Below are 115,343 nucleotides of genomic sequence, written 5' to 3'. Positions count from 1 at the left end.
TTCGTTTACGTTTGTCCCTTCAAACAAACACGTACTTGGGTATAAATTTATCGCATGTGCATTTGGTAAATTAGGCGATGGTTTTACTGGTAAATTGTACTTGGATTGATGCGTATAATTGATCAATGGAATAATTTCCAAATCTGCTTTTATACCATTTGCTAACCAACCTTCACCGTTGATCATTTGCGCATATTCACCAATCGTCATTCCATAAACAATCGGAACATTGTGCATTCCAACAAATGATTTGTACTCGTTTTTCATTACAGGTCCGTCCACATAATGTCCATTCGGATTTGGTCTATCCAACACAATTACTTTCTTGCCATTTTCGGCCGCAGCCTCCAAAACATAATGCAAAGTAGAAATGTATGTGTAAAAACGTGCGCCAACATCTTGCATATCAAAAACCAAAACATCTACATCAGCAATCTGATTTGCTTTCGGTTTTTTATTGTCACCATAAAGCGAAATAATTGGCAAGTTAGTTTTTGCATCAACACCAGATTTTACTTTTGCACCTGCATCAACATCTCCACGAAAACCATGTTCTGGCGAATAAAGTTTAACAACATTGATGTTATTTTTTAGTAACAAATCAACTGTATGCATCGTTGTTCCATTAATGGTTGCAATTCCTGTTTGATTAGAAATTAATCCAACTTTTTTACCTTTTAATTTCGAAAGATAGTTAGCTGTATTTTCTGCTCCAACAAGAATAGTTGAATGATTATCTATCGTTTTTGATGTATTATTTTGAGCTAAAATTGGAGTAGAAAAGCCGAAAAAAATAACTGAACTAAGTAAACCAATTGATGTATATTTGACAAAGTTTTTCATTTCGTTTTGAATCATTTGAATTTAGGCGAATTTAAAGCCTAAAGTTAGTTTTAATCTTATAAAAAAATATATAATTTGAGTTTTTCTTGGTGGTTTTCAAAAAAAATTGCGCTTGGTAAAAATACTAAAAATAACTTATCGAGTATTATTATTCGAGTAGGTCAAATTGCAGTAGCATTGGGGTTGATTGTTTCTTTGGTGACGATTTCAACTGGTGTTGGTGCAAGAAAGGCGATCAAAGAAAAGTTGGCCGATTTTAATGGTCATATTACAATTAGAAACTACAATAGTAATACGTCATTAAATTCTGATTCATTATCACTTCATCAAGCTTTTTATCCAAAGTTTAAATCGATTCCAGAAATAGAACATGTACAAGCAATTGCCAATAAAAGTGGTGTTATCCGAACGGATGAAAATTTTAGTGGGGTTGTGTTCAAAGGAGTTGGAACAGATTATGATTCGGTTCGTTTCGAGAAATTTATGGTAAAAGGACATTTTCCACGAATCAATAAAGATTCGATAATGGATGAGGTTTTATTATCGAAAAAGATTGCGGATGAAATGAAATTGGATGTTGATAGTTCGTTTGTGATGTATTTTATTCAAGAAGATACAAAGCCTATTTATCGTCGATTTACCATTTCTGGATTATTCAAAACAGATATCAAAAACTTTGACGATCAAATTATGTTTGGTGATATCAAGCATGTACAACGTCTTAATCGTTGGGATTCGACAACTGTTGGTGGATTTGAATTATTTGTAAATGATGTCGAAAATATTGACCCAATTGCAAAGCGTGTGCAAGAAAATATTCCATACAATTTGTATGCAGAATCGGCTACGGCTTCTTTTGCTCAGATTAATGATTGGATTTCAATTTTCGATAAAAATATTGTCATTATTCTTTTTATCATGCTTTTTGTTGTGGTGATTAATATGGTGATGGTTTTATTGATTTTAATTTTAGAACGAACACATTCAATCGGAATTTTAAAAGCATTTGGTGCAACAAATTGGCGAATCCGAAAATTATTCATCAATTACGCATTATTTATTATGTTGCCAGGATTAATTGCTGGAAATGCAATTGGACTTGGATTATTATTAATTCAGAAATATTTCGGAATTATCAAACTTCCGGCAGAAAATTATTATTTATCAACAGCTCCAGTCTATTTAGATTTTGGCACAATTGTTTTATTGAATGCAGGAGCGTTATTAGTTTGTGCAATTGTATTACTTTTGCCATCGTATATGATATCTAAAATTACACCTGCAAAAGCGATTAATTTTAGATAAAATTTAATGTTTTAATTTAAAAGTTAGAAAAAAATGAAATACGCAAACAATATATTAGAAACGATTGGGAATACACCTTTGGTTAAAATTAATAAGATTACAAAGGATTTACCATGTACAGTTTTAGCAAAAGTTGAATATTTTAACCCTGGTCATTCTTGTAAAGATCGTATGGCGTTGAAAATGGTTGAAGATGCCGAAAAAGATGGTCGTTTAGTTCCTGGAGGTACAATTATCGAAGGTACTTCTGGTAACACAGGAATGGGGTTAGCTTTGGCTGCTGTGATCAAAGGTTACAAATTAATTTGTGTGATTACAGACAAACAATCGAAAGAGAAAATGGATATCTTGCGCGCTGTTGGTGCAAAAGTTGTCGTTTGTCCTACAGATGTTGAGCCAGATGATCCACGTTCTTATTATTCAGTTTCGAAACGTTTGGCACAAGAAACGCCGAATGGCTGGTATGTAAATCAGTACGATAATCCATCAAATGCACAAGCGAATTATGAGCAAACTGGACCGGAAATTTGGGAACAAACAGAAGGAAAAGTAACGCATTTTATTGTTGGTGTTGGAACTGGAGGAACAATTTCAGGTGTTGGAAAATACTTGAAAGAAAAAAATCCTAATATTAAAATTTGGGGAGTTGATACGTATGGATCAGTTTTCAAAAAATATAAAGAAACCGGAATTTTCGACGAAAATGAAGTGTATTCTTATGTAACAGAAGGAATTGGTGAAGATATTTTACCTGAAAATGTAGATTTTGATATCATTGATGGATTTACAAAAGTGACTGATAAAGATGCAGCGGTTTATACGCGTCGTTTAGCTTTAGAAGAAGGTTTGTTTGTCGGAATGTCTTCGGGATCTGCGATCAAAGGGTTGTTGCAAATGAAAGACGAATTCGGACCAGATGATGTTGTAGTTGTTTTATTCCACGATTCAGGTTCTCGTTACGTAGGGAAAATCTTTAATGATGATTGGATGCGTGATAGAGGATATTTGGACGAAGAAATCAAAACAGCTGTAGATTTGATTAAAGAGCATGTCGATAAACCTTTGGTAACGGTTCGTACAGAGGAATTGGCTTCTCATGCGATTGATCGTATGCGTCGTTTCAAAATTTCTCAAATTCCAGTAATGGATGTAAATGGAATTGTTGGTTCTTTGGATGAATCAGATTTGTTTCAAGCATTTTTAGAAGATAGAAATGTTGCTGAAAAACCTGTTCACGAAATCATGGGAAAACCTTATCCAGTAGTAAAAGCAGGAACATCTATCGAAGAAGTTTCGAAGTTAATTACAAAGGATAATCAAGCTGTTTTAATAGAATTAGAAAACGGAAAATATCATATCATCACAAAATATGATATTATTAACTCGATTAAATAACAAAAATCCTATCTTTGAAGCGATATGGGAATTGTATTAAAAGGTCAGAATTTAGTAAAAGATTACGGTAAAAAACACGTCGTAAAAAATGTGTCTTTTCAAGTAGAGCAAGGAGAAATTATTGGATTATTAGGACCAAATGGTGCTGGTAAAACGACTTCTTTCTATATGATTGTTGGTTTGGTAAAAGCTACGCAAGGAAAAGTTTTTTTGGATAAACAAGATATCACAAGTGATGCGATGTACAAACGAGCGCAAAAAGGTATTGGATATTTGGCGCAAGAAGCTTCTGTTTTTCGTAAACTTTCTGTAGAAGATAATATCAAATCAGTTTTACAATTCACGAAACATTCCAAAAAAGAACAACAAATGCGTACAGATGCTTTGATTGAAGAGTTTTCGTTGGAGCATGTACGTAAAAACCGTGGAGATTTACTTTCTGGAGGTGAACGTCGTCGTTGCGAAATTGCGCGTTGTTTGGCAACAGAACCTAATTTTATCTTATTAGATGAGCCTTTTGCCGGAGTTGACCCAATTGCGGTTGAAGATATTCAGAAGATTGTACGTTCGTTAAAAGATAAAAACATCGGAATCTTAATTACCGATCACAATGTATCGCAAACACTTGCAATTACCGATAAAACATATATTATGTTCGAAGGTAAAATCTTGAAAGAAGGTTCGCCAGAAGAATTAGCAAATGATGAAGATGTTCGTCGCGTTTATTTAGGTGAAAACTTTATGTATCAGCAGATATAAATTACAATATAGTATTTTCTAAACCACTCAATTTTGAGTGGTTTTTTTGTTTATGTTTGTATCAAATTAAACACTATAATCACTTATGAAAGAATTAAAATTAATCTTAGTATTCTTATTGTCAATTACTATCCAAGCACAAATCAGATTTGAACAAGGTTATTTAATTGATAACAATAATCAAAAACAAGTTGTTTTAATCAAAAATGTAGACTGGCTAAATAATCCCAAATCAATAGAGTATAAAAATAATGAAACTTCTAAAGTTGAGATTGCAACGATAAATCAGATAAAAGAATTTGGAATTGATAATCAATCCAAATATGTTAGAGCGGATATTAAGATTGATAGATCTTCTGAAGATTTGGATAAAATAAGCTCAAATGAAGAACCAGACTTTAAAGAAGAAAAATTATTTTTGAAAGTATTGATAGAAGGTGATGCTTCATTATATGGTTACAATGATTATAATTTGAAGAGATTTTTTTACAAAACTAACACTGGAGATATAGAGCAATTAGTGTATAAAAAATATGAAGTTTCTACAAATCAGTTTGCTTATAACAGAACATTTAGAGGACAAATTGCTCAAAATTTCAAATGTGAATCGATTTCTAATGATAGAATTAAAAAAGTAAATTACAGAGAAAGTGAATTAATAAAACTTTTTACAGAAATTAATATCTGTAAAGGTTCTGACTTAACTTTTACGAAAGAATCTAAAAAAGTTGATTTTAATTTATGGGTAAGACCTCGTTTAAATAACTCCAAATTAAATATTTCAACAGATACTGAATCAGCTAAATTAGGCAATAAAACTGGTTTTGGTTTAGGAATTGAAGCTGAATTTATTTTACCATTTAATAAAAAGAAATGGAGTTTGATTGTAGAACCATCTTATCAAGGTTATAAAGTTAAAGGTACTAAATTGACAAGTGGTGATATTGTTGATGTAGATTATAAAAATATTGAAATTCCTTTTGGAGTAAGACACTACTTCTTTTTAAATCAAGATTCTAAATTGTTTATTAATCTACAGTATATGATAAACCTTAATCTAGATTCTAGTATCCAATTTAAAAGAGGTGAATATACTTATTGGGATTATAAAATTAATAGTAGAGGTAATGTTGCTACTGGTATTGGATATAATTTTAAAGACAAATTTAATGTTGAAGTACGTTATCTTACTGATAGAAAATTATTAGATGAATTAAATGTGAATACGAAATATTCTACTATTTCATTTGTTTTAGGATATAATATTTTTTAAAATAGACAAAAAATAAGTTTCTCTACCACTCAATTTTGAGTGGTTTTTTTGTTTAAAATAGATTCAAAATGATCTAAAATTAAGATTTGCTTAATTTTAAAAGTTTCTCATTTTAAGATTTACTTTTTCGGTATATTTAAGTACTAAAACTTACTGATAAAGAATGCTAAAACTTAACTATTATTTTATTTGCTTAATTTCAATTTTTGTGTTGAATAGCTGTACGCACGAAGAAGATGCGATAAAAGAACCAAAAAAATCTACAAATAGAGCAGGAGTGGTGCTTACATTTGATGACGATTATGTGGACGAATGGTTCAATGCTAATATAAAATTGAAACAATACAATTGGAAAGGAACGTTCTATGTAACGCATTTTGATAAGCTTTCGGAGAGTCAAATTCGTGAGTTAACTTATCTGCAACAAAACGGAAATGAGATTGCTGCGCATGGTTTAAATCATGTACACACAACAAAGTATATAAAAGAATTTGGAGGAAAAGAATTTATTGATAAAGAAATCGCTCCAATGCTAAGTTTGATGAAAAACAAAGGACTTGATGTAACCGATTTTTCCTATCCTTATGGTGATCGAAGTGTAGAATCGGATCAATTACTTTTCAATCATTTTAAAACATTAAGAGGAACAACTTATGGAAACGAAGCGCCTAATTTTCAGAACTGTTATTATCAAAATAAACCGTTATTTTTTGGTTTAGGAATCGATAATAGTTACGAGCATTTTAATGTGCCTTATTTTATTTCGTTGTTGCAATATGCAAAGGATAACAATAAGATAGTCGTTTTTTACGCGCATAAAACAGTTGCAAAAGCAACTAATAATTATGAAACTGAATTTAATACCTTAGAAGAAATTTGCAAGTTTGTAAAGAACAATGATATGAAGTTTTATACGGTTAATGACTTACAAAAATTGAAATAAAAAAATGCTCAAATTCTTGAGCATTTTTCGTTTATTCTATAAAAAGTAAATCTCCTTTTTGATTAACTGCTTCTTTGAAATAAAGATAAACATCTTGTATATCAAAACGTCTAAAATTGATAGCGTTAGAAATATTTTGTTCAGGAAGTTGATAAATCATTTCAAAATTTAACATACTACCAAAACCAGAACTCTCGATTTTTTCGACCAAAATTCCTAAAGATTCTAATCGTTCAATCAACCGATTAATTTCCAAATCATTATGTTTCATAATCTCTAAAACTTACTATTAAAGCGGTTTCAAAGCTAAAACATAAATTTTTAAAATAAGATTTTGAGAAATAAAATTATATGTTAAACCTTTCATGTTTCAACTTAAATCTCTCTTTTTTAATTATTTATTTTATAATATTTTTTAAATAATCTAACACATTTTCTATCGAATCAAATTGTTTTACACCATATTTTTCTGCTGTAATATCAACATTACCTTTTTGCCAAAAACCATCTGGACAAATCACCAAAAGTTTTCCACTTTTTGCATACAATCCCATTTCTAACAAACTAATCGGACTTTTAGAATCTTTTCCAAAAAACATAATAATATAGTCTGCTTTTTCCAATGCATTCAATTCCCATTCCACTTGTTTGCGAAATTCGGGCTCTTCTTTTATAGGCTTCCAAGCGCTATCCCAATCATTACGACGAGGATTTAGCAAGATGACTTTTTCATTTTTCAATTCTTTTGAAACTTTCGCTTGCCAATCTTCAGAATTTCCCATATCAATCGTTCCTCCCAAAAATATCTTTGTACGTTGATCATTTTTAGGAAGTTCATTCGGTGATTTTATTTCAAGAGATTGAGCAAAAATTGTAGTATTCAATAATAGAAATAAGGTAAATAAAATTGCTTTCATGTTATTTTTGTTTCGGCAAATATAATGAGGTTGTAGATTTTGTATTCAATGACTTTTGTTAGAATTGGCTCGAAATAAGGAATATTTAACACAAATTTTATACTTTTTGAATAGATTTGAGGTTATTTAGTATAAATAATAATCATCTATGAACAAGCTATTACCTATTTTTGCTGCTTTTGTAATCTTTTCTTGTCAAGAAGACGAAGCGACAACTCCAGTTAAAGAACAACCTACAAGTCCGCAACCTACCAATCCACAACCAACGGAAACTGAAATTTTCAAATTCGATAAAAAAGTTTCAATTTTAGATACACATTATTATAAAGGACCAGATGGAAAAGATTATCCAGCTGAAGCTGAAACTTTCTTTAAGAAAACGTGGACGCTTTACGAAGATCCTTCTGTCAAATTTATTGAATTGAAAAAAGATTCGATTATAATCAATGAAGAATTGAAAACGTCTAAATATAAATCAACTGTAGAGGAAAATAATCTGTATGTTGCAGATGGCTCAAGAAAAGTATTGTTAGGTCGAATTGATAAAACAACAAATTCATTTTATTTGTTCAAACATTTTGAGTCTTATGCTGTTGTAGATCCTGAAAATGGAGGTGCTGCTTCTGGTAAAAGTTCTTCTTTTGGAAAAATTACAAAAGACAATATTTTTCCAAGAATTATAGATAAGCCTGAAAGTTTAAAACAAGAAGGAGCTTATGTTTTTTGGAATAATGTTGAATATAAATTTGCGAAATAATAACAAAAAAAAGCTAAGAATCAAGTGATTATTAGCTTTTTTAATTAAAATATTTGAATAGTATCATCAACTATTTCGTTGGTTCTTTATGTGTTGTAGGCGTGTGCACGATATCAAAGTATACAGATTTATCGTCGTTAGAAGGATAAATTCTATAAGTAAACTCTTGTTTTGTTAAAACCGTAATGTCAACAACTCTTGTAAACAAAACCTCCCCTGCATCATTTTTAGCAACGATTGTTCTTGTTTTTCCATCTTCGGAAACGGACCAATCTCCTTTCATTTTTGGCGTATCATTTAAATTGTACATTGTAAATGTTCCATCTTTTTTGAAATAAGCAAAACCTACAAAATTAGAAACGTTAGGATCTGTTAAAGCTACATTTTGTCCTTTATTGTTCAACGCATTTGTCGTTTCCCAAGGAGTAAATGACAAAGTTTCGCTTGGAGTTAATTGTTTAGTAATTGTAGAATCGTCATCATTGTTACAACTAAAAAGTGTTAATCCAACCAATAATACAAAAATGCTTGTTGTAATTTTTTTTAAAATATTCATGTTTTGTTTTTTTGATACCACAAATAAAATCAATATTTTACGGCTTCAATTGTAGATTTTATTCCTATAATTGTATAAATTATTTTAGATTAAGGTGTATTAAAAAAGCTGAAAATCATTCTTGATTTTCAGCTTTTCAAAATTACTTTTTAGCTTTTTTGGTTGCTTTTTCATCAACCACATCTTCCTCATAATAATACTTATGTCTAGGACGTTTTACACCATAAGAGCCATTCACAATTTTTCCTCTTCTCGATTTTTTATCGCCTTTTCCCATTATAAATGTTTTAAAATTAATAAATTCGATTACTTTCTACCTAAGTTAATAATTTCAATTTAGTTAGACAAAAGTTTTACAATTCTTTATCATTTAATCTAACTTTGCGACATCGTTTGACGTAGTTCAAAATTAATTTTAAACAGGCAAAAATGAGTAGAAATACAGATGCTAATAAAAAAGCTGTAAAGGCGAAGAAAGCGCAAAAAAGAAAGAAAGCTAAAGACGAGGAAGCTGAACGTAAAGCACGTTTGAAAGAAATTAACCGAATTTTTAACGAAAAAAATAAACCAGAAACGGGAGAATAATGATAAAAATTCTACATACAGCCGATTGGCATTTGGGCAAAAAATTAGATAGTTTTTCTCGATTAGAAGAACAAGTTTTAGTCATGAATGAAATTGTCGAAATTGCAGATCAACAACAAGTTGATTTGGTACTTATTGCGGGCGATTTATTTGATAATTTTAATCCAAGTGTAGAAGCTGTAGAATTATTTTATAAAACATTAAAAAGACTTTCGAATAGTGGAAAACGTCCTGTTGTAGCGATTTCTGGTAATCACGATTCACCAAGTTTGATTGATGCGCCAGATCCTTTGGCGCGCGAATGTGGAATTATTTTGATTGGTTATCCAAATGCAAAAATTCAGGAATTTGAATTAAATGATTTCAAAATTTCGAAATCTGTAGAAGGAATGATTGAATTGAAATTAAATTCTTTCGATTTTCCGATTCGAATTATTCATACGCCTTATGCAAACGAAATCCGTTTGAAACAATATTTTGGAGAAAATAAAGAAGATGCATTGAATGAAGTTTTAGCGACAAATTGGAAAAATATTGCAGATGAATATTGCGACGAAAAAGGTGTTAATTTGTTGATGGCGCATTTGTATATGAATCAAAAAGGTGCTGAAATCTTAGAAGAACCAGAAGGCGAAAAACCGATTAAAATTGGAAATGCAGATATGATTTTTTCAGAAGCTATTCCGCCTCAAATTCAATATACAGCGCTTGGGCATTTGCATGGTTTTAAGAACATCGGAACGAAAGAAAAGCCTGTTGTGTACAGTTCTTCGCCTTTGTGTTATAGCTTTTCTGAAGCTGGTCAAACGAAATATGTTTCGATAATAGAAGCAGAACCAAATCAAGCTATTTCTTATCATAAAATAGAATTAAAGAACGGAAAACCACTTATTCGTAAAACTTTTGATGATATAAATGTAGCTGTAGAATGGTTGAATGAAAATCAAAATTCGTTGGTTGAATTGACTTTAGAAAGTGATTCTTTTTTGAAAGCTGATGAACGAAAATTGATTTATCAAGCACATGATGGAATTATTCATTTGATTCCGAAAGTTAAAAATCAAGAAATTGAAACGGTTGAATATAAGTTTGCAGATCAAACGAAAGATATGAAGGAATTGTTTACAGATTATTTCAAATCGAAGAATGGAAATCAAGAACCAAACGACGAAATAAAGGATTTGTTTAACGAAATTTTGAATTCATAATGATTCCAGTAAAATTAACCATAGAAGGACTTTATTCATACCAAGAGCGCCAAACAATTGACTTTTCTGAATTAACTGAAGCAGGATTATTTGGGATTTTTGGGAATGTAGGTTCCGGAAAATCATCTATTCTAGAAGCGATTATGTACGTTTTGTATGGAGAAACAGAGCGTTTAAATTCCAAAGATAAACGCGCCTATAATATGATGAATTTGAAATCGAATTTGTCATATATAGAGTTTGATTTTTATAATTTTGAACAAAAATTATTCAGAGCGACGCGCGAATTTAAAAGAAATTCGAAACGTTTTGAAGATGTAAAATCGCCGACAGTTGTTTTTTATGAGCAAAAAGACAATGAATGGATTCCGCTTAATCATTCGAAAGCAGAGGAAATAATTGGGTTGAGTTACGAAAATTTCAAGCGAACAATTATTATTCCTCAAGGACAATTCAAAGAATTTATTGAGTTGGGTGCAAAAGATCGAACACAAATGATGAAGGAGATTTTTGGACTTCATCGTTATGATTTACAAGATAAAGTTGCAGCTTTAAATTCTCAAAATTTAACGAATTTGAATCAGCTTGAAGGAAAATTATCTGGTTTTGAAGAAGTTTCGGAAGAAAGAATAAAAGAGCTTGAAGATAATTTGATTGAGCAAACAAAAGTTACCAATCAAGTTCAAGAAGAATATAATCAAATGAATGAATCATTTCAACGTTTAAAAGCGTTGAAATCAGATTTTGAGACGTTAAAACAAAAGAAAATTGAGTTTGAAAAAGTTTCAGTTCAGAAAGATCAAATGGATCAACGAAAACTTGAAATTGAGCGCTATGAATTGATTTTTAATGCGTTTTCTCAACTTTTAGAAAATCATAAAAAAGTTTCAAATCAGATTGAAGAAAAGTCAATTTCAGTTGAGAATCAACAAAAACAATTGACTTTAATAGAGAATCAAATCAAAGAAATTTCGAACCAAGTTGAAGCGATTAAAACTGATTATGAAACTTTACCAATAAAACGAAAAGAAGAAACAGATTTAGAATTAATAGTTCAAATTTTAACTTTTTCAGAGGAGATAGAAAAGTTAAAAGCAAGAACAGCAAAAGGTTTGAAAGAAGTTGAAGAGGTTCAGAAAAATGAACAAAAAATTGAAGCTACAATCAAATCATCTGAAAAAGAAGTCAAAACTTTAGCTGAGTCAAAAATAGATTCTCAGACTTTGATTGAAGTTGGAAATTGGTTTGTTCAGAATCAAAATTTACAACAATCTATTCAGAAACAACAATTTAAAATAGAAGAACAAAAGCAACAAATTAATTTTTTTGAAACTCAATTAAAAACTGAAAATATTGAGATTTCAAGTTTTGAAAATTGGTTTAATTCTGAATTTGAAAAACTTGAATCAATTAAAAAATCAATTGAAAAACAGAAAAATGAATTTGAAGTTCTGCAAAAGTTGGCTCATTTTGCACATAATTTACACGAAGGTGAATCTTGTCCGCTTTGTGGAGCTCTAGATCATCCAAATATTGTTGAGATTAATGATATTTCAACGAAATTTGAAGTTGTAAATAATGAATTAAATCAAATTGATGAAAAGCTAAAATCGCTTCAAAAAAAGCAAAATGAAATTCAGAAAATTATTGATCAAAAACAGTTTGTTGAAAAACAAATTGAACAAGAAAATCAAGTTTTGAATGAGTTGAAAATTGAACAAGAAAATCATTTGAATTTGTTTGTTTGGAAAGGTTTTGATTCTAAAAATATTGAGTTGTTTGAAGAAAAAAAGAAAGCAGCTATAGCTTTGGATAAAACAATTTCGGATAAAAATAAAGAAATTGAAATTTTTCGAGAAACTTTAGAAAAAGAACGCCAATCTGTTGAAAAATATAAAAATGCTTTAGAAAAATTTAGATTAGAAGAAACTGAAAAAGCTTCGAAAATCAATCAAAATCAAGCAAACTTGAAAGTATTGAAATTTGAAGATTTTCAAAATCAAACAACAGATAATGTGCTTATAAATTTGAATGATTTAAAGTTAAGTAATGCGAAAATTGAACAAAATTATATTCAATTTATAGAAAGTTTAAATCAATTAAATCCAAAATTAGCTTCTCAGAAAACTTCAATCGAATTAGTTGAAAAACAAATCATTGAGTTGAAAGAAGAATTAGCTATTAATCAAAATCAATTAGATAAAGCATTAGAAAAATATCAAATACAAAATATTGAAGAAGTTCAATTAGCTTTAAATCAACAATTTAATATTGCTCAAATCAGAAAAAAATTGGAAGATTTTAGAATTTTGTTCGAAACATTGAAAAGTTCAATTCAAGAATTAGAACAAAAATTAGCTGAAGTTTCTTTTGATGAAACGGTTTTTAAAACACAAGAAGAAAAATTAATTTTTGTTGCAAAACAGTTGAAAGAAGCGACCGAAATTGTAACTAAAACAAAAACTGAAATTGAACGATTGAATAAATCTTTTGCAGAAAAGAAAGATTTGTTAATTGAATTGGAAAAATTGCAAAAACGAGCGACGAATTTACAAACGATGCGAAATTTGTTTAATTCAGCAGGGTTTGTACAATACGTTTCGTCGATTTATTTGAAACAATTATGTGATAACGCAAATGTTAGATTTCATCGAATGACGAGAAATCAATTGAGTTTACAAATGAATGACAACAATGATTTTGAGATTATAGATTATTTGAATGAAGGGCGTTCACGTAGTGTGAAAACGCTTTCTGGAGGACAATCTTTTCAAGTTTCATTGAGCTTGGCTTTGGCTTTGGCAGAAAGTGTGCAAACGAATGCTAAGTCGGAAAAGAACTTCTTTTTTATTGATGAAGGTTTTGGAACGCAAGATGCAGATGCTGTAAATATCGTGTTTGAAACGTTGATGAGTTTACAAAAAGAGAATCGAATTGTCGGTATTATTTCTCACGTTGATGAATTAAAAGATAGAATTCGTGTTGCGCTTCAAATTACAAAAGACGAAGAAAAAGGTAGTTTGATAGAAGTTGTTTCGTAAGGAAAAACGATTATAAAATAAACCCCAAGATTGAATTAATCTTGGGGTTTATTTATTATATGATGAGAATAATCTACTCCTTAACTTCCGATTTATTCGAAATTAGCGACCAAATAATTGTTGTTAATAGAACTCCACCAATGATTGATAATGAAACTGTCGATTCGAAATGATAGAATGGCATAATAATCATTTTAATTCCGATAAAGCTCAAAATAATTGCTAAACCATAATGTAGTTTATTGAATTTATCCATTGAATTTGCCAACAAGAAATACAATGAACGTAGTCCTAAAATGGCAAAAATATTAGATGAATATAAAATAAATGGATCGTCTGGAGCAACAGCGAATATAGCAGGAATACTATCTACAGCGAAAACTAAATCAGTTACTTCAATTACCATTAAAGCGACGAAAAGTGGTGTTGCCATTTTAATTCCATTTTGTACAGAAAAGAATTTATCTCCATCAAAATTTGGTGTAACCTTAAAGAATTTGTGTACCAATTTAACACCAAAATTTTGCGATAAATCTTGGTTTTCATCATCATCACTTGATTTCCAAGATTTGATTCCTGCAACGATTAAGAAGAATCCGAACAGTGTTAAAATGACATTTGGACGGAAGAATTGTTTTGCTGCAAAATTTGCATGAGTCGCTTCATCACCAAGATTAAAGTGCCAATCTCCAATTGAAAAAGCTGGTAAATAAGTCATTTTAATTAATTCAACTCCTGCAAAAATAAAGATTGCTCTAAAAAGAAGAGCACCTAAAATTCCCCAAAAAAGGACTTTATGTTGATATTCTTTTGGAATTTTAAAGAATCCAAAAACGAGGATGAAGACGAATAAATTATCCACGGATAAGGCTTTTTCTATCCAATATGCTGCCTGAAATTGCGAAAATTTATTGATGGCAAATGCATGTCCATCTGCTTCTTTAAAAACGAAATAAATTACACCACTAAAAATCATCGCCAAGGAAATCCAAACGACAGTCCAAGTAAGCGCTTCTTTGTTCGAAACTGCGTGCGCATTTTTATTAAAAACACCCAAATCAAGCAGCAACATAATAATTACTGCAACCCCAAAAACAGTTATTAGTCCAGGATGATTCAACATGCTATCCTGTACAACACTGAAAATACTCATATAAATTTATTTAATTTGACAATTTACTATAAATTTACCAATCCTAACTCGATTGGCCTTTAAAAAATGTTTCTAAAAAAGAAAAAACAAGCAAAATTAATTTATTCCGGAATGAAAAGAGTAATCGCATACGTATTCTTAACAATTATTTTACCTATAGCTTCGAAAGCGCAACACGTTTCACCATTGTACAAAGATTCTATTCAGATGAAATGGGTGGATGAAAAGTATAATTCTATGTCGTTGGAAGAGAAAGTAGGTCAGTTATTTATCGTTGCAGCCTATACAAACAGAGATGCGGTGCATGAGAATGATATTCAAAAATTAATTGAAGAAGAACATATCGGAGGATTAATTTTTATGCAAGATCAAGCGGCTCATCAAATTGAGTTGACAAATAAATTTCAATCGATTTCTAAAATTCCATTATTGATTGGTATGGATGCAGAATGGGGATTGGCAATGAGATTGAAAGGAGTGGAGCGTTTTCCTTGGAATATGACGCTTGGCGCTTTACGCGATAATAAATTGGTTTATCAAGTTGGAAAACAAATTGGTATACAAGCGAACAGAATGGGTGTTCAGTTTAATTTTTCGCCTTCGGTTGATGTTAATGTTAATCCAAATAATCCAATTATTGGAAATCGTTCTTTTGGTTCAAATCCTGATCGCGTTGCAGAAAAAGGAATTGCTTATATGGATGGAATGCGAGCACAGAACGTGTTATCGTCTGCAAAACATTTTCCTGGACATGGAAATACAGACCAAGATTCGCACAAAGTTTTGCCTTTAATTCCAGATAATAAAGCAGATTTAGAGAAATATCACATTGCGCCTTTCAAAAAAATGATTGATGCAGGTGTACAATCTATTATGGTGGCACATCTAAATGTTCCAGCTTTAGAACCAGATCCAAAAATGCCTTCAACGTTGTCAAAAAATATCATTACAGATTATTTGAAAGGCGAGTTACAATTCAAAGGAATTGTGATTACAGATGCTTTGAATATGGATGGTGTGGCAAAAATGTTTCCTGCTGGTGATGTAGACTACAGAGCATTTGTGGCTGGAAATGATATTTTGTTGTTTTCTCAAAATGTACACGTTGGGAAACAAAAAATTATTGATGCAATTAATAAAGGTCAGATTTCTGAAGCGCGTTTAGAAGAAAGTGTGAAGAAAATTTTGATGGCGAAATATATTACAGGTTTAAATGAGGTTAGAACTTTAAATCCTACAAATGTGTTAGAAGATTTGAATTCTGCGGAAAATTTAGCATTAACAACTAAAATTTTTGAGAAAGCTTCGACAGTTGTAAAGAATGAACACAAACTTTTACCAATCAAAAAATTAAATCAAAAAATAGCTTTTGTTCCGCTTGAACAAACAGATTATGATCAATTTTTGACACATTTACAAAAATATACAAATGTTGAGTTAGTGAAGATTTCAAATCCAAATCAAATCAATTTATTGAATGATTATGATGTGATTATTTCTGGAGCATTTTTATCGAATGAAACGGTTTACAAACCTTATAAATTGTCCGATAATTCGAAAGCAATTTTGAAAGCGTTACCAAAAGACAAAAAGAAAATCTTTTCGTTATTCACAAGTCCTTACGGGTTGAAAGATTTAGATTTATCAAATTTAGACGCGGTTACAGTTCATTATCAAAATACAAAAGATGCGCAAGCAGCTGCTGCACAAGTTATTTTTGGAGCAATTGATGCAGATGGAACGTTTCCAGTAGATATCAATCAAAATTTGAAAGAAGGACAAGGAATTGTAACAAAACACATCAAACGTTTGGGATTTACTGCACCTGAAAATGTGAATTTAGGAAAAAAAAACTCTCAGAAATAGATAAACTTGCCGAAGAAGCAATTGCAAATCATTACACGCCTGGAATGCAAATTCTAGTCGCAAAAGATGGAAAAATCGTTTATGATAAAAGTTTCGGAACACAAGATAAAAATTCTTCAAAAAAAGTGAAGTGGACAGATTTATATGATGTCGCTTCGGTAACAAAGGTGACGGCGACGTTGCCTTTGTTGATGTTGGAGGTAAACGAAGGAAAATTAAACCTCGATCAAACAATTGGAGAAATTGATAATGATGCGAAGAATTCGAACAAATCTTCTTTAAAAATTCGTGAAGTATTAGCGCACCAGGCTGGTCTTAAACCTTGGATTGGTTTTTACAACGAAACTGTCAATGTAAAAAATGCACGATTATATTTAGATTTCTATTCGAGAAAGCAAGACGAAGAACATCAAATAAAAGTTACAGATAACATTTATATTATCAATTCTATAAAAGATACGATTTACGAAGATATTTATAAATCTTCTTTAGGTCGTAAATCATACGAATATTCAGATTTAGGTTATTATATTTTCAAGAAGAAATTAGAAAAGGATTTTGGGAAAGATCTGAATCAACTGACACAAGAGAAATTTTATCAATCATTGGGAATGTATCGCACAACATTCAATCCAAAGGAAACATTTAGTTTAGAAGATATTATTCCAACCGAATATGATAAAACCTACAGAAATCAACTCGTTCATGGTTTTGTACACGATCAAGGAGCTGCAATGATGGGCGGAATTGCTGGTCATGCTGGTTTATTTTCTAACTCGATTGATTTAGCAAAATTGATGCAAATGTATTTGAATGGAGGCGAATATGGTGATGAGGTTTATTTGAAGCCAGAAACGGTGGCGGAATTTACCAAACAACAATTCAAAGGCAATCATCGTGGAGCTGGATTTGATAAAATGCAAACAACGTCTAAAATAGGTCCATCATCCGAAAGTTTTGGTCATACAGGTTTTACAGGAACGATGGTTTGGGCTGATCCTCAGTATAAAATTGTATATATTTTTCTTTCGAATCGTGTTAATGAAACTGTCGAGCCAAATTATCTTTCCATTAAAAAAGTGCGAGAAAATATTCGACAAGTAATTTATGAAGCAATTTTACCTTAAATTTGTCTAAATAAAAATCGCGAATGAAAATAGGAATTGTATGCTATCCAACCTATGGAGGAAGTGGAATTGTGGCAACAGAACTGGGAATGGATTTAGCGGAAAAAGGTCATGAAGTACATTTTTTTAGCACAAATGTTCCTGCGAGATTAAACATCAAATTACCAAATATATACTTTCATCGAATTCATGTCGAAACGTATCCATTGTTTCAATATCAGCCATATGATTTGGCGTTGAGTACAATTTTGTATGATAAAGTTTTGCATTACGAATTAGATTTGGTTCATGTACATTATGCGATTCCGCATGCGTATGCAGCGTATTTTACGAAGCAAATGTTGGCGCGAAAAGGCTATAAATTACCAATTGTAACAACCTTGCATGGTACGGATATTACATTGGTTGGGAAACATCCTGTGTATAAAACGGCTGTTGAATTTTCGATCAATGAATCGGATGTAGTAACATCAGTTTCCGAAAGTTTGAAACAAGATACTTTATGTGCATTTGACATTACAAATGAGATAGAAGTTGTGCCAAACTTTATTGATAATGATCAATATTTGCCAGAGAAATGTGTGTGTTGTCGTGATAATTTTGCGCAACCAAAAGAGAAGGTGATTTTACATACTTCTAACTTGAGAAAAGTAAAACGCATTGAAGATGTAATTGGAACGTTTAATTTGATTCAGAAACAAATTCCATCAAAGTTGATTATTGCTGGAGAAGGACCTGAGTGGGATATGGCGGATCAAATGATTCAAGAATTTGGAATTCAAGATAAAGTGAAAAGTCTTGGAATGGTAAGTGATTTGAATGATGTCTTGAAAGCCGCAGATTTATTCCTTTTACCGTCCGAACAAGAAAGTTTTGGTTTAGCAGCGCTTGAAGCAATGGCGGCAAGTGTTCCGGTTATTTCGTCCAATGCAGGCGGAATTCCAGAAGTAAATATTGATGGACTTACTGGTTTTGTTTGTCCTGTAGGAGATATCGAAATGATGGCAGAAAAGGCAATCTATATCTTAGAAGACGATAAGCGTTTGGCAGAGTTTAGTCATCAAGCAAAAGAACAAGCGATACGATTTGATAAAACGAATATTCTTCCGCAATACGAAGAACTTTATCGCAAAGTCATCGCAAAATCTAAAATCGGGTAAATCCCGATTTTTTTTATATTTTTAAATTTCAAACCAACTCAACTTATGTTGCAAAAAGTCACTTTTCCTAATCCATTTGGATTTCCAAAACCTACAAAAGAAGAAATTCTATCATTACAAAAGAAGTATAATTTTTCTGATGAATATGCGACTTTTTTATTGGAACAAAATGGATTTAATGATTTACTCTTTTTTGATGCTGATTATAAAAGTTTTACCACTAATTATGCTGGTGAAAAACCTTGGCAAATGTTTGGAGGTTTATATGGCTTGAATTCTAATTCAGATTATTATGATTTGATAGAAGTGCAAGCCTATACTATTTTCGAATCTATATTTTTTAAAATTGGAACAGATCCTGGAGGAAATGAATTTGTTGAGGTTTTACAAGGCGATAAAAAAGGTTGGATTGGTTGCATCGATCACGATTTATATATCACGCATGAAACGTTAAACTCATTTCTCGAAGAAGTTGAAGAAGAAACAGATTATAAAGATTTGAATCAATTATCGCTCGAAGAATTGACCAAAATTTTAATTTCTGAAGATTTTGGAATGATGAATTTTCATGCAAAATCAATGAATCAATTCCTTGCAGATTGTTTTATAATTAAAGATCAAACCATTTTGATAAAAGATTTAGAAGCAGAATAATTATTTATCCTCATTATAAACCTTTATTGAAAAACTGACAATATATTTTATTGGCACAACGTTTGTCTTATTAATACTCGCTTTTCTAAACGCTTCAAACAAGAACTATATCGTAGTTTTTTTGAAATTATGAAAAGCTTTCGTCAGTTAAAAATAGTTTTACTGACACTTTGAACGTACAAAAAAATTATGAACATAGACAATTTGTCATTAGCACAAGTAATGGAAGAAGAAATCGAATTAATTCCTTTGATGAGTAAAGACGAAGAAAGTAAGCTAAATAAGCAAGATATTTCTTCGGTATTGCCTATTTTATCGTTAAGAAACACTGTCTTATTTCCGGGTGTGGTTGCGCCAATTACCGCGGGTAGAGATAAATCTATACAACTTTTAACACAAGCTTACAAAGAAGATCGCATTATTGGAGTGCTTTCGCAGAAAGAAATTGCTGTGGAAGATCCTACACAAGACGATTTGTATACAGTTGGTACAGTTGCGAAAATCATGCGAATGATAAAGTTGCCAGATGGAAACATTACGGTGATTTTACAAGGTATGAAACGCTTTAAAGTCAAAGAATTTGTTTCAAATGATCCTTATTTCAAGGCAGAAGTAGAAATTTTGACAGAAAAAGTTCCGACTTCACGCAACAAAGAATATCCAATTATTATTGAATCGATTCGTGATTTAGCTTTTCAGATTGTAGAAGAAAATCCAATGCTGCCTTCTGAAGCTGCAGGAGCTATAAAAAGCATCGAAAGTAATACGTTTTTAATCAACTTTGTCGCGTCTAATTTGACGTTGAGTTTAGATGAAAAACAGTTGTTGTTAGAGATTTCTGATATGAAACTTCGCGCAATGGAAGTGATGCGTTTTATGAATGTTGAGCTTCAGAAATTGGAGTTGAAAAATACAATTCAGAATAAAGTTCGTAAAGAATTAGATCAACAACAAAAAGAATATTTCTTAAATCAACAAATCAAATCGATTCAAGAGGAGTTAGGAGGAAATTCGACAGAAGAAGAAATCAATGAAATGCGCAAACGTGCTTTAACGAAAAGTTGGAGCGAAGATGTAGCGAATCATTTTGATAAAGAAATTAATCGTCTTTCTCGTCTAAATCCGCAAATGCCAGAACATAATATTCAGCGTAATTACCTTGAATTTATGTTGGATTTACCTTGGAATACCTTAACGAAAGATAATTTTGATATCAAGAATGCAAAGAAAATTTTAGATCATGATCATTATGGTTTAGAAGATGTGAAAGAACGTATTTTGGAGCATCTTGCAGTCTTGAAATTGAAAGGAGATATGCGTTCGCCAATTCTTTGTTTATATGGACCTCCGGGTGTTGGTAAAACATCGTTGGGGAAATCTATTTCAGAAGCGATTGGACGCAAATATGTGCGTATGTCATTGGGTGGTTTACATGATGAATCTGAGATTCGCGGTCACCGTAAAACCTATATAGGAGCGATGCCAGGACGTATTTTACAATCAATCAAAAAATCTGAATCGTCTAATCCAGTTTTTGTTTTAGATGAGATTGATAAAATGACAGCGAGTGCGCATGGAGATCCTTCATCAGCAATGTTAGAGGTTTTAGATCCTGAGCAAAACTCAACTTTTTATGACAATTTCTTAGAAATTGGCTACGATTTATCGAAAGTATTTTTCATTGCGACAGCCAATAATATTGGAGATATTCCAAGTCCGTTGCGCGATCGTATGGAGATGATTAATATTGCAGGTTATACAATCGAGGAAAAATCTGAAATCGTAAAACGTCACCTTTTACCAAAACAATTAACAGAACATGGCTTAAAAGAGAAAGATGTTGTGTTAGGTAAAAAAGAAATCGAATATTTGATTACGGGTTATACACGCGAATCTGGAGTTCGTAAATTGAATCAGAAAGTTGCGAAATTAGTTCGTTCGGCTGCAAAACATATTGCGTTGGAAGAAGAATTTAATGCTAAGTATTCAATCGAAGATATTTCGAAAATCTTAGGCCCTTCTATTACGCCAGACCAATACGAGAACAACGAAGTTCCGGGTGTTGTGGTTGGTTTAGCTTGGACAAGTGTTGGAGGAGATATTTTATTTATCGAATCTATTTTATCAAAAGCAAAAAATGGCGGACTTTCGATTACAGGAAATTTAGGAACTGTGATGAAAGAATCTGCGACAATTGCGTTAGAATATATCAAAGCGCATGCGGATGAATTAGGAATCAAACCAGAAGTTTTCGAGAATTATAAAGTCCATATTCACGTGCCAGAAGGAGCAACACCAAAAGATGGTCCATCTGCCGGAATTACAATGTTGACGTCTTTGGTTTCGTCTTTTACACAACGTAAAGTCAAAGCGAAATTGGCGATGACAGGAGAAATTACACTTCGTGGAAAAGTTTTACCAGTTGGTGGAATTAAAGAGAAAATTTTGGCGGCAAAACGTGCAAATATCAAAGAAATTATTTTGTGTGAAGACAACAGAAAAGATATTGAAGAAATTAAAGCAGAATATGTAAAAGGAATGACTTTCCATTTTGTAAAAGAAATGAAAGAAGTTTTGGAAATCGCTTTAACAAATCAAAAAGTAAAAGGAGCAAAGGTTTTGGATTAATCTGAAATCTTCTCAAAACAACAAAAAAAAGGAACTCAATTAGAGTTCCTTTTTTTGTTTGTATATGTAACCTTCGTTATTTTCAAAATTGAAAGAATGAGAAAATTGTAAACCAATTTTTTCTAAAACTTTTATTGATGCGAGATTTTCTTTCATCACTCGACCAATAATCTCAGTTAAATTAAGTTGAAGAAAACCGTATTCTAAACAAGCTTTAGCACTTTCTGTAGCGAAGCCTTTGTTCCAATATTCCTCAAAAAACCTGAAACCTATATCAATTTCGTTTGTGTCTTTATGAAATTTTAAGCCACACCAACCAATAAAATTATTTGATTGTTTTTCGATAACTGCCCATCTTCCAAATCCATTTTGAAAATAGTCAGAATAGTTTTCCAGAAAATCTTTCGCTTCTTTAATATTCGCAAAAGAATTATCTCCTGTATATTTTATTACGTTTGGATTTAAGTTTAAATAATAGAAACTTTCAGCATCATTAATAGTTAATTCTCTTAAAATTAATCGTTCAGTTTCTAAAATTACTTTCATAGGATTTTACTTTATCTTATAAGCAATCCCCCAAAAAACGGGCATATTAAATGGACCACTGTATTTTCCGTAACCAGGAATAACCAAAGGATCAATTCCTTGATCTTTTTTACCACCAATATAAGCTGCAGGATGCAAAGCTAATTCACCATAAAAATTCTTGAAAATCTCTACACGTCCACCAACAACAGCTTCTATCCAATAACTACTTACATTCGCTTTAGGTAAACTTCCTTTGTTGATGATTTCATTTGATTGTAAATCTCTAATCGGATAACTATTGATGGTTTGCGAATATTTAGAATACGCAATTCGTCCACCAATGTAAATTCCGTTCGATTGATTTTCTACATCTTGCGTTATAAACCAGTTTGCACCAAGTTTTGCAAAAACGCCATCAACATCAACATTCCAATTGATTTCATTGAACTTATTTTTCTCGAAACCAGCTTCTATAACAGCATGCCACTTATTATTGATTTGATAAGAAGCATAAGCGCTAACACCTTTTTTATCGTTGAAAGCAGAAACAATCGGATTGAAAACATCTACACCGATAAAAATATCATGGTGTTTTTTCTTTGGAATAGAATCTGTAACCGAAACTTTTGTCGAATCAGTTTTATTTTCTTGACCAAATGCAAAATTAATTGCGCTCGTCAGCAAAAAGCTTAATAACAGTTGTCGAACCATCTTTAATTTCAGTATTTACAGTTTCTATATTCTTTATCCAATTTCCAGCTCCATTTCCAGTTTTCGTCACCAATTTTACATCAACTCCTTTAAAAGTTAATCCAAAACCACAAGCTTTAGAAGTATAGCCATTTCCAAGTGTATCGTATTTTAAAATCAATCGATCACGTTTTGCAAGGATTGTTCTGATGACTTTACCCGTTATAGAATCTTTTACATCTATATCTGGACCTTGCGCTATAGTATAATAAATTTCTTTTTTTGAATTATTACGCAAAGTAATTCCGAAACTCGTTTTTCCTAAAGCAGAATTTTTTTCGATTAAGACAGTATCTTTACTCGTTCCTGTAGCTTCTCTAATTCCTTTCGTAATCGAATCATTATAAACATAAGCCCAGTAATAAATCGAATCTTCTAAAGGAACATTTGTTCCATCATAATACATATCAGCAACCATGCGAGGAACATCACCTTCGTCAGTACAAATATCATCGTCTTCGCAACTATAAAATGCTAAAGAAATTATAGAAACGAAAATTGAATAAGCTAGAAAACGTTGAATATTTTTCATTTTTTTTGATTGAATTTTAAATTCGCTCTAAAAGTACAATATTTTCTACATGATGTGTTTGCGGAAACATATCAACTGGCTGAACTTTAACAATTTTATATTGATCTTTCATCAATTCTAAATCGCGCGCTTGTGTAGCAGAGTTACACGAAACATAAACAACACGTTTTGGATTCATGAACAAAATATTTTCAACTACTTTTTTATGCATTCCATCACGTGGAGGATCAGTAATAATTACATCTGGAATTCCGTGTTCGTTGATAAAATCTTGATTCAATACATCTTTCATATCACCACAATAGAAATCACAATTATCAATTCCATTGAATTTTGCTGCCGCTTTTGCTGCATCAATCGCTTCTTGAACAGATTCTACACCAACTACTTTTTTTGCTTTTTTCGAAACGAATTGCGCAATTGTTCCAGTTCCTGTATATAAATCGTACACTAATTCATCTCCAGTTAAACTTGCAAAATCACGTGTTAATTTATATAATTCGTAGGCTTGTTCTGGATTTGTTTGATAGAAAGATTTTGGACCAATTTTAAAGTTCAAATCTTCCATCTTTTCCATAATATGATCATCTCCAGTAAAAACTTCGATATCTAAATCATAAACAGAATCGTTTTGTTTTGGATTGATTGCATACAATAAAGACGTGATTTCTGGGAATTTATCTTTCAAGTTTTGTAAGAAAGCTTCACGATTTTCTTTCTCTTCGCGGAAGAATTGAACTAAAACCATCACTTGTCCATTCTGAGAAGTACGAATCATTAATGTTCTTAATAAACCTTCTTGACTTTTTAAATCGAAGAAATCTAAGTTATGTTCTAATGCAAAACGTTTTGCTTCAACACGAATCGCATTCGAAGGATCACGTTGTAAGTGACATTTCGTTACGTCCAAAACTTTAGACCAAGCACCTGGAATATGGAATCCAACGACGTCGCGATCGTCAAACTCTTTCCCAGACTGAATTTCTTCTAATGTTAGCCAACGTGCATTAGAAAAAGTAAATTCTAATTTATTACGGTAAAAATATTGTTCTTTAGAACCTAAAATTGGAACAATTTCAGCATCTAAATCTTTGAAACCTCCGATGCGAACCAAATTGTTAACCACTTCGTCGTGTTTAAATTTAAGTTGCGCATCATAGCTCATATCTTGCCATTTACAACCACCGCAAACACCAAAATGCTCACATTCTGGCTGAACACGATAAGGAGATTTTGTGTGAATTTCGATTGCTTGTCCTTCTAAATAGCTGCTTTTCTTCTTCAAAACGTGTACATCTACAACGTCTCCTGGAATCGCACCTTTTATCAGAACCGTTTTTCCTTCCTCTGTTTTACCAACAGATACACCTTTTGCACCAGCACGTAAAACTTCTATATTATTTAATATGATTTTTTGTTTCGCTTTTCTTGACATTTTGCAAAGGTAAGGAAGTCCATGCAATTTTTATAAGTGTTTTTTTATTAAAAAAGTAGGTTTTATTTGTCAATATTTTAATTATATAAGACTTTGTTTTAGTTATATTGTATCTTTAAAATGTAATTGTTCTAGAATTGAATATTTAATTATCTTAGTCTTTTTAAAAATACTCACTATCTAATTTATAATAAAAAAATGGACTCAATACCTAAACCTATAATTAGACTTCTCTTTATATACTTTTTAACTTCTCTGACCTGTTTTTCTCAAATTAAAATAGATCCAATTAAAAAAGAGAAATTTGATTCTGCATTGAATGTCTATAAGATAGATATGAGTAATACGGATTTTCTGGGTAAGAAAATGATGGCTAACGCTCAAACAGATTATGAAAAATCAGTTGCATATAATGTTCTTGGAGAAAGTCAAATAGATGTTTCTAATTATGTGAAAAGTGTAGATTATCTAGAAAAATCGATTTATCATATTAAGAAAACAGATTCAATAGACTTGTATTTAAGGATTTTAGGTACTCTTATCGTTGCTTATCGTCAAGCTGGTTTGGTAAATGATTCTGATTCAAATTGGAAATTATTTCAAAAAGAGATTAAGAAGATTCCAGAGGAAGATCAAAATGTTAGTTTGCTATTTATCAGAGCGAGAATGTACGACATTGATAAGAATTATTGTAAATCGGCCGAAACGCGTGAAAAATTCAATAATTTATTTAAGCATAGAGCGGGTGATAATGAAATTGGTTATTCATTTAATTTTGCAATAGTTGTTCAGATTGTCTACGACCAATTCAAATGCGGAAATATAGAAGCTTCGCAAAAAACGATGATAGAAGCAGAGTCTATTTTAGCAAAAATGAACCAACGTGATAATATTTTTATGTATGAATTTTATTTGTTGGATAAAGCGTTGTTTTTTGTTCATAACAAGCAAAATAATTTAGCAAAAAAAACATTTGATCAAGCATATAATTTAAGTTTAAAAGTGAAATCTGGAAATATACAGAAAGTAATTTTAGAGGAACGATTGAATGCTAATATTGATTCGGCAGAAGAGAAACTAAAAATATATGAAGCGCTTGAAATTTTAACTAAAAAAGAAATAAAAGCGACAAAAAAGATTACTGAAATTGAGACTAAAAAGAACAAGGAAAAACTGAAAACAATTAGTGATAACAATCGCAATTATTTGATATTTTTTGGAATAATAAGTTTATTTCTCGTTTTATTTATGGTGTATTATTATCAAAGAAATAAAAAACAGAAAGCTCAATTCCTGAAAATTATTAAAGAATTGGAGCAATCTGTAGAAGATAAAACGTTAAAAGAAGATGTTTATTTGTCAGAAAAGCTAATCAAGAGTGATGAAACCGAAAAGAAACTTGTAGAAAAATTAAATTCTTTTGAGAAGAAACAATTATTTAACACAAAAGGAATTTCTGTAGCTCAAATGGCAGTTATGTTAAAAACAAATACAAAATATTTGAGTTATATATTAAAAGAGTATAGAAATGCAGATTTTTATACGTATATTAATAATTGTCGTATAAATTTCATTGTGAAAGAATTACATGATAATCCATCTTTACTAAATTATAAAATAGCTGTTTTATCAGATATGTGTGGTTATAATTCTCACAGCCAATTCGCGAGTATTTTTAAATCAATTAAAGAAATTTCTCCATCGCAATATATATCGTTTCTTAGACAAGAACGGAAAGGGAAATAATTAACGAATACCTTAATTGTTAAGGTATTCGTTGAATATTTATTTTAAAAAATGGTGCTTGAATGTTAGTTTGCTGGTACTGCATTCAAATAATTTTCATAATTACTAGGAGAAAATTTCCAATCAACAGCATTATTATTGCTATCAGTACTTAAGTTCTGTATCAAAAGATATATTGTTGTGTTGTTAGCTTGAACATCTATAATTGTTGAACCTGTAATAAAATTAGGATTGTTCGCAGTTTGATTTTTAATCATATTTCCTCCAAAATTTTTAGCAACATTACCAACATAAGTAAAGTTCGTATTGGACACTGTAGTAGGAGAAGATGATAGATATAATGATAACCAATATGGGTTTAAATTTGTTGTAGCATTGACAGTTCTTAACATAATTGTTAGACCTGTGTTTATCATCCATTTACCTTTGGATAATACGATAGAAGCTTGAGAGTATTTGACAGAAGTTGTAGAGGCGTCGGAATTAATATCACCAGAAGATATATTAAAATTACCACTTGTAACATATTTAAAAATAGGTAATTCTTGCCAAGTTCCGATGCCAGTAGCATCACTTACTAATACTTTTCCTTCTCCTTGAGTTCCATCTACAATTTTTATAGAACCAGCGGTAGAACTGTTAATTTCTAATTTTGTACTTGGAGCAAGTGTTCCAATTCCAACATTTCCTGTAGAAGTTATTATAAAATCATCAGTATGTGTAGATGTTGTACCTAATACTGTATTTGTTGCAGCATCTATATGCAAAATACCTTGCGGATTTGTTATGCCGATACCTACTTGACCAAAAGTATAAAAACTAAGAAGTAATGTTATTTGAGTTAAAATATTTTTTTTCATCATAAAAATGGTTGATTAATTACTATCTAATGGTACTGCGTAAAAATAGTTTTCCCAATTATTATTAGTTACGTTCCAATTTCTTTTTGGGGCGATATCCGATTGATTATTCTCAACTAATACCTTAATTGTTGTATTTTGTTTAACCTTAATAATAGAAGATCCACTGATAAGATTTGCATTACCTACACCACTTGTCTTGTTTGCTATCATCAATCCTGCATAGCCAGTATTATTACCACCGCTACCTAAAAAATCAAAAGTAGAATTTGTCCTGCCTGTCTCAGAATCAGATAAATAAATGTGTAGCCAATAAGGGGTTGTGACATCATTCATTTTAAAAGTTCCTCCAAAATTTACCATCCATACTCCTGGAGTAAGGTTTATTGAAACAAATATATATTTTGTTCCTCCAGAATTATCAGAAGTAATTGTTGGGATATTTTGCCAATTACCTAATACAATCTGCTTTATACTTCCTTGTATATACCAAGATCCTACGCCATTAGCATCACTTAATAAAAAAGCATTTTGTTGTTGTGTACCATCCACAATTTTTATAGCTCCGTTAGTAGTGCTGTTTATTTCTAATCTTTTACTTGGTGTTAGTGTTCCTATACCCATATATCCTTGTGGTGTTATAACAATATCATCACTAATATTAGTAGAAGGTGTACCTATAATTGTATTTTTAGATGCATCTACATGTAAAACTTGTTGCGGAGAATTAGTACCAATTCCTACTTTTCCATTTTGAGAAAAAACTAATGTAGATAGACATAGTGAGATCAAATAATATAAATTATTTTTCATTTTTTTAATTTTAATGGTTAGTTAATCGGAATTGCATAAAAATAATTCTCAGGGGAAGAAGTGTCAAACTGCCATGTTGCAAGATTTTCTAATAATAAGTACAAACTGATAGGAGATGTAGAGGTTACTTCTATAATTGTTGTTCCAGTAAAAAAACCTTTTCCATTCGCTGTTCCATCACCATAGATTACACTTGCATAACCAGTAGCATTTCCTGCAGGACCTAAATTTTTCCAACCTACATAACTTTGACTTGAATTAGAACTTGAGATTTTACCATGTAACCAAAATGCATTTGCAATAGTTTTAGATGTAGATAATCTTATACCCATATTTACAATCCATTTTCCTGTAGTTAAACCAGTAAGAGAAAGATTAGTATATAGGTTACTTCCATTTGATAAATATTCGCCATTTGAATTTACGTTTTCAGGTGAAGTGACTATCTGTTGAGGTGTTCCGTTATATGTCCAAATAATTGCAGATTTAAAAGAGTTTGGCTTTATCCATTTTGCTAAACCTGAATTATCACTCATTAGATATTTTCCAACTCCTTCCGTACCATCTGTAATTTTAATAGCTCCATTAGTAGTTCCATTATTAATTTCTAATTTGGTAGTTGGTGAAGTTGTTCCTATACCAACATTTCCATTGGTTTGAGAAATAATGAAATCATTGGATTGTTGCACATTAGAAATTGTCGAAGTAGCATCTTTGGGATTATCTTTATTTCCATCAATATGTAAAGCTCCTTTAGGAAAACTTGTTTCTATTCCTACTTGACTATACGAATAAGTAAATAAGAAAATACTTAATAAAAGTATAAGTTTTTTTATCATAATTAATTTAGGTTGGTTGTTTCGAAACACGAAATATTGATTAAAATTAAATATGATTTATATGTTCTAAAAGTAAAGTTCTGTAGAATAGTGAGAAAGGTGTTAAATAAATAAATTAAGGTAGTTTGTTGATTATTAATATTTTATTTTTTAAAAAATCGGAATTTTCATTTTTTCTCTAAAAAAGAAATGAAAATTGTGATTTTGTTATGAATGATGAGATAATGTTATTTTTTATATCATTTTGAAAAAGATAATCAGAAGAGATTGTAGGTTATTTTTTAAGATAAATTATATAAAATCTATCAAACAAATTTAATTGTAGAAATATTCATTTTTTTATCTTTTTTTTGGAATCAATCTTTGTATTTTAAATAATATTTTTACTTTTACAACATAAAATCTATCGATTTTATAGATTATTATTTTGTTTGATAAATATATTTAGAATAATTTTCTTAAAATAGTATAAAAAATAGGTTTGTTATTTAAATTATTCTATTAATTATATTTATTTAGAAAAATAATATAATTTTGAAATCAGAAATGAAACAAGAAAAAATGAAAAATTTAGTATTTAATATGTCAATGTATATGTGTCGCTCTTTACAAGAGGAGGAATATGTTGTGATGTATTAATTACGAAAATAATAATTCATGAACTCCTCCAAAATTTTGAGGAGTTTTTTATTGTCAAAAAATAAGTTAGAAAGTTAGAAAGAATGTCAAGTCAAGAAAAAAATTATTTAAATCAGCTAGAAGACGAAGCAATCTACATTTTGAGAGAAACAGCTGCTCAATTTGAGCGTCCAGCATTGTTATTTTCAGGAGGAAAAGATTCGATTGTTTTGATTCATTTAGCTTTAAAAGCCTTTCGTCCAGGGAAATTTCCTTTTCCTTTGGTACATGTAGATACAGGACACAATTTTCCTGAAGCGATAAAATTTAGAGATTATTTGGTCGATAAAATCGGCGAAAAGTTGATTGTTGCCTCTGTAGAAAATGCTATAAAAAAGTATAATCTGAAAGAAACTGCTGGTCGTTTTCCTTCTCGTAATGCCTTACAAACGTATGCGTTGTTAGATGTGATCGAAGAAAATGAATTTGATGCATGTATTGGAGGAGCGCGTCGTGATGAAGAAAAAGCACGTGCAAAAGAACGTATCTTCTCGGTTCGTGATGATTTTGGTCAATGGGATCCTAAACTTCAGCGTCCAGAATTGTGGAATATTTTGAATGGAAGAATTGAAAAAGGACATAATGTACGTGTTTTTCCGATTAGCAATTGGACAGAATTAGATGTTTGGAATTACATCAAACAAAATAACATCGAATTACCAAATTTATACTTTGCTCATGAGCGCGAATGTATTGTTTACAATGATAAATTAATTGCGACTTCAGATTTTATTCAGCCTAATGCAGACGATGAAGTTGTGATAGAAAAAGTACGTTACAGAACGGTTGGTGATATGACGTGTACAGCAGCTGTACCTTCGGATTCTTCTACGATTGATGATATCATTACTGATATTATTAATACAAGAATTAGCGAAAGAGGACAAACTCGTTTGGATGATCAATTGTCAGAATCAGCGATGGAAGACCGTAAAAAACAAGGTTATTTCTAAGTCAAAATTTTTTTAAACAAAACTCTATAAATTCTATAGAAATTAAGTAAAATGAATACATTAAAATTTATAACAGCAGGAAACGTAGACGATGGTAAAAGTACTTTAATAGGGCGTTTACTTTACGATTCAAATAGTATTCACACCGATCAATTGGGTGTTTTAGAAAAACGTAAATCAAATGAAGACGACGAAATTGATTTGTCTTTGATTACAGATGGTTTACGTGCCGAACGCGAACAAGGAATTACAATAGACGTAGCGTACAAATATTTTTCGACTGCAAAACGAAAATTTATTATTGCTGATGCGCCTGGACATGAGCAATATACACGAAATATGATTACAGGTGCTTCAAATTCAGAGTTGATTATTATTCTGGTTGATGCACGAAAAGGAATCACTTCTCAAACAAAACGTCATGCAAGTATTGGTTCGTTAATGGGAATTAAAAAAGCAATAATCGCTATTAATAAAATTGATTTGGTTGATTATTCACAAGATATTTTCGAAAAGATAAAAAATGATTTTCAACAAATTCAAGATCAATTGAATTATGATGAAGTAACTTTTATTCCAGTTTCTGCTTTGGTTGGCGATAATATTGTCGAAAAATCTGCGCAAACGCCTTGGTATAATGGTGAAACATTATTGCATCAGTTGGAAACAGTTTCGATTGAAACAGATAAAAGTTTAGCAGCTCGTTTTCAGGTTCAATGGGTAATTCGTCCAAAAGATGAAGAGCATCACGATTATAGAGGTTATGCGGGACAAATTTTGAGTGGAGTCTACAAAGTTGGGGATTCTATTAAAGTTTATCCATCAAGTATCGAATCAAAAATTGTTAAAATAGAGCGTCATTTAAAAGAAGTACAACAAGCTGAAGCAGGAGAAAATGTTGTGATTCATCTCGAAAATAATATAGATATCAGTAGAGGAGATACAATCGTAAAAACTTCTGAAGAACCGCAAACGACAAACGAACCAAAGGCTTGGATTTGTTGGTTAGACAATAATGCATTGCAACAAGGAAAAACGTATGTTTTGCAACATCGTTTTCATTCGGTTCGTGCAAAAATCAAAACAATCGATCAACAATGGGATATTAATAATTGGGAATTTATTCCATCTGAAGAAATCAAGTTAAATGATATTGGACAAGTGGTTTTGAAAACAAATCAACCTTTATTTTTCGATTCTTTTAAAGAAAATATTCATACAGGAAATGCCATTTTGATTGACGAAACAACGAAAAATACAGTCGCTGCTTTGATGTTTATTGATTAAAATTCGTCAGTTCGAGTGATTTTTAGAAATGAAATGTATAAAAATTGTATCGAGAACTAAGATGAATTTTATTTTCCATAATTTTTTATCGATACAAAATTCCACTCGAATTAATGGTTTCATTGATAAAATTATCTAAAAGCACAAAGGTTTAATATATCAACTCAATCTTATCAATCAACTAATTTATTACAAACATGCAAACAACAATAGGAAAAGTAATTTTGGCTGGCGCTGGTCCTGGAGATCCAGAATTGGTGACGCTCAAAACGTTAAATTATATCAAAAAAGCAGATGTTATTTTGACAGACCGCTTAGTTTCTCCAGTGTTAATAGACGAATATGCGTCGAAAGATGCGTTGGTTATTTATGTCGGAAAACAATGTTCGAAAGGCATTCATACGCCTCAAAAAGATATCAACGATTTGATGATTGAGTTTGTAATGCAAGGAAAATTAGTGGTTCGATTGAAAGGAGGTGACGCTTCACTTTTCTCTAATATTTTAGACGAATTAAAAACCTTGAAAAAAAATCATGTTCCGTACGAAATAATTCCAGGTATTTCGGCTGCTTTTGGTGCTGCAGCTTACACGGGAATTCCATTGACAGCGCGAAATCATTCGAAAGGAGTTCGCATGTTGACGTTGTGCGATTTGAAATCTATTGAAGATAAACAATGGAAAGATTGGGCGAAAACGTCTGATACATTGGTTTTTTATATGAGTGGACAACGTTTACAAACTTTGGCCGATCAGTTAATTTTGAATGGAATTGATACCGAAAAAGGTTTAGCAGTTATTCAACAAGCGACAACTCCAGATCAGAAAACACAAGTTTTTACTTTCGAAAATATTGTAGAAAATAATTTACCAACCTTCGATTTTGTACCAACTTTAATTATCGTTGGTCATGTTGTCAATTTGCATCAATCATTCGCTTGGTTCGACGAACAGCCAACTTCCAACTCATATTTTGATAACCATAAAACAACAATTTCTTATGCTAGCTAACGAAAAATTGAACTTAGTAAAAAGTTTAGTCAAAGAATTATCACGTGACGAAATTATTTGGACAAATGGTTATTTGGCTGGATTAGTTGCGAATAAGACACAAGATCAACCGAAAGAACAAAGGGTTTTAACCTCAATCAAGCCTACAATAATCTATGGAACTGAAACAGGAAATGCGAAGAAATTAGCCAATCAATTGCTTGGAATTTTTAAGAAGAATAAAATTCAAGCCAAAGCGATTGATGCGTTTCAATATCCACTCGAAAAAATTGAAAAAGAAGAATTTTTAATTCTAATTTTTAGTACGCAAGGAGATGGAGATTTGCCTCAAAATGCACAAAAATTCTATGATAATTTGAGCAATTCTGATTTAAAATTAAATCAAACAAAGTTTGCTGTTTTTGGTTTGGGCGATACGTCTTATCCGTTTTTCTGTAAATCAGGAGAAGAAATCGATGAATTATTTGGAAAACTAGGCGCACAACGCGTTTTCGATTTGGTAAAAGTAGATTTAGATTATCAAGAAATTGCCGAAAATTGGTTTGCGGATATTTTAAAAACTATTCAATCAGAAGGAAGTTCAATGGTTGTACAACCTCAAAAATTGCAAAGTTCTTCTACGCAAAAAAAATCGTATGGAGGAATTGTAAAGCATAAAGTTATTTTGAACGATAGAGGTTCGAATAAAGAAACCTATCATATCGAAATAGCAGTTGATGAGCAAGTCGATTACGAACCAGGTGATGCTTTGGGTGTTTATCCAAAAAATAATCAAACCGAAATTTTAGAGATTGCAAAGCTTCTCAATGAAGAAAATCGCGCTCAAGAACTTGAAGAAAAAAATATTAGAGCACTTTCTAAAAAATCAATCGATCAATTTGCAACAATTTTGAATGTAGAAATTCTCGAAACTAAAATTGATTTAATTGATTTGTTGATAAAATATTATTCGTCTGAATCTACAATAAAATTTGATGATATTTTAAATCTTTTGCATCCAATTGCACCACGTTTATATTCGATTTCATCATCGAATGAAGCACATGATAATGAAATTCATTTAACGGTTAGTCTGAATACTTTTTTAGTTTCAGATCTACAAAAAACTGGATTATGTTCTCAGTTTTTAGCAGATTTTGAGCAAGGTAAATCCATAGAATTTTACATTCATAAAAATAAAAACTTCAAACTTCCAGATGAAAATCAATCGGTAATTATGATTGGTCCGGGAACAGGAATTGCGCCTTTTCGTAGTTTTTTGACACATCGTGATGCAATTGGTGCAGAAGGTAAAAACTGGTTATTTTTTGGTGAACAACATTTTGTTTCGGATTTCTATTATCAAACTGAAATTCAGGAATGGCTTTCGACAGGAGTTTTGAGCAAATTAGATACAGCTTTTTCGAGAGATCAAAAACATAAAATTTATGTACAAGATCGAGTGAAAGAACAAGGAAAAGAGCTTTACAATTGGTTAAAGGATGGTGCTTATTTGTATGTCTGCGGTCAAAAAGACGGAATGAGTACAGATGTAGAAAGTGCTTTAATCGAATTAATTGCAAAAGAATCAAATCAAGATGAGGTTTCAGCGAAAAATTTTCTAGAACAATTAGAAGAAGAAGGTCGCTACCAAAAAGATGTTTACTAATCAACCAACAATTAACAAAATGAATACTGAAAAACAATCTCCTATAGAAGGAATTAAAATAAAAAGTGATGGACTTCGCGGTACGTTAAAAGAGAGTATAGAGCTAGATAATCACACCGGAAATGTGCGTGCAGATGACGAAGCTTTGGTGAAATTTCACGGAATGTATGTGCAAGATGATCGCGATAGACGAGAAGAACGCGCAGAAAAAAAGTTAGACAAATTGTATTCATTTATGATTCGTTTACGTATTCCGGGTGGAATTATTGACGCTGATAAATGGTTGGCAATTCACGAAACTTCTGAACAATATGGAACTGGCGTTTTGAAAATTACAACGCGTCAAACCATTCAATTGCACGGGATTTTGAAACATCAATTGCGTCCAACTTTACAATCGTTTGACCAAGCAAAGTTAGATTCTATCGCGGCTTGTGGCGATGTAAACCGAAATGTAATTGCGAGTTCTCATCCGTTGGTTTCGCCAATTCACGCTCAAATTCATACATATGCAGATAAATTATCAAAACATTTGTTGCCTAAAACACAAGCTTATTATGAGATTTTTGTGGATAATGAAAAGATTTACGAACGCGAAACAGAGAAAGATGATTTGTACGAAGATCGCTATTTACCTCGAAAATTTAAAATTGCAATTGCTATTCCGCCAACTAATGATGTAGATGTTTTTGCAAATGATTTGGGACTGATTGCGATTATCGAAAATAATGAATTGAAAGGTTTCAATATCGCTGTTGGTGGAGGTTTGTCTACAACTCACGGAAATCCAAACACATATTCGCGTTTAGCAACCGAAATTGGTTTTGTTGATTCTGAAGAAAAAGTGTTGAAAGTTGCTTATGAAGTGTTGACTATTCAGCGTGATTTTGGGAATCGTGGCGATCGAAAATTAGCGAGACTAAAGTATACAGTTGATAAATTAACGGTAGATGGTTTCAAGTCTGAATTAGAAAAACGTGTTGGTTTTAAATTAGAGCCTTCTCAGCCATATCAATTTACGGAGCGTTCTGATATTTATGATTGGCGACAAGTGAATAATGGAACGTGGTATTACACTTTATTTGTGGAGAATGGAGTTGTACAGCCTAATCAGAAAGCATTTTTACATGAATTGGCTTTATTAAATATCAATAATTTCATTTTTACAGCGAATCAAAATTTATTGTTAGGTGAAATTTCTACTGAAAATAAAGCTAAAGTTGAACAGCTTCTAGAAAAATATTCTATCCACAAAGATATTAGTGAGCTTCGAAAAAATTCGATGGCGTGCGTGGCTTTACCAACTTGTCCATTGGCTTTGGCGGAAGCACAGCGTTATTTACCAGAATTAGTGACTAAAATAGAGCCTTTGCTAGAAAAACATCAACTTCAAAATGATGATATTTCTATTCGTATGACGGGCTGTCCAAATGGTTGCGGTCGTTCGTATGTTTCGGAGATTGGTTTTGTAGGGACTTCTACTGGACATTATAATTTGATGTTGGGAGGCGATCGATATGGTGTTCGTTTGAACAAAATTTACAAAGAAAAAGTAAATGAAACTGAGATTTTGAATGAGCTAGACCAAGTTTTCGAAAGTTATACAAAAGAAAAAATAGACAATGAAACATTCGGAGATTTTACTTATCGAAAATATTTTTCGGTTAATTAAAAAACTGATGATTTTCGGATGTTTTTGTTTTGTATCGAAAAGTTTTGCTCAGAAAAATGTAACTCATCAAAATTTGTTGTGGTATGGTTACTATAATACGTTGGTGATAAACGAAAAATATTCGGTTTTGAGTGAAATTCAAGAACGTCATTTTATAGATCCAAGTGCTCAACATCAATTGATTTTTAGATCAAATTTGCAACGAAAACTTGATGAAAATTGGAATGTTTCTGGTGGATTAACTTATTTTTTACAAAGTCCAAATGATCCAAATTCCGAAAGTGATTTGGTTGTTCCAGAGATTAGACCTGATATTGGTTTTGGTTATCAACAAAAGTTAAAAAAAATTACAATTAATCATCGTTATAAGGCTGAAGCAAGATTTTTTCATGATACAGAAAATGACGAATTGACAGGTGGTTTTCGTTTTTCTAATCTTCGATTTCGTTATCAATTAGGCGTCGATATTCCTTTGGTTAAAGATCATAAAACCAATAAAAATAAATTGGTTGCGAAAATAAAAGATGAAATAATGGTTAATGTTGGACGAAAAATCGTGAAAAATACATTCGATCAAAATAGAATTTATGGTGCGTTGAATTATTCCTTTCATCCATCATTTTCCATAGAATTAGGATATATGAATTGGTATCAACAACGGAGTAGTGGGGTTGATTTTTATAACCGAAATATTTTCCGTTTATCGCTGTTTCATCAAATTTCGCTAAAACAAAATAAGAACAATGAAAAATAATTTATTCCCGATATTTTTAAAAACAGAACATTTGCGCTTCCTGATTGTTGGAGGAGGAAATGTAGGATTAGAAAAGGTTTCGACGCTAATCAAACAAAATCCTTCGATCAATTTGAAAGTTGTAGCAAAGGAATTTAAACAAGAATTGAAAGATGTTTTTTCGCAATATCCATCAATTAAATACGAAACTCATACGTTCGAATCGAGTGATTTGGAAGATATAGATTTAGTGATTGTCGCAACCGATAATAAAGAAACTTCGAGAGAAGTGAAGCAAAAAGCAAATGCAAAAGGAATTTTGGTTAATGCAGCTGATCAGCCAGATTTGTGCGATTTTTATTTAGGTTCGATTGTGAATAAAGGTCATCTTAAAATTGCGATTTCTACAAATGGACAATCTCCTGTTATAGCAAAACGTTTGAGAGAATATTTTTCTGATGTTATTCCAGATTCAATTGATGAAAACATTGAAAGTTTAAATAAAATTAGAAATAATCACAAAGGAGATTTTAATCAAAAATTAACAGATTTGAATCATTTAACTTCTTCATTTGAAGGGAAAAAATCGACAAAAAAATACAAACGTTTAGTGACCGAAATTACCTTAATTTTCTTTGCTTTATTCTTAGGATATGCTTTGTCATCAATCGTAAGTTTTTCGGAAGCGAAAGATTTTGTGATTCACATTCCGAATGTTTTTTACATTATGTTGGCGGTTGGTTTTTTCGCTCAAATGGTCGACGGAGCCGTTGGTTTAGGATATGGTGTAACGTGTTCCACAAGCATGATGTTGTTTGGTGTTAATCTGCCTTCAATAAGTGGTAGTATTCATACTGCCGAAATGTTTTCGAGCGGAATTAGTGGTTTTTCACATTATAGATTTGGAAATGTAAACAAAAAATTATTATTGGCATTGGCTATTCCAGGCGTTATTGGAGCAGTTTCGGGATCATTATTATTGGTTTATTTGGGAAACAAATACGAAACCATTACTTACGGAATTTTAGCTTCGTATACCTTAATCATCGGAATTCGATTAATTATTTTAGCATTCAGAAAAAAAATCGAACGAAAAAAAGTGAAACGAGTTGGATTTTTAGGATTTGCTGGAGGTTTTTTAGACGCCTTTGGTGGAGGTGGTTGGGGACCTGTCGTGACATCAACTTTATTAGCAAAAGGAAAAAAATCAAACTTAGTAGTAGGAACAGTTAGTTTAGCCGAGTTTTTTGTGACACTTTCTGCATCGTTGACTTTTTTTGCAGCTTTGGGCGTAAGTCATGGTTTTATCATTGCAGGTTTAATAATTGGAGGAGCTTTAGCAGCGCCAATTGCAGCGAAATTAGCAGGCAAAATACCTCAGAAAGTAGCTATTTTGGCTGTAGCTTTTTTAGTTATTACATTTAGTATTCGTATTCTATTTAAAATTTTCTAAATTTTATATATCATTTCTAACAATCAAAACACTCTTCATCTCGCATGTTGAGTGTTTTTTTATTGTTCATTTTTTAAGACATATTAGTTAAAATATATTTTGTGACAGGTTTCAATGTTTTGCCATTTTCGGGATGTAAACCGTAATTTGTATAAAATTCTACTTCACCATTTTTCTTTGTATACCAAACTTTATCAAGTGCATTTTCAAAATTTAAAGTATCAGGTTTTGTGATTTTCTTCAATTGAAAAATAGTTTCGTTATATGGAACAGCATTCATTTGTGGAGAAGTTTCTTCGCATTCGATTTCTTCATAATGATTTTCTTTCCAAATCATACAAGACGAATTTTGATTGATTGAATTAAGAAATAATCCTCCGCCAGCCAAAATAGTTGCAATGCCACTTCCAGCAATTATTTTATTTCGTTGAAGTTTTATTTTCTCAAAGAAACTATCCTTTTTTGATGGAAGATTAATTATTGATTCTTCTTCAGGAATATTATTATCTATTATTGGTTCTACGGATACGATTTCTTCTACATTAACTTCTTTTTCATCACTTTTTATCAGCTGATTTTTTTGATTAAAATCTCCAAAATTTTTATAACCGATATAATGAGCAAGAATGTTTAATATCTCAATAGAGATATTCTTATTATTAATTTCATTTTTCTCGAATGCTTCATAATATCTCGAAATCGTTTTTGTGCTAATCGGGAAATTATAATCATCAATAAAAATTGTATTTAGATAAGTTGATAAAGCATTTTTACTTGAACTCCCACATTCATTTTTTGCTTTCTCAAAAACTTTTTCGAATAGATCTTTTTTCGTAGACATTTCACTTTTAATTCTTTTACAAAGTAGACAAATTTTGGACAAAATAAATTACGGTTTCCCGTAAAACGGACTGTCCAATAATTGTCCAAAACTTGTCTATTGTTTGTCTAACAGCGACTTTGTGTTCTGTATTTACTTTGCAATAGAAATCAAAACAAAAACAAAAAACTTGATTTCTGAAAACGTAGTCTCGAAAATAGTTGAGGTGATTTGAAGGGAAGCATTTTTCCTGAATTGTTCTCAAGGCTACAAAAAACTTCCCACTAAAGAAGCGCTTCTTTTTTTCTCGTATACACTACTCGCAATCTGTTTTGTGAGGAAGAGCACCTATATCAAAAAATTAAAAATTTAAGCTATGTTACAATTATTATTCGCTTTATTGGGATTCTTTTTTCCAAATCAAAATGCAAACACAATTTCACAAGATCAACATCCAGTTGTACAAACTTCATCAGATAGTATAGATGGTGATACAAATGGTGAAACAGGAAGTACACCTCCAAAAAAATAAACTAAATGCGGATAGAGAAATCTATCCGTTTTTTATTTAGCTTTATTGAGTAAATACAATGATTTGAGAAAAATTTTATTTTTTGGTATTATACTTCTAATAACTTCATGTCAACAATCTAATAACAAAGAGATTGAACGTGATAATTTAGATAATAAAGCTTACGATACAGCTTGGGATTTTTATGAAAAAGAGGTGTATGATAGTGCTTATGTTTATTTTAATAAAGCATATTCAGAGTTTATTAAGAATATGAATAAGAATCAAGCAGCGAAATGTTTGATTAACATGGGATATATAAGTTATTATAAAGGAGATTGGTTTGGTAGTCAAGAATTGAATATAGAGGGAATAAAATTATTAAATCCTCAAATAAAAAGTGAAAAAGAAACGTTGTCAAGTGCATATAATAGTTTAGGACAGAGTACTCACGAATTAGGAATTTATAAAGAAGCTATAAATTATTATAAAAAAGCAATAGATTTTTCTACAGAAAAAGATGTTTATATTATCAATCAAAATAATATTGCAAATAGTTATCGTTATGATAAGCAGTATGATGAAGCGATAAAGATTTACCAGGAATTACTAAAAGATAAGAATACAATTGAAAATCCAAAAGAATATGCGCGAATTACTGATAATTTAGGATACACGAAATGGTTAAAAGACAATAAATCAAATGTTATAAATGAATTAAATAAAGCGTTAAATATTAGATTAAAGGAAAATGATTTGTGGGGACAAAATGCAAGTTATGCGCATTTAACAGATTATTTTTCAAATTTAGATCATAAAAAAGCATTAGACTACGCTTACAAAAGAAAAGAAATTGCTTTCGAAAATAAGAGTGTGGGCGATAAATTAGAAGTTTATCAGCAACTAATTTTATTAGAAAATCCTACAAATGCAAAACAATATTTTGAAGCTTATCAAAAGCTAAACGATAGTATTCAGTTAGAACGTAACAGAGCGAAAAATCAATTTGCGTTGGTGCGTTATGATTCGGAGAAAAATCGTGCAGATTTTTTGAAAGCCGAAGCAGAAAACGAAAAAAAGAAAAATGATATTTTAAAACTTTATATTCTAATCGGTTTATTGATCGTCCTGTTTGTTTTTGGATATTTTTTGTACAGAAAAAGAAAGCAAAAATTAGAGCAAGAGAAAGTTTTGTTGCAACAAGAAAAGGTTTTGGAAGTCAAGAAAACGGAACTGAAATATTCGAAGAAAGTACACGATAAAGTGGCGAACGGAATTTATCATGTGATGTCTGATATTGAGAATAAATCAGAATTTAATCGTGATGAAATCTTAGATAAATTGGAAGTTGTTTATGAAATTTCGCGCGATATTTCTTATGACAAAATCGATGAAAATCAACAAGAAAATTTTGCCGAAAAATTAGCACAATTGATAAGTTCTTATGATTCGGAACAAGTCAAAATATTTTTGATTGGAAATGAAAAAGAACTTTGGAAAAAAGTAAAAGATTATGCTAAAACAGAGGTTTTTTTGGTGATGCAAGAATTGTTGACGAATATGAAAAAACATAGCGAAGCTTCACGAGTTATATTAAATTTTAAAGAAGAAAATCAGCAAATTATCATCAATTATTCGGATGACGGAATTGGAATTTCGGATTTAAAACCTAAAAATGGTTTGCAAAATACGGTTTCACGTATTTCTAATCTAAACGGAGATGTTATTTTTGAAACTGAAAATGTGAATGGTCTAAAAATTAAGATCATATTTCCAATTCAATTAACCTAAATAAAAAGTATGTTTAAAAAAGTATTAATTGCAGAAGATTTTGAGAGTTTTAATATTTCGGTTCAGAAAGTTTTAAAAGATTTACAAGTTGAAAATCCTGATTATGCTTTTTATTGTGATGATGCATTTTTGAAAGTTAAAAAAGCATTACACGACGATCAACCTTATGATTTATTGATTTCTGATTTGTCTTTTGAAGAAGATCATCGCGAGCAAAACTTGAAAGGTGGACGAGATTTAATTGAAGCTGTAAAAGCAATTCAGCCAAATTTGAAAGTGATTGTCTTTTCGGTAGAAAAGAAAGCGGATATGGTAGATAATCTTTTCAAAGAATACCATATAGATGGGTTTGTGGCGAAAGGAAGAGAGGATTCGAAAGAGTTGAAAAAAGCGATACAAACTGTTTTTGCGGGCGGAATGCATTTGGAATTGGATATGAAACGTAGTATAAAACAAAAAAATACGTATGAAATTACTTCATATGATGTCACATTGGTTTCTTTGCTTTCGAATGGAATTTTGTTAAAAGATATTCCAAATCACTTAAAACAAAATAATATCAAGCCAGCTAGTCAAAGCAGTGTAGAAAAGAGATTGGGCTCATTAAAAGAATCACTACAAATTTCAAGTAATCATCAATTGGTTGCATTTTTTAAAGATTTGGGAAGTATTTAACCCAAATCTTTACACCATTTATCTACAAAAATCTGTTGCAATTGCTCAATTTCTTTTTCGTAAATCGTATTCTTTCGGGAACCAAAATAGAGTATATTTTCCAAGGATTTTTCACCTTGCCAAACCAATTTTATTTTACCAGAATTTAGTGCTTCTTGACATAAAAAGTCAGGAACAATAGAAAAGCCATTTCCATCACTCAAACAACGAATAATAGAACTGATATTTGGAACGATATAATTAGGTTTGAAATCTGGATGTTCTTTAAAATTTTCCATCCAAAAATGTTTCAAATGCTCCATATCGGCGGCTGTGCTGTACCAAAGATTATTTTTTAAGTTATTTTTTAAAGCTTCATAATCTTTATTGTTTAAACTTTCTTCAATTGAAGTTAAATCTGTATTGTTTCCTGCGATCAAAATTATTCTTTCTTTCGAAAAAGGATGATAACAAAGATTTTTGTGGGTACTTTTTTGAGGTGTGATAACCAAATCTAATAAACCATTATCCAAATCTTGATGCATCAATTTATAATCTCCAAATTTGATGATTAGGTTAAAATCTAAATCAGAAACATGCTCTTCTAATGTATATTGAAAAGTTTCAAAACACATTCCGATGCTGATTGTTGCACGATCTTTATCAGCTCGTTTATGAAAATGTTGCTCCGCAGCTTCTAATTTTTGAATCGGTTCTAAAATAAAATTATACAAAATTTTTCCTTTTTCAGTCGGTACCATTTTTCGCGCCGAACGATCAAATAATTTGTAACCCGTATAGGCTTCCAACGAATTGAGATGTAAGCTAACACCAGGTTGTGAAATAAATAATTGTTGCGCAGCAGCAGATAAAGTTCCCGTTTCGTAAATTGCTTTAAACGTTCTGAACCATTCAAAATTTGATTGCATAATTCTATATTTTAATTTTCATCATAAGGTAAATCCTCAGGATTTACATCAATATAATCGGGTTTTGGTAAGGTCGAAAGTCGATACGCTTTTATCGTTTTCAACTCCAATAAATTTGCTTTTACAACGCGATGCATTCCGTCCATCAATTTTCCATCAGGACAAATAATTATTGGATAATTTAAGTCTGAATCATTAACCAATTTTATATGTTGTGTGATAGAACGGCATGTCGGAGAATCTCCTTCTTCATTATACCAATAAATTTCTTCAAACTCATTTATTTTAGTCAAATCAATATTTTCGATTTCTAATTCTTTTGTTAGAGAAATTAGATTGTCTACATCCCACGCGTATAATTTGTTATCAATTGTTCTAAAATGATATTGTTTTCTCATTCTATAATAATTATGATACAAATATATAATTTAAGTTATTTTAATAATAGAAAAACTTGTCGGAATTTTGTCTTAATCAAAAAAGAAAATACAATGAAAAATGTTTTTATCATAAACGGCGGTCTTAAATATGCACATTCAGGCGGAAAGCTAAATCATTCTATTACAAATTGGTCAAAAGAAGTTTTAAAAGATTTAGGATTAAATATTCGAATAACAGATATTAATGATGAATTTGACCCAAAAGAAGAAGTTGAGAATTTTAAATGGGCAGATTTGATTATTTATCATGTGCCAATTTGGTGGTTTCAAGTTCCTTTTCGATTAAAGTTTTACATAGATGATGTTTTTACAGCAGGACACAATAATGGAATGTACGCAAGTGATGGACGTTCACGAAAAAATCCTGCAATTAATTACGGAAAAGGTGGATTGATGCACGGAAAAAAATATATGGTAACAAGTACTTGGAATGCGCCAGAAGAAGCTTTTACGTTAGAAGGTGAATTTTTTGAGCAAAAATCTGTTGATGAAGGTGTTTTATTTGGATTTCATAAAATGAATGAATTTACAGGAATGACAAGATTGAATAGTTTCCACTTTCATGATATCGAGAAAAATGCAACGCCAGAGCGGATTGATGCTTATCAAAATGAATACAAATCATTTTTGAAAACTGAAATAGAGCAAGAGTTTGATGTGATTTAGAAAATTATAACTAAAACAAAACCCTCCTAAAATGGAGGGTTTTAAATTTTATTCTGCAAGAAGTTTTTTAATATCTTCTTTTAAAAATTCTATTTCAGGATGGTATTTTCCAGCTAGAGAAGGTTCTTTTCCTTCAGGATCTTTATAATTCAGTCCCGAATAAAACAACATTGGAACACCCATTTTATCATATCGACTTCTGATATTCCCCTGTTTATCAACCAACGCAAGTTTTCCGCTATGATTTAGACCTTCGGCAGTTGTTTCATCTTTTCCAACATAAATATTGAATTTGTCCGAAAGTTGCTCAATATTTTCTCGATCCGAAGTCAAATAATACCAATTCGGCGATTTTACACCAATTTGTTTTGAATATTCTAACAATCGTGCAGGAGTATCTCGTTTTGGATCAATCGTAACCGAAATAAAACCAAGGTTTGCATCATTTATTTCATCTTCTATCGAACGTAAATTATGGCTCATCACAGGACAAATCGTTGGACAACTTGTAAAGAAAAATTCTACAACGTACACTTTTCCTAACATATCACGATTTGTAATCGTTTGATTATTTTGATTCGTCATCGAAAATTCTGGAACTTTCATTACGGTGTAAAGTTCGTCTTTTGGCTTATTTTTCAACCAAAAAACAGTTCCAATAACGCCTAAAATAATAACAATAACGGCTATTAATTGTTTATTCATGAATATGTTTTTCTGGATTTTTTAGAAATTCTTCTTTGCACATTGTCGAACAAAAACCATACGTTTTTCCTTGGTAATTAGCTGTATCACTCAAATGTTCCGCAGTTTTCATTCCGCAAATTGGATCAACTTCGTTCACAACCGCAACATCCAATTTAGTTGCTGCTTTCATTTCTTCGTGAGAAACATGTTTTACTTCAAAATTCTCTTGTTTTGGTTGCTCTTTGTTACAAGAAAATAATGCAAATCCTACTACTATTAAGGTGAATATATTTTTTAAGATATTCATTTTAAATTGTTTATTTATTTTTAATTAAATTAAAATTCGTCAATTCGAGTGATTTTTAGAAATATTACTTCGATAAACTAAGTACAAGTATTTCTAAAAATTGTATCGAGAATTAAGATGAATTTTATTCGAATTGACGGTTTTTTTCATCGAAATCTAGAAATAAAAACTAAACAATTGGCGGATGAAAAACTAAACAAATAATATAATCAGAATTAATATCTAGATAATAATCAGTTGATAATTTATTTTTTTGCGTAAAATATTTTTTTGGAGAAATAATTTGTTTTTTTGGAACGATTGCATCTAAAATTTTGACCGAATTTTTGACAAAATGATTTTCGGGTTGATTCTTTTCACTTTTCGAAATTTCCTCTTTCAAATAGCAAAAACCATTACAAAGTAATTCAGGTTTTTCTCGATTTTCACAAAGTTTATTTGCGATTTCTTCATAATTCAAAACATAGTCTATCATCGGCATTAAAGGACGAAATGCGATAGAAAATATGAGTGATATGAAAAATAGTATGCGCAAAAAACTAATTTATTGACAAATTTAACCAAATTGATTGAGGTTGAATATGATAAAATTTATGATTTTAAAAGAAAGATTTATCATAATCTTCACTTTTATGTTCTGTAAAATTTTTACCTTAAAAAAGATTTTACAATCTATAAATATTTATGAAAAAAAGTAAGATTTTAGATTTTACAACAACCGAAGAACTAATGCATTTTTTAGTTGAAAATCAAGAAGAAAATCCTCTCTATAAAAATGTGATAAAGAAGTTTGAATACGAAAATGAGTTACTAAAACTGCAATCAGAATTAGTAAATCTTCAAAATTGGATTTCGACAGAAAAGAAAAAAGTTGCAATTATTTTCGAAGGGCGAGATGCTTCAGGAAAAGGAGGAACAATTCGCCGTTTTCGCGAGCATCTTAATCCGCGTTCTATGCGTGTTGTTGCATTGAATAAACCTACAGAAGTCGAGCAAAATCAATGGTACTTCAATCGTTATATCAAAGAATTACCAAATGCTGGGGAAATTGTTTTTTTTGATAGAAGTTGGTACAACAGGGCGGTTGTAGAGCCAGTTATGGGGTTTTGTACAGAGCAACAATATGAGCAATTTATGGTGCAAGTTTCGGAATTTGAACATATGTTGTACGAATCAGGGACATATATTATCAAATTGTGGTTTTCTGTGACGAAAGAGGAGCAGCAAGCACGTTTTGATTCGAGGTTAAATAATCCGCTTAAAAAATGGAAATATAGTCCAGTTGATGCAAAAGGACAGGAACTTTGGGACGAATTTTCGCATTATATCAATCAAATGTTTACGCGGACACACAACTCTTTTTCGCCTTGGATTATTGTCAACGCAAATGATAAAAATGCGGCAAGATTAGAATCTATTCGTTATGTGCTTTCTTTGTTTAATTATAAAGGAAAAGAGGATGCTGAGGTAAATTTGATGGTGGATCCAAATGTGATTGAACGTTATTATCGAATGGTAAAAGAACTGAATCATTAATTTTAAATAGTAAGAAAATGGAGCTAAAACCGAAAGATTTAAAATTAATCGAAACAAAAAAAGGTCTTGTTGGACTTTTGCAATCTGATCATGGGAAATTGAATTTTGCGAAAGCCTTGCGTACTGTAAAATATGAAAATAGGATAGAGCAATTACAAGAAGAGTTGATAAAATTACAAACTTGGGTAGCCGAAAATAAACGGAAAGTAGTGATTGTTTTTGAAGGTCGAGATGCAGCTGGAAAAGGTGGTGCAATTCGTCGAATTGTAGAACATTTAAATCCTCGTGAGCATAGAATTATAGCACTTCCAAAACCTAACGAAGTAGAACGTGGACAATGGTATTTTCAACGTTATGTTCGTCAACTTCCTCGTGAAGGAGAAATAGTCTTTTTTGATCGTTCTTGGTATAATCGTGCTGTTGTAGAACCTGTTAATGGTTTTTGTTCTAATGAAGAATACGAAACGTTTATGAACGAAGTGAATGATGTCGAAAAAATGTGGATTAATTCAGGTATATATTTGATTAAAATTTATTTTTCGATTACAAAAGAACAACAAGCAAAACGTTTTGCAGATATTGTAAATTCACCAACCAAACGATGGAAGTATAGTTCTGTTGATCAAAAAGCGCAAGATTTATTTGATGTTTATTCCGCTTATAAAGATGTAATGTTTGAGAAAACAAATACAGATGTTGCTCCTTGGAAAATTATTGATGCCAACAAAAAGTACAAAGCTAGAGTAGAAGCGATGGAATATATTTTGTCTAAAATACCTTATGATGATAAAAATAAACGTATTTTGAAACATCAAAACTTAGAAGAAGAAAATTAATCATCAAATCTATAATTATGGCCGAATTTGATTTAAACGATTTAGAGAAAATAAATAATAAACAAGAAATCATTGATTTTTTGGTTAGACATGATATTATAAAAGAAAAGAAGTTCAAAGAACAACTTGCTTATGAGAAAGAACTGAAGGAACTTCAAGAAAAATTGTTAGAAATACAATCTAAAGTTATTCAGGAGAATAAACGTGTACTAATTATTTTCGAAGGTCGAGATGCGGCTGGAAAAGGAGGAACAATTTCTAGAATAACAGAATTTCTAAATCCCAAAAAATATCGTGTTGAAGCATTACCAAAGCCGACCGAAATAGAACAAGGACAATGGTATTTTCAACGATATTTTAAAGAATTACCAAATGCAGGCGAAATTGTATTCTTTGATCGTTCTTGGTATAATCGTGCTGTTGTAGAGCCAGTTTTTGGATTTTGTACGGAAGAGCAATATTCAAAATTTATGAAACAAGTTGTAGAAGTAGAACAGCTTTTGCAAGATGATGGAATTATTCTGATTAAAATTTTTCTTTCAATTTCGAAGGAAGAACAAGTAGAACGATTACAAGAGCGAAAAGATGACGAAATGAAACAGTGGAAATTAGGAGCATTGGATCAAAAGGCACAAGAGTTATGGGATATTTATACCAATTACATTGATAAAATGTTTCAACAAACAGGAACAGAAAGTTCGTCTTGGCTAGAAATTGTGACAGATGATAAAAAAGCTGCTCGACTTTTAGCGATGAAATCAATCATTGCTAAATTAGAAAATAAAACTTTTGAAAATGAATTAGTGAAAATTCATTCATAAAAGAAAGAGAATCATTTGTATAATCAAGATTTTTGATTAATTTTGCACCCACATTGTTCAACCTCTGACGAAAGACGTTTAAGTTGCTCAATTCAAATAAATTGAAATTATAATAATGGAAAATTTAGTAAAATACGTACAAGAGAAATACGTAGCTAAAAAAGAGTTCCCAGCTTTCGCAGCAGGTGATACTATTACAGTTTATCAAGAAATTACAGAGGGTGGAAAAACTCGTGTTCAGTTCTTTAAAGGGGTTGTTATCCAAAGAAGAGGACAAGGAACTACAGAAACTTTCACAATCCGTAAAATGTCTGGAGATGTTGGTGTAGAGCGTATCTTCCCAGTTAACATGCCAGCGTTACAAAAAATTGAAGTAAACAAAAAAGGTAAAGTTCGTAGAGCTCGTATCTTCTACTTCAGAGCATTACGTGGTAAAAAAGCTCGTATCAAAGACGCTGCTTACTAAAAACTGCTTTTTTAGGAAAAATATAAAATCCGTTCGACTATCGAACGGATTTTTTTTGGCTGATTTTGAAAGTTTAATACAAAATATTAAATTTTACTATTTCTTAACATTCTATTAAGAGTTGAAAAAATAGTTTAATATTTTATTGAAACAAGTAATCCCTAAAAATATTCTATATATTCTTTTATTACTTGGTTTATTTTTGTATTTGAATTATAAGGTAATTCTTAAGTGTTTTTTTTAATACTTTTATTGTTAACAATTTTAACACAAGAGATGAGAAAAAAACAATTTAGAATTTTTAGTCTTCTTTTTGTTCTTGGATCATTTGCTTATGCTCAAACTACAGGTCATGTAAAAGATTCTGACGGTTTTCCAGAAGCAGATGTAGAGGTAAAAATAAAAGGAACTGACAAAGCAGCTTTCACAGATGAAAATGGTGATTTCAATATTGATGCCAGAATTGGTGATATTTTAATTATCAAAGGCAAGGAAATTACAGTTACTTCTGAAAATTTAGGAGATTTATCCACTCAATTAAATCCTAAAAGTGAGAATATAGATTTAGGAACAGCTGTTGTAACAGGATATTCTACTCAACGTAAAGAAGAAGTAACCGCTGCAGTTTCTGTTGTAAATGCTAAAGACTTAATGGATGCTAAATCTCCGAACATTACCAATTTATTACAAGGTAAAGTTGCAGGTCTTAGAATTACAAGTAGCTCTGGTCAGCCAGGTTCAACAGCTTCTTTGAGATTAAGAGGAAAAACAAGTATTTCTTCTGGTACGGCTGCTTTATGGGTAGTTGACGGTGTAATTTATCATGATACACCAAATATTAATCCAAATGATGTTGAAACAATTTCTGTATTGAAAGATGCAGCAGCAACGGCACAATATGGTTCTCGTGGAGCAAATGGAGTAATTGTAGTTACTACTAAAAGAGCTAGAGGTAATGGATTAGTTATTAACGCAGATTATTCTACAAGTTATAATCGTTTCAATCCAGGGAAGTTCGAAGTAATGAATGGAAGTGAATTGTATAATTTATTTCAGAACATGAAAGGAGCTCCAAAATTACCTGATGCTTTGGCGACAACTAATTATGATTGGGTAAAAAATGGAACAAAAACAGGGATAGTACAAGATGCTAACTTAAGTATAAACTCAAATTCTGAATCTACTAAATTATTTTCTTCTATTGGTTATTATAATGAAGAAGGAACTGTAAAAGGTTATGAATATGAAAGATTATCTGCGAGAATTAATCTTGATCAAAAATTATCAGATCGTTTAACATTCAAGCCAAAATTAAACGCAACATACACAACAAGAGATAACAGACAGCATGATTTGTATAGTATGTATATGAATATGCCTTGGGATAATCCATTTTTGCCGAATGGGAAACCTGTAAATCCACGTGTTGATGAAGAAAACAAGGTAATTGATAAATGGTATGGAAGAGATTATTCGAACTATTATTATGATTTACAAACAAATTATAGTAAAAGTGAGAATTTTGATATTCAAGCTAATATGGATTTTTCTTGGAAAATATCTAATTCATTAACGTTTGAATCTACTAATAATGTACAATATTATACTACAACATCAGTAGGGTATACTGATCCAAATTCTATATCTGGAATGGCTTCAAATCCAAAAGGTTCTATTTACCAAAGTTCAGATAAACGTGTCATAAGATTATTTAATCAAATGTTACGTTACAATAGAAAGTTTGGTTTACATAGTTTAGCAGGATATGTTGCCTATGAATATAGTGATTATGAATATCAAAGTATTGATGGAACAAGAAGAGGTATTTTACCAGGATCTGAAATTTTGAATAATGGAGCGTTAACCATTTCTGCAAATGGAACAAAAAATGATTATGCATATCAAGCTGGTTTAACTCAATTTAACTATGGTTATGATAATCGTTATAATTTTCAAGCTTCTTACCGTTTAGATGGGTCATCTCGTTTTGGGAAAAATAACAAGTATGCTCATTTTTATGCATTTAGTGCAGGTTGGAATATTAACAATGAAGCTTTCTTAAAAGATTCTAAAGTTATTTCTAATTTAAAGTTAAGAGCATCTTATGGAGTTGTAGGTAATGCTGGTGGAAATGATGGAAATTACTACAGACAATATTCATTATATGGTTTATCTGGACAATATGATGGAAACCCAGCTGTTACACAAGGTCAATATAATAACCCTAATGTATCTTGGGAAGAAACAAAGGATTCAAATATTGGTTTAGAAGTAGGATTATTCAATCGTATTAACATGACTTTAGATGTATACGATAAGAATACAGATAAATTATTACATTTTGTAACATTTCCTAATACATCTGGTTGGTCAGGATATTGGGATAACGTAGGGAAAGTAAATAATAAAGGTATTGAGTTTTCTATTAGTGCTGATATCTTACCAAGATCAAGCGAAGTACAATGGAATGTATCTTTCAATATAGCTAAGAACAAAAATGTTGTTAAAGATTTATACAATGATACAACAATCAATGCTGATGGGATTGCAGAGGGTAGTTTAAAACGTGTTGCCGAAGGATATGATATTGATACATGGTATATGCGTAAGTGGGCTGGAGTTGATCCATCAAATGGTAAACCGTTGTGGGAAAAAGTAGACGCAACGACAGGTGAAATTACTAAAGTTTCAAATTACAATCAGGCAACTTTACAATTTATAGGAAATACAACGCCAGATTTTAATGGAGGTTTTGCGTCTTCTGTATCTTACAAAGGATTTACATTAAGTGCAGATTTTGTGTACTCTAAAGGGGGATTAGCATATAATATTGGACGTAGTTTATTTGATTCTGACGGAGCATATCCTTATTATAACCAAATGAGAATGCAAAGTGGATGGAAACGTTGGACAGCAGCAGATCCAGAAAATGCAACTCATCCAGAGTTAATCTTTAATAATACTTCGAATTCTAATAAAATTTCAAGCCGTTATTTAGAAGATGCATCATTCTTAAGAATGAGATCAGTTCGTTTAGGATATAACTTTGATCAAAAAGATATCGAAAGAATAGGGTTAAAAGGTTTAGGACTTTACATTTCTGGAGATAATTTATGGACAGCAACTAAATATACAGGAGCTGATATTGAGGCTGTTATTTCAGGTGATAGAACAAACAACTATCCGAATCCAAAACGTTTTACGTTTGGTGTTAACTTAACATTTTAATTAAAAAGACATGAAAAAATCAATATATCTAATAGCGTCTTTAATTGCATTAAGCTTTACGTCATGTGATTTAGATTATGAACCTTACTCAAGTTTGTCTGATTCTAAATTAGACCAAATCGAAGGTTCGTCAGAGAACATTACAGCTGGTAACTATTCTTTATTAAAACCATGGGTAGAAAACTGGCATCGTATAACAGAATATCCATCAGATAATGTAGCCTTAAGTGGATCGACTACTGATGCCTTTATGAACAATTATAATTATAATCGTTTAGTAAATAATGGTCGTGTAAATACTTATTATTCTTATTCTTTTAAAATTATTGCAGGAACGAATGTAATCTTGTCAAAAATAAAAGAAGGAGTGAACAAGACAGATGATCAGATGATTGCTGAAAACTTGTATTTGAGAAGTATGGTATACTTTTATCTAACAAATGTTTTTGGACGTCCATATAATCAGGGAGCTACAACAAATTTAGCAGTCCCTTTAAAATTATCATCAGATCCTTTAGAGAACTTGCCTCGTAATACAGTTAAAGAGGTTTACGATCAAATTGTAAATGATCTTTTAAAAGCTGAAACATTATTTAATAATGAAAGTCGTAATAAGATTTATGCATCTAAACAATCTACTTATGCATTATTATCACGTGTTTATCTGTATATGGGAGAAAATGCTAAAGCAAAAGAGTATGCAGATAAAGTAATAGAAGGAGGAGAATTTTCTTTGATTACGACAGCTAACTACAAGAACTTCACAGCAAGTAAGCCAGAAGATAATCCTGAAAATATTTTTTCGATTAAATTTTTGAAAGATACAGACTATCCAGATGGAGGTTGGTATACAATTGGATCAATGTATGCAGATATTAATGGTTCTGGATGGGGAGAAATGTATGCATCTCGTTCATACTTAGAATTAGTTCGTAAATACCCAGAAGACGTACGTTATTCATTGATTACACCAGTTGTGTCTAATGAAAACGAATTACATGCATATTATGTAAAAGACGATTACAAATATGGAAGTGTAGTTGTAACTAAATCTGGAACTGATTATAATTACACTGAATCAGGAGCAACAAAAACATTAATTAAAAAATCGAATGGAGCAGGTTCTTTCCAATATTCTATTAATATAGAAGGTAAAGAGAGAACTGTTTTAGTAGATAAAAAATTAGCTGATCGTAATGGGTATTTGAAATATTATATTCTTAAATGTTCTGGACAAGAAGGGCAAGCCCATTTATGGTCTCCAGTTATTTCTCGTTTAAGTGAAATATATTTAATCCGAGCTGAAGCAAATGCAAAATTAGGTAATACAACTGCTGCATTGGCAGATGTGAACATAATTAGATCAAGAGCTGGTATTCCTGCTGCTGGTTTATGGACAGCAAGTAACTTAGGTTCTTTGTCTGTTTTAGATGTTGTAATGCAAGAGCGTCAATTAGAATTAGCATGGGAAGGTCATCGTAAATTTGATGTATATAGAAATGGATTGACAATGGATAGACGTTACCCTGGTACACATTTATCAGGAAGTAATCCATTATATACTATTCCTGCTACAGCAAATGAAGTGATTGAATATATTCCTGAACAACAAATTATTGTTTCTAAAGGAGTTTTAGTTCAAAATCCTTAATAGGTAAAACATTTATAAAACAAAAAAATCCGTTCGATAATTCGAACGGATTTTTTTATATTTTGGTTACAGACTTTCTATTTTTATTGTTTTCAGCAATTCGGGTAAAGCGGTATTCGTAAATTCTTCTTGCGCTTCTATTAACAAAGGCTTATAATCGTGATAGCGATTAGAAAAATGACCTAAAATTAATTTCTTTACATTGGCTTGTTTCGCAATCATTCCAGCTTCTTTTGCAGTTGTATGTCCTGTATAAACGGCTAAATCTTTCAATTCATGCAAAAATGTTGATTCGTGATACAACAAATCGACATCTTTTATAATTGGAACAATATCTGGTTTATATTTTGTGTCCGAACAAAACGCGTAACTCAAGGACTTTTGAGCATCAAATGTTAAATAATCATTCGGAATTATTTTTCCAGATTCTAACGTAAAATCTTTTCCATTTTTCAAATTTTGATAATCGCAGATTTCAATTTCTGGAAATTCCTCGATCGTATCCATATTCAATTTTCGAGGTTTTGGCTTTTCTCGAAAAAGATAACCATTTGTATAAACTCGGTGATTTAATGGAATAGAATAAACTTCTACTTTATCATCTTCAAAAACTAGAACAGATTCTTTTGTATGCAATTCATTGAAAATAATCTCGAATGAATTATTAGATTCTGTTAAACGTAATTGTGTCGTAATAAATTCCTCAATTCCTTTTGGACCATGGATATGCAAAGGCATATCGCGACCAAGTAATTGAAGTGTGGAAATTAATCCAATCAATCCAAAAACATGATCACCGTGCAAATGTGATATAAAAATGTGATTTATTCGGTTGAATTTTGCCTTCGCTTTTCGCAATTGTACTTGTGTTCCTTCTCCACAATCAATCAAAAAGTATCGTTCTGCGATATTTAATAATTGAGCAGTTGGGTGCGTAAAAGCTGTTGGTAATGCCGAATTAAATCCTAATATTGTTAGTTGTAAACTCAATTTACGTTTAGATTAGTTAAAAAATCGTTTAATTTTTCGACAGCTTTTCCTCGGTGGCTAATTGCATTTTTTTCTTCAGGAGACATTTGTGCAAAAGATTTTGAAAAACCATCAGGAATAAAAATCGGATCGTAGCCAAAACCATTGTCACCCATAATTTCAGTTGCAATAGTTCCGTTTACTCGACCTTCGAAAAAATATTCCTTTCCATCCAAAATTAAACAGAAAATAGAAATAAAATACGCTTTTCGATTCGTTTTTCCTTCCAATTCTTTCAACGCTTTTGCAATATTATCTTCATCTTTTCCTGTACCAGCATATCGAGCAGAATATACACCAGGCGCGCCATCTAACGCTTCTATCACTAATCCAGAATCATCTGCAAAGATATTTTTTCCAGTTTTATCGAAAATAGTTTTCGCTTTCAGTTGTGCATTTTCTTCGAAAGTTGTTCCAGTTTCTTCAATCTCATCAAAGAAATTAATATCAGTCAACGATTTCATCGATAGGTAAGAAGGCAACATTTTTGTAACTTCTTTTACTTTATTGTTGTTATGTGTGGCAAAAATTAATTCCATTTATATTGTTTTTTGTTCTGTTTTTTTGATTAATAAATAGACAGATAAAATTCCGATAAGTGTCATTCCTCCAATTAATAAATAATCTCTTTGCGCAAAAACTTCGCCTTCCATATCGCCCTGCATCAGCATTAACGAGTATGATAGTGTATTGTTTAAGAAATGTAATAACATAGGCAAAAACAACGATTTAGTACGATAATAAACTATTCCAAAAATGATTCCTAAAAGTCCAGCGCCTATAAATTGCCAAGGATTCATGTGTGCACATCCAAAAATAAATCCATTGATTAAGATTGCAGTGGTTGGATTTATATTGAAATTTAGCATTCCTTTCAAGATTATTCCTCTAAAAATAATTTCTTCGAAAATTGGAGCCAAAATACAAATCATAACAAACCCTGCGATTTTGTAATCTAACATCATTTCAAAAGAAGCTTGAAAGATTTTATAGATTTCTTCTAAAGGTCCAGTTGTTGGAATTAAACTTGTTGCAACCTCGGCTAAAGGCAAAAGAAATAACCAACAAGCTATTGATAATATGAGCTGAATTGGAGTAAAAGAATGTTTGATATCTTTTAAAATTGATGCAAATTTAGTTTGTGTCAACATCAATAAAATAACAATTGCGCAAACCGTTCCTGTTAAAAATCCTAACGGTAAAAGTAAGTGATTAAGTGGTTTGTAAAAAAGTGCTGGAGCAGAAACAATTCCGCCAGCAAATTGCATCATAATCACTGCAATCGCGCTATACAAAAGTGCTTTTCCAATGCCAAAACTTAGTTTATTTTCTTGCTTTGGAACAAATTCTTGAAACGGAGAGGTGTTATTCATGATGATAAGGTTTACCCTGCAATATACTAAATCCTCGGTAAATTTGCTCTGTTAAAAATAAGCGAACCATTTGATGCGTAAATGTCATATTGGATAAAGACATTTTTTTATTTCCTCGATTATAAACAGATTCGTCAAAACCATAAGGGCCACCAATCACAAAGACAAGATTTTTGACAGATTGATTCATGTAATTCTGAATATCATCTGCAAATTGCTTCGAAGTAGGCTGTTTCCCTTTTTCATCCAAAATGATCACAAAATCTGTATTGACGATTTTACTCAAAATTTGCTCAGCTTCTTTTTGTTTTTGTTGAATTTCGGACAAATTTTTACGATTTTTGATGTCAGGAATTTCAATTCTTTGATAATTAATGTGCGAAGGCAATCGATTTTCATACTTTTGTAATAGCATTTCGATGGCTTTTTCGTCTGTTTTACCGATACAAATGGTCGTAATATTCATTCAAAATTATTTATTGAGACAAAAATATGCGCATTCTACAAGATTTTAAAACATATACAGGAATAAATTATTTTCGAGATTGGTCGAAAACAAAATTGATGAACAAAAATACGGGCATCACGGTATATGATTTCTTGAAAGTTTTTTGGATTCGCGTTATGAAAGGTAATTTTCCGTTGCGTTCGGCAGCAGTTTCATGGATTTTATTTTTTAGTATGTTTCCATTTTTGCTTTTTTTGTTTAGTATTTTGCCGCATTTGGTTTATTATCAGGAAATAAAAAATCTATTATTTACACAACTTCTTCCTCAACTTTTGCCTAAACATGTGAGCAACGAAGTGATTTCGTATATTGATAAAACGACGGCTGTGCAAGGAAAACGTAAAGTGAATTATTTCTTGATTTTGATTACAATTTTTATGTCATCCAACGGAATACAAGGAATTATAAATGGATTTAATGTCTCGTATCAAGATGTTTATGTGAAGCGAAAAAACTCTAAATCGAGAATGATTTCGATTATTTTAACCTTGTTTTTTACAGCTTTTATTGTGTTGCAAGTGTTTTTATCCTATTCTACATCAATTATTTGGAAATACTTAACCAACGTTTCATTCTTAAGTAAACTTGGACAGTTTTCGTATTTAATCAACTATTTTTCGGTATTTCTTTTCTACTTTGTTTCGATGTGTATGTTGTATTATTTCGGACCAAATCACAAAAAATCGCGTAGTACAGTTTTACCTGGTGCTATTTTGACTTCAGTTTTGTTCTTGTTAACTGTGATTGGTTTTAATTCGTATTTAAGTTATTTTACAAATATTGATTTGTTGTATGGATCGCTTGGATTAGTGATGATTATGATGATTTTTGTATACATCAATGTGATTTTGATGTTGGTTGGTTATGAATTGAATATGTCAATTAATTACACCAAAAATTACGAATACGTTAATCATATTGACAATAATCGATTTATTAATTTGGATAAATTTTAAGGCTCATTTAAAAGATGCCCGCAGGTTTTGCAATAAATAGCACCATCTAGGTGATAATCATCGCCACAATTGCGACATCTTTGTGTGTTTGTAGGAATGTCTTCTTTGTGTCTAGCCGCTTTATTCATTTCCATTGTTACAATACTTGTGGGAACAGCAATTACACCATAACCTATAATCATAACAACAGAAGCTAAAAATTGTCCCAAACCAGTGACAGGAGAAATATCGCCATAACCTACTGTTGTTAAAGTTACAATTGCCCAATAAATACTAATAGGTATACTTGTAAAACCAGATTCGGGATGATCATGCTCCACCATATACATGATCGAGCCAATTACAACAACAATTAATACTACAAATGATAAGAAAACGATGATTTTATCTTTACTTTCTTTCAGCCCTAAAACCAACACATTTTTCCCACGTGTAAATCGTGTAAGGTTAAAAATTCTGAAAATACGTAATAATCTTAAAATACGAATACTTGCTAGGTACTTACTTGTAGGTAAAACTAAACCAAGATAAAATGGTAAAATAGACAATAAATCAATAACTCCATAAAAACTAAAAATATATCGCCAACGATTTTTAACACAATAGATTCTTAATAAATATTCTATAGTAAACAAAAAGGTTAAAATCCATTCTAAAGATACTAAAACTGTATGGTGTCTCGCATTAATTGCTGGAATAGACTCCAACATAACCAAACCTACACTTAATAAAATTAAAAGTAATAACGAGATATCAAAAAGTTTTCCATAAGGTGTATCAGCTTCAAAAACTATATCGAATATTTTTTGTTTTAGCTTCTTTTCTTCATCAGCCCCCATTCTTTTTAGATAAGGAAATCTACCTTTAAACATTGGTTTATATTTTTGGAATGAGCTAAATTAGGAAAAAATTTTAGTATGAATATTCTATTGACTGGTGGAAGTGGATTAATTGGTTCAGAATTAACAAAGATTTTAATTGAAAATGGACATCAAGTTCGCATTTTGACAAGAGAAAAACAGATTGAACATCCTTTTTATCATTGGGATAAAGATACAATTGATGAAAAAGTTTTTGAAAATTTGGATGGAATTATTCATTTGGCTGGAAGCTTAATTGCGAAAAGATGGACAAATTCTTACAAAAAAGAAATTTTTTCGAGTAGAGTTGATACAGCGAATTTACTTTTTGAGTATGTCAAAAAATTGAATATTGATTTGAAATTTTTTATCTCCGCGTCTGGAACAGCTTATTATGGACAAATTACTTCGAACAAGATTTTCAAAGAGTCTGATGAACCGAATATTGATTTTTTAGGTAAAGTTTGTGTCGCATGGGAAAATGCTGCTTATCAGTTCGAAAAAATAGGTGCAAGAGTGGTTTGTCTTAGAACTTCTTTGGTTTTGTCAAAAAACGGCGAAGGTTTCAAATTATTAAAAAAACCTATTCAACTTGGTGTAGGAGCAAATCTAGGTAACGGAAAACAATGGATGCCTTGGATACATATTACAGATTTGATACAAATGTATGCGGAAGCTGTGGATAATGATAAAATAAAAGGAAGTTATAATGCATCTTCACCGCAATATATAAATCATTCGGAATTCAATCATACGCTAGCGAGAAAAATGAATAAACCTTTTTTTATTCCTAATATTCCTGCTTTTGTTATGAAATTAGCATTAGGTGAGATGAGTAGTTTAGTCCTAAATGGATCTAGAATTGACGCAACTAAAATTCAAGAAACAGGTTTCAAATTTCAATATCCTACTTTAGAAAAAGCGTTAGAAGAATTGATAGAAAAGTAACGAAAATTTTATTTAGATTATTCTTTATGTATTATTGTGTATTGTACTTTTGCAGGAATTACAAATTGAAATGAAATTAAAAATTACTTTACTCTTTTTATTTATTGCATTATATACAAATGCGCAATCGAAAGATTTAAAATTCGGAAAAATTTCGGAGCAAGAAATTAACTTAACTCAAGTTCCTTTCGAGAAAAATGCAGATGCTGTTATTCTTTCGGAAGAAGGAAAAATGGATTTAACTTCATCTAATTATTATTTGACTGTAAAACGAAGAATCAAAATTCTGACTGATAAAGGACTTGATGAAGCAAATATACAACTGAATTATTACAGCAAGAATAGAAATGAATCTATAAGCGGAATTAAGGGAGGTACAATTAATATTATAAATGGAGTAGAACAAATGACTCCGATTGATGAGAAAGAGATTTTTGATGTTTCTCTAAATGAATTGTATGCTGCAAAACGTTTCACTTTTCCAAATGTAAAAGTTGGTTCAATTATCGAGTATACTTATATCAAAAGTAGCGAACATAATTTTTCTATTGATGCGTGGAATTTTCAACATGATATACCAACGCTTTCGAGCAAGTTTCGATTAAATAATCAAGCTTATGGCACCTATTCGATTATTACAATTGGTGATGGTTTGAATACAAAGTATAAAGGTAAATCAAGTTCAACGGAGTGGTTATTACATAATATCCAAAGTTATAATCAATTAAAATACGTTTATAATCCTGAAGATCAAAGTGAACGTATCAAAATACAGGCTGCTACTTATCATACAGATGGTGCAAAGAAAACTACGATGAGCGCGTGGAGAGATTTGATTCAAGATATAAATGCACAATATGATTTGTATCGAAATCCTTCTGCAATCAGAGATTTAGCGCAAAATATTCCGAATGGAAAAGATGAGGTAGAAACTTTGAAAAATGTGATTGAATATATTGATTCAAATGTAAAATGGAACAGATTTTATGGAATTATTCCAACGCGTTCAAACAAAACTTTATTGAAAGAAAAGTCTGGTTCTACGGCAGATATGAATCTTTTATTGAATGAAATTTTAACAGCCAAAGGTTTCGAAACTTCGATGGTTATGTTTAGTAGTCGTCATCATGGACAAATTTTGTTTTCTTATCCAATTGTCAATCAATTCAATTCTGTTTTGACGGTTGTGAAATTGAATAATGGCGCTTCAAATATTATTTTAGATGCTTCGAAATTAAATAAAGAGCAAATCGAATTTGGACCTTTAGATGTGTTTAATTATCATGGAATTGTCATCAAAAAAGGTGAAGCTTCTTTTGTAAAGTTGAATCAAAAATTGTCTTATTATGAATCATCATTAAAGTATGATTTTATGAGTAATGGAAATTTAGTTCTCTATCGTAAAGACAAATTCAATGGTTATTTTTATGATGATGATATAGACGAAAAAAATGTTTTGAATAGATATTTGACTGAATCTTTAGATGTTCGTTTGGACGAAGAGATTAATGATAAAACGATTTTCGAAACCGATTCTTACGTTAAAAACTATAAAGCAAAAACTGTAATTCCGAATACTCCATTTTATACATTTATTAATCCTTTGCGCGAATTTCTAAAACAATATACTTTTGAAGATAAGAATCGTCAACGCAAAATAGAATTTAATTATCCTTATTTGTTTAATATTCAGGTGAAATCTAAAATTCCAGATGGTTACGAAATGATAATTGATGAAAAATACAAAGCGCATCACAAAACTGAGCTTGGTTTAGAATATTATCAAGAAGCTAAAGTAAAAGATGGACAATTCACGTTAGCGATTCAATTTTTATTACCAGAAGGTGTTTATGAAGCGGATAAATACAATGAATTGAAACAGTTTTTTGAGAAAATAAAAACAGAATCTCTGAAAGAAGTTTTAATGAAAAAGAAATAAAATAAAATCCCGCACTGAATTTCTCAGTACGGGATTTTTTATTATTCAATCACCATCAAATTACAACCTCGCACATCCGAATGATCGAAACGTCCTAAGATTTCAAATTGATTGCGAGTTATTTTTTTACCTAAATCATCAGTTGCAATAAAACTAATCGAATTGTAATTTGCCAAATCAATCACATTCACGCCACCTGTTTTTCCCTCTTCAACATATTGGAAAGGATCTTCGGTTTCTCTGATCAAAATTCGCATCCAATTTGGCGATTTAAACGTCAAATCTCCTCGAGAATAACCTTGCGAAAGCAATTCCGTCATTCCATATTCCGAATGAATTTCATTTGTTCCGAAACCATTTTTCAAAATTGAATGCAATTCTTCGCGCGTAATTTCTTTCTTGCGACCTTTCATTCCGCCAGTTTCCATCACAATTGTATGCTGCAAATTCATTTTATAATTTTCGACAAAATCTAATAAAGCAAACGAAACACCAATTAAGATAGCTTTTTTACCTGTTTTTTCATGTGCGATAAGATTTTCGTACAATTCATCGTGATTATACAAATAGAAACCACTTTTATCGCTGCCAGATTTCTCAATCCAATATTCCACCATATCAATCAGAGACGAACCTGTGCGCTCCAAATATGAAGGCAAAAGTGCGAAAATAGTGTAATCGGAAAGTGAACCATAAAATTGTTCGAAACATTTTTCTAAACTATAATGATACAATGCCAAATCCGTAACCAAATGCTTACTTGTCGACATTCCAGTTGTTCCAGAACTTGTAAAAACCTTTTCCACTTCACGATTTCCCGAAATCAATTCAAATTTCTTAAAAAACTGAATCGGTAAAAAGGGAATTTCGTTGGTGTGTTTTACAATAGAATAATCAACGTTCAAGAAATTTAAGAAGTTTTTGTAGACTTCATTTTCTTGCGCTTGATAACGGAAAACTTCCAATGCAACGTTTTGGAAATCTTCTTCGGATTGAATAGAAAAAATTTGCTTTGAATCAAACATTTTGCAAAATTACAAAATAGAGTAGAAGTGAGCGAATTTATTCTTTATCTAATTTTTTAATAAATCTAATAGCATAATCTTTCAAAAATTTTGAATTTAATTTATCTAAAATAGTATAGAAAGAATATTGAACTAGTAAGAAAAGAAAAGAGCAAACTATTAAAGATATCTTTAAATATTTGTACAAAAAAATAGAAATGATATTAAAAGCTAAGAGAAAAATGATTGCTAATAATGAATATTTACTTCTAATTTTTTTTAAGTTTTGATTTGATTCAATATTGATAGAAACTATTTCTGGATTTATGAAATTATATTTGATAATCCCAATTCCTGTTTTAAATAATAAAGGTGAAAAATCTCTATTGATGGTAATTTTATCATTTTCAATTTGTGAATTTTGAAAATCAAATTCTTCTATTGAACCAAATAAGTTTTCGTTTTGTAATTTTTTAAAGTGATTTAAACTTTCAATTATTTCATCGAATGTTTTTTTTGTTTGATACTCAAAAATCATTAATCTTTCTTTGAATCAAACTTATAAAAATCTACTGATTTTTAAGCTTAACAATTGTTGCATTAGCTTTGTAAAGATGATCGCCAAGAATTTCGTAATTCTGAATTAAATCTTTGTAGAAAAGCGCACTTGTCGTCAAAAGCTTCTCTTTTTCAATCGTTTTCATCAAATTGGCTTCGGCTTCTTTGTAAATTGTATTAATTGTTTTTTCGATAAACTCCGCTTGTTTGATAGAAACCTCTTCTTGTGTTTCGTTCAAATTTTGATTTAAAATGCGCGTTGTTTGATCTAAATTGTTTTGAAATTCGACCAAATACGTTCTCATTTTTGGTGTAAAATAACTATTTGTCATTCTACGACGACGATGAATAGACGAAATCTTAATCGCAATATCACCCACACTTTCCAAATGATGACAAAGCGTAATTAGTTGATGAATTGCAATTGTATTTTCGTTTGGTAAATCTAAATCAGCAATTTCATTCAAAAATTCATTGACTTCTCGCTCCAATTGATCGCCTTCTTTTTCCAGTTCCAAAATTCGTTCACGAAAAACCAAAATCTTCTCTTCATCACTTTCAGTAATCATTCGTCCAAGCGTATAAATCGTTTGTTTCGTTGTAGAAGCAAGTTTCAGAAGTTTTTTGTTGGCTTCATTTTTATATAGGTCAGAATTTGTTCCGAACGGAATCGCATAAAATTCTAATTTATTGTCAGTAGATTTTACAGAGAAATATTTTTTCTGACAATAGAAAGCTATTTTATTGATAAAAGGCGTAAATAAAATTACTCCAACCAAATTACTAATCGTATCAAAAGTAATCAGCTGAACAGCTATATTTGATGAAATTGTTGTTCCAATAAATTTTAAAACAAAATTTGCAATCAACATAAAAATCAACGCAATTACAACATTGAAAAATGTATGAAATGCTGCGACAACTTTCGTGTATTTATCTCCAATTGCTGCAACTAAATGCGCTGTAAAAGTAGTTCCGATATTTGCTCCCAAAACAATCATTGCAGCTAATTCGATTGGTAAACCTTTGCTCGCTAATAAAATTGCAATGGTAATTGATGCAGAAGAAAAGTGGACTAAAATCGTTAGTAATATTCCAAATAGAATAAATAACAAATTAGTCAAAAAGCCATAATGTGATAATTGCTGAAAGAATTCTTGTAACTTTTGATGACTTTCGATAGAAGGTAAAAAAGTTTTCAGGAAATAAAGCGAAAGAAAAAGTAACGAAAGTGAAAATAAAATTCCGCCTACTTTTCTTTGGTTACGTTTTTTCGATAAATAAAATGGAAAAGCCACTAATATAAGAGGCAATGCAATTTGTATCAAATCGAATTTCATTCCGAAATAGACCAACCATAATGTAAGCGTAGTTCCGATATTTGCACCTAATATCAAACCAAATGCTTTTCGCAAATTAATCAATCCAGCATTTACAAATCCTAATATAAATACACTTGCAGCCGAGGAAGATTGTATGGCTGTTGTAAAAAAAGTACCTGTAACAATTGTCGATAAATTGTTTTTGGTTAATTTGTTTAAAGTGCGTTTAAAATTCGATCCAGATAACGCTTGTAAATTTTCGCTTAATAGTTTTATCGCAAAAATGAACAGAGCAATTGCTCCGAAAAGTTGCAAAATTTGTATGATAAGATGCATTAATGATTAATTGACCACAAAAATAGGGACTCTAATGTAAATAGAATATTATCTTTTTTACTTTTATTGAAAAAAAGTTTGATTTTTTTTTGAATTCTAAAATTCTGATTTTCAAAATTGAAGTGGTTTTTTCGAAAAAACTTCTACTTTTTTTTGAAAAAACATTTGCGAGTTTCGAAAAACTGCCCTAATATTGCACCACGAAAAAGGAACAACACTTCTTTCGAGAAATGAATCTCCTGTTTTCAATTTGAAATATTCAAATAATAATATTTTTGCCGATGTAGCTCAGCTGGCTAGAGCAGCTGATTTGTAATCAGCAGGTCGTGGGTTCGAGTCCCTCTATCGGCTCAGCAAAAATATAGGTCGGGGAGATACTCAAGCGGCCAACGAGGACGGACTGTAAATCCGTTGGGTAACCTTCGCAGGTTCGAATCCTGCTCTCCCCACTAAAACGCCGATGTAGCTCAGCTGGCTAGAGCAGCTGATTTGTAATCAGCAGGTCGTGGGTTCGAGTCCCTCTATCGGCTCCAAAAAAGTTTATATTTTACTTTTAAAACAAAAATAAAAAAACGCCGATGTAGCTCAGCTGGCTAGAGCAGCTGATTTGTAATCAGCAGGTCGTGGGTTCGAGTCCCTCTATCGGCTCTTCTTTTTTGAAGAATACTTTATTATTAGGCGGGGAGATACTCAAGCGGCCAACGAGGACGGACTGTAAATCCGTTGGGTAACCTTCGCAGGTTCGAATCCTGCTCTCCCCACAATCCATTTTAAATATTTGGAAAGCAAATCATCAAATCTTTTGATGATTTTTTTTATTAATGTGTGCATCATAAAAAAAGCCCTTTTTAAAGGACTTTTTACTTGATGATATTCTTAATAATCTCTATTGAATATACATTCGAAATTTTTTCTATAAAACTATTAAAATCTAATGTAGAATGATCGTCAGCATCATCTGATATTGTTCTGATGATGATAAAAGGAATATCAAATTCGTAACAAACTTGTGCTACAGCAGCGCCTTCCATTTCGACACAAAGCATTTCGGGTAAGTTTTGTTGTAATTTTTCTTTCTGAGAATTTGTCGAGAAAAATAAATCTCCAGAACCTATTAAGCCAACATGTAGTTGAGGTTGATGAATATTAAATTTATCCAAATCTTTTTCAGAAATCACATTATGTAAATGTTGTTCTTCTAAAATTTCTAAAATAGCTGTTGTCGCAACTTCTAATTGAGAAGAATCAGCCTCAAAATAAGCTTTTCCTAACATTGGGATTTCATAAGCAGGAAAAAGAGGTTGTGCATTCATATCATGTTGAATCAAACTTTGTCCTAACACAATATCTCCAATTTTTACATCAGTATGAATTCCGCCTGCAACACCTGTAAAAATCAATTCAGAAACTTTAAATTCAAGGATTAAGGTTGTAACCGTAGCAGAAGCAGCAACTTTACCAACACGAGAAAAAACCACCACAACTTTTTGATTGTTTAATTCTCCAGTAAAATAACTTCTTCGACCAATTTTATGTTCTTGCTTGTTTGTTAATAAATTGACTACACCGTTTATTTCTTGCGGTATAGCGCCCATTATTCCTATTATTCTTTCGCTCATTTTTTCAATTTGAAAGCGAAGTTACCAATTTATTTTCTGTATTTGTAAACCGAACAATAAATCTCATAAATTAAGATAAATGGCAAACAAATGATAATCAAACACGTATTTAGAAGATTTTTTATCATGTTACAAAAGTAGACTTTTTTCAGAATATGTTAAAAATCAATTGTGAATTAGTCTTGGCTTGTTGTACTTTTGTAACATAAAAGTTTGAAATGAAAAAATTATCTATAGCGATTATATGCTGTGCATCAGTAATGCTGATGAATTGTACGAATAAAACAGAAGAAAAAACAGTAGAACAACCTGCTAAAACTGCTGTTACAGTGGAAGAGCCAACAGAAATTGTAGAAGGTGTGATTAGAAAATCTGGAGTTGAGTGGACGGCTTATAAAACGACAGAAAAAGTGGCTGTCTCAGGACGTTTTGATGTTGTTTTGGTGAAAGATGCAAAAGAAGATGGAAAAACGCCTCAAGAAGTTTTAGAAGGTGCAAATATTATTGCGACAGTTGCGACATTAAATTCTGATCAAATTGATCGTGATCAAAAATTGAAAGATATTTTGTTTGGAAATATGATTAATACAAGCGAAATCAAAGGTCAATTACATTTCAGAGATGGTAAAACTTTCTTGAATTTAACGTTGAATAATGCTTCTAAAGAATACGAAGTAAAATCGACATTTGAGAATAATGTTTTCACAATTGAAACAGATGTTGATTTGATGGATTTTAACACAGGAAAAGCGATGGAAGCTCTTAATCAGGCTTGTTTCGAATTACACAAAGGTGCAGATGGCGTTTCTAAAACATGGAGCGAAGTACACATCAAAGGTCAAGTAGAATTTAGCGATAGTTTCGGTAAATAATTCAAAAAATAAATAATTAATTTTAAGGCTACAATTTTTTGTAGTCTTAATTTTTATAAACAAATCAGTAAAAAATGAATTGGGTAATTTTACTAATCGCAGGATTGTGCGAAGTCGGTTTCGCATCATGTCTTGGAAAAGCAAAAGAAGCAACTGGAAATGACACCTATTTATGGTATGGCGGTTTTTTATTTTTCTTAACGGTGAGCATGGTTTTGTTGGTAAAAGCAACACAAACTTTACCAATAGGAACGGCTTATGCAGTTTGGACGGGAATTGGAGCAGTCGGAACAGTTTTGGTCGGAATTTTTATTTTTAAAGAACCAGCAAGTTTTTGGCGCGTTTTCTTCTTAACGACTTTAATCTGCTCTATTATTGGATTAAAATTTGTGTCAAATTAACTGAATATTGTGTTGATTTATGGAGAATTTTAATGTTTTTGATCAAGAGGAATTTATTCAACAAACTGTCGAGAATAAACGTTTGAAAAAAGATTTGATTCAAACGATTTTTATTCAGCATGGTTATTTAATTATTTCTCAAAATGATCAAGAAATTAAACTTAAACAACACGATGTTTTCTTCCCAGAACCTAATAAATCTTATAAAATAATTTCAAAATCATCTGATTTAGAATTATTGAGTTTAGTCTTAACCAAAAAGATTTTAGATACGTCGATTATCGATTTGAGTGGTTATGAATACAACCAATTTTTTGGCGAAAGAAGAGTCAATAATTATCATTTCAATGAAATAGAATTTTCTGCTTTAATCGAACTTTTATTGCAATTAAAGTTGCGTTTGCAAGAGAAATCGACCAAATTCGTACGTTATTTACAATTCAATTTATTTTATGCGATTGTTTACACAACGTTTAGCGAACTTTCAAAACAACAAACAATTATTGTAAGAAAAGGAACTCGAAAAGATGATATTGTAAAGCGTTTTTTGAATGACTTAAATAAAGGTTATGCAGAAAATAGAGATGCAAAATATTATGCAGATAAACTGAATATTACAGTTAGATATTTAACTGAATGTTGCAAATCAATAACGGGTAGAACGACAAAAGAATTGATTAGTTCTGTTGTGATTCGCGAATCGAAAGTATTGTTGAGTGAAACAACTAAAACAATCTCTGAAATTTCGAATGAGTTAAACTTTTCTGACCAATATTCATTCGGAAATTTTTTTAAAAAACATCTAAAAATTAGTCCAACTCAATTTAGAAAAAGTTTACAATAACTTCCGTTTTGGACATCTTTAGGCTACTTTTCAAACTTTTTTTAATCTCGATTTTTATCATCTTTGTTACTATCAAAAGGGTCACTATAATTTTATAGTAAAAACAGAGGTGTTTTTTGATGGCGAAAGCTAACAAAAGTGAGTAGAGTATTACTAAAAGTTTATATCACCTCTGTTTTTTTCTAAAATAATGTTTTTAAAATTAATAGTTCCGAAAAAGTTTAAAATAGTTCTAAGTTTACTGATATTTGAAAAGAAGTAATCCAAAAACCCAAAATGATTATTTTGACCATTTGAGAAAAAATAAAAAGAGAACCTAAAAAATTAAGTTCTCTTTTTCTATATTTTATAGATATTTAAGTGGAAATCACCTTTTTTTGAAAGGTGATTTTTTTTATGCTTTAAATAATTCATTCAAGTTTATTCCACCGAAGTTTCCTGAACTCATCATCAAAAATACTTTATCTTTTTTATCTAAACTTTCGATATAATCTTGCAATTGTTCACCATTCGTAAACACCAAAATAGAATCATCTCCAAACGCTTTTTTGATATCTTCTGGAGAAATCATTTCCATACGTTTTATTTCTAACGCTTCTGGGCTATACATTACAATTTTGATATCAGCTTTATCTAAAGCGCCTTTGTATTGAACCAAAAACTCAGGATTTAAAGACGAATAGGTATGAATTTCTAAACATCCCACAACTGTTTTATCTGTATATTGTTCTTTTACCGCATTGGTTACCGAAGTTACTTTACTTGGCGCATGAGCAAAATCTTTATACGCAACAAAATCAGAAGTACGATTAATTAATTCCAAACGTTTAGATGCTCCCTTAAATGATTGAATTGCTTCGTTGAAGTCATCATCCATTACGCCTAATTGTTTACAAATTGCACGAGCGCCTTCTAAATTCATCAAATTATGATTACCAAAGACTTCTAATGGAATTGGACCATCTTCTGTTTCGATAAAAGTGATTCCATTTTCGATAAAATGTTCTGGTAAATGATAAGGAAATTTCTTGATTGCTTTCTCCGTTTCTTCTACAACTTTTACAACTTCTTCGTCCGTTTCATTGTAAATTAAAGCACCTCCATTCACGATAGATTCTACGAATTTTGAGAATTGCGAAGTGTAATCTGCAAACGTTGGAAAAACATTGATATGATCCCAAGCAATACCAGAAATCAACGCAATATTTGGTTGATACAACAAGAATTTTGAACGACGATCTAAGGCAGAAGATAAATATTCATCTCCTTCCATAATCATAAATTCGTTGTCTTCTGTCAATTTTACCATCACATCAAAACCATCTAATTGCGCACCAACCATATAATCTACATCGATATTATGATAATGCAAAACGTGAAGAATCATTGATGTTATCGTCGTTTTTCCATGTGAACCACCAATCACAACACGCGTTTTATCTTTCGATTGTTCGTACAAATATTCTGGATATGAATAGATTTTTAAACCTAATTCTTGCGCGCGTAACATTTCAGGATTATCAGCGTGAGCGTGCATACCTAAAATCACAGCATCTAAATCTGTTGTAATTTTTTCTGGAAACCAACCCATTTCTTCTGGTAAAATACCACGTTGATCCAAACGTGTTTTCGAAGGTTCGAAAATTGCGTCATCAGACCCCGTTACTTGATAACCTTTTTCGTGCAAAGCAATCGCCAAATTGTGCATTGCACTTCCACCAATTGCAATAAAATGAACTTTTTTCATTTTGTATGTTGTATTCTTTTAGTCTTTTTTATTTTCTTCGTCGTAGCCCATTTCTTCGAAATCATCAAACTCTTCGTCATCTTCGTTCAAATAATCATCCAATGATTTTTCACTATTTTCAGCAAGAATTTCGTCCATTGGTCGAACCTTATTAAACTCTGGCGCTTGCTCAATTGCATTCATAATTTTTTTCATGATTGCATCGCTCGAATCATTTTCATAATCGATTTCCAAAGGCTCTTTGAATGTCATTGTCGCATTAATTCCACGTTTTTTGATGCGCAAACCTTTTTTATCAAAAGCTCTACGAAAACCATCAATCACAACTGGAATTACAATTGGTTTATTCTTCTTGATTAAATGCGCAGTTCCACGACGACCAGGCGCAAATGCAGTTGTAGTCCCTTGCGGAAACGTTACGACCCAACCACTTTGCAACGCAATATCGATATTGTTAATTTCGCTTAAATCTACTTTTCTATTTACATTTTCTCCTTTTGCACGCCACGTTCTTTTTACGGTTACCGCTCCTGTGTAGGCAAATAATTTCGTCAAAAGATTATCTTTCATCGTTTCCTCTGCGGCAACGTAATAAAAATCAATCTTAGGATTAAGTAAATAAATTGGATTTTTAATAGTATCAATAAAACCATTTTTTACACTACAAAATACATGATACATCGCAAAAACATCAGCAAAATAAGTTTGATGATTCGAAACGAATAATACATTTTGAGCTGGCAAATGAACCAAGTTTTTTGTACCACTAACTTTTAGTTTATTAAAACCATTATAACGGTTATAGGTAAATGATCCTAATAAGAAAATTAACGTCCTTTTTAGGAAATATAGATGTCCAAATGAATCGCGAAATGCGTTCTTTTTCTTTGCTTTTTGAGACACGAGTTCTTAATTGTTTAAGTTACAAATTTAATACGATTTTTAGATAATCTTTAAATTCTTCTAAAATCATTGCCGTTGCGCCCCAAAGAAATTCATCGTCACCAATGTTATAACCAGGAATTTCGACAACTTGACCAGAAAATTCTCTCTCAAAAACTTCGTAATCAGCATTCAAAAAAGCTTCCAAATTTAATGGAACAACATATTGTACTTCACGCTCATCTGGATTGAAATGTGGCTCTCCATGATAAATTCCGATATAAGGATAAACCAAGAAATTGCTTGGCGGAATATACATTTCGCTCAATTGTCTTACAATCTCAATGTTTTCGTAATCTACACCAAGTTCTTCCACTGTTTCACGAATAGCAGTTTCATCAAAACTAATATCTTGTTCTTCAAATTGTCCACCTGGTAAAGAAAACTGATGCGAATGCGCTCCTTCGTACGAAACACGCATGGTTACTGGAAATTCAATTTCGCCATCTTCGTTTTGATACAATAAAATCATGACAGACGCACTTCTTGGATTGGTACGTTTTACATATTCTAAATCAAATTTTTGACGATATGGAGGTGAAAGCTTTTGGTGTGATTCCCAACTCGGCAATTCTTCAACACTTTCGGCTAATAAATATTTTAATTCTTCTAAATCTAAATACAAAATGGATTGATTTTTAGGGTAATAAAAAAGAGTGAAATTTTTCCTCACTCTTTTTCAAAGATAATTATTTTCGTCGAAGAAAATTCAACCTTTTCGGTAAGGTTTATTAATTATTTAACTTTTAAGATTTAGCTTAAATATTTTCCATTGTTCGAATGAAAAACAGAATGTTTTTGAAATTTCACATTATAAGTTTAACTTCGTTAGGTCTAAAAATAATAAAAATGTTTAATAAAAAACTTTTTTACGGAATGATGGTAGGATCGTCAATCCTAGTCACTTCTTGTAGCGAAAAGTCAACAAATAGTATGTGGAACGATAAAAATCCTTTTTTTGAAGTGAGCACTTTGCCTTATCAAACTGCTGATTTTTCGAAAATTAAAAATGAAGATTTCAAACCTGCTTTGTTGCAAGGAATGGCTGAACAATTAGTCGAAATCAATAAAATTGCTAATAATTCTGAAGCACCAACTTTTGAAAATACATTAGTTGAGATGGAAAAATCTGGTCAATTATTAACACGAGTTAATCATGTTTTTGGATTATTGACTGGAGCAAATACAAACGAAACATTGCAAGCAGTAGAGGAGGAGATGTCGCCTAAATTTGCAGCTCATAGTGATGCAATTTACTTGAATGATAAATTATTTCAACGTGTAAAAACTTTACATGATAATAAAAAATCATTGAATTTAGATAAAGAATCATCTCGTTTGTTAGATGTTTATTATCAACGATTTGAATTGGCTGGAGCAAATTTATCTGCTGCACAAAAAGATGAATTGAAAAAATTGAATGGAGAAATAGCTTCATTAGAAACTAAATTCTCAAATCAATTATTAAAAGGAACAAAATCTGGTGGAGTAACTTTTACAAAAGAAGAATTAGCAGGTTTGAGTGATGCTGATTTAGAAGCTTTCAAACAAACTGATGGAACATATTTAATCAGTTTATTGAATACAACGCAACAACCTGAATTGCAAAATATGACTAATGCAGCTTCTCGTAAAAAATTATTTGATGCAGCTTGGATTAGAACAGAGAAAAAAGACGAAAACGATACGCGTGCTACAATTTTAACTTTGGTTAAAAAACGAGCAGAGAAAGCTAAACTATTAGGCTTTGCAAATTATGCAGAATGGAATTTGCAAGATCAAATGGCACAAAATCCAACAGCAGCAAAAGGAATTTTGAATCAAATGATTCCAGCGGCAACTGCAATGGCTCAAAAAGATGCAAAAGAATTTGAAGCGTTAGCGAAGAAAGAAAATCCGTCAAATACATTAACAGCTGCGGATTGGAACTATTATGCAGAGAAAGTTCGTAAAGAGAAATATGATATCGACGAAAATGAAATGAAACCTTATTTCGTTTTAGATTCAGTTGTAGAGAATGGAATTTTCTTTATGGCGAAAGAATTGTATGGAATTTCATTCAAAAAACGTACAGATATTCCAACTTGGCACGAAGATGTGAAAGTATACGAATTGTTTAACGAAGATGGTTCTCAATTGGGATTATTTTATACCGATTATTTCAAAAGAGATTCTAAACAAGGAGGTGCTTGGATGAGTAATCTTGTAGAGCAATCGCACTTATTTGGAACAAAACCTGTTATTTATAATGTCGGAAACTACACAAAACCTGCAAATGGTCAACCTGCATTGATTTCGTATGATGATGTAGTGACAACTTTTCACGAATTTGGACATGCGTTGCATGGTTTCTTTGCAAATCAAAAATATCCAACTTTATCTGGAACAAATGTTTCGAGAGATTTTGTTGAGTTTCCATCGCAATTTCATGAGCATTATGTAACGGAACCATCTATCCTAAAAAATTATGCGAAACATTACCAAACAGGAGCTGCGATTCCTGATGCGTTGGTAGAAAAAATGAAAAAAGCATCTAATTTCAATAAAGGTTATACATTAACAGAATTGCTTTCTGCTGCGGCTTTAGATTTGTCTTGGCACACTGTTTCTGTTGATAAAACAATCACAAGTGTAGATGATTTTGAGAAACAAGCCTTAATTGATAATAAAACAAATTTATCACAAGTTCCGCCTCGTTATCGCTCTTCTTACTTTAGTCATATTTTTGGAGGAGGATATGCAGCGGGATATTTTGCGTATATCTGGGCAGAAATGTTAGATCATGATGCATACGAATGGACAATAGAAAATGGAGGAATGTCACGTAAAAATGGTCAAATTTTGAGAGATAAAGTATTTTCTCAAGGAAATTCGGATGATTTGAATGTGATTTACAAAAATTTTAGAGGTAAAAACCCTTCAATTGAGCCAATGTTAAAATACCACGGATTGAAATAATCATTCTAAAATATTAACAACTTAAAAATCCAAGACATAGTTCTTGGATTTTTTTCGTTTTATGAATAAATTTGCAGCTATAAAAACAAGTATAAATGGGAAGAGCATTTGAATTTAGAAAAGGACGTAAATTAAAACGTTGGGCGGCAATGTCTAAAGCGTTTACTAAAATTGGGAAGGATATCGTAATGGCAGTAAAAGCAGGAGGACCTGATCCGCATTCAAATTCTCATCTTCGTGCGGTGATTCAGAATGCGAAGGCTGTTAACATGCCAAAAGATAACATCGAACGCGCAATCAAAAAAGCATCTGATAAAAATACAGAAAACTATAAGGAAGTTATTTTCGAAGGTTATGGACCTCACGGAATTGCTGTTTTAGTTGAAACTTCTACAAATAACAACAATCGTACAGTAGCTAACGTTCGTTCTTATTTCAGTAAATGTAATGGACAATTAGGAACGCAAGGTTCTGTTGAATTTATGTTTGATCATATCTGTAATTTCAAAATTCAAAAACCTGAAAATGTAGATTTAGAGGAATTAGAATTTGAAATGATTGACTTTGGAGTAGAGGAGATTTTTGAGGATGAAGATGGAATTGTATTAATTGCACCTTTCGAGAATTACGGAACAATCTTCAAATCTTTGGAAGAAGGTGGATATGAAATTATTTCATCAGAATTTGAAAGAATTCCACAAACAACAAAAGAATTAACAGAAGAACAAAAAGCTGACATCGAGAAATTGTTAGAGAAATTTGATGAAGATGAGGACGTCAATAACGTTTATCATACGATGAAAGAAGACGAAGAAGAGGAAGAATAATCTTTTTTGAAAAGAATAATATGAAAACCGTTTAATTTATTTTAAACGGTTTTTTTTATCTTTAACTATAATTGAATTTTTGAGAATGATAAAAATTTTTACTTTACTTGGTTTGATTTTACAATTTGTTGCATTTTGGATGGCTGCGCCAGAAATTCTTGGAGCTGATTGGTTAAGTAAAACCGAAGAAATGATTCGGAAAGCAATTAATCAATTACCACAATTAATATTAGCTGTATTAGGAATGGCTATGGGAGTGATGTTTTATCATTCGATGAGTTCTATTTTGATATTTACAGTTGTTATGGTGATTATAATTTTATTATTGATTTTCTATAAAAAAGTAGAAAAGCTTTTGGATGAAAAAATCTCGAAACCATTGGTTAATAAATTAATCATAAACGAAACATTTCGCTTTACTTTATTGAAGTTTGCAGCCTTGTTTTTCACGCTTGGCTTCCTTATTCAGATAGCTTTGGTAATAATTGTATAATTTTTTTTAAAAATATTTATTTGATACTGAATAAACTATGTTTTTGTATTAAAAAAACTTTAAATTAAGGTTTGCAAATTCGAAAAAGCGTTCTATATTTGCACTCGCAATACCGCAATAAACTGCGTTATTGGAGAGTTGGCAGAGTGGTCGAATGCGGCAGTCTTGAAAACTGTTGAGGGTCACACCTCCGGGGGTTCGAATCCCTCACTCTCCGCTAAGAGCTTGAACATTTGTTCAAGCTTTTTTTGTTTTATAAAATTTTAATCAAAATAAAAGGCCAGACTAATCTGACCTCATCATTTATTTTTCTAAATCTTTATATACTTTTCGAATAATTCCGTCCGAAAGTCCAATTTTCGGAACATGAATTTTCTTTGCATGTGACCATTTTAGTACATTATTATAAATTTCTAATGCATAAACCACTACATCAGCGCGGTCGGGCTTCATGTTGAAATTCTGCATACGTTCTTCCGTAGTCATTGTTTGTAGAATTTGATAATGTTTTTTTACATAAATGCTACTCAAAGGCATTCCTAGTTTTACGCCAGAATATTTGTACACATGGTTGATATTTCCTCCAGAACCAATTAATTCGACTTCATCATGACCAATGTTTTCATGAATCCATTCTTTCATTTCGTTAAAAGTATTTGGCGAAACTTTATTTTCTAACAAACGTACAGTTCCTACTTCAAAAGATTTTGAAGTAAAAACCTTATTATCTTTTAATAACGTTAATTCGGTACTACCACCACCAACATCTACATACAAATAGATTTTTTCGTCTTGTATAAAATCACCTAATTCAGTATTAAAAAGTAATTCAGCTTCGGTTTTTCCATCAATAATTTCGATGTTAATTCCAGATTTTTTAATCACCTTTTTTACAACTTCTTTTCCATTTTTGGCTTCGCGCATGGCAGAAGTTGCATAAGCTTTATAGATTTCAATATCATAAACCTTCATCATCAATGCATAAGACAACATAGCATCACAAATACGATTTATATTTGTTTCGGAAATTTGTCCATCAATAAAAACGTCGTGTCCCAAACGAATAGGCATTCTCACAATACTGGTTTTATTAAAAATTGGTGCACGACCTTCTTCTTCGTAAACATAATTAATCAACAATCTCATGGCGTTGGATCCAATATCTATTGCTCCTAATTTTCTAATCTTCATTTTCTTGTTCGTTTAATTTTTTAAAATATTCGTAGGTCGTAAACTGAGAGCGGTTTGGTTTTTTATTGTTTCGTTTGTATTCTAAAGAAGATTCAGCCGTTATTTGGCGACCTTTTACATTATCTTCAAAACTCAAATTAAACGTATCCATAACGATTTTTTTGAATTTATGATCGTAAATTGGACACGCAACTTCCACACGATTATCCAAATTACGTTCCATCATATCTGCCGATGAAATATAAACTTTGTCATCGCCCGCATTCTTAAACCAATACACACGTGGATGTTCCAAAAATTTATCAATAACGCTGACACATTCAATATTTTCGGAAAGATTTTTAACTCCAGGAATCAAACAATTAATTCCACGCACAACCAAACGAACTTTTACTCCTTTTTGAGAAGCTTTGTACAATAAATCAATGATTTGTTTATCGCTTAAACTGTTCAGTTTCATGTTAATTTCCGCAGGTAAACCAGCTTGATGATTTTTGATTTCTCGTTTAATCATCTTGACAATTTTTTTACGCGTTCCATAAGGTGAAACCAATAAATGATTGTACGTTAAGTTCAAATAATTAGCTCCGAAAAATTTAAAAATCTGTTCAACATCCTTTGTTATTCCAGGATTGGTTGTGAAATATGTATAATCTGTATAAATTTTTGCTGTTCCTGCATGAAAATTTCCTGTACTGATAAACACATATTTCTGTGCCAACATTCCTTCTGGTTTACGTTCGATATAACCAATTTTCGAATGTACTTTCAGTCCCGGAACCCCAAAAATAACATTCACACCAGCTTCTTGCAATTTTTTCGACCACATCGCATTATTGGATTCATCAAATCGCGCGCGAAGTTCCAAAACAGCTGTTACTTCTTTTCCGTTCATCGCTGCGTTTATCAACGAATGCATCACTTGCGAATCTTTTGCAACACGATAAATAGTAATTTTTATTTTGGTTACTTTCGGATCAATTGCGGCTTCACGAAGAAATTTTAACAACAAAGAATAATCATGATAAGGCGCCATCATCATTTCCTCATTTTCAGTAAAAGCCTGAAAATAACTGTTATATTCAAAAGGTTTTTTCTGAATAATTGGTTTTATTTTTTCGTATGTTAAATTTGGAATATCAAAACTTGGAAAGCTCATCAAATCTCGTTTGTTGTGATATTTTCCACCCGGATTGATACTATCATATTCGTCTAATCTTAATTTTTTCAAGAAAAATTTCAACGTATCTGGTGCAATTTCAGCATCATAAACTAATCGGACAGGAACACCTTTTTTACGATTTTCTAAACTATTAATGACTTTTTCTAATAAACTATGTTCCAAATCATTATCAAAATCAAGTTCGCTATCTCGTGTAATTTTTATGGAATGTGCTTCAATTGTTTCAAAATCAAACATCTTGAAAATATCTTTCAAATGAAAACGAATAATATCTTCCAAATACATGACATAGGTATTTTGATCATACTTTGGAAGCACAATAAAACGCGAAAATAAATGCGTTGGAACAATCAAAAGTGCATATTGAACTTTGTCTTTTAATTGCATTTTTACTGCTAAATAGAACGATCCATCGCGTAAAGGTGGCGCTTTTTTGATGTCATCTAAAATAAAAACTCCAACTGTATGGATAAATTCGTTGTAAAAATATTCGGAAATAAATTCTAAATAATTCTCAGGAATTGATTTATCATCAATCACAAAAATATTGTGATTCTCTAATTCCTTGAATAATTGATTATGCAAATCATCGTACTGAACGCGCTGTTGACGCACAATTTCATTGATTTCATCGATCAATTCTTCGTCCGTTTGATCTGGCACAATATTTTGATAAACGATTTCTACATCTTTGAACTGTATCGAGCGTAAAATTGTAGAATATCGAACCGAATAAAATTCATCTAAATTGTTCGAATAAATTCCTAAAAAACGAATTCGTTCTAACAACGGAACTGTTTCATCAGAAGCCTCTTGCAACACACGCGCATTGAAAGAAAGCCAACTGATTTCGCGGTTTATATATTTTTTCATTTAATTTCTTTAGGTAAAATTATTTTTATAGTTTTTCCTTTTTGTATTGATCTCCAATCATCAGAATCAAACTGTATCCAGACAAATCCAGAAGTCGAAAGATTGTAAATCATTTCATTTCCTAACTGATTGGTAATATCTGTAAACGCAGGATTATGTCCAAAAATAAGAACATTTTGCAATTCATTATCCAAATTTCTAATCCATTTGTCTAATAAATAATGCGAAAAAGTATACAAATCATCTTCGATATGAATGGTTTGATTAGGAAATAAAATAGGTTTGACAAGTAGAGAAGTTTCTTTTGCTCGAACTGCTTTGCTCGAAAATATTTTATCAAATTTCAATTCAAAATTTTGATGAATATAATTTGCTACTTTCTTCGTTTTGAATTCACCAATCTCTGTGATAGAACGAAATTGATCTGAAACATTTTCGTTCCATTTACTTTTTGCATGACGCATTAAAAACAAATTTTTCATAACGCAACGAGTTTAAAAAGAAAAAGTAGTTAAATCTAATCATTATCTAACGAAAAGACTTAACTACTGTTGTATTTTTTTAGGATTATTTTCTAAAGATTACCTTCGTAATTCTTAAAATCATTTTTTACCCAATCTGGCAATTCCATTGATTTTTTCTCTTCCATATCGTACATTACTTGTGTACTTTTTCCGATACAATGAATAACATCTTCGCCATTTTCGCTTTTACTTGTGACAATATATTCAAAATCGAAACTCTTATTTCCTAATTTTGTCACTCGTACACCAATACGAGGCTCTATCGCATTTGGACGTAATTCTTTTTGGTAACTTGCTTCCATATGCGCAATAACAAACATGTGGCGCGTCCATTGCCATTTTTTGCTCGAAGCCATCATATAATAGGCTCTACCGATCTGGAAATACTCGAAATAAAACACATTATTTACATGACCAATTGGATCAAAATCGCTCCAACGTGGTTCTAAAGGCTTAAAGAATTTAAAGTTTTCTATACTCATTTTTAATTGGTTTTTAATAATAATTAATCTTCTGGATTTGGATCAATAAATTCGTATTTGTACAATTTGACTAACCAAAAGAATACTGAAAATAAGATTGGTCCGAAAATAATTCCAATAAATCCGAATAAATTTATTCCAACGATTACTCCAAAAATAGTAATTAATGGATGAACATCCGCCATTTTTTTCTGTAAAACTAAACGAATCAAATTGTCTGATAATCCAACAATAACAAAACAATATATCAATAATCCGATCGCTTGTCCTGTATCACCGCTTGCTAATAGAAATAATGCTAAAGGAACGTAAATTAAGGCTGCTCCAACAACTGGTAACATCGCCGCAAAAATGGTTAAAATAAACCATGTAAAAGCATCATCAACTCCAAAAATAAGATATCCAATGTAGGCAATAATTGCTTGTAGAAAGGCTGTTAACGGCATACCTACTGCATTAGAAATGACCAAATCTTTCAAATCTTTGTTCATCTTCACTAAATTACTTGTTTTAAGCGGAATAGTTCTGTAAAACCAATTTTCAAGTTTTTGATGATTCATCAACATAAAATACAAAATAAGGAAAGCAACACCCAACTGAACTGTCATATCCATTGAAGCATTCAGTGTTTTTTCTAATAACTTCCCTCCAACTTGAGTTATTTTTTCAATGTTTGTCGCACTAAAAACATCAATATGAAATTTGGTTTGCAACATTTCAATAATTTTATTGACATCTTTTTTAATTTGAGCTGTGTCATTTAATAGCACCATTACCTTATTCGTTAACATTTGAATTAATAAATAAAGAGGTCCTATAATTAGAATTGCACTACTAATCATTAAGACAATTACACTTCCTAATTTGTTCCATTTTTTTACTTTAACTAGCCATTGCAAAGGATTTAGGAGCAAAACGTACAAACATAAAGCGCCAAGAAAACCAGGGAAAAATGCTAAAAGATTTTTGGTAATTAATCCAAAAACTAAAAGTATTATTGCAATAAATGCTAACTGTAACAAGATATTGTTAGAAAGATAGTGTTTATTAGAGTTCATAGGTATTTATTTGTTTAATAACAGTTGTTGATATTTCGTTATCAAATTCAATGCTAAAAATAGTTAATTTCTATAAACTTTTCTATTTTTATACGTTGAATAAAATTTTACACATGAAAAAAATAGTTGGTTTAATCTTATCCGTTTTGACGTTGACGACATATGCACAAACAAAACAAGACAAAGTTGTTTTGGTAATTCATGGTGGTGCTGGTACAATTCTCAAAAAAAATATGACACCCGAAAAGGAAAAAGCGTACCGAGATGCTTTAGCTGAATCTTTGACAAAAGGTTATGAAGTCATCAAACAAGGTGGCGAAAGTGAAAATGCGGTGATAGAGGCCATAAAAGTAATGGAAAATTCGCCTTTGTTTAATGCTGGAAAAGGCGCGGTTTTTACACATGAAGGTAAAAATGAATTAGACGCTTCGTTGATGATTGGAAATACAATGCAAGCTGGAGCTGTGGCTGGAGTTACAACGATTAAAAACCCTATTTTAGCAGCAAAAGCTGTTTTACAAAATTCTGTTCATGTTATGATGGTTGGAAAAGGAGCAGAAGAATTTGCTCAAATTCAAGGTTTAGAAATTGTTGATCCAAGTTATTTCAAAACGGAAGAACGCTGGAATTCTCTTCAAAAAGTTTTGGAAAAAGACAAAGAAAAAATGGAATTAGACCACGATGCTAAAACACAAGCGTATGTTCCTTTCAATTTTGTTGACGAAAAATTTGGTACAGTTGGCGCAGTTGCTTTGGATAACAAAGGTCATATCTCGGCAGGAACTTCGACGGGCGGAATGACAAACAAACGTTTTGGGCGTGTTGGTGATTCGCCAATTATCGGAGCTGGAACCTATGCAAATAGCGAAGTTGGTGTTTCGAGTACAGGTTGGGGTGAATATTTTATAAAAGCAGTTGCGGCATATGATGTTGCAGCTTTGATGAATTACAAAAAACTTTCTTCGAAAAAAGCTGGTGAAGAAGTTATCAAGAAAATTGGTGATTTAGGTGGCGATGGCGGAATGATTATTTTAGATAAAAATGGTCAAGCAAGTTTTCCTTTTAACACTGCCGGAATGTATCGCGGAAGTATTACGCAATCAGGTAAGATAACTATCGAAATTTATCAATAAATTTGGAACACATTTTAAAATAAAGATATACAATACATGATAAAACAAATTTTACTTACAGCCACTGTTGTTCTTGCAAATTTTGCAACAGCGCAAGTAACCTCTATGATTAATGATAAAAATGTAGATGCTTCGACAAAAGTATATGGAATGGCTCCTTTAAGCGATGAAACAAAGGCTTATGAGAAGTTTAATTTTATGTTAGAAAATACTGCGGCTATACAATTAGGAAAACCAATTTTGGAGTATGGATATCAATCGTCTACTTTCCAAGCGCAAGAAAATGGAGTGATGATTTATATGGTAAAAGATAAAAAAATTGTCGATCAATGGTTGGTGAATCCTGCATTTTACAATGTTTTTCATGACGGAATTCCTTATTCTTATGATGCCGATAAATTAGCTGTTCTTGCTGATAAATATCCGTTGATTTATAAAGAAGAAAAACGTCAATATAAAACCGAAAAAGAATATCAAAAACAGCGTCCAGCCTTGTTTGCGGATCCTTATAATTTGATTATTACAGAACCAGATTTTACATACGAAGGATATTTTGATGTGCAATTTCCACAAAACGAACAATTCAAAAATTCTGAAGCTGCGATTGCTTATTTAAAACCAATTGTAGAGAAATTGACAAAAAAGAAATTTGATATAAATTATACAATTACTGAAAAAAATATTTTAGATCGTACACAATTTACAATAACAGTTGCAGGAGAAGAAAATATCTACAAAAAAATAAAATTAGATAATCTGCAAAAAGGAGATTGGCAATCATTAAGTTATGAAGCTTCGATTTTCCGAAAAGCAAATTAATAGAAAGAAAAGGTTTTTGAAATAATCAAGAACCTTTTTTTTATCCATAAAGATTCGTAATTTGACTTTTTAACTCAAAGAAATATGAATTCTAACTTCTATAAAATATTACAACACTCAAAAGAAAATCAATCAATTATTGCCGTTTACAATGATCCCGAAGGAGACAATTTTTGGGCTGGATATATTTTAGATTTTAATGACGAATTTTTTACAATGCAACACATTTCGAAATATGGTAAAAAAGATGGAATTTTAATCGAACCTTATTTCAAAATTAGTCGAATAGATGTTGATGATTACTGCAAATGTCTCAATTATTTGAAAGAACATCACACCGATTTGGATCAAGAAAATCCAATTACATTTAATGCAACAGCAGAAGAAAATTGGGTTCGTCAAATTTTAGACGAAATAAATGATAAAACCGAATATGTCACACGTATTCAATTAAATAACAATAGTCGTTTTGCAGGTTTTATCAGAAATTTAACTGAAGATGATTTTGAGTTGAAATGTATTGGTTCGGAAGGAACAGACGAAGGTTCTTTGTATTTTCAGGTTGATGATGTTTCGTCGATTCGTGTCAATGATTTAGAAGCTCGTCGAAGATTATTTTTTTATAATTATCGCCGTTCTATCGACTTTTTTGATGAATAATTTTTATCAAGAAAAACGCAAACTACAATTCCAATTATTAGGAATAAAATTTGATTAGATTTTGATGAAAAATATCGTTTTTTATAAAGCATCAAAGCCTTTATTTTGCACGATTATTAAAATCTACTTATGAAATATACTTCTGTAACAGAAGCTGTAAAAGAAATCAAATCTGGCGATCGTGTTTACGTTCATGCAGCTGCGGCTACGCCTACATTTTTGGTATCAGAATTATCGAAGAGAGCGCATGAATTGAGAGATGTAGAATTTTGTCATATTCATACAAGTGGAAATGCAGAATATGCAAATCCTGCTTATAAAGACTCATTTTTTGTCAATTCTTTTTTTTTAGGCGCTAATGTGCGTCACACGATAAAAGAAGGAAATGGTTCGTATTTACCGATTTTCTTTAGCGAAATGGGAAAAGTGATTCGAACTGAATTGAATGTTGATGTTGTTTTAATTCAGATTTCTGAGCCTGATTCGCATGGTTATTGTTCTTTAGGGACTTCTGTGGAGAATATTAGAGCGGCAATTGAGACTTCTCGTGTGGTTATTGCGCAAGTGAACAAATATATGCCACGCACATTTGGTGACGGAATTTTACATATTTCGACTATCACGCATTTAGTAGAACATCATCAACCGTTAGATATCTTGGATAATGGAAATATTACGGAGGAAGAAGCTAAAATTGGGAATTATATTGCTGAATTAATTGAAGATAAAAGTTGTTTACAATTAGGGATTGGTTCTATTCCAAATGCAGTTTTGAATAATTTGAAGAATCATAAAGGCTTAGGAATTCATACCGAATTATTTTCAGATGGAATTGTTCCATTGGTTAAATCTGGCGTGATTACAGGCGAACACAAAAAATTATTGAAAGGTAAAATTGTTTCGACTTTAGCGCATGGTTCACAATTGTTATATGATTTTATTGATGATAATCCTGGCGTAGAAATGCGCGACGCTTCTTTTACAAATGATCCTGCTAAGATTAGTCAGAACAATAGAATGGTTTCGATTAATTCGGCTATTGAGGTAGATGTTACGGGACAAGTAAGTGCAGATTCAATTGGTTCGCGAATATTTTCTGGTGTTGGAGGACAAGTTGATTTTATATACGGATCATCTTTAAGTAAAGGTGGAAAATCGATCATTGCATTAACGTCAACAACAGCAAAAGGTGCAAATAAAATAGTACCATTCCTAAAACAAGGTGCGGGAATTGTGACGACAAGAGCACATGTAAATTATATTGTAACGGAATATGGTGTTGCAAATTTATTTGGAAAAAATATTCGACAACGTGTAAAAGCAATGGCTGAAATTGCGCATCCAGATTTTAGAGAACAAATCGAAAAAGAATATTTTGAAGCGATTTCTTCTTAAAAATATGATATTGATAATTTAATGAAAATACAAAAGCCTTCTAAATCAGAAGGCTTTCTTTATTTTTAGATAAAAATATTTTTAATCTTATCCATTAACAGCTTCAACGTTGTCTACAACATCAGGCATCATTTGTTTTAAAATTCCTTCGATACCATTTTTAAGCGTTGCTGTAGAAGACGGACAACCAGAACAAGCACCTTGTAATAACATTTTAGCTGTACGTGTTTCTTCATCAAATTCAATTAATTCGATGTTTCCACCATCATTTGCAACTGCTGGCTGAACATATTCATCTAAAATAGCTTTGATTTGCTGCTCAACAGAAGAAAATTCTTCGGCAGATTTTACCACAACATGTTCAGGAGCTTCTGTTGTGAATTCATAAAATTCATCAAAAACAGGACCTCCAGCTTGTAAATAATTGGTAATAAAAGAACGAACATCCATCGCCCAAAGTGACCAATCTTCTGTTTCGTTTTTTGTTAAAGAAACATAATTATCAACAATAAAAACTTCCTCTACAAAAGGATATTCTTTGTAAATCGCAACTGCTAATGGAACTCCAGCAGCTTTTTCTCTCGATTTTATTTCGATGATTTCTGGCGCTAACATAGAATTTGAAACGAATTTCATCGCAGCAGGATTAGGCGTCATTTCTGCATAAATAGAAATAGGAGCTTTTTTCATTGGTGCTAAAATTGCGTTTTCTTCTAAATGTTCATTGATAATTTCTTTCAAATCTTCTGTCACATCAGCCCAATCAACAGCATCTATTTTTTCTATCGCAACAAAATTCGCTGTGATAAATATTTTTTGAATAAATGGTATAGTCAATAAAACTTGCGCTAAAGGAGATTCGGTAGCTGTAGATTCTTTATCGAATTCCACGCCACCTTGTGTTAAAGTCTCGTCACAAACGAACTTCATCACGTTATTATTTGGTGTAATTTCTTCGTATACTCTCATAGTTGTACAAAAATACGCTATAAAAATGTATCTTTATCATTAGAATTATAGATTTTGTTATGGCAATAATTAAAGAATTAAATGGGCACACACCAAAGTTCGGTGAAAACTGCTTTTTAGCGGATAATGCGGTAGTTGTAGGAGAGGTAGAAATGGGAAACGATTGCTCAATTTGGTTTTCTGCAGTTGTGCGTGGAGATGTACATTATATCAAAATGGGAAATAAAGTAAATATTCAGGATAATGCAACAATACATGCAACGTATCAAAAATCGCCAACAACAATTGGAAATAATGTTTCGATAGGGCATAATGCGATTGTACATGGTTGTACAATACACGATAATGTTTTGGTTGGAATGGGCGCAATTGTGATGGATGATTGTGTAATAGAATCTAATTCTTTGATTGCTGCTGGTGCGATTTTAACCAAAGGAACGCATGTAAAAGAAGGAGAATTATGGGCTGGAATTCCTGCGAAAAAAATTAAAGATGTTCCAAAAGAATTGAAAGAAGGCGAAATAGAAAGAATCGCCAATAATTATTTGATGTATAGTAGTTGGTATAAATAAAATAAAGCTCAGTATAACTGAGCTTTTATTTTCTACTTCCAAAAATTCCAAACTTTACCATCAAAAAAGGCAATTGTTTTGGATGTGATATCGTAACACATTAGTCCTGGATAAGGAGAAATAATATCATTTACAACATCGTTTACACGAGGTAAAACCATTGCTTTATCAGTAGATTCTAAAACTAAAATCCCTTTTGCATCAGTTTTTTCTGAACCAACTATTACACCCTCGCCATTATCTGTTGAAGAATTAGTAATGATTGAAGATTTATCTCCAGTATCTGATAAATCAATCCAACTATTGTTTTCGTACATTTTTACTTTAGCATCTGTTTGATCAAACATAAAAGTACCATTAGTAACTTCTGTAGGTATTGTTGTGTTTGCAGGTAAAATTATTCCTTTAGAATTATTGTCTTCGAATTGTAAAAGTGTTGATTCTGTAATATTTACACTTTTTTCATCCGTTGCTATAATTAACTGAGCTTTTGCTTCATTCATTACAAGTGCAACAAATAAAGATAGATATATTAAAAATTTCATGTTTATTGTTTAATTATTACAAGATTTTTTGATGCAGCTCCAAGTAGAGCCATTATAAAGTTTGACACATTTATCCGTAGTATCGTAAATAATCATTCCTTCAAGAGGTTTTAAAATCTGAGAAGAAGTAGTACGATTTATCACCAATCCTTTGTTACTAGATTGTAAAGCAATAAATCCGTTCGGAATATTAGTCGGAAAGTTTTCATTTTGACTATAAGAAGAAATTCCAACATTTGTATATCCTTTTGGAGTTCCAATTATAGGATTTTGAGTACAAGTTGTAGTATCAAAAGAGAATTTCAACGTTATAAGTGCCGTCGAACAAACTCCAAGTGTATTACATACTTGATAACGCAAAGGTTCTGTCGGAATAGTTGCACCTTCTGCTACTGTAATTTCTCCAGTTTCTGGATTTAACGTAATTCCATCAGGCCAACTATCAATTGTGGCAATTGTTGTGTTTTTATCAGTTCCAGATAATATTATTTTACCTAATTCTTCATCATATGTGTCATTTTCAATAATGCTAAATGTACGATCTGTAGAAGTTACAATAAAAGAATCGTTATTCGCTTTTATGACAGCATCAATTTCTGGGCTATCTGAACAATCAATTACACTTGCTTCTTCGGTAGTTTCTTCAAGCATAATGTCGTCTACATAAAAATCGTTTCCTCCATCTGCTATTACATTATTACGCAACGCAATTGCAATCGTAGAACAGGTTTTACTATCAGGTACTTTGAAACTCCAAGATTTTTGTTCCCATTTATTTGCGTTTGTTAATCTCATTACATTATTTGACCAATTTTCGAAATTTGTAATGCCTAAATCTTTGTTCGATGATCCTAAAATTTCTTCTGTAGTAATATTCTGCGCTTCGAAATTAACTCCAACATTATTATTTCCAGAACCATAAAACCAAGCTGAAATTTTATATGTTTTACCAGGTTCTAATACCACAACACGTCTATAATATTGATTCAAAACTTTACCTCCGTTTACAACCATTACAGCGCCATCATCAGAAGTGTCGGTATGGTTTTGAATTTTCTGCCACCAACTACCTTTCCAGAAATTATTTCCATCAGGAGCGTCAGTTGTAAAATCGTAAATATTTTTTGGTGCAATTACCGCATAATATCCGTTATCAATATTCCAAACATCTTGGTTTGATGTAGCTCGACTTGTTTTACTTGGATTTGGTGCTTCTTGGAAGTATTGATCTGCTAAATGATAAAAACTTGATCCGTGACTATCAAATTTCTCTAAATTGCTATCATTTCCAGATTGTGGCACATATTGTGAACCAATTCTTGTTGTAGATTTTCCAAAATCTTCATTAAATATTACCTTTGTTGTTTGAGATTTAACAAAACTTATACTAAGGAAAATAAAGACATTGAAAAAAAGTATATTTTTAATCATAATTTGTGTAGATTAATTACTTTCTAATAATTTCAATTTAGACAATAAATCTATATGGCTATTTTGAAATAATTTTATTAATTTTATTATTTTGAGACAACAAATTTAGAATGTACTTTTGTAACAAATCTTTATAAGAAACGTTAAAATATTTCTAATAATCAAATAGTTATGTTTTTAATTGCTTATTAAGTATTTATTAAGTAGATAAAATGTTATTAAACAGTATGATATGGTAAGGCAGTTAACTTATGATGATTTTGGACATACGCTTCATCATAATCAAATTCAATCGGTTGATGGCAATTATCTTGTTTTTGATACACGTAATGATGATACAAAAATTGGAGAAACTTCTTCCATCTGTTTGCTTCACACGAAAACCTACGAATCCGAAATTATTTATAGAACAAATAATCAAACAGAATTTGGTCCTGGTGTAGGCGCAGCCTCGTTTTCGCAAATTGAGAATAAAGTTATTTTTATTCACGGTATTCGAAATTCAAATCAAGCAAATCCATATTCGCCAACAAGAAGAACAGGTGTCGCAATTGATTTAGAATTTTCAAATCAGCCTATTTTTATGGATGCCCGAAATATAAATTTTCCCTTTACAAATGGTGCTTTGCGTGGAGGAACGCATTCACATTCGTGGCAAAAAGAGAAGAATTGGATTAGTTTTACTTATAACGATTATGTCTTAGAACAGGAATCCAAACACAATTCTACTATAAAAGATCAGCGAGTAGTTGGAATGATGTTTCCCAAAAAAGTTGAGGTTGAGTTGGATGAAACATTAGAAAATAATTCTGGTGAAATGTTCTCGATTATCGTTTCGAAAGTAGTAGTAAATCCTATAAATGGAAGTGATGAAATCGAAAAAGCTTTTGATGAATGTTGGATTAACTCAACAAACAATATTGCATTTCAGGGGCATGTGCGCAATGAAAAAGGGAATTTGAAAACAGAAATTTTTGTTGCTGAAATTCCAGATGAAATAAGTTTTGATGAAAATGATGATTTAAAAGGTAGTTTTAAAGCTTTGCCAGATGTGCCAAGTTGTATTTCGCAGAAACGAATCACTTTTACTCAAAATGGAATTAGTAATTTTAGACATTGGTTACGTTCTTCACCAGACGGAAAAATCATCTATTTTTTGATGGAAGATGAATTTGATAAAAGGCAATTATTTGGTGTAAATTTAGTTTCGAATGAAATTATTCAATATTCTTTTTTAGAGAATTCGATTACATCTCCATTCAATCTTTCACCAAATGGAAAATGCGCTATTTACTTTGTTGATGATAAAATATATCTAAATGATTTAACCGAAAAAAAATCTAAACAACTATATCAAGTTCAAAAAATCAATAATGAATTAACAGGAATACCACATTTTTCTAATGATGGAAAAAAAATCTATTTTAATCAATTTGTTTCAAATAATTTCAATAAAAAGTTTATTCAAATCTTCGAATTAGAGTTATAAAACAAAACTGAAATATGTTAAAATTATAAGTTTTCTAAAAAAATATTTGTCCCTCATAAAAAATATTTCTAAATTTAGTACAGATACTTAACCGAACCTAAGGTCTATGCTTTTAAAAAAAGTTAGATTGCATGCTCTTATTCGAGTCTAACCAACTAGAATAAGACCTAAAACAAAACCTCCAATTTGGAGGTTTTTTTTATGATTTTATTAGTTTTACTTCATACAAATCCTTGCGTCTATCTTTCATCGTTTTTACAGTTCCATACTCATGCAATTCTTTTAGAAGATAAAGATCAACGTCTGAAATCAGTACCATTTCAGTATTCGGAGTTGCTTCTGCTTTGACTCCATTGTTTGGAAAAGAAAAGTCTGAAGGAGTGAAAACTGCCGATTGCGAATATTGAATATCCATATTATTTACGCGTGGTAAATTCCCTACAGAGCCCGCAATGGCCACATAACACTCATTTTCTATTGCTCGCGCTTGCGCGCAACTACGTACTCGCGTATAACCATTTTGCGTATCAGTCATAAACGGAACAAATAAAATTTCCATTCCTTGATCAGCTAAAATACGGCTCAATTCAGGGAATTCGACATCATAACAAATCAGCAAACCTACTTTTCCGCAGTCAGTATCAAAAACTTTTATTTCGTCGCCACCATTCAATGCGTAATATTTGAACTCGTTTGGCGTAATGTGTATTTTACTATACGAATCTAATTTCCCCGAACGATGACATAAAAATGAAGTATTATACAGTTTTCCTTCCTTTAGATGCGGCATAGAACCTGATATAATATTGACATTATAGGTAATTGCAAATTCTTGAATTTTCTTCACAATATCGTCCGTCATCGTCGCTAATTGATGCATCGCTTCAATCTCTTTCAAGTGATTATACGGACTCATCAATGGCGAATTGAAAAACTCTGGAAACATGATAAAGTCAGAACCATAGTCGCTCACCGCACTTACGAAAAACTCAATTTGATCATAAAAATCTTGCAAACCATTAAACAAACGCATTTGCCATTGTACCAAACCAAGACGAATAGTACGTTTTGTTGGTGAATTAGATTTCAATTCAGGTTCGTAATAAATATTATTCCATTCTAATAAAGTGGCATATTCTAAGGATTCTTTATCATCTTTCAGATAATTTTTCAAGATTTTTTTGACATTGAAATCATTCGAAATCTGAAAAGCTAAAGTTGAATCATAAATTTCTTTACTTTTTACTTTTTCTATATATTGTCTAGGAGATAATTCTTGCGAATATTTATGATAATTTGGAATACGACCTCCTGCAACAATTGATTTTAGATTCATTTCTTCACAAAGCGCTTTACGTTCGTCATATAAACGTCTTCCTAAGCGCAATTGTCTATAATTTGGATGAACAAAAACTTCAATTCCATACATTACATCACCTTCTGGATCATGTTTTAAAAATTTACCATTAGATGTTATCGTATCATAATTGGATTCGATATTCGTTTTTTTCGAATTAACCACAATACTCAATGCCGAAGCAACAACTTTTCCATCCACTTCAACACAAAGTTGACCTTGCGGAAAAATAGCTAATAATTCTTTAATTTCGTCGACAGTCCAAGTTCCAAGCTGATTGTGATAGGCTTCTTTTGTAGATTCAGTCAAATCACTATAATCTTCAAGAGTCAAATTTCTGACCTGAATATTCATTTTATTTAGATTTAGATTATGCTTGAATTTAGCAAATATTAATCCAATAAACAATTTTAAAAAATAAATTTAGACCTATCTTCGTATAGACTAATAAGCATGAAATGAAAGATGTAAAAATAGAGTTTAGAAAGCCTATTTATCCTGTGAGTGACGAATTGAATCATTATTTAGAAAAATATCATCGCAAAACAAAAGCGAGTATAGAATATGATGATTTGATGCGTTTTTCGGGTTGTGTAGCGTTGGAAGATAAAGAAGGGAATGACACACATTGGTTGGGTGTTTATTATACTGACTCGGAACATCAGGAAATACAAGATAGTCTAAACAGAATTTATACTTACTTACATTCAGATGGAGATGAGGAGTCTTTGCCTTATCTTGTTGTTGATTCTATTGATTATTGTACGTTTGGAAATTCGAAACCTTTTCGTATTCGGGTTCGTAATATTTTGAATGATAATTATACTAATTTTTACATTAAAAAAGCAGATGCTTCGCGTATTTATGGTTTAGAATTAGAAGATATTTTATCGCCTCATCGAATCAATTTTTTGGTCTACAAAAATACATTGATTGAAGAGCATATTTTGGGAATTCCAGGAGATGTTTTTATCAAAAATTATTTGGATAAATGTAATGATTTAGAGAAAAATCAGATTGCAAAAGAATTTGTAAAGTTCAATGAACGATGTTTTATAGGTCTTTTGGGCGATATGCGTTCGTATAATTATGTGGTGATTCCAATTCACGATTTTGATCAAGTTATTTATAGAATTCGACCAATTGATTTCGATCAACAATGCTATGAAGGAAATTTAAAAATTTATCGACCACAGTATTTTAAAGAAAATAAAATTATGGTTGATTTGGTGAATAATCGTTTGAAACCAAATTCTGTCGATCAATATAGAAAAGAAGTAAAATCCTTGATTTCGAAAAGAATTTCGAATAGTTCGAAACGTTTTCGTGATTTAATGAAAATCATGAAAAATGATCATATTTCTAAACCAGAAAATATTGCACAATTACGAACTGGTTTTGCAAAGTTTTATAAAGATCAATCTTACGAAAATTGTGAAAGAATGGGGGAAGTCTTGTATAAAGCAATTGCGAATAGTTTGGAACAAATAAAATAAAAAAATCCACTAACTAAAAAGCTAGTGGATTAATTTTAAATAAAGGGAAAAAATACTATTAATAGTATGTATATCTTCTAACACCCGCAATATGTTTCGCTAAACGCATTACTTGGTGGCTATAACCATATTCGTTATCGTACCAAACGTACATCACAACATTTTTACCATCCGCAGAAACAATTGTTGCATTACTATCAAAGATAGATGGAGCAGTAGTTCCAACGATATCCGAAGAAACTAATTCGTTGTTCAACGAATATTTAATTTGCTCTACTAATTCTCCGTTCAATGCAGCATCTTTCATGATGTTGTTTACATTTTCAACAGATGTATCTTTACCAACTTCTAAATTTAATACAACCAAAGATCCATTTGGAACTGGAACACGAATTGCATTCGAAGTTAATTTACCTGCTAAACTTGGTAAAGCTTTTGCAACTGCGCTACCAGCACCAGTTTCAGTAATTACCATATTCAAAGCAGCAGCACGTCCACGACGGTATTTTTTGTGCATATTATCAACCAAATTTTGATCGTTTGTATACGCATGTATTGTTTCTAAATGTCCTTTTACAACACCTAAATTATCTTCAACAACTTTCAAAATAGGTGTAATTGCATTTGTTGTACAAGAAGCAGCTGAGAAAATATTTACATTTTCTGGGCTATATTCCTCGTGGTTAACACCATAAACAATATTCGGAACACCTTTTCCTGGCGCTGTTAATAAAACTTTATCAGCACCAACAGATTTTAAATGACGAGATAACGCTTCTTCATCTTTAAAAACACCTGTGTTATCAATAATTAAAGCATTATTAATTCCATAAGCAGTGTAATCAATATCTTCTGGCTGAGCTGCAGAAATCATGTAAACAGAAACTCCGTTGATGATTAAAGCATTATTTTCGTGATCAGCTACAACGTTTCCGTCAAAATCACCATGAACAGAATCATGACGTAACAAAGAAGCTCTTTTTTCTAATAAAACAGGATCGTTTTTATCACGTGTTACAACAGCGCGTAATCTTAATTGTTGACCTTTTCCCATTTGAGAAGCCAACTCACGAGCTAATAAACGTCCGATACGACCAAAACCGTATAAAACAACATCTTTTGGCTCAACACTTTTTACATTTTTGCTTGCACCTAATTTCTCTTCAACAAAAGCTTCTGCCGAAGCGTAATCTCCAGAAATATATTCTTTAGCTAATTTTCCAACATCAAGTCTAGAAGCTGGTAATTTAGCTTTAGAAATAGCTTTAGCAATCGCTAACGTATCGTCGATAGCAATCTTTTTTTCTACAAATTCCTCAGCATACTGATGTAGATTTACGATGTCACTAACGTTTTTATCAACTAATTGATTACGGAAAATTACCAATTCAACAGATTGATCATACCATAAATCTGAAACAATTTTAATGAATTCTACAACCTTTTTGCTCATTTCATTGAAAGATGCAAGTTGTTGATCATAAGAAGAGTGGTTCATTTAATAAATGTTTATTTGTGTTTATTTACTTAATTCTTGGCAAAAGTAATCAATTATAACGATTTCGTACATTTTTTTTACAAAAACTAATTATTGTCATAAAAAAGCAACTATTCCTACGAAAATACTAAAATATAGAAAAAAAAATAAATTTTTAATGAGAAATTTTAAATTTTAAGAATACTAATAAATAGCTATTAACCATGATTTTATTGTTTCATTTGAATTTAATTTTATTTTACGAAAACGTTTTCGTAAAATAATTGTTAAAAAGTTTTATTTGCAAATTCGAAAAAGCGTTCTATATTTGCACTCGCAATACCGCAATAAACTGCGTTATTGGAGAGTTGGCAGAGTGGTCGAATGCGGCAGTCTTGAAAACTGTTGAGGGTCACACCTCCGGGGGTTCGAATCCCTCACTCTCCGCTGAAAGGGATTCTATTGTTTAGAATCTCTTTTTTTGTATAAATAAGTAAGTTTTCTTCCTTCATTTTCAAATGGTTACTCGAAAATAAATCCATCATTGTAGGTGTTCGATAAATTCCATTTTCATAGTATAAATTGCTGTCGAACACTATGTTTACAAATTCTCTTTTCTGTAAAGTATTAGCTTTAGAATAAACAAACTTCATATCCGTTAATTGATTCAGATTCTTTTCTAAGATTTTAAAAGCAACTTGTTGATCAGTACTATATCGCTCTATTGCCCCTTTTAATGTTATAATTTCATCATTGTAACTAGAAAACCAACGTTGATACGTATCCTTGCTTACTTCGTTTTTAATCCATTTTTCTTCTACCGAAAATAACTTTTCTTGAACTGCTAATAATTGATTTTGTTTTTCAACAATCTTTTTTCTATTGTTTGATAGCTCAATTTCAAGTGATTTATTCGTTTCAGATTTAATTTTATTGAGTTGAACAGATGATAAGCTCATTAATTCACAAATTTGAAGAAGTTGATGATGAGCTTTTATAGCACTAATGTTGTTGTGTCGTGAATGTCGGCATTTATAATAGTAAAAATATTTTCCTGATTTCCCTCTCGATGGTGCTCCTGATAATGGTGTTCCACAATGGCATTTTAATATCCCTCGTAGAGGAAGTTCATCATCTATAACTACACGCTGTTTAATTGGGTTTTTAAATTTTTCTTGAACCATCATCCATGAAGTTTTATCGATGATTGGTTCATGTATCGCATCAAATAATCCCCCAGGATAATTTTTATACGCTTCTACTTTTAATAATCCTGCATAGACAGGATTTTTTAGAACACGTTCAATCGCCATATTTCCTTTGGTGGTGAAACCAAGATTTCTAGCTTCTTCTTTTATCAAATAAAGTGGTGTGTTTTTAAGAAAAGCGTCATAAATATGGCGGACAATTTTAGCTTCTCTTTCTTCTACAATTAGTTTTCGTTCTTTTCGTTCTCCAATTTTCCTGTATCCAAATGGAGCATTTTTAAAAACAAATCGTCCTTCTTTTGCTTTAGCAGTATAAATACCGCCTTTCACCTTTATACTTCGATTAATGTTGTCTTCTTCGGCTAGAAGTAATTGTAAACCTGCTCTGAAAAAACTACCAGGCGTGTCGTAATCGAAGATTATTCCCTCTGTAACGCTTACAACTTGAATGTTGTATTTTTTCTGAAGTAATTTTACCATACTCATCGCTTCACCTGCATCGCGACTAAAACGATCCAATTGGTCGACAAGAAGATAATCAACAACTTTGTAATGTTTCTTAATAAAATCTTTGAGTTTAATAAAATCTGGACGATCAAATGTGCGAGCACTTTTACCACGATCAATAAAAGTGTCGATTAATTTAACTTCATTAAATTCTAACCATTGATCAGTATAAAGTTCTTGTCGTTCTATTGAACCATTACTCTGTCCGAGCTGACTAAACCTAAGGTATCTTATTGCTCTTTTCATAGTATTCCTTTAAAGTGGTAGATAAAATGATCTCTATAATCAAATTTACAATTTTTTCTTCCTTCTTAGCTAGTCTTTTTTGATTTATATCGATATTATATTTTTGATTATCAGATATTTTTAAATATTCATCACCTTTCTTCATCATCTTACTCTTTAATATTCATAAAGTTTTTAAACATTTGAATCGTTAAATAAAAAGTAGTTTTAAATGATGAAGTAGCTATAAATAGGCATTTGTTGGAGCTATATGTCAGGTATTGGTTTTGATTAATTAAGGAATTAATCAAGAGGTTAGTTTTGTGATTTGTAGAGATCAAACGTTAAAAAAAAATACACCTGCAAAAACGTTCTTTTTACTTACTTTCTTCGACAATCCTTCGATTGTTGTTCGACAAAACAACCTTTTTCTCGAACCATTGTTGAAGAACACTCGAAAAAACTCAGAGGAAATGGACTATTTTATTACTAAAATAAATGACGACAAAATAAGAGGTATACCTTATTGCGTAAAACAAAAAACCTCCCTAAAATCGATTTTAAAGAGGTTGTTATTTATACTACTTTGTGTTTTGTCTCTAAAATTAGAGTTGTTAAACAATTATCTATATTAGTGGAAATATCAATTTGGAATAAATCCATCTCCAAAACCTTTAAATTTAATATGGTGAATTTTATCTAGAATATCAATTGGAGGCTCTTCGTTCTCAATAATAATAGTTTGTTTAATATTAGTTTTAGTCAAATATCTATAAAAGTTTAAAGCAAGATTAACTTCAATTCCTTCACCATCTGCTTTTGGACTTTTGTATGTAACTAAAGGAGAGTCTAGAACAGGAACACCAATTTTATAAGATTTATCCTCCATAATTTCGTGTAAAGCTATAATGTAAACGGCGTAATAAATCGCTCTATATCCTTTACCGTAACTACCTCTAAAAGAATCTCCTATTTCAAAATCAAATATCTCCTTGTTATATTTAACATCCTTATTTTCATTAATATCTTTTAAAATTTTAGACATTTTACTGCAAAGCTTTGTTAAATTGTTCGTTGTAAGAGATGGATAATTTGTTTTTCCGTTTGGTATTGATGATTTTAATTCTTTTATACTTTGTGAGAAGGACTCTTTCTTTTTAAGTATATCACGAATCCCAATTAATTGACTCTTTTTATTATTTAAAACTGATAAAGTTTCTAAAGTTTTATCAAGTTCACTACCTATCCCTTGTTCTAGTTTAATTCTTACATCTTCTATTTCTAACTTGATTTTAGAGATATTAATTTCCACTTCTTTATGTTCGGAAATAATTAATTCTTGCGATACTTTTAGTTCCTTTAATAGGGAATTAATTTTTTGAATTTCAGATTCACAAGAAGTAATAATTTGATTTACATCTAATTGTTTTACTTCAACTTCTTGCTTACACGTAGGACAAGAAGAAATATTTGTTTCAGACATAAAAAGTCCAGATTCGATAGTAGATTTTAATCGTGAAATATCACTTAAATACTGTCGTTCTAAAATGTAAGACCTTTTTTGCAATTCACTAAGTTCATCATATTTTTTTTGAAAGTCAAGAAAAGCTATATTTTTGACTTTGTATTCTTCTTCAAGTGATAAATACTCTTTTTTTATTCGATTAAAATTTTGAGTAAAATTATTCAAAGAATTTTCAACTTTCTTTAATTGTTCATCGACTTCTACAATATTTATATTAGAATCAAGTTGGGAATTATTAATAAAATCATTAAGTAAATCGATTTTCCCTTTTCTTTTTTGAATTTCCTGCGTAGAAATCTTCTTTTGAATATTACTATCATCAATACCAGTGAGGAAAAATCTTAATATGTTCGACTCTTCTGTACTTTTAGTATAGTGAGAAGTGATCGGAGATTCTTTTGTTATAATACGTTCTTCATTAATTAAAGCCAGTTTAACAACGTTTCTATATGATAGATTAACTAAATCTCCTTTTTCATTCTTTCGAATTTTCTTGTTACCAATATTATTTAGATTTAGGAGAAAACTACTTATATTATCATTAGAGTTAGCATCAGATTTTCGTTTTAAAATTTCAGGTTCAGTATTTAAATTACTAATTTTTGATCGATATAATTTATAAATATTATTATTGGCAATTTCACTTTCTAATGTATATGTTTGATTGTTAGATTCGATTTCTAAGAAAATATTTGTATATCCCTTTAATTGAGGGATGTTTCTTAATTTCACCGATGAACCTGACATATAGTCAATGCAATCAAATATAAAAGTCTTTCCTGTATTCGAAGGTCCAGATATAACATTCAAGCCAGAGTTAAACAAAATGACTGCATCTTTTTTATTAATTCCTGTTAAACGTAATTCTTTGTAAATATATCCCGTCATTATTTTAAGATTGCAAGGTTAAACTCTGAGTGTGTAAGATTTTTTTTATTGTCAAAAATAATTTTTAATATGGATTCATTTATAGATTCATATTTATGGAAAAACCAACTGACACGTTTAATTAATTCTAACGTGTAATTTTCAGATAAGTTCTCCAAAAAAGGTGTGGAATTTTCTGACGCTAAATACATTATGCCATTTGCATCATAGCTGATATCAATTAAACTTTTGTTTAATAAGAAATCTAAGCTACTTTTTATTAAATTTCTTCTGATATAAATTTCACTTTCTCTATATGGAACAGGTGCGTGAATACTTTCAATTTCACTATCGAAATCTCCAGAATGAATGATTATATAATCAACGTAAATTAAACTTTGTAAACTAATTTTCTTAGGATATGCTTCATTTAGAATACAAAGTAACCTTAATCCAACTTCTAATGGATTATTAAATGGGCTATTCTGACTCATTTTTCCAAACTATTTTTTTATCATTAACTAACTGATGGCATATTCCTTTTCTATCACTTACTATACTTACAGTAGTTAAAGGATTTGAAGATAATTGAAGGGTTGAAGCAAGTTTTTCAGCCTCTTTTACTTTTTTAAAAGCATTATCATGATAGTCCTCTACCGTATCAACAATACCATTATAAATTTCATCTTGAAAATCTTGAAAAGTATTGATGGGTAAACTATCTCTATAAAAATTTCTTAACTGTTCGGCGTAATGAAAATTTATTCTTGCTCTATTGAAATGATTTTGATAATTTATATGTGTAATCAAATCTTGTTTCTTTAGAAATTTATTTTTTGACTCGTCTTCGTATGAAAGAAATAGTTGCTTAACATATACTAATTCATTAGATTTCACTTCGTCTATTTCTTTTTCGTTTAGTTTTGGTCTAGCTGGAAGCCCTCCTCCAAATCTAGTAATATGATTGGGATGATTTTTGTGTTTTTCTAAAACAGTTTTAATATTAGTTTTCTTGAATATATTAAAATCAAATTCTTCTACATATTTTAAAAATTCTCCTTCTAATTTTATAGTTTCAATTTTTGTAATTTTATTTTCACAATTATTTTTCCATTTTCCCTTGATTTCTTTTTTTAATAATTCAGACTTTTGGAGCAATTTTGACAGTGAAGTACCACAGCCTTTAGGCGCAATTATAAAATAGTTTTGAGGAATTGGGTATTCTTTTTTGAATGTATAGTATAAAATTTTACCAATTTCGACATAAATGTCAGATGGATATAATGAATGGTCATAATGTTTGCATTGAAAACAATCCCATTTGTAATTTTCTTTATAAGGAGTTTCTATATAAGCAATAACATCTCGTCCATTGTCATTTGCGCCGCCAATTCTTTCGATTTCTATATAGTCATTTCGAAGTAATTCTAAATATTCTTCCGTAAATAGTTCCCATTCTTCAGGAGAAAATATTTCTATCCTTTTTATGGGAACTATATTAGCTCCATTTGTAACTTCAAAGCTTGACGTAAACTTTTCTACTGACATTTTTTTATAAGATTTTTTAAAATTCGTTATTAGATTTATAATTTAATGAATCTAATTAACAAATATTCTCAAATATCTAAAAAACTATCATAAATAAATTACGGTTTTACGTAAATACAAAAACCTCGCTTAAAAACAATTAGCGAGGTTAAATAATTTATTTTTATCAGAAATATTAAGTTGTGTAACACATAGCCATGTTAGCTGAGGTTTTTAACCAATCGTTTTCATTGATTTAATTAGAAATTGTATTTGAGCTTCGTGATTCAAAATGATATTTTTAATTAATTGTTGGTCTATTGGTTGTGGTTTTATTTGTTCGAATACAATTATTCCTAATGGCGGTCTAGAATCTTCATTATTAATTCTGTATATGAAAAACGATCTACTTTTCATTCTAATTTTTCTTAAAGCAGTATCTGAAATATTACAAACACTTTTCATAAAATCCTTGTATTCTTTACCTTTTCCTGTCCATTTCGGACAGGAATCAATTTTAAATGTTTCATTTTGCCAACCTTTAGCTATAAATCCCTCATTAGATGAGTAATTTCCCCTTCCAATTTTATTAAATTCAGGATTGTTAGAATATCTTCCTAAAAGTTTAAATTGATTATCATCAAATTTATAAATACTTACTCGGCCTTGGCCATCTGTTAATGAAAAGAAATTTTCAAAAATTACTCTTATATTATCAGAACATAATTTAAAGTATTCCTTCTCGATATTTTTAAACTTTTGTTGTGTGGTTTGCAATTCAGTTTGCATTTGTGTGTAAGATAAATTCTTATTCTTTTGAGAGAAATTTACAATAACTCCAATGATTATTAATAAAATTCCAATAAATACAAGAGAAGTATTTAATTCTGCCCATGATAAATCAAAAATAATTTTATTCTTTGATTCATTTTTAATGTCTGCTAATAGGAATAGATACCCTGATGAAATAGTAAAAAGTTCTGCAATATTTTTTTCAAAAATTCTTTTTGTGAAAGGAATTAAGAATAAAATTAATATAATGAAAATATAACCTATAAAAAAAAATATATCTGCTGTCATTTAGTTTTTTGTGAATGTGTGCAAATATAGTAAATCTTAAAGTTTATTTGAGAATATCAGCTAGCATCGTAATTTACTAAGTAAATGATAGAAAAGTTTCGTAAAAAACAGCTTTATCTGCATTTCGTTTTAAATAACAAATATATAAAATAACCTAATTTATAACCATTGTTGTTTATATAAATAGTTGAATAAAAAAAACTCCTTATTGGAGCCTTTATTCATTATTATATTTATTGACATCAAAATCGAAATCTAACAGAATTTTTGGATGAACATTTAAAGCTTTAGCTATTCGAATTAAATTACGTATAGTTAAGTTCGTTTTTCCTTTTTCATACTTATTAATATCGCTTGAATCAATTCCACTTAAGAATTCTAAATCATCTAAAGTTTGATTGTTTTTTTCTCTTAGATATGAAATTTGCTTTCCTATTTCAATTAAAAATTCATCTATTATATCCATTTCTAAAGTATTTCAAAGCAAATTGAGATTATTATTAAAAATTTCTTTAGGGATATATCCCTATAATTCAAAAATATTGTTATATTTGTATAAGCGAATTGATAATTAGACTTTTAATCGTCATAATTAAAACGATGTAATCTCGAACCGAAACGACCAATTTTCTATCGAGAGTATCGTGAAATCGCTCCATGTCTCAAAAGTTTTGTACTTTCGCATACGGCATGGGCGGTTTTCACATATGCTTTAGGTAGAAGCTTAAATTTATTTAAGTAGGGTTTGGTCGCCCTCGGTACTAAAGTGTGAAGCCGCCTTGCTTTTTTTGCAAGAATTTCTTCATACACGATAACCATCGTTCCATAAAACCCAACAAAAAATGAGAACGAAACAATTTCCATTCATCCGTAAAAAACCACCAGACAAAGTCTGTTTGTTTTATACATTCTTTTAAAGAACAATACTCCGTATTTATAACATTTTTAAAACACGGAAGGTAAAGCAAAGAGGTATCCTTTCTTTACATGCTCTCTATCGGAGCCTCAGTATTGAGACTTTGACAGCATTTGTTTTATCTTTTTTATTCGCACATTAAAAGTAAAACCTTTATTGACATTTTTCCAAATTTATTGGGGCTACTACCTACTTTAAGTTGTAAGCAATAAGTATAGTTGAAATGACTAAGATTCATTTTAAGTTGTGAAAACCTATAAACTTACAATAAATCAAAACTATTATAGTAAAACCCATTATTATGCTAGAAAAAGAATTTGAATTATTAAAAAAAGGTAATTCTACTGCTTTGGAACGTATTTATATTAGATATAATAAACGAATATTTTGGTTTGGTAAACAATTAATTAAGGATGAATTTGTAGTGGAGTGTTTGTTACAAGATGTGTTTCTGAAACTTTGGGAATATCGAGAAAAGATAGAGTCCCCTGATCATATCTTTTTCTTTTTGAGATTTGTAATGAAATACAGTTGCTATTCTCATTATGCTAAACCGAAGAATAAGTTTTTTAGAAATGTGAATTCATTAGAGAACTATGAGAATTATCAAAGTTATTTAGCTGGATATGATCCCGCTGATGTAATAGAAAACCTGAACGAACAAGAAACGCAACAGCACTATTTTGATCAAATTATAAAAGTATTACCCTTACTAAGTACTGAAAGAAAACATTTGATAGAACTCTGTTTAAAACATGGATTTCAGTATAAAGCCATTGCTCATGCAATGGGAAGAGGAATCACCGAAACAAGTAATGAAATTAAAAGTGCTATAACAGACCTAAAGAAGATTTTAAATCAACAAGATAAGTTATTTATTAAAACCAAAACAGTCTCTACAGAAGAGAAGCTAGAAAAGATGACCAAAACACAATCATTGATTTTACAACTTCGATGCGAGCATAAACAATCTTTTGCAAACATCGCAGAAGAATTACAATTGTCACAGAAAGAAGTACACAATGAGTTTATAGTCGCCTATAAATTTACCCAACAAAATAAAGTTCAATCCCTAAACTATTGATGATGGAGAAATCTACTTTAATACTCACTCGAAAAATACAGTTAATTGTTGATTTACCTACTCAAGAAGAACGTCAAGAGGTTTTGGAAATACTTTATAAATGGAGAAACAGATGTTATAGAGCCGCTAATTTGATCGTTTCACATTTGTATATACAAGCGATGGTGAAAGAGTTCTTGTATCTTTCAGAAGGGGTTATACACAAGTTGGTTGATGAAAAGAAAGATGAAGCAGGAATCTTACAACGTTCGCGAATAAATACCACTTATCGTGTGATATCAGATCGTTTTAAGGGTGAAATTCCGATGAATATCTTATCGTGTTTAAATAGTAGACTACAGAGTACTTTTAACAAAGATTACCAAGAATATTGGAGAGGAGAAGCTTCTTTAAAAAACTTCAAACGGGATATGGCATTTCCTTTTGGATTGGAAGGTATTAGCAAATTATCTTATCATCCAGAGAAAAAAAGTTTTTGTTTTCGATTGTTTCAACTTCCATTCAAAACCTATTTAGGAAGAGATTTTACAGGTAACAAAAAACTATTGGAACAAGTAGTAAATGGTGAAGTTAAACTTTGTACGTCGCAAATAAAAATAGAAAAAGGTAAAATATTTTGGTTAGCTGTTGTAGAAATTGAAAAAGAAAACCATCAATTACAACCCGAAAGGATAGCAGAAGCTTCCTTATCATTAGAATATCCATTGGTTGTTAAAGTAGGTAAATCTAGACTTTCCATCGGAACCAAAGAAGAGTTTTTGTATAGAAGATTAGCGATACAAGCGTCCCGTAAACGAATGCAAGCAGGAGTAAGCTATGCTAAATCGGGCAAAGGAAGAACGAGAAAACTAAAAGCGCTAGAAAAAATGAGTGAATTAGAACGTAATTACGTACATAATCGATTACATGTTTACAGTAGAAGGTTAATTGATTTTTGTATCAATAATAAAGCAGGAACACTTATTTTATTGGATCAAGAAGAAAAGATGGAGCTAGCCAAAGAAGAAGAATTTGTACTGAGGAATTGGAGTTATTATGAACTGATGACTAAAATAAAATATAAAGCTGACAAAGCAGGAATTGAGCTTATTATAGCATAAATTATAATTTTTGAGGGCGATTGTACACCCGTAAGGTGAGGTTGATTACGAACACTCACTAAATGTAAACAACATATACAACGGCTTACTTATCGTTCTTTCACCAATAGATAATAGCAGGATACTCCCAACATGAAGGCAGGATGAAGGCAGGATAAAGGCAGGATAAAGGCAACATAGTGATAGTAGAATGTATGTTAAATATTTTGTAGTCGTGTGATCTAGAATTTTTTTATTTAAAAAGACAATTCGAAGATTTTTAAAAAAAACTCGAATACAACTCTTAAGTCAGTTTTGAAAATTTATTTAAGTAAATGAATTTGAAGATTATAAAAATTTTGTTTGTCTATGTTTAACCTTGATTGGGTAAATAATAGAAATTCAAATCTTAAAACACTATAATTTTGAGGGTGATTGTACACCCATAAGGTGAGGTTGATCACGAACACTCACTAAATGTAAATTACATATACAACGCGTGGGTTCACTTACTTTCATCAATAATTAATAGCAGATACTCTTTGATGTTAAAAGCAAGATAATGAGAACGTATATTTGTCTGAAATTCGTATTTCGGAATTGGAGTTCGTTTACAACAAAGTGAATTTATGGGAAAACATTTTTCATCTATCTATATTCAACTTAAAATAAAAAAATTAATAGAGATTCAATCCTCAAAACACTTTAATTTTCATCCGCTATTTTCTCAGCTTATTAAAGAGTTTTTATCGGATAGGTAAAAAGCATAACATTTGTTATCCTTTCAATGGCTGTGACAGCCAACTTTACTAAATATTATTGATTATTCACTTTCATAAGTGATTTGATTAAAAAGGATAGATTTTCAATCAAAAGAAATAAAAAGGCAGCTAAGTTTGAAAGGACTCCCACGCTATAGCCAGCCAAAAGCTTACGGCATAATGAAACAGAAAAACAAAAATAAAGTTATTTTTTCTGTTTCACCCTTTGGGACTTAATCCGTTTCCTTTTGTCTCTGCACTGTCCTTTCCGATTTACTGCTTTCTTTTTCTCCTTTTTCTTTTGAAAACTAAATCTAAATAAAGATTTAGTTATTTTCAATTTCTTGTATATACATATAGTAAAATGCTTTTACATAAAAGCGTACAATTGTAATTACGTATTGATGTAAATATGTACATATTTAAGTAAATATATATCCACTTGCTACTTTAAAAGCGTATTTAACTATCTATAAACATAATTCAATAGTGTTGTATTTCTTTTATACTATATATTCTGATTTTCTAACAGATTTGCAATCTTCATTTCTAAATGGTAGCATTTGGAATTTAGTGACATAATTTGTCTTATAATCAATTCCTCATAGATACCTTACTTTGTAAATAATCATATAAAGCTTAATGCAGTATCCAAAAACTTATTTTTTTTACAAAGTATTTTTTTTTAGAACGATTATTTTGGAGCGAATGGTCAAAGTAAAATGTATTCATTTATACAATTATTTGGAAACATATAAATGTTTTGGAAAAAGCAAGCGGGAGTTGGGCAGAGCCCTACTCGCTTGCCTCTTTACTGCGTTACAGAGGATTTTCGTATACCAGAGGTATACTTTTGACCATATAAGCTTTATATAATCACAAAAATAGTATACTACGAGGTATACATAAAGAAAAGATGTAGTTGATTTAGAAAATTAAGTAGATGAAGCAGAATAATACCAATAGTATTCGTTATCCAAAAGAAACAGATGAAAAATTAGAGAAGCTGTCTGAAAATTTAAGACGAAGTAAAAAAGAATTGTTTTGTCAGATGGTTGATTATTTTTATAGATGTAAAAAAGATCCTTCAGATGCAGGAGATGAAATCTTGAAGAAAGAACTTTCTTCAGGAATCAGTCGTATTATAGCTTTTATTAGACAACAAGAAAAAGATTTCTTATTGCCTTTGTTTTCTGATACTGCTATTCTAAAAAATGCTTCAAATAGTCAAAAAGAGTTGTTAGAAAAAATAGAACAATATTTAATAGAAGAAAATAAACAAACTTCAATACTTACGAAACAAAATCTACAGATCACAAATGCATTAAAATATTTATTATCCAAACAGAAAGAAAAAGAAGCTCTCAAAGAACAATTTATTAAATTATTAGATGATTATATCTACAAGCGTGAAGAAATGGGTTGGACAACTTCAGGATTAAAAAAAGAAGAGCTTGTCAATCGTATAAAACAATCACTTAAAAATCTATAAAGATGTTTATCCATATTACAGATTCTGAAACAGGTAATAACAAAGGGAGTTGTGGACAATTGGTTAAGTATTTAGAAAAAGAAAATCAACGACCAGAACAAAAGAAAGAATTTGAATATTGGTTTAATTATCAAAATAAAACAATTTCACCTCAAGAAGTTCGTGTAAATATAGACTATAATATTTCTAAATTAAGTCGAAATGATGCCAAGTTTTTTCTCATTAATATTTGCCCAAGCGAACAAGAAATTATGCATTTAAAGGAGTGTTTTGGAAATAAAGGTGCAGAAGAAAAGTTAAAAGAATATGCCAGTCATATAATGGAGGCTTACGCTCAAAACTTCAAACGCAATGGAATTGAAAATGCGAAAGATTTACTGTGGTATGGAAAATTAGAACATCATCGCTATTACCACCATACGGATGAAGAAGTAAAACAAGGACTTGCAAAAATAGGAGAAACTAAAACTGGAGAACAAATGCATATTCAGATTATTGTCAGTCGAAAGGATCGTACAAATAAAATCAAACTTAGTCCAATGAATACCTCACGAGGTAAAAATCAGAGTCATTCTGCTAAATTAGGACAGTTTGATCGAGTAGCTTTTAAAGAATCAGGCGAACTAATTTTTGATAAAATGTTTGAATTTAATCGCTCATTAGAAGACTCACTGCACTACAGACTCATTATGAAAAATGGTAATGCAGAAAAAAAAAACAATTCATTTACTCAATCAACTTGAAAACAACTTAAATGATTCAGATAGACAAACTATTTTCGATATCACAAAAGATATCTACAGAAATAAGTCGATTGATTTTGAGAAAGTAATAAATACTCTAGAAATTTCAACAGGATTTATTACCCCACTATTTACCAATAATCTTCAAGAAAATGAGGATATAGAAGAGCGATCAATTCAAAAGAAAAAGAAAAAGATAAGTTTTCCTCCATAGAATAATTTATTTTGTGTACATGCTAAAAGTAAACATATAAAAATTAGAAATATAAGAATTGATTGTTTTTAAGAAAAATAAAATTTATATGTTTTTGATTAATGTCTTACTTACATTTATTAATTATAAATTTCTCATCCATTTATTAATATCAATATTAGAATCAATATTATATTTTTTTCTTAATCTATTTTTCCTTATTTGTACAGCTCTTACTGTAACATATGTAATTTCTGCAATATCTTTTGTTGAATAATTTAGATAAAGCATTGCACAAAAAGATAATTCAGAACTTTTAATACTGGGATTCAAAGTTTTTATTTTTGTTACGAAATCTGGATATAATTCTTTAAATAGTATAAGAAATTCAGGGTTGTTACCTTTTAATAAATCTATTAATTTTTGAAATTTATCTTCGTTAATAGATGAATTATAATCATTTTCAATTTTAGAAATTCTATTTCTAATATCTGATCTTCTTAAAGTAGTGTTTTTTAAATATAAGTAAAATATAAAAACTAATGAAATGATTACAATAAGTATAATGATAAAAGTATGTCTCAATTTCTTAACTGAATCATTCTTTTCATTTTCAACAATATGATTAAAAACTTTATTAGTTAATAATTTATTTTGATTCTTTAATGAATCGTTTAATTTATTGTATTCATAGTAATATTCACTAGCATCAATTTTTAAATTTCTTTTGTTCACTAAATAATCCGCCAAATTTTTGTAACTCTCTTTTAAAGCATTCGGACTATTCAAAAATTTAGCATTAGAGATAGATTTTTTATAAAATTCAATTGCTTTAACAGAGTCACCTTTTAAATTGTATAAACGAGCTAAACTTGTGTAAGTATTATAAAGATAAGGAGAGTTATACTTTTGTAAAATATCTAATGACTTATAAAGATATAGTTCTCCTTCATCGTATTGATTGATACTAATTAAATAATCTGCAACCTGAGTATAAGCAGTAGAAAAGTTAATAAAGTCTTGTTTTTCATTAAATCCATTTAACATTTTTTTTTGTAAACTAATGTATTTATAGACAGAATCTTTTTCTCCGACTATATCGAATAAATGAACCATATTTTGATAAGCCCAAAATGTACCTAATTGTCTTTTTTTACTGTCTTTTAGTTTTTGTGAAAGTTTTAATTGATTTCTAAACTCATTAATAGCAATACCTTGATCCAGGTTTGTATAAATTATACCTCTAAGTCTATGTGATTCAACTTTCATTAAATCATCTAATTCTATATTAATTTCATCTGCCTTACTTAGATAATCTATAGCTTTTTCATAAGCTCCCAATTCCGTAAGTACTTTTGCCATATAAATATAACTTTTAATTTCTCCTATTTCATACTTTCTTTTTTGAGAGAGTTCTAAAGCTTTATTAGCTAATTTAAAGGATTGATAAGTATTTAACTCACTAAATTTTATAATTGACTCAGTTAGTATTTTATCAATATCCTTATTCGATGTTGTATTAAAGTTTGTATTAGAAAGTAATATTATCTGTATAATTAATAAAAATTTACTCATATTATAGTTTGAAATAGTTTTAACTTCAAAGCCAATCTTTATGCCATTTATATTAAAAAAATTACATGTTTTAAAGTGTGTTAGTTATGTGATATAACTAATAATTGGCAAATTTATATAAATAATTAAATATTAGCCTAATAACGAAATGTATTTATAATGAGTCCTAATAGAATACTAACAATAAAAATACTTTATAGCACTTTATATATTCTAATAATCAAAATGTGATATTTATGTAGTATTGATTTATTACAATTGAAGTAATTAAAAGATTTAATTTTACATCACTATTTTATTAATTAAACCTATGAAAGAGTATTAGTATTTAATAAATAGAAAATTCAGCAGAGTAAATTTATTTGCTCTGCTTTTTTTTTAATCAATTAATTCACTTAAATCTCTTTTAAAAAAAATACTATTTCGTGATCTTCATAATAACAATATAAGTTTTCGGATTTTTTCAAAAAAATCAATTACAATAATTTATTATTAAATAGTTTTAAAGAAAAATAACATTAATATAATATGCTATTAATTGAACTTTATATATGATTATCATTATTTTGAAACAAATACAAGATTTATACTTTATCTAAACTACATATAAAAATTTCTAATTCAAATATCTTGTAATTTATATAATACTTCTATTGAATTGAATAATTATTAGGATAATTCTATAAATGATATATAATAATTATAATCCTATCTAAAAGTGAGATAATTATAAAAATATGTATAAAATCATATGTGTTACTTATGTGATAGCTTATAATTCAATCAAACAATAATTTCTAATTTAATTTTGTTGCAACAAATTAATAAACTTAATGAAAACCTTAGAAAAATCATTAGCTTCTATTTTTTCTATAGAGCTAAAAAAATTATTCTTTTTATTTAGTCCTTTAACCATTTTTGGACAACTTGGTATAGGTACTGAAAATCCAAATGCATTATTAGATATTATTTCAGATGTATCTAAATCTAACAAGGCTATTAAAATTACAAACAATGAAAATAATAATATTTTCAATTTGTATAGTAATGGAAATTTTGAATTTTTTGGTGCTTTAATGACTAACAACAATGCAGGAAATAACGAAGAGTACTTTGTATCTAATGGAAATGATACACCTGTATGGAAATCAATTGTACCAAAAGACACAAAGCAACTTTTTGAAGTTTTTAATGCTAATTCAATTAAGAATTCTACTTTTCAACCTATAAACTATTGGAATAGGTATGTGTTTGAAAATACGAACTTAGTAGCAGATCCTGCAATAGGCATATGGAATTCGTCAACAAATGAATTTACTGTTTTAAAAAAAGGGATTTATTATGTGTATGCAGGAGTGCAAATTGAAATGGAACCTGGAATTGATCCTGATTCAACAAGTAAAATGAATTTATATCTTGGCTCTAAAACTTATCAAATTAATGCAGGAACCACATGGAATTCTAATGTATCAAATCCTATATATTATGATAATATGAATGCTGAAATTGTACAACTTTTAGATGTAAACGAAAAGATAAAAATTAACGTGGTAAATCAATACTATAAATGGAAAAGAACAGCAGGATCTATTCATATAAAATATGCCTCATTATGATAAAAAAAATATTATTTATTTTATATTGTTTGTTGCTATCAAATGCAGCTATTTCTCAGGTCGGAATTAATACTAATAATCCTTCAGCAACATTAGATATTGTAACAAAAGATCAGTTACAAAATGAAGCTTTAAAAATTATAAATTCAACCAATAATTTTTTTAAGATCTATAACAATGGCAATGTAAATTTCAATAATTTACTTTATTTAAATTCTGATAAAGGAAACATAGATTATGTACTAACTTCTCAAGGAGCTAATACTCCACCAATTTGGACAGATATTTTAAAAACTACTTTAGGAAGTTACGTTGTTATAGGTTATAATGGTAGTAAGGAATCTCAAACTACCAATGAAAACTTTAATGGACTACAAAGTAGTACTATTTCTTTTAAAGGTATAACAAATATAAATAGTTCAGAAGTTGGTGAATGGAATGCTAATTTTGATACTTATAAAGTAAATAAATCAGGTGTTTATGAAGTCATTGTACATCTTAAGTCACATACAACTGCTAGTCAACCAAATAGAAATGGAGTTTTAGGTATACATATGGGAGTCTATAATCAATATTTTAAAGGTTCAAATATTCTAGGAGATGGTTTTACTACAAATTTTACAGGAAAAGTTAGTCGGTATTTGGAAAAAGATACAGTGATTAAAATATCTTCATATTTATCTTATCAATGGAGATATGATTATGCATCAATAAATATTAATTATTCACCAAAAAGCAACAACTAATATGAAGTTTTTATTAAACGTCTTAATAATATTAATTCCTAACTTACTTATTTGTCAAGTTGGTATAAATGTAGAAAATCCTATAGCAACATTAGATATTCTTAACAAAGATTCAAATGTTATTTCCATAAATATAAATAATGTTTTATCAAAAAATTTATTTAAAGTAGATGATGCTTCTAACACTTATATTAATGGAGCATTAATGCCAGGTGGAGATTCAGGAGTTAAGGGTTTATTTTTAACATCAAAAGGAAAAAATACATCTCCTATTTGGACTGAAAAATTAAAATCATCTACTATTCAGATTTTTAGTGCTCAGCGAAATGATATTTCATCATTTAATGTAGATAATGGTGATTCAAGAATATTGAGCTTTCCTATCATAAACTCAAATATTTTGCCAGAATTTGGAGTATGGGATCAAAATTTAAATAGATTAACCATCAATAAAAAAGGAATATATCATATTACAATTGGAATGGACTTGGATAATTATCGTAGAAGCACAAATAATGTTCCTATATCTAATGGGCAAGTTGGTTTATTCATTGACACATCTAATGATTCTTATACTGGTGATTACACAGTATATAATGTTAGTGGGACTAGTAAATATAATATTTCTTGTATAACAACAACATCAATAATTTTATATCCTGGTAATATCATATATAGTTCAGCTAATACAGGAAACCCTATTAGTAGATGGAATCAAGGTCCCTCATTTATTAGTATATTGTATAGTGAATTGAATTAGAGATTGTTTTTAAAAATTATTATTATATAATATTTCAAATGTATACATTACTATTTAATTATTGTACATTTAATAACTTTACTCTATAATAAGATTTATTGTAAAATTTTCAGAAGCTTAAAATTAATTATTATAACAAATGAGTCCCAAATTTTATGGAACTCATTTGTTTAGTTTTAACTTTATTTTTTTGCTATTATAATAGTATAATATATACTATTTGATCTTCTTTTTGTGTCTTTGATTTATTTAAAATTATGTAAATAAAATATTTTTAAAAAAAACAAGAATAATTAAACAAAAATTTACACTGATAAACTCAATTCATATCGATTGATTATTCATTCTAAACTTCAGTCAACAAAGTTTCGTTTTACGAATCATTTAGATGAAATAACTTAATTTAAGAATTGACTTTTAACGTTAAGATTTCAATAAAATCAAATATATAATTATAAAGACTAGCCATTGAAATAAAAAGTGTCAGTTTCTGAATTTTTAAAATTACAACTTATCCAAAAATGTCAAAAAAGATATCAAACTTTCAACTGGACTCCCTTTCAGCCCGCAAAGACAAATGGTACCTTTGGAAGACAAAGAGTACCATTTTTTATTTATTCTTAAATCATATCATTTTCTTCATTATGTTTTTATAGAATTATTTTTTGAAAATCTGAAAATCAAAGTTTATTTAAAAATGTCAAAAATAAAATCAAAGGTTCGACTGAAGTACCTGTCAGCCCGCTAAGAAAACCCAATAGAGTAATCTGTTGGGTTTTTTGTTTTTCTGAAGTTGTTGAAAATTTCATTTTCATAAAACAGAAAGGAAAAACAAAAAATAATAGATACGAAGTATCTAGAGTTTTCTTAGAATTACTTTCTTTTCTAGGGAATATGAAATAATCCCTCACTCTCCGCTGAAAGGGATTCTATCATTTATAATCTCTTTTTTTGTATAAATAAGTAAGTAAGTTTTCTTCCTTTATTTTCAAATGATTAATTGAAAATAAATCCATCATTGTAGGTGATCGAGAAATCTCTTTCTTTTATTTTAAATACGTATCAAACCAATTTTTTATTTTATTGGATAAAAATTGTTGATTGGTTTTATTTTTTAAGGCATGCCCTTCATGATCAAATAAAAGTAATTCGGCTTTTTTTCCTAATCGTTTTATTCCCATAAAAAAATACACACTTTGGTACCAATTTACATTATAGTCTTCTTTGCCTGTCCATATTAAAACTGGTATTTGTAACTCTTCGACATGAAATAAAGGCGAGTTTTTGTAATATTTATCTTTTAAATTATATAAACTATCACCCATTCTTAATTGGTAATTTTCTAATCGCCATAATTGATTAGTGGAAAATGAAACACTAATATCATGGTAAAAACTAACTAAATCAGTCACAGCAGCCCCAGCAACGGCAGTTCTAAACAATTTTGACTGTGTAGCAATAAAGGCTGTTTCATATCCACCAAATGAATGTCCAATTAAACCAATTCTTTTATAATCAATTGTCGACAGTTCTATTGCTTTTTTAACCGCATTTTCTACACTTACCAAAGCAGAAATACCTGGGTTACCAATTTCATATTCTATATCAGGTAATAAAACAAAGTACCCTTTTGTAATGTAATTAAGAATATTAAATCCATCTTTGGAGTATAATGTAGGAATAACAAAATCATTTACTTTTTTCGATATATTTTCGTAGATGTACACAACCATAGGGTATGTTTTCGTAGAATCATACTGAGAAGGATATAAAAGAGCGCCATTCATCACGTTTCCATTTATAGATGTATAGTTTATATTTTTAGAAAAACCTAAGTCGTATTCACTTAGCTTAGAGTTGCTTTGGTAAATAAGACGCGTTGTATGATTAGTGGAAAGTTCATGAATAGAGGGTGATTCATTGTACTTTGCTTTTCTATAATACAATTTATTTTTGTTGCTATTGCTGTAGATTTGATTGATTTCGGCATTCGTACTAAATGAGTGTATGACCTTTCCCTTTTTTAAGAACGCTATTCCATGTGACTGATCATCTTTAAGGAGTTTAATAATCAGTGGTTTATTCATGTCAATACTACGATTTGATGAGTTCGTTAAATTGATAGATGCCAAACGATTGTGCTCTTCTTTTTGTTCTCCAAAGGTGATTTGCTTTACTTCATTTTTATCTATACTAAACTGCCACAAATCATAGGTTGACGTTAGTAGAATAGATTTTCCATCCTCTGACCAATAGGGCTGATCAAAAGGCGGTTTGTCAGTATCTGCTTTAGTTCTATCATAAAAAAATTGAGAAAGGCTTGTTGTTAGTTTCTTATGCGTTTGCTTTTTTACATCATACAAATTCCAATGGTTCGTTTTAAAATAAGCAATGTACTCTCCATTTGGTGAAACAGAAATAAAATTAGGATTGGTATACAAACTATCGATTATTTTATATGATTTTTTTGATTGATAATCATTTAAATAAACATCTGCAATCTCAAAATATCTATATTGTGGTTCATACTGTTTTCTATCAAATGTCAAAGCAAAAGGGACATGATTATCAAGAGAAAATTGTTTTCCTTTTATTTCCATAACAGTATTGTACTCACCTACAGACCAAATTAATCGTTTATACGCATCCTGTATTTTTATTCTTTTATCTTTGAGGTAATCCCACGTATCGTTGGTAGACCATTTTTCAATTCCTTTTAAAGAATCTTCGGTACTTTTTTCATTTAGTTGAAATTCAATATACTTTCCATCCGCTAATACACGAACAGATTCATCCATA

At 30.5% G+C, this 115,343-nt stretch carries 106 protein-coding genes and 7 tRNA genes (1 of these 113 running past the window's edge); 63 read left to right on the top strand and 50 right to left on the bottom strand.

Features of this window, described 5'->3' with window-relative positions; translation table 11 throughout:
* Positions 1-843: the 5' portion of an exo-beta-N-acetylmuramidase NamZ family protein gene (locus tag B4A23_RS07550; RefSeq protein WP_291118609.1), read on the bottom strand. Its footprint begins 381 nt before the window's first position; the window shows 843 of its 1,224 coding nt (coding positions 1-843); it begins with the start codon at positions 841-843; the stop codon falls past the left edge of the window.
* A 75-nt stretch (positions 844-918) separates the two neighbouring features.
* Here B4A23_RS07550 and B4A23_RS07545 point away from each other — a divergent pair, with 75 nt between their 5' ends.
* The 5 genes from B4A23_RS07545 to B4A23_RS07525 all read left to right on the top strand — a co-directional run bounded on the left by B4A23_RS07545 (position 919) and on the right by B4A23_RS07525 (position 6,518).
* Positions 919-2,148 carry an ABC transporter permease gene (locus B4A23_RS07545; RefSeq protein WP_291118606.1) on the top strand — a complete coding sequence of 410 codons (1,230 nt, stop codon included), beginning with the start codon at positions 919-921 and terminating at the stop codon, positions 2,146-2,148.
* Positions 2,149-2,181: 33 nt separating this feature from the next.
* The gene (locus tag B4A23_RS07540; protein ID WP_280035549.1) at positions 2,182-3,543 is read left to right on the top strand and encodes a pyridoxal-phosphate dependent enzyme; all 1,362 of its coding nucleotides are present in this window, start codon (positions 2,182-2,184) and stop codon (positions 3,541-3,543) included.
* Positions 3,544-3,573: 30 nt separating this feature from the next.
* Positions 3,574-4,302 (top strand): LPS export ABC transporter ATP-binding protein, encoded by a 729-nt coding sequence (lptB, locus tag B4A23_RS07535; protein ID WP_038334673.1) that lies wholly within the window; start codon positions 3,574-3,576, stop codon positions 4,300-4,302.
* Between the two features lie 85 nt (positions 4,303-4,387).
* The gene (locus tag B4A23_RS07530; protein ID WP_291118603.1) at positions 4,388-5,575 is read left to right on the top strand and encodes an outer membrane beta-barrel protein; all 1,188 of its coding nucleotides are present in this window, start codon (positions 4,388-4,390) and stop codon (positions 5,573-5,575) included.
* Between the two features lie 163 nt (positions 5,576-5,738).
* Positions 5,739-6,518 carry a polysaccharide deacetylase family protein gene (locus B4A23_RS07525; RefSeq protein ID WP_291118600.1) on the top strand — a complete coding sequence of 260 codons (780 nt, stop codon included), beginning with the start codon at positions 5,739-5,741 and terminating at the stop codon, positions 6,516-6,518.
* Between the two features lie 31 nt (positions 6,519-6,549).
* Here B4A23_RS07525 and B4A23_RS07520 read toward each other — a convergent pair whose 3' ends face one another.
* A complete protein-coding gene (locus tag B4A23_RS07520; RefSeq protein ID WP_038334521.1) occupies positions 6,550-6,789 on the bottom strand; it encodes a hypothetical protein in 240 nt (79 codons plus the stop codon).
* Between the two features lie 127 nt (positions 6,790-6,916).
* Complete coding sequence (locus B4A23_RS07515; protein ID WP_291118597.1) at positions 6,917-7,435, bottom strand: nucleoside 2-deoxyribosyltransferase domain-containing protein; 519 nt, start codon at positions 7,433-7,435, stop codon at positions 6,917-6,919.
* Positions 7,436-7,583: 148 nt separating this feature from the next.
* On the opposite strand from B4A23_RS07515, the gene B4A23_RS07510 reads away from it, so the two are divergent.
* Entirely contained in the window at positions 7,584-8,192 is a 609-nt protein-coding gene (locus tag B4A23_RS07510) for a hypothetical protein (protein WP_291118594.1), read from the top strand.
* 70 nt (positions 8,193-8,262) lie between these two features.
* On the opposite strand, the gene B4A23_RS07505 is transcribed toward B4A23_RS07510, so the two are convergent.
* Entirely contained in the window at positions 8,263-8,748 is a 486-nt protein-coding gene (locus B4A23_RS07505) for a DUF4822 domain-containing protein (RefSeq protein ID WP_286500336.1), read from the bottom strand.
* 142 nt (positions 8,749-8,890) lie between these two features.
* Positions 8,891-9,025 (bottom strand): 30S ribosomal protein THX, encoded by a 135-nt coding sequence (locus B4A23_RS07500; RefSeq protein ID WP_291118590.1) that lies wholly within the window; start codon positions 9,023-9,025, stop codon positions 8,891-8,893.
* 152 nt (positions 9,026-9,177) lie between these two features.
* On the opposite strand from B4A23_RS07500, the gene B4A23_RS07495 reads away from it, so the two are divergent.
* The 3 genes from B4A23_RS07495 to B4A23_RS07485 are packed head-to-tail and all read left to right on the top strand — an operon-like array spanning position 9,178 to position 13,582.
* Positions 9,178-9,333, top strand: coding sequence for a hypothetical protein (locus B4A23_RS07495; RefSeq protein ID WP_286478692.1), 156 nt, complete (start codon positions 9,178-9,180; stop codon positions 9,331-9,333).
* A gap of 2 nt (positions 9,334-9,335) precedes the next feature.
* Positions 9,336-10,541, top strand: a complete 1,206-nt coding sequence (locus tag B4A23_RS07490; protein ID WP_291119481.1) for a metallophosphoesterase family protein — start codon at positions 9,336-9,338, stop codon at positions 10,539-10,541.
* Positions 10,541-13,582, top strand: a complete 3,042-nt coding sequence (locus tag B4A23_RS07485; protein WP_291118585.1) for an SMC family ATPase — start codon at positions 10,541-10,543, stop codon at positions 13,580-13,582. The genes B4A23_RS07490 and B4A23_RS07485 overlap by 1 nt, the downstream gene beginning before the upstream one ends.
* Before the next feature lie 73 nt (positions 13,583-13,655).
* Here B4A23_RS07485 and B4A23_RS07480 read toward each other — a convergent pair whose 3' ends face one another.
* A complete protein-coding gene (locus B4A23_RS07480) occupies positions 13,656-14,735 on the bottom strand; it encodes a TerC family protein (RefSeq protein WP_291118582.1) in 1,080 nt (359 codons plus the stop codon).
* A 111-nt stretch (positions 14,736-14,846) separates the two neighbouring features.
* Here B4A23_RS07480 and B4A23_RS07475 point away from each other — a divergent pair, with 111 nt between their 5' ends.
* The 5 genes from B4A23_RS07475 (at position 14,847) to lon (ending at position 22,170) form a co-directional block, all read left to right on the top strand.
* The gene (locus tag B4A23_RS07475; RefSeq protein WP_291118579.1) at positions 14,847-16,601 is read left to right on the top strand and encodes a glycoside hydrolase family 3 protein; all 1,755 of its coding nucleotides are present in this window, start codon (positions 14,847-14,849) and stop codon (positions 16,599-16,601) included.
* 44 nt (positions 16,602-16,645) lie between these two features.
* Positions 16,646-17,728 carry a serine hydrolase domain-containing protein gene (locus tag B4A23_RS07470; RefSeq protein ID WP_291118575.1) on the top strand — a complete coding sequence of 361 codons (1,083 nt, stop codon included), beginning with the start codon at positions 16,646-16,648 and terminating at the stop codon, positions 17,726-17,728.
* Between the two features lie 23 nt (positions 17,729-17,751).
* On the top strand, positions 17,752-18,888 hold the full coding sequence (gene bshA, locus B4A23_RS07465; protein WP_291118572.1) for an N-acetyl-alpha-D-glucosaminyl L-malate synthase BshA: 1,137 nt from the start codon (positions 17,752-17,754) through the stop codon (positions 18,886-18,888).
* 45 nt (positions 18,889-18,933) lie between these two features.
* Positions 18,934-19,542, top strand: coding sequence for a hypothetical protein (locus B4A23_RS07460; protein WP_291118569.1), 609 nt, complete (start codon positions 18,934-18,936; stop codon positions 19,540-19,542).
* A 189-nt stretch (positions 19,543-19,731) separates the two neighbouring features.
* Positions 19,732-22,170 carry an endopeptidase La gene (lon, locus tag B4A23_RS07455; protein ID WP_286500343.1) on the top strand — a complete coding sequence of 813 codons (2,439 nt, stop codon included), beginning with the start codon at positions 19,732-19,734 and terminating at the stop codon, positions 22,168-22,170.
* Positions 22,171-22,209: 39 nt separating this feature from the next.
* Here the strand turns inward: lon and B4A23_RS07450 are convergent, their stop codons facing one another.
* Genes B4A23_RS07450 through rlmD form a run of 4 tightly spaced genes read right to left on the bottom strand, consistent with a single transcriptional unit; the run spans position 22,210 to position 25,415 of the window.
* Positions 22,210-22,716: a GNAT family N-acetyltransferase gene (locus B4A23_RS07450; RefSeq protein ID WP_291118565.1), complete on the bottom strand. Its 507-nt coding sequence runs from the start codon at positions 22,714-22,716 to the stop codon at positions 22,210-22,212.
* A 6-nt stretch (positions 22,717-22,722) separates the two neighbouring features.
* Positions 22,723-23,409, bottom strand: a complete 687-nt coding sequence (locus B4A23_RS07445; protein ID WP_291118562.1) for a DUF6048 family protein — start codon at positions 23,407-23,409, stop codon at positions 22,723-22,725.
* A complete protein-coding gene (locus B4A23_RS07440; protein ID WP_291118559.1) occupies positions 23,363-23,980 on the bottom strand; it encodes a DUF6452 family protein in 618 nt (205 codons plus the stop codon). The genes B4A23_RS07445 and B4A23_RS07440 overlap by 47 nt, the downstream gene beginning before the upstream one ends.
* Before the next feature lie 16 nt (positions 23,981-23,996).
* Positions 23,997-25,415 (bottom strand): 23S rRNA (uracil(1939)-C(5))-methyltransferase RlmD, encoded by a 1,419-nt coding sequence (gene rlmD, locus B4A23_RS07435; protein WP_291118556.1) that lies wholly within the window; start codon positions 25,413-25,415, stop codon positions 23,997-23,999.
* Between the two features lie 366 nt (positions 25,416-25,781).
* Between rlmD and B4A23_RS07430 the strand changes: the two genes are divergently transcribed.
* The gene (locus B4A23_RS07430) at positions 25,782-27,161 is read left to right on the top strand and encodes a helix-turn-helix domain-containing protein (RefSeq protein ID WP_291118554.1); all 1,380 of its coding nucleotides are present in this window, start codon (positions 25,782-25,784) and stop codon (positions 27,159-27,161) included.
* A 65-nt stretch (positions 27,162-27,226) separates the two neighbouring features.
* On the opposite strand, the gene B4A23_RS07425 is transcribed toward B4A23_RS07430, so the two are convergent.
* The 3 genes from B4A23_RS07425 to B4A23_RS07415 are packed head-to-tail and all read right to left on the bottom strand — an operon-like array spanning position 27,227 to position 29,673.
* Positions 27,227-28,024 (bottom strand): hypothetical protein, encoded by a 798-nt coding sequence (locus B4A23_RS07425; RefSeq protein WP_291118551.1) that lies wholly within the window; start codon positions 28,022-28,024, stop codon positions 27,227-27,229.
* Positions 28,025-28,036: 12 nt separating this feature from the next.
* The gene (locus tag B4A23_RS07420) at positions 28,037-28,834 is read right to left on the bottom strand and encodes a hypothetical protein (RefSeq protein WP_291118548.1); all 798 of its coding nucleotides are present in this window, start codon (positions 28,832-28,834) and stop codon (positions 28,037-28,039) included.
* 17 nt (positions 28,835-28,851) lie between these two features.
* Positions 28,852-29,673 carry a hypothetical protein gene (locus tag B4A23_RS07415; RefSeq protein ID WP_291118545.1) on the bottom strand — a complete coding sequence of 274 codons (822 nt, stop codon included), beginning with the start codon at positions 29,671-29,673 and terminating at the stop codon, positions 28,852-28,854.
* A gap of 722 nt (positions 29,674-30,395) precedes the next feature.
* Between B4A23_RS07415 and cysD the strand changes: the two genes are divergently transcribed.
* The 7 genes from cysD (at position 30,396) to B4A23_RS07380 (ending at position 39,107) form a co-directional block, all read left to right on the top strand.
* Positions 30,396-31,304: a sulfate adenylyltransferase subunit CysD gene (gene cysD / locus B4A23_RS07410; RefSeq protein ID WP_291118542.1), complete on the top strand. Its 909-nt coding sequence runs from the start codon at positions 30,396-30,398 to the stop codon at positions 31,302-31,304.
* A 51-nt stretch (positions 31,305-31,355) separates the two neighbouring features.
* On the top strand, positions 31,356-32,591 hold the full coding sequence (locus tag B4A23_RS07405; protein ID WP_291118540.1) for a sulfate adenylyltransferase subunit 1: 1,236 nt from the start codon (positions 31,356-31,358) through the stop codon (positions 32,589-32,591).
* A 197-nt stretch (positions 32,592-32,788) separates the two neighbouring features.
* A complete protein-coding gene (cobA, locus tag B4A23_RS07400) occupies positions 32,789-33,601 on the top strand; it encodes a uroporphyrinogen-III C-methyltransferase (RefSeq protein WP_291118537.1) in 813 nt (270 codons plus the stop codon).
* On the top strand, positions 33,591-35,249 hold the full coding sequence (locus B4A23_RS07395; RefSeq protein WP_291118534.1) for a diflavin oxidoreductase: 1,659 nt from the start codon (positions 33,591-33,593) through the stop codon (positions 35,247-35,249). Before cobA ends, B4A23_RS07395 begins: the two co-directional genes overlap by 11 nt.
* Positions 35,250-35,268: 19 nt before the next feature.
* Complete coding sequence (locus tag B4A23_RS07390; protein ID WP_291119478.1) at positions 35,269-36,921, top strand: NADPH-dependent assimilatory sulfite reductase hemoprotein subunit; 1,653 nt, start codon at positions 35,269-35,271, stop codon at positions 36,919-36,921.
* 7 nt (positions 36,922-36,928) lie between these two features.
* Positions 36,929-37,675 (top strand): DUF2490 domain-containing protein, encoded by a 747-nt coding sequence (locus tag B4A23_RS07385; protein ID WP_291118532.1) that lies wholly within the window; start codon positions 36,929-36,931, stop codon positions 37,673-37,675.
* The gene (locus B4A23_RS07380) at positions 37,665-39,107 is read left to right on the top strand and encodes a TSUP family transporter (protein WP_291118531.1); all 1,443 of its coding nucleotides are present in this window, start codon (positions 37,665-37,667) and stop codon (positions 39,105-39,107) included. Before B4A23_RS07385 ends, B4A23_RS07380 begins: the two co-directional genes overlap by 11 nt.
* 73 nt (positions 39,108-39,180) lie before the next feature.
* On the opposite strand, the gene B4A23_RS07375 is transcribed toward B4A23_RS07380, so the two are convergent.
* Complete coding sequence (locus tag B4A23_RS07375) at positions 39,181-39,948, bottom strand: hypothetical protein (protein ID WP_291118529.1); 768 nt, start codon at positions 39,946-39,948, stop codon at positions 39,181-39,183.
* Positions 39,949-40,303: 355 nt separating this feature from the next.
* On the opposite strand from B4A23_RS07375, the gene B4A23_RS07370 reads away from it, so the two are divergent.
* From B4A23_RS07370 to B4A23_RS07360, 3 genes are all read left to right on the top strand, one after another.
* On the top strand, positions 40,304-40,459 hold the full coding sequence (locus B4A23_RS07370; RefSeq protein ID WP_180904844.1) for a hypothetical protein: 156 nt from the start codon (positions 40,304-40,306) through the stop codon (positions 40,457-40,459).
* A 63-nt stretch (positions 40,460-40,522) separates the two neighbouring features.
* Positions 40,523-42,229: a tetratricopeptide repeat-containing sensor histidine kinase gene (locus B4A23_RS07365; protein ID WP_291118526.1), complete on the top strand. Its 1,707-nt coding sequence runs from the start codon at positions 40,523-40,525 to the stop codon at positions 42,227-42,229.
* A 9-nt stretch (positions 42,230-42,238) separates the two neighbouring features.
* A complete protein-coding gene (locus B4A23_RS07360; RefSeq protein WP_291118523.1) occupies positions 42,239-42,904 on the top strand; it encodes a response regulator in 666 nt (221 codons plus the stop codon).
* On the opposite strand, the gene B4A23_RS07355 is transcribed toward B4A23_RS07360, so the two are convergent.
* Together B4A23_RS07355 and B4A23_RS07350 are read right to left on the bottom strand one after the other, a co-directional pair.
* Positions 42,901-43,812, bottom strand: coding sequence for a LysR family transcriptional regulator (locus B4A23_RS07355; protein ID WP_291118521.1), 912 nt, complete (start codon positions 43,810-43,812; stop codon positions 42,901-42,903). The two genes, B4A23_RS07360 and B4A23_RS07355, sit on opposite strands and share 4 nt — an antisense overlap.
* An 11-nt stretch (positions 43,813-43,823) precedes the next feature.
* Complete coding sequence (locus B4A23_RS07350; protein WP_291118518.1) at positions 43,824-44,210, bottom strand: hypothetical protein; 387 nt, start codon at positions 44,208-44,210, stop codon at positions 43,824-43,826.
* A 93-nt stretch (positions 44,211-44,303) separates the two neighbouring features.
* Between B4A23_RS07350 and B4A23_RS07345 the strand changes: the two genes are divergently transcribed.
* Positions 44,304-44,918 carry an NAD(P)H-dependent oxidoreductase gene (locus B4A23_RS07345; protein WP_291118515.1) on the top strand — a complete coding sequence of 205 codons (615 nt, stop codon included), beginning with the start codon at positions 44,304-44,306 and terminating at the stop codon, positions 44,916-44,918.
* A 48-nt stretch (positions 44,919-44,966) separates the two neighbouring features.
* On the opposite strand, the gene B4A23_RS07340 is transcribed toward B4A23_RS07345, so the two are convergent.
* From B4A23_RS07340 to B4A23_RS07330, 3 genes are all read right to left on the bottom strand, one after another.
* Positions 44,967-45,623 carry an SCO family protein gene (locus B4A23_RS07340; RefSeq protein WP_291118512.1) on the bottom strand — a complete coding sequence of 219 codons (657 nt, stop codon included), beginning with the start codon at positions 45,621-45,623 and terminating at the stop codon, positions 44,967-44,969.
* Positions 45,616-45,912, bottom strand: coding sequence for a YHS domain-containing protein (locus B4A23_RS07335; RefSeq protein WP_291118509.1), 297 nt, complete (start codon positions 45,910-45,912; stop codon positions 45,616-45,618). Before B4A23_RS07335 ends, B4A23_RS07340 begins: the two co-directional genes overlap by 8 nt.
* Positions 45,913-46,081: 169 nt before the next feature.
* A complete protein-coding gene (locus tag B4A23_RS07330; protein ID WP_291118506.1) occupies positions 46,082-46,387 on the bottom strand; it encodes a hypothetical protein in 306 nt (101 codons plus the stop codon).
* A gap of 254 nt (positions 46,388-46,641) precedes the next feature.
* Here B4A23_RS07330 and ppk2 (B4A23_RS07325) point away from each other — a divergent pair, with 254 nt between their 5' ends.
* The 6 genes from ppk2 (B4A23_RS07325) to B4A23_RS07300 all read left to right on the top strand — a co-directional run bounded on the left by ppk2 (B4A23_RS07325) (position 46,642) and on the right by B4A23_RS07300 (position 54,450).
* Positions 46,642-47,448 carry a polyphosphate kinase 2 gene (ppk2, locus tag B4A23_RS07325; protein ID WP_414647075.1) on the top strand — a complete coding sequence of 269 codons (807 nt, stop codon included), beginning with the start codon at positions 46,642-46,644 and terminating at the stop codon, positions 47,446-47,448.
* Between the two features lie 17 nt (positions 47,449-47,465).
* Entirely contained in the window at positions 47,466-48,284 is an 819-nt protein-coding gene (gene ppk2 / locus B4A23_RS07320) for a polyphosphate kinase 2 (protein ID WP_291118503.1), read from the top strand.
* A gap of 17 nt (positions 48,285-48,301) precedes the next feature.
* Positions 48,302-49,105, top strand: coding sequence for a polyphosphate kinase 2 (gene ppk2 / locus B4A23_RS07315; RefSeq protein WP_291118500.1), 804 nt, complete (start codon positions 48,302-48,304; stop codon positions 49,103-49,105).
* A gap of 115 nt (positions 49,106-49,220) precedes the next feature.
* Positions 49,221-49,571 carry a 50S ribosomal protein L19 gene (gene rplS / locus B4A23_RS07310; protein ID WP_019975296.1) on the top strand — a complete coding sequence of 117 codons (351 nt, stop codon included), beginning with the start codon at positions 49,221-49,223 and terminating at the stop codon, positions 49,569-49,571.
* Positions 49,572-49,847: 276 nt separating this feature from the next.
* Entirely contained in the window at positions 49,848-52,799 is a 2,952-nt protein-coding gene (locus tag B4A23_RS07305) for a SusC/RagA family TonB-linked outer membrane protein (protein ID WP_291118497.1), read from the top strand.
* 10 nt (positions 52,800-52,809) lie between these two features.
* On the top strand, positions 52,810-54,450 hold the full coding sequence (locus B4A23_RS07300) for a RagB/SusD family nutrient uptake outer membrane protein (protein WP_286484693.1): 1,641 nt from the start codon (positions 52,810-52,812) through the stop codon (positions 54,448-54,450).
* A gap of 66 nt (positions 54,451-54,516) precedes the next feature.
* Here the strand turns inward: B4A23_RS07300 and B4A23_RS07295 are convergent, their stop codons facing one another.
* The 4 genes from B4A23_RS07295 to rlmH are packed head-to-tail and all read right to left on the bottom strand — an operon-like array spanning position 54,517 to position 57,318.
* On the bottom strand, positions 54,517-55,440 hold the full coding sequence (locus B4A23_RS07295; RefSeq protein WP_286484692.1) for a ribonuclease Z: 924 nt from the start codon (positions 55,438-55,440) through the stop codon (positions 54,517-54,519).
* Positions 55,437-56,018: an RdgB/HAM1 family non-canonical purine NTP pyrophosphatase gene (gene rdgB, locus B4A23_RS07290; RefSeq protein WP_125348823.1), complete on the bottom strand. Its 582-nt coding sequence runs from the start codon at positions 56,016-56,018 to the stop codon at positions 55,437-55,439. Before rdgB ends, B4A23_RS07295 begins: the two co-directional genes overlap by 4 nt.
* Entirely contained in the window at positions 56,019-56,852 is an 834-nt protein-coding gene (locus tag B4A23_RS07285; RefSeq protein ID WP_291118492.1) for a CPBP family intramembrane glutamic endopeptidase, read from the bottom strand. It lies immediately after the preceding gene.
* Positions 56,845-57,318: a 23S rRNA (pseudouridine(1915)-N(3))-methyltransferase RlmH gene (rlmH, locus tag B4A23_RS07280; RefSeq protein ID WP_038334530.1), complete on the bottom strand. Its 474-nt coding sequence runs from the start codon at positions 57,316-57,318 to the stop codon at positions 56,845-56,847. The genes B4A23_RS07285 and rlmH overlap by 8 nt, the downstream gene beginning before the upstream one ends.
* A gap of 26 nt (positions 57,319-57,344) precedes the next feature.
* Between rlmH and B4A23_RS07275 the strand changes: the two genes are divergently transcribed.
* The gene (locus tag B4A23_RS07275) at positions 57,345-58,316 is read left to right on the top strand and encodes a YihY/virulence factor BrkB family protein (protein ID WP_180904934.1); all 972 of its coding nucleotides are present in this window, start codon (positions 57,345-57,347) and stop codon (positions 58,314-58,316) included.
* On the opposite strand, the gene B4A23_RS07270 is transcribed toward B4A23_RS07275, so the two are convergent.
* The gene (locus B4A23_RS07270; RefSeq protein ID WP_180904933.1) at positions 58,313-59,188 is read right to left on the bottom strand and encodes an ion transporter; all 876 of its coding nucleotides are present in this window, start codon (positions 59,186-59,188) and stop codon (positions 58,313-58,315) included. The genes B4A23_RS07275 and B4A23_RS07270 overlap by 4 nt on opposite strands.
* Before the next feature lie 45 nt (positions 59,189-59,233).
* Between B4A23_RS07270 and B4A23_RS07265 the strand changes: the two genes are divergently transcribed.
* Both B4A23_RS07265 and B4A23_RS07260 read left to right on the top strand, forming a co-directional pair.
* Positions 59,234-60,124, top strand: coding sequence for a TIGR01777 family oxidoreductase (locus B4A23_RS07265; RefSeq protein WP_291118488.1), 891 nt, complete (start codon positions 59,234-59,236; stop codon positions 60,122-60,124).
* Positions 60,125-60,194: 70 nt separating this feature from the next.
* Positions 60,195-62,063, top strand: a complete 1,869-nt coding sequence (locus tag B4A23_RS07260) for a DUF3857 domain-containing protein (RefSeq protein WP_291118485.1) — start codon at positions 60,195-60,197, stop codon at positions 62,061-62,063.
* Between the two features lie 41 nt (positions 62,064-62,104).
* Here B4A23_RS07260 and B4A23_RS07255 read toward each other — a convergent pair whose 3' ends face one another.
* From B4A23_RS07255 to B4A23_RS07245, 3 genes are read right to left on the bottom strand one after another with little or no spacing between them, the layout of a single operon-like run.
* On the bottom strand, positions 62,105-63,088 hold the full coding sequence (locus B4A23_RS07255) for an acyl transferase (protein ID WP_291118482.1): 984 nt from the start codon (positions 63,086-63,088) through the stop codon (positions 62,105-62,107).
* A gap of 37 nt (positions 63,089-63,125) precedes the next feature.
* Complete coding sequence (locus B4A23_RS07250) at positions 63,126-63,605, bottom strand: hypothetical protein (RefSeq protein WP_291118479.1); 480 nt, start codon at positions 63,603-63,605, stop codon at positions 63,126-63,128.
* 31 nt (positions 63,606-63,636) lie between these two features.
* Entirely contained in the window at positions 63,637-65,283 is a 1,647-nt protein-coding gene (locus B4A23_RS07245) for a Na/Pi cotransporter family protein (RefSeq protein ID WP_291118477.1), read from the bottom strand.
* Positions 65,284-65,560: 277 nt separating this feature from the next.
* Here B4A23_RS07245 and B4A23_RS07240 point away from each other — a divergent pair.
* From B4A23_RS07240 to B4A23_RS07220, 5 genes are all read left to right on the top strand, one after another.
* Positions 65,561-65,634 (top strand) — tRNA-Thr (locus B4A23_RS07240).
* A 17-nt stretch (positions 65,635-65,651) separates the two neighbouring features.
* Positions 65,652-65,732 (top strand) — tRNA-Tyr (locus B4A23_RS07235).
* A gap of 7 nt (positions 65,733-65,739) precedes the next feature.
* Positions 65,740-65,816: transfer RNA gene (locus tag B4A23_RS07230), tRNA-Thr, on the top strand.
* 41 nt (positions 65,817-65,857) lie between these two features.
* Positions 65,858-65,931: transfer RNA gene (locus B4A23_RS07225), tRNA-Thr, on the top strand.
* A 32-nt stretch (positions 65,932-65,963) separates the two neighbouring features.
* A tRNA-Tyr gene (locus B4A23_RS07220) sits at positions 65,964-66,044 on the top strand.
* Between the two features lie 99 nt (positions 66,045-66,143).
* Here B4A23_RS07220 and B4A23_RS07215 read toward each other — a convergent pair.
* The gene (locus B4A23_RS07215) at positions 66,144-66,902 is read right to left on the bottom strand and encodes a 5'-methylthioadenosine/adenosylhomocysteine nucleosidase (RefSeq protein WP_291118474.1); all 759 of its coding nucleotides are present in this window, start codon (positions 66,900-66,902) and stop codon (positions 66,144-66,146) included.
* 218 nt (positions 66,903-67,120) lie between these two features.
* On the opposite strand from B4A23_RS07215, the gene B4A23_RS07210 reads away from it, so the two are divergent.
* The 3 genes from B4A23_RS07210 to B4A23_RS07200 all read left to right on the top strand — a co-directional run bounded on the left by B4A23_RS07210 (position 67,121) and on the right by B4A23_RS07200 (position 69,019).
* Positions 67,121-67,774, top strand: a complete 654-nt coding sequence (locus B4A23_RS07210) for a hypothetical protein (RefSeq protein WP_291118471.1) — start codon at positions 67,121-67,123, stop codon at positions 67,772-67,774.
* Between the two features lie 74 nt (positions 67,775-67,848).
* The gene (locus B4A23_RS07205; RefSeq protein WP_038334569.1) at positions 67,849-68,175 is read left to right on the top strand and encodes a DMT family transporter; all 327 of its coding nucleotides are present in this window, start codon (positions 67,849-67,851) and stop codon (positions 68,173-68,175) included.
* 19 nt (positions 68,176-68,194) lie between these two features.
* Positions 68,195-69,019, top strand: coding sequence for a helix-turn-helix domain-containing protein (locus B4A23_RS07200; RefSeq protein ID WP_291118468.1), 825 nt, complete (start codon positions 68,195-68,197; stop codon positions 69,017-69,019).
* Positions 69,020-69,413: 394 nt separating this feature from the next.
* On the opposite strand, the gene B4A23_RS07195 is transcribed toward B4A23_RS07200, so the two are convergent.
* Genes B4A23_RS07195 through B4A23_RS07185 form a run of 3 tightly spaced genes read right to left on the bottom strand, consistent with a single transcriptional unit; the run spans position 69,414 to position 72,381 of the window.
* Entirely contained in the window at positions 69,414-70,766 is a 1,353-nt protein-coding gene (locus B4A23_RS07195; protein ID WP_291118465.1) for a UDP-N-acetylmuramate--L-alanine ligase, read from the bottom strand.
* Between the two features lie 18 nt (positions 70,767-70,784).
* Positions 70,785-71,669 carry a lysophospholipid acyltransferase family protein gene (locus B4A23_RS07190; RefSeq protein ID WP_038334575.1) on the bottom strand — a complete coding sequence of 295 codons (885 nt, stop codon included), beginning with the start codon at positions 71,667-71,669 and terminating at the stop codon, positions 70,785-70,787.
* A 19-nt stretch (positions 71,670-71,688) separates the two neighbouring features.
* Positions 71,689-72,381, bottom strand: coding sequence for an NUDIX hydrolase (locus tag B4A23_RS07185; RefSeq protein WP_291118463.1), 693 nt, complete (start codon positions 72,379-72,381; stop codon positions 71,689-71,691).
* A 176-nt stretch (positions 72,382-72,557) separates the two neighbouring features.
* Here B4A23_RS07185 and B4A23_RS07180 point away from each other — a divergent pair, with 176 nt between their 5' ends.
* From B4A23_RS07180 to B4A23_RS07165, 4 genes are all read left to right on the top strand, one after another.
* Positions 72,558-74,666, top strand: coding sequence for a M3 family metallopeptidase (locus tag B4A23_RS07180; protein WP_291118459.1), 2,109 nt, complete (start codon positions 72,558-72,560; stop codon positions 74,664-74,666).
* Positions 74,667-74,761: 95 nt separating this feature from the next.
* Positions 74,762-75,493 (top strand): YebC/PmpR family DNA-binding transcriptional regulator, encoded by a 732-nt coding sequence (locus tag B4A23_RS07175; RefSeq protein ID WP_038334591.1) that lies wholly within the window; start codon positions 74,762-74,764, stop codon positions 75,491-75,493.
* Between the two features lie 85 nt (positions 75,494-75,578).
* The gene (locus B4A23_RS07170) at positions 75,579-75,986 is read left to right on the top strand and encodes a hypothetical protein (RefSeq protein WP_291118457.1); all 408 of its coding nucleotides are present in this window, start codon (positions 75,579-75,581) and stop codon (positions 75,984-75,986) included.
* 132 nt (positions 75,987-76,118) lie between these two features.
* Positions 76,119-76,203: transfer RNA gene (locus B4A23_RS07165), tRNA-Ser, on the top strand.
* An 86-nt stretch (positions 76,204-76,289) separates the two neighbouring features.
* Here the strand turns inward: B4A23_RS07165 and B4A23_RS07160 are convergent.
* The 5 genes from B4A23_RS07160 to B4A23_RS07140 all read right to left on the bottom strand — a co-directional run bounded on the left by B4A23_RS07160 (position 76,290) and on the right by B4A23_RS07140 (position 81,297).
* A complete protein-coding gene (locus tag B4A23_RS07160) occupies positions 76,290-77,177 on the bottom strand; it encodes a Ppx/GppA phosphatase family protein (RefSeq protein ID WP_291118455.1) in 888 nt (295 codons plus the stop codon).
* Positions 77,167-79,233, bottom strand: a complete 2,067-nt coding sequence (ppk1, locus tag B4A23_RS07155) for a polyphosphate kinase 1 (RefSeq protein ID WP_180904764.1) — start codon at positions 79,231-79,233, stop codon at positions 77,167-77,169. The genes B4A23_RS07160 and ppk1 overlap by 11 nt, the downstream gene beginning before the upstream one ends.
* Entirely contained in the window at positions 79,230-79,715 is a 486-nt protein-coding gene (locus B4A23_RS07150) for a SixA phosphatase family protein (RefSeq protein WP_291118452.1), read from the bottom strand. Before B4A23_RS07150 ends, ppk1 begins: the two co-directional genes overlap by 4 nt.
* 92 nt (positions 79,716-79,807) lie before the next feature.
* Complete coding sequence (locus tag B4A23_RS07145; RefSeq protein ID WP_052217929.1) at positions 79,808-80,239, bottom strand: acyl-CoA thioesterase; 432 nt, start codon at positions 80,237-80,239, stop codon at positions 79,808-79,810.
* 23 nt (positions 80,240-80,262) lie between these two features.
* Positions 80,263-81,297, bottom strand: coding sequence for an AI-2E family transporter (locus tag B4A23_RS07140; RefSeq protein ID WP_291118450.1), 1,035 nt, complete (start codon positions 81,295-81,297; stop codon positions 80,263-80,265).
* A 113-nt stretch (positions 81,298-81,410) separates the two neighbouring features.
* On the opposite strand from B4A23_RS07140, the gene B4A23_RS07135 reads away from it, so the two are divergent.
* The 4 genes from B4A23_RS07135 to B4A23_RS07120 all read left to right on the top strand — a co-directional run bounded on the left by B4A23_RS07135 (position 81,411) and on the right by B4A23_RS07120 (position 85,304).
* Positions 81,411-82,430 (top strand): isoaspartyl peptidase/L-asparaginase family protein, encoded by a 1,020-nt coding sequence (locus B4A23_RS07135; RefSeq protein ID WP_291118448.1) that lies wholly within the window; start codon positions 81,411-81,413, stop codon positions 82,428-82,430.
* Positions 82,431-82,466: 36 nt separating this feature from the next.
* Positions 82,467-83,249, top strand: coding sequence for a hypothetical protein (locus B4A23_RS07130; protein WP_286502256.1), 783 nt, complete (start codon positions 82,467-82,469; stop codon positions 83,247-83,249).
* An 84-nt stretch (positions 83,250-83,333) separates the two neighbouring features.
* Positions 83,334-83,909 carry a hypothetical protein gene (locus B4A23_RS07125; protein WP_291118445.1) on the top strand — a complete coding sequence of 192 codons (576 nt, stop codon included), beginning with the start codon at positions 83,334-83,336 and terminating at the stop codon, positions 83,907-83,909.
* A gap of 129 nt (positions 83,910-84,038) precedes the next feature.
* Positions 84,039-85,304: an acetyl-CoA hydrolase/transferase family protein gene (locus tag B4A23_RS07120; protein WP_291118443.1), complete on the top strand. Its 1,266-nt coding sequence runs from the start codon at positions 84,039-84,041 to the stop codon at positions 85,302-85,304.
* Between the two features lie 87 nt (positions 85,305-85,391).
* Here the strand turns inward: B4A23_RS07120 and B4A23_RS07115 are convergent, their stop codons facing one another.
* Complete coding sequence (locus B4A23_RS07115; protein WP_038333605.1) at positions 85,392-86,273, bottom strand: NifU family protein; 882 nt, start codon at positions 86,271-86,273, stop codon at positions 85,392-85,394.
* Between the two features lie 59 nt (positions 86,274-86,332).
* On the opposite strand from B4A23_RS07115, the gene B4A23_RS07110 reads away from it, so the two are divergent.
* Positions 86,333-86,845, top strand: coding sequence for a gamma carbonic anhydrase family protein (locus tag B4A23_RS07110; RefSeq protein ID WP_286484644.1), 513 nt, complete (start codon positions 86,333-86,335; stop codon positions 86,843-86,845).
* A gap of 32 nt (positions 86,846-86,877) precedes the next feature.
* Here B4A23_RS07110 and B4A23_RS07105 read toward each other — a convergent pair whose 3' ends face one another.
* Both B4A23_RS07105 and B4A23_RS07100 read right to left on the bottom strand, forming a co-directional pair.
* Positions 86,878-87,390: a hypothetical protein gene (locus B4A23_RS07105; RefSeq protein ID WP_286513043.1), complete on the bottom strand. Its 513-nt coding sequence runs from the start codon at positions 87,388-87,390 to the stop codon at positions 86,878-86,880.
* Between the two features lie 9 nt (positions 87,391-87,399).
* Positions 87,400-88,821, bottom strand: coding sequence for a hypothetical protein (locus tag B4A23_RS07100; RefSeq protein WP_291118439.1), 1,422 nt, complete (start codon positions 88,819-88,821; stop codon positions 87,400-87,402).
* Between the two features lie 232 nt (positions 88,822-89,053).
* Between B4A23_RS07100 and B4A23_RS07095 the strand changes: the two genes are divergently transcribed.
* Positions 89,054-90,310 carry a DUF3748 domain-containing protein gene (locus tag B4A23_RS07095; RefSeq protein WP_291118437.1) on the top strand — a complete coding sequence of 419 codons (1,257 nt, stop codon included), beginning with the start codon at positions 89,054-89,056 and terminating at the stop codon, positions 90,308-90,310.
* Between the two features lie 199 nt (positions 90,311-90,509).
* Here B4A23_RS07095 and B4A23_RS07090 read toward each other — a convergent pair whose 3' ends face one another.
* Positions 90,510-92,021, bottom strand: a complete 1,512-nt coding sequence (locus B4A23_RS07090; RefSeq protein ID WP_280049997.1) for a carbon-nitrogen hydrolase family protein — start codon at positions 92,019-92,021, stop codon at positions 90,510-90,512.
* A 104-nt stretch (positions 92,022-92,125) separates the two neighbouring features.
* On the opposite strand from B4A23_RS07090, the gene B4A23_RS07085 reads away from it, so the two are divergent.
* Positions 92,126-93,163: a hypothetical protein gene (locus B4A23_RS07085; RefSeq protein ID WP_291118435.1), complete on the top strand. Its 1,038-nt coding sequence runs from the start codon at positions 92,126-92,128 to the stop codon at positions 93,161-93,163.
* A gap of 58 nt (positions 93,164-93,221) precedes the next feature.
* Here the strand turns inward: B4A23_RS07085 and B4A23_RS07080 are convergent, their stop codons facing one another.
* Positions 93,222-94,661 (bottom strand): glyceraldehyde-3-phosphate dehydrogenase, encoded by a 1,440-nt coding sequence (locus B4A23_RS07080; RefSeq protein WP_291118433.1) that lies wholly within the window; start codon positions 94,659-94,661, stop codon positions 93,222-93,224.
* Between the two features lie 341 nt (positions 94,662-95,002).
* Between B4A23_RS07080 and B4A23_RS07075 the strand changes: the two genes are divergently transcribed.
* A tRNA-Ser gene (locus B4A23_RS07075) sits at positions 95,003-95,087 on the top strand.
* Here B4A23_RS07075 and B4A23_RS07070 read toward each other — a convergent pair.
* The 7 genes from B4A23_RS07070 to B4A23_RS07040 form a co-directional block, all read right to left on the bottom strand.
* Entirely contained in the window at positions 95,078-96,601 is a 1,524-nt protein-coding gene (locus B4A23_RS07070; protein WP_291118431.1) for a recombinase family protein, read from the bottom strand. The two genes, B4A23_RS07075 and B4A23_RS07070, sit on opposite strands and share 10 nt — an antisense overlap.
* Complete coding sequence (locus tag B4A23_RS07065; protein WP_291118429.1) at positions 96,576-96,746, bottom strand: hypothetical protein; 171 nt, start codon at positions 96,744-96,746, stop codon at positions 96,576-96,578. Before B4A23_RS07065 ends, B4A23_RS07070 begins: the two co-directional genes overlap by 26 nt.
* Before the next feature lie 477 nt (positions 96,747-97,223).
* Complete coding sequence (locus B4A23_RS07060) at positions 97,224-98,993, bottom strand: hypothetical protein (protein ID WP_291118427.1); 1,770 nt, start codon at positions 98,991-98,993, stop codon at positions 97,224-97,226.
* Positions 98,993-99,466, bottom strand: coding sequence for an ABC-three component system middle component 2 (locus tag B4A23_RS07055; protein ID WP_291118425.1), 474 nt, complete (start codon positions 99,464-99,466; stop codon positions 98,993-98,995). The genes B4A23_RS07060 and B4A23_RS07055 overlap by 1 nt, the downstream gene beginning before the upstream one ends.
* Positions 99,453-100,520, bottom strand: a complete 1,068-nt coding sequence (locus B4A23_RS07050; protein WP_291118423.1) for an ABC-three component system protein — start codon at positions 100,518-100,520, stop codon at positions 99,453-99,455. The genes B4A23_RS07055 and B4A23_RS07050 overlap by 14 nt, the downstream gene beginning before the upstream one ends.
* 213 nt (positions 100,521-100,733) lie before the next feature.
* Positions 100,734-101,579 carry a hypothetical protein gene (locus tag B4A23_RS07045; RefSeq protein WP_291118421.1) on the bottom strand — a complete coding sequence of 282 codons (846 nt, stop codon included), beginning with the start codon at positions 101,577-101,579 and terminating at the stop codon, positions 100,734-100,736.
* A gap of 217 nt (positions 101,580-101,796) precedes the next feature.
* The gene (locus tag B4A23_RS07040; RefSeq protein ID WP_291118419.1) at positions 101,797-102,045 is read right to left on the bottom strand and encodes a helix-turn-helix domain-containing protein; all 249 of its coding nucleotides are present in this window, start codon (positions 102,043-102,045) and stop codon (positions 101,797-101,799) included.
* A gap of 751 nt (positions 102,046-102,796) precedes the next feature.
* On the opposite strand from B4A23_RS07040, the gene B4A23_RS07035 reads away from it, so the two are divergent.
* From B4A23_RS07035 to B4A23_RS07015, 5 genes are all read left to right on the top strand, one after another.
* A complete protein-coding gene (locus B4A23_RS07035) occupies positions 102,797-103,579 on the top strand; it encodes an RNA polymerase sigma factor (RefSeq protein ID WP_291118417.1) in 783 nt (260 codons plus the stop codon).
* Between the two features lie 2 nt (positions 103,580-103,581).
* A complete protein-coding gene (locus B4A23_RS07030; RefSeq protein WP_291118415.1) occupies positions 103,582-104,679 on the top strand; it encodes a hypothetical protein in 1,098 nt (365 codons plus the stop codon).
* Between the two features lie 1,683 nt (positions 104,680-106,362).
* Positions 106,363-106,911 carry a BfmA/BtgA family mobilization protein gene (locus B4A23_RS07025; protein ID WP_291118413.1) on the top strand — a complete coding sequence of 183 codons (549 nt, stop codon included), beginning with the start codon at positions 106,363-106,365 and terminating at the stop codon, positions 106,909-106,911.
* A 2-nt stretch (positions 106,912-106,913) separates the two neighbouring features.
* Positions 106,914-107,654, top strand: coding sequence for a DUF5712 family protein (locus B4A23_RS07020; protein WP_291118411.1), 741 nt, complete (start codon positions 106,914-106,916; stop codon positions 107,652-107,654).
* On the top strand, positions 107,614-107,868 hold the full coding sequence (locus B4A23_RS07015; protein WP_291118409.1) for a hypothetical protein: 255 nt from the start codon (positions 107,614-107,616) through the stop codon (positions 107,866-107,868). Before B4A23_RS07020 ends, B4A23_RS07015 begins: the two co-directional genes overlap by 41 nt.
* 123 nt (positions 107,869-107,991) lie before the next feature.
* Here B4A23_RS07015 and B4A23_RS07010 read toward each other — a convergent pair whose 3' ends face one another.
* Positions 107,992-109,422: a tetratricopeptide repeat protein gene (locus B4A23_RS07010; RefSeq protein ID WP_291118407.1), complete on the bottom strand. Its 1,431-nt coding sequence runs from the start codon at positions 109,420-109,422 to the stop codon at positions 107,992-107,994.
* Positions 109,423-110,255: 833 nt separating this feature from the next.
* On the opposite strand from B4A23_RS07010, the gene B4A23_RS07005 reads away from it, so the two are divergent.
* From B4A23_RS07005 to B4A23_RS06995, 3 genes are read left to right on the top strand one after another with little or no spacing between them, the layout of a single operon-like run.
* The gene (locus B4A23_RS07005) at positions 110,256-111,038 is read left to right on the top strand and encodes a hypothetical protein (RefSeq protein ID WP_291118405.1); all 783 of its coding nucleotides are present in this window, start codon (positions 110,256-110,258) and stop codon (positions 111,036-111,038) included.
* Entirely contained in the window at positions 111,035-111,784 is a 750-nt protein-coding gene (locus B4A23_RS07000) for a hypothetical protein (protein WP_291118403.1), read from the top strand. Before B4A23_RS07005 ends, B4A23_RS07000 begins: the two co-directional genes overlap by 4 nt.
* A 1-nt stretch (position 111,785) precedes the next feature.
* A complete protein-coding gene (locus B4A23_RS06995) occupies positions 111,786-112,544 on the top strand; it encodes a hypothetical protein (RefSeq protein ID WP_291118401.1) in 759 nt (252 codons plus the stop codon).
* Between the two features lie 1,046 nt (positions 112,545-113,590).
* Here B4A23_RS06995 and B4A23_RS06990 read toward each other — a convergent pair.
* The coding region (locus B4A23_RS06990; protein WP_291118399.1) for a S9 family peptidase at positions 113,591-115,343 on the bottom strand (1,753 nt) is incomplete at its 5' end.

The organism is Empedobacter sp. UBA7248 (genome assembly GCF_002472945.1).
GTDB lineage: Bacteria > Bacteroidota > Bacteroidia > Flavobacteriales > Weeksellaceae > Empedobacter > Empedobacter falsenii_C.
Note: the sequence above shows the minus strand (reverse complement) of the source record. Positions and strands in the feature narration are given on the sequence as shown.

Excerpts from the sequence above, each read along its gene's own strand:
- B4A23_RS07160 (WP_291118455.1), bottom strand. The coding sequence starts at position 77,177 with ATGAAGATTAGAAAATTAGGAGCAATAGATATTGGATCCAACGCCATG.
- B4A23_RS07245 (WP_291118477.1), bottom strand. The coding sequence starts at position 65,283 with ATGCATCTTATCATACAAATTTTGCAACTTTTCGGAGCAATTGCTCTG.
- B4A23_RS07260 (WP_291118485.1), top strand. The coding sequence starts at position 60,195 with ATGAAATTAAAAATTACTTTACTCTTTTTATTTATTGCATTATATACA.
- B4A23_RS07210 (WP_291118471.1), top strand. The coding sequence starts at position 67,121 with ATGAAAAAATTATCTATAGCGATTATATGCTGTGCATCAGTAATGCTG.
- ppk2 (WP_291118500.1), top strand. The coding sequence starts at position 48,302 with ATGGCCGAATTTGATTTAAACGATTTAGAGAAAATAAATAATAAACAA.
- ppk2 (WP_414647075.1), top strand. The coding sequence starts at position 46,642 with ATGCATTTTTTAGTTGAAAATCAAGAAGAAAATCCTCTCTATAAAAAT.
- B4A23_RS07065 (WP_291118429.1), bottom strand. The coding sequence starts at position 96,746 with ATGAAGAAAGGTGATGAATATTTAAAAATATCTGATAATCAAAAATAT.
- B4A23_RS07145 (WP_052217929.1), bottom strand. The coding sequence starts at position 80,239 with ATGAGTATAGAAAACTTTAAATTCTTTAAGCCTTTAGAACCACGTTGG.
- B4A23_RS07060 (WP_291118427.1), bottom strand. The coding sequence starts at position 98,993 with ATGACGGGATATATTTACAAAGAATTACGTTTAACAGGAATTAATAAA.
- B4A23_RS07420 (WP_291118548.1), bottom strand. The coding sequence starts at position 28,834 with ATGAAAAATAATTTATATTATTTGATCTCACTATGTCTATCTACATTA.
- B4A23_RS07385 (WP_291118532.1), top strand. The coding sequence starts at position 36,929 with ATGATTTTCGGATGTTTTTGTTTTGTATCGAAAAGTTTTGCTCAGAAA.
- B4A23_RS07495 (WP_286478692.1), top strand. The coding sequence starts at position 9,178 with ATGAGTAGAAATACAGATGCTAATAAAAAAGCTGTAAAGGCGAAGAAA.
- B4A23_RS07110 (WP_286484644.1), top strand. The coding sequence starts at position 86,333 with ATGGCAATAATTAAAGAATTAAATGGGCACACACCAAAGTTCGGTGAA.
- B4A23_RS07515 (WP_291118597.1), bottom strand. The coding sequence starts at position 7,435 with ATGAAAGCAATTTTATTTACCTTATTTCTATTATTGAATACTACAATT.
- B4A23_RS07340 (WP_291118512.1), bottom strand. The coding sequence starts at position 45,623 with ATGAATAAACAATTAATAGCCGTTATTGTTATTATTTTAGGCGTTATT.
- cobA (WP_291118537.1), top strand. The coding sequence starts at position 32,789 with ATGCAAACAACAATAGGAAAAGTAATTTTGGCTGGCGCTGGTCCTGGA.
- B4A23_RS07040 (WP_291118419.1), bottom strand. The coding sequence starts at position 102,045 with ATGGATATAATAGATGAATTTTTAATTGAAATAGGAAAGCAAATTTCA.
- B4A23_RS07405 (WP_291118540.1), top strand. The coding sequence starts at position 31,356 with ATGAATACATTAAAATTTATAACAGCAGGAAACGTAGACGATGGTAAA.
- B4A23_RS07120 (WP_291118443.1), top strand. The coding sequence starts at position 84,039 with ATGAAATATACTTCTGTAACAGAAGCTGTAAAAGAAATCAAATCTGGC.
- B4A23_RS07425 (WP_291118551.1), bottom strand. The coding sequence starts at position 28,024 with ATGATGAAAAAAAATATTTTAACTCAAATAACATTACTTCTTAGTTTT.
- B4A23_RS07330 (WP_291118506.1), bottom strand. The coding sequence starts at position 46,387 with ATGATAGACTATGTTTTGAATTATGAAGAAATCGCAAATAAACTTTGT.
- B4A23_RS07475 (WP_291118579.1), top strand. The coding sequence starts at position 14,847 with ATGAAAAGAGTAATCGCATACGTATTCTTAACAATTATTTTACCTATA.
- B4A23_RS07270 (WP_180904933.1), bottom strand. The coding sequence starts at position 59,188 with ATGTTTAAAGGTAGATTTCCTTATCTAAAAAGAATGGGGGCTGATGAA.
- B4A23_RS07125 (WP_291118445.1), top strand. The coding sequence starts at position 83,334 with ATGAATTCTAACTTCTATAAAATATTACAACACTCAAAAGAAAATCAA.
- B4A23_RS07510 (WP_291118594.1), top strand. The coding sequence starts at position 7,584 with ATGAACAAGCTATTACCTATTTTTGCTGCTTTTGTAATCTTTTCTTGT.
- B4A23_RS07000 (WP_291118403.1), top strand. The coding sequence starts at position 111,035 with ATGATAAAAAAAATATTATTTATTTTATATTGTTTGTTGCTATCAAAT.
- B4A23_RS07470 (WP_291118575.1), top strand. The coding sequence starts at position 16,646 with ATGCAAATTCTAGTCGCAAAAGATGGAAAAATCGTTTATGATAAAAGT.
- B4A23_RS07480 (WP_291118582.1), bottom strand. The coding sequence starts at position 14,735 with ATGAGTATTTTCAGTGTTGTACAGGATAGCATGTTGAATCATCCTGGA.
- B4A23_RS07380 (WP_291118531.1), top strand. The coding sequence starts at position 37,665 with ATGAAAAATAATTTATTCCCGATATTTTTAAAAACAGAACATTTGCGC.
- B4A23_RS07440 (WP_291118559.1), bottom strand. The coding sequence starts at position 23,980 with ATGAAAAATATTCAACGTTTTCTAGCTTATTCAATTTTCGTTTCTATA.
- B4A23_RS07530 (WP_291118603.1), top strand. The coding sequence starts at position 4,388 with ATGAAAGAATTAAAATTAATCTTAGTATTCTTATTGTCAATTACTATC.
- B4A23_RS07540 (WP_280035549.1), top strand. The coding sequence starts at position 2,182 with ATGAAATACGCAAACAATATATTAGAAACGATTGGGAATACACCTTTG.
- B4A23_RS07140 (WP_291118450.1), bottom strand. The coding sequence starts at position 81,297 with ATGAACTCTAATAAACACTATCTTTCTAACAATATCTTGTTACAGTTA.
- B4A23_RS07080 (WP_291118433.1), bottom strand. The coding sequence starts at position 94,661 with ATGAACCACTCTTCTTATGATCAACAACTTGCATCTTTCAATGAAATG.
- cysD (WP_291118542.1), top strand. The coding sequence starts at position 30,396 with ATGTCAAGTCAAGAAAAAAATTATTTAAATCAGCTAGAAGACGAAGCA.
- B4A23_RS07520 (WP_038334521.1), bottom strand. The coding sequence starts at position 6,789 with ATGAAACATAATGATTTGGAAATTAATCGGTTGATTGAACGATTAGAA.
- B4A23_RS07445 (WP_291118562.1), bottom strand. The coding sequence starts at position 23,409 with ATGGTTCGACAACTGTTATTAAGCTTTTTGCTGACGAGCGCAATTAAT.
- B4A23_RS07370 (WP_180904844.1), top strand. The coding sequence starts at position 40,304 with ATGTTACAATTATTATTCGCTTTATTGGGATTCTTTTTTCCAAATCAA.
- ppk1 (WP_180904764.1), bottom strand. The coding sequence starts at position 79,233 with ATGAAAAAATATATAAACCGCGAAATCAGTTGGCTTTCTTTCAATGCG.
- B4A23_RS07095 (WP_291118437.1), top strand. The coding sequence starts at position 89,054 with ATGGTAAGGCAGTTAACTTATGATGATTTTGGACATACGCTTCATCAT.
- B4A23_RS07360 (WP_291118523.1), top strand. The coding sequence starts at position 42,239 with ATGTTTAAAAAAGTATTAATTGCAGAAGATTTTGAGAGTTTTAATATT.
- B4A23_RS07025 (WP_291118413.1), top strand. The coding sequence starts at position 106,363 with ATGAAGCAGAATAATACCAATAGTATTCGTTATCCAAAAGAAACAGAT.
- B4A23_RS07045 (WP_291118421.1), bottom strand. The coding sequence starts at position 101,579 with ATGACAGCAGATATATTTTTTTTTATAGGTTATATTTTCATTATATTA.
- B4A23_RS07525 (WP_291118600.1), top strand. The coding sequence starts at position 5,739 with ATGCTAAAACTTAACTATTATTTTATTTGCTTAATTTCAATTTTTGTG.
- B4A23_RS07275 (WP_180904934.1), top strand. The coding sequence starts at position 57,345 with ATGCGCATTCTACAAGATTTTAAAACATATACAGGAATAAATTATTTT.
- B4A23_RS07150 (WP_291118452.1), bottom strand. The coding sequence starts at position 79,715 with ATGAAAAATTTGTTTTTAATGCGTCATGCAAAAAGTAAATGGAACGAA.
- rlmD (WP_291118556.1), bottom strand. The coding sequence starts at position 25,415 with ATGTCAAGAAAAGCGAAACAAAAAATCATATTAAATAATATAGAAGTT.
- B4A23_RS07090 (WP_280049997.1), bottom strand. The coding sequence starts at position 92,021 with ATGAATATTCAGGTCAGAAATTTGACTCTTGAAGATTATAGTGATTTG.
- B4A23_RS07215 (WP_291118474.1), bottom strand. The coding sequence starts at position 66,902 with ATGAGCGAAAGAATAATAGGAATAATGGGCGCTATACCGCAAGAAATA.
- B4A23_RS07085 (WP_291118435.1), top strand. The coding sequence starts at position 92,126 with ATGAAAGATGTAAAAATAGAGTTTAGAAAGCCTATTTATCCTGTGAGT.
- B4A23_RS06995 (WP_291118401.1), top strand. The coding sequence starts at position 111,786 with ATGAAGTTTTTATTAAACGTCTTAATAATATTAATTCCTAACTTACTT.
- B4A23_RS07005 (WP_291118405.1), top strand. The coding sequence starts at position 110,256 with ATGAAAACCTTAGAAAAATCATTAGCTTCTATTTTTTCTATAGAGCTA.
- rlmH (WP_038334530.1), bottom strand. The coding sequence starts at position 57,318 with ATGAATATTACGACCATTTGTATCGGTAAAACAGACGAAAAAGCCATC.
- B4A23_RS07305 (WP_291118497.1), top strand. The coding sequence starts at position 49,848 with ATGAGAAAAAAACAATTTAGAATTTTTAGTCTTCTTTTTGTTCTTGGA.
- B4A23_RS07180 (WP_291118459.1), top strand. The coding sequence starts at position 72,558 with ATGTTTAATAAAAAACTTTTTTACGGAATGATGGTAGGATCGTCAATC.
- B4A23_RS07115 (WP_038333605.1), bottom strand. The coding sequence starts at position 86,273 with ATGAGAGTATACGAAGAAATTACACCAAATAATAACGTGATGAAGTTC.
- B4A23_RS07135 (WP_291118448.1), top strand. The coding sequence starts at position 81,411 with ATGAAAAAAATAGTTGGTTTAATCTTATCCGTTTTGACGTTGACGACA.
- B4A23_RS07505 (WP_286500336.1), bottom strand. The coding sequence starts at position 8,748 with ATGAATATTTTAAAAAAAATTACAACAAGCATTTTTGTATTATTGGTT.
- B4A23_RS07195 (WP_291118465.1), bottom strand. The coding sequence starts at position 70,766 with ATGAAAAAAGTTCATTTTATTGCAATTGGTGGAAGTGCAATGCACAAT.
- B4A23_RS07355 (WP_291118521.1), bottom strand. The coding sequence starts at position 43,812 with ATGCAATCAAATTTTGAATGGTTCAGAACGTTTAAAGCAATTTACGAA.
- ppk2 (WP_291118503.1), top strand. The coding sequence starts at position 47,466 with ATGGAGCTAAAACCGAAAGATTTAAAATTAATCGAAACAAAAAAAGGT.
- bshA (WP_291118572.1), top strand. The coding sequence starts at position 17,752 with ATGAAAATAGGAATTGTATGCTATCCAACCTATGGAGGAAGTGGAATT.
- B4A23_RS07500 (WP_291118590.1), bottom strand. The coding sequence starts at position 9,025 with ATGGGAAAAGGCGATAAAAAATCGAGAAGAGGAAAAATTGTGAATGGC.
- B4A23_RS07265 (WP_291118488.1), top strand. The coding sequence starts at position 59,234 with ATGAATATTCTATTGACTGGTGGAAGTGGATTAATTGGTTCAGAATTA.
- B4A23_RS07255 (WP_291118482.1), bottom strand. The coding sequence starts at position 63,088 with ATGTTTGATTCAAAGCAAATTTTTTCTATTCAATCCGAAGAAGATTTC.
- B4A23_RS07450 (WP_291118565.1), bottom strand. The coding sequence starts at position 22,716 with ATGAAAGTAATTTTAGAAACTGAACGATTAATTTTAAGAGAATTAACT.
- B4A23_RS07285 (WP_291118492.1), bottom strand. The coding sequence starts at position 56,852 with ATGAATAACACCTCTCCGTTTCAAGAATTTGTTCCAAAGCAAGAAAAT.
- B4A23_RS07200 (WP_291118468.1), top strand. The coding sequence starts at position 68,195 with ATGGAGAATTTTAATGTTTTTGATCAAGAGGAATTTATTCAACAAACT.
- B4A23_RS07055 (WP_291118425.1), bottom strand. The coding sequence starts at position 99,466 with ATGAGTCAGAATAGCCCATTTAATAATCCATTAGAAGTTGGATTAAGG.
- B4A23_RS07335 (WP_291118509.1), bottom strand. The coding sequence starts at position 45,912 with ATGAATATCTTAAAAAATATATTCACCTTAATAGTAGTAGGATTTGCA.
- B4A23_RS07395 (WP_291118534.1), top strand. The coding sequence starts at position 33,591 with ATGCTAGCTAACGAAAAATTGAACTTAGTAAAAAGTTTAGTCAAAGAA.
- B4A23_RS07050 (WP_291118423.1), bottom strand. The coding sequence starts at position 100,520 with ATGTCAGTAGAAAAGTTTACGTCAAGCTTTGAAGTTACAAATGGAGCT.
- B4A23_RS07030 (WP_291118415.1), top strand. The coding sequence starts at position 103,582 with ATGGAGAAATCTACTTTAATACTCACTCGAAAAATACAGTTAATTGTT.
- B4A23_RS07175 (WP_038334591.1), top strand. The coding sequence starts at position 74,762 with ATGGGAAGAGCATTTGAATTTAGAAAAGGACGTAAATTAAAACGTTGG.
- B4A23_RS07300 (WP_286484693.1), top strand. The coding sequence starts at position 52,810 with ATGAAAAAATCAATATATCTAATAGCGTCTTTAATTGCATTAAGCTTT.
- B4A23_RS07350 (WP_291118518.1), bottom strand. The coding sequence starts at position 44,210 with ATGAGAAAACAATATCATTTTAGAACAATTGATAACAAATTATACGCG.
- B4A23_RS07070 (WP_291118431.1), bottom strand. The coding sequence starts at position 96,601 with ATGAAAAGAGCAATAAGATACCTTAGGTTTAGTCAGCTCGGACAGAGT.
- B4A23_RS07105 (WP_286513043.1), bottom strand. The coding sequence starts at position 87,390 with ATGAAATTTTTAATATATCTATCTTTATTTGTTGCACTTGTAATGAAT.
- B4A23_RS07015 (WP_291118409.1), top strand. The coding sequence starts at position 107,614 with ATGCAGAAAAAAAAAACAATTCATTTACTCAATCAACTTGAAAACAAC.
- B4A23_RS07485 (WP_291118585.1), top strand. The coding sequence starts at position 10,541 with ATGATTCCAGTAAAATTAACCATAGAAGGACTTTATTCATACCAAGAG.
- B4A23_RS07010 (WP_291118407.1), bottom strand. The coding sequence starts at position 109,422 with ATGAGTAAATTTTTATTAATTATACAGATAATATTACTTTCTAATACA.
- B4A23_RS07390 (WP_291119478.1), top strand. The coding sequence starts at position 35,269 with ATGAATACTGAAAAACAATCTCCTATAGAAGGAATTAAAATAAAAAGT.
- rplS (WP_019975296.1), top strand. The coding sequence starts at position 49,221 with ATGGAAAATTTAGTAAAATACGTACAAGAGAAATACGTAGCTAAAAAA.
- B4A23_RS07020 (WP_291118411.1), top strand. The coding sequence starts at position 106,914 with ATGTTTATCCATATTACAGATTCTGAAACAGGTAATAACAAAGGGAGT.
- B4A23_RS07415 (WP_291118545.1), bottom strand. The coding sequence starts at position 29,673 with ATGATAAAAAAACTTATACTTTTATTAAGTATTTTCTTATTTACTTAT.
- B4A23_RS07170 (WP_291118457.1), top strand. The coding sequence starts at position 75,579 with ATGATAAAAATTTTTACTTTACTTGGTTTGATTTTACAATTTGTTGCA.
- B4A23_RS07345 (WP_291118515.1), top strand. The coding sequence starts at position 44,304 with ATGAAAAATGTTTTTATCATAAACGGCGGTCTTAAATATGCACATTCA.
- B4A23_RS07205 (WP_038334569.1), top strand. The coding sequence starts at position 67,849 with ATGAATTGGGTAATTTTACTAATCGCAGGATTGTGCGAAGTCGGTTTC.
- B4A23_RS07375 (WP_291118529.1), bottom strand. The coding sequence starts at position 39,948 with ATGTCTACGAAAAAAGATCTATTCGAAAAAGTTTTTGAGAAAGCAAAA.
- B4A23_RS07100 (WP_291118439.1), bottom strand. The coding sequence starts at position 88,821 with ATGATTAAAAATATACTTTTTTTCAATGTCTTTATTTTCCTTAGTATA.
- B4A23_RS07035 (WP_291118417.1), top strand. The coding sequence starts at position 102,797 with ATGCTAGAAAAAGAATTTGAATTATTAAAAAAAGGTAATTCTACTGCT.
- B4A23_RS07460 (WP_291118569.1), top strand. The coding sequence starts at position 18,934 with ATGTTGCAAAAAGTCACTTTTCCTAATCCATTTGGATTTCCAAAACCT.
- B4A23_RS07250 (WP_291118479.1), bottom strand. The coding sequence starts at position 63,605 with ATGATTTTTGAGTATCAAACAAAAAAAACATTCGATGAAATAATTGAA.
- B4A23_RS07430 (WP_291118554.1), top strand. The coding sequence starts at position 25,782 with ATGATGGCTAACGCTCAAACAGATTATGAAAAATCAGTTGCATATAAT.
- B4A23_RS07130 (WP_286502256.1), top strand. The coding sequence starts at position 82,467 with ATGATAAAACAAATTTTACTTACAGCCACTGTTGTTCTTGCAAATTTT.
- lon (WP_286500343.1), top strand. The coding sequence starts at position 19,732 with ATGAACATAGACAATTTGTCATTAGCACAAGTAATGGAAGAAGAAATC.
- rdgB (WP_125348823.1), bottom strand. The coding sequence starts at position 56,018 with ATGGAATTAATTTTTGCCACACATAACAACAATAAAGTAAAAGAAGTT.